Annotated in this window: 109 protein-coding genes and 3 tRNA genes (2 of these 112 cut by a window edge); 48 read left to right on the top strand and 64 right to left on the bottom strand. The window is 44.7% G+C overall.

Annotated features, from left to right (window positions below; translation table 11 throughout):
* The 4 genes in view from gspK to gorA are tightly spaced (at most 14 nt apart) and all read left to right on the top strand, a layout consistent with a single transcriptional unit that may run on beyond the window.
* A protein-coding gene (gene gspK / locus HF888_RS08145) for a type II secretion system minor pseudopilin GspK (protein WP_007017837.1) crosses the window boundary here: on the top strand, positions 1 to 67 show its 3' portion. It extends 1,010 nt beyond the left edge of the window; the window shows 67 of its 1,077 coding nt (coding positions 1,011-1,077); its start codon lies off the left edge, out of view; its stop codon occupies positions 65 to 67.
* Between the two features lie 2 nt (positions 68 to 69).
* Positions 70 to 1,170: a type II secretion system protein GspL gene (gene gspL / locus HF888_RS08140; RefSeq protein WP_007017836.1), complete on the top strand. Its 1,101-nt coding sequence runs from the start codon at positions 70 to 72 to the stop codon at positions 1,168 to 1,170.
* Positions 1,163 to 1,693 (top strand): type II secretion system protein GspM, encoded by a 531-nt coding sequence (gene gspM / locus HF888_RS08135; RefSeq protein ID WP_007017835.1) that lies wholly within the window; start codon positions 1,163 to 1,165, stop codon positions 1,691 to 1,693. The genes gspL and gspM overlap by 8 nt, the downstream gene beginning before the upstream one ends.
* Positions 1,694 to 1,707: 14 nt before the next feature.
* Complete coding sequence (gene gorA, locus HF888_RS08130) at positions 1,708 to 3,051, top strand: glutathione-disulfide reductase (protein WP_007017834.1); 1,344 nt, start codon at positions 1,708 to 1,710, stop codon at positions 3,049 to 3,051.
* Positions 3,052 to 3,085: 34 nt separating this feature from the next.
* Here gorA and HF888_RS08125 read toward each other — a convergent pair whose 3' ends face one another.
* The 4 genes from HF888_RS08125 to HF888_RS08110 form a co-directional block, all read right to left on the bottom strand.
* Positions 3,086 to 3,946, bottom strand: a complete 861-nt coding sequence (locus tag HF888_RS08125) for a CZB domain-containing protein (RefSeq protein ID WP_007017833.1) — start codon at positions 3,944 to 3,946, stop codon at positions 3,086 to 3,088.
* Positions 3,947 to 4,155: 209 nt separating this feature from the next.
* Positions 4,156 to 4,914 carry a hypothetical protein gene (locus HF888_RS08120; protein WP_007017832.1) on the bottom strand — a complete coding sequence of 253 codons (759 nt, stop codon included), beginning with the start codon at positions 4,912 to 4,914 and terminating at the stop codon, positions 4,156 to 4,158.
* Between the two features lie 127 nt (positions 4,915 to 5,041).
* Positions 5,042 to 6,187 carry a PilT/PilU family type 4a pilus ATPase gene (locus HF888_RS08115; RefSeq protein WP_007017831.1) on the bottom strand — a complete coding sequence of 382 codons (1,146 nt, stop codon included), beginning with the start codon at positions 6,185 to 6,187 and terminating at the stop codon, positions 5,042 to 5,044.
* A 200-nt stretch (positions 6,188 to 6,387) separates the two neighbouring features.
* Complete coding sequence (locus tag HF888_RS08110) at positions 6,388 to 6,639, bottom strand: GlsB/YeaQ/YmgE family stress response membrane protein (protein ID WP_007017830.1); 252 nt, start codon at positions 6,637 to 6,639, stop codon at positions 6,388 to 6,390.
* Between the two features lie 202 nt (positions 6,640 to 6,841).
* Between HF888_RS08110 and dusA the strand changes: the two genes are divergently transcribed.
* The 4 genes from dusA to HF888_RS08090 all read left to right on the top strand — a co-directional run bounded on the left by dusA (position 6,842) and on the right by HF888_RS08090 (position 10,059).
* Entirely contained in the window at positions 6,842 to 7,834 is a 993-nt protein-coding gene (dusA, locus tag HF888_RS08105; RefSeq protein WP_007017829.1) for a tRNA dihydrouridine(20/20a) synthase DusA, read from the top strand.
* A gap of 150 nt (positions 7,835 to 7,984) precedes the next feature.
* The gene (gene tal, locus HF888_RS08100) at positions 7,985 to 8,947 is read left to right on the top strand and encodes a transaldolase (protein ID WP_007017828.1); all 963 of its coding nucleotides are present in this window, start codon (positions 7,985 to 7,987) and stop codon (positions 8,945 to 8,947) included.
* A gap of 3 nt (positions 8,948 to 8,950) precedes the next feature.
* The gene (locus HF888_RS08095) at positions 8,951 to 9,394 is read left to right on the top strand and encodes a tellurite resistance TerB family protein (protein ID WP_007017827.1); all 444 of its coding nucleotides are present in this window, start codon (positions 8,951 to 8,953) and stop codon (positions 9,392 to 9,394) included.
* Complete coding sequence (locus tag HF888_RS08090) at positions 9,394 to 10,059, top strand: NAD(P)H-binding protein (RefSeq protein WP_007017826.1); 666 nt, start codon at positions 9,394 to 9,396, stop codon at positions 10,057 to 10,059. Before HF888_RS08095 ends, HF888_RS08090 begins: the two co-directional genes overlap by 1 nt.
* Here HF888_RS08090 and HF888_RS08085 read toward each other — a convergent pair.
* A complete protein-coding gene (locus HF888_RS08085) occupies positions 10,056 to 10,289 on the bottom strand; it encodes a DUF1289 domain-containing protein (protein ID WP_040297696.1) in 234 nt (77 codons plus the stop codon). The genes HF888_RS08090 and HF888_RS08085 overlap by 4 nt on opposite strands.
* A gap of 280 nt (positions 10,290 to 10,569) precedes the next feature.
* On the opposite strand from HF888_RS08085, the gene HF888_RS08080 reads away from it, so the two are divergent.
* From HF888_RS08080 to HF888_RS08065, 4 genes are all read left to right on the top strand, one after another.
* The gene (locus HF888_RS08080; RefSeq protein ID WP_007017824.1) at positions 10,570 to 12,756 is read left to right on the top strand and encodes a malate synthase G; all 2,187 of its coding nucleotides are present in this window, start codon (positions 10,570 to 10,572) and stop codon (positions 12,754 to 12,756) included.
* Positions 12,757 to 12,888: 132 nt separating this feature from the next.
* Positions 12,889 to 13,194, top strand: coding sequence for a hypothetical protein (locus HF888_RS08075; RefSeq protein WP_007017823.1), 306 nt, complete (start codon positions 12,889 to 12,891; stop codon positions 13,192 to 13,194).
* 50 nt (positions 13,195 to 13,244) lie between these two features.
* Positions 13,245 to 14,192: an efflux RND transporter periplasmic adaptor subunit gene (locus tag HF888_RS08070; RefSeq protein WP_007017822.1), complete on the top strand. Its 948-nt coding sequence runs from the start codon at positions 13,245 to 13,247 to the stop codon at positions 14,190 to 14,192.
* A 13-nt stretch (positions 14,193 to 14,205) separates the two neighbouring features.
* Positions 14,206 to 17,289: an efflux RND transporter permease subunit gene (locus HF888_RS08065; protein WP_007017821.1), complete on the top strand. Its 3,084-nt coding sequence runs from the start codon at positions 14,206 to 14,208 to the stop codon at positions 17,287 to 17,289.
* A gap of 491 nt (positions 17,290 to 17,780) precedes the next feature.
* Here HF888_RS08065 and HF888_RS16735 read toward each other — a convergent pair whose 3' ends face one another.
* The 3 genes from HF888_RS16735 to HF888_RS08050 form a co-directional block, all read right to left on the bottom strand.
* Positions 17,781 to 17,915, bottom strand: a complete 135-nt coding sequence (locus tag HF888_RS16735; RefSeq protein ID WP_007017819.1) for a hypothetical protein — start codon at positions 17,913 to 17,915, stop codon at positions 17,781 to 17,783.
* Between the two features lie 79 nt (positions 17,916 to 17,994).
* Entirely contained in the window at positions 17,995 to 18,918 is a 924-nt protein-coding gene (locus HF888_RS08055; protein ID WP_007017818.1) for a hypothetical protein, read from the bottom strand.
* A complete protein-coding gene (locus tag HF888_RS08050; RefSeq protein WP_007017817.1) occupies positions 18,915 to 19,358 on the bottom strand; it encodes a DUF6932 family protein in 444 nt (147 codons plus the stop codon). Before HF888_RS08050 ends, HF888_RS08055 begins: the two co-directional genes overlap by 4 nt.
* Positions 19,359 to 19,792: 434 nt before the next feature.
* Between HF888_RS08050 and HF888_RS08045 the strand changes: the two genes are divergently transcribed.
* The 4 genes from HF888_RS08045 to HF888_RS08030 are packed head-to-tail and all read left to right on the top strand — an operon-like array spanning position 19,793 to position 25,724.
* Positions 19,793 to 20,494, top strand: coding sequence for a hypothetical protein (locus HF888_RS08045; RefSeq protein ID WP_007017816.1), 702 nt, complete (start codon positions 19,793 to 19,795; stop codon positions 20,492 to 20,494).
* A complete protein-coding gene (locus HF888_RS08040; RefSeq protein WP_007017815.1) occupies positions 20,491 to 21,933 on the top strand; it encodes a Y-family DNA polymerase in 1,443 nt (480 codons plus the stop codon). The genes HF888_RS08045 and HF888_RS08040 overlap by 4 nt, the downstream gene beginning before the upstream one ends.
* Positions 21,933 to 25,004, top strand: coding sequence for an error-prone DNA polymerase (locus tag HF888_RS08035; protein ID WP_007017814.1), 3,072 nt, complete (start codon positions 21,933 to 21,935; stop codon positions 25,002 to 25,004). The genes HF888_RS08040 and HF888_RS08035 overlap by 1 nt, the downstream gene beginning before the upstream one ends.
* A gap of 45 nt (positions 25,005 to 25,049) precedes the next feature.
* Positions 25,050 to 25,724 (top strand): DUF4097 family beta strand repeat-containing protein, encoded by a 675-nt coding sequence (locus HF888_RS08030; protein ID WP_007017813.1) that lies wholly within the window; start codon positions 25,050 to 25,052, stop codon positions 25,722 to 25,724.
* On the opposite strand, the gene HF888_RS08025 is transcribed toward HF888_RS08030, so the two are convergent.
* Both HF888_RS08025 and HF888_RS08020 read right to left on the bottom strand, forming a co-directional pair.
* Positions 25,721 to 26,356: a response regulator transcription factor gene (locus HF888_RS08025; protein WP_007017812.1), complete on the bottom strand. Its 636-nt coding sequence runs from the start codon at positions 26,354 to 26,356 to the stop codon at positions 25,721 to 25,723. The genes HF888_RS08030 and HF888_RS08025 overlap by 4 nt on opposite strands.
* Positions 26,357 to 26,371: 15 nt before the next feature.
* Positions 26,372 to 27,535 carry a sensor histidine kinase gene (locus tag HF888_RS08020; protein WP_165837035.1) on the bottom strand — a complete coding sequence of 388 codons (1,164 nt, stop codon included), beginning with the start codon at positions 27,533 to 27,535 and terminating at the stop codon, positions 26,372 to 26,374.
* A gap of 132 nt (positions 27,536 to 27,667) precedes the next feature.
* On the opposite strand from HF888_RS08020, the gene HF888_RS08015 reads away from it, so the two are divergent.
* Complete coding sequence (locus HF888_RS08015; protein WP_007017810.1) at positions 27,668 to 28,453, top strand: MipA/OmpV family protein; 786 nt, start codon at positions 27,668 to 27,670, stop codon at positions 28,451 to 28,453.
* On the opposite strand, the gene HF888_RS08010 is transcribed toward HF888_RS08015, so the two are convergent.
* Positions 28,450 to 28,941: a GNAT family N-acetyltransferase gene (locus tag HF888_RS08010; RefSeq protein WP_007017809.1), complete on the bottom strand. Its 492-nt coding sequence runs from the start codon at positions 28,939 to 28,941 to the stop codon at positions 28,450 to 28,452. The genes HF888_RS08015 and HF888_RS08010 overlap by 4 nt on opposite strands.
* A 345-nt stretch (positions 28,942 to 29,286) precedes the next feature.
* On the opposite strand from HF888_RS08010, the gene HF888_RS08005 reads away from it, so the two are divergent.
* The 6 genes from HF888_RS08005 (at position 29,287) to thiI (ending at position 39,149) form a co-directional block, all read left to right on the top strand.
* A complete protein-coding gene (locus tag HF888_RS08005) occupies positions 29,287 to 30,909 on the top strand; it encodes a GMC family oxidoreductase (RefSeq protein ID WP_007017808.1) in 1,623 nt (540 codons plus the stop codon).
* Between the two features lie 214 nt (positions 30,910 to 31,123).
* The gene (locus tag HF888_RS08000) at positions 31,124 to 32,167 is read left to right on the top strand and encodes an efflux RND transporter periplasmic adaptor subunit (protein WP_007017807.1); all 1,044 of its coding nucleotides are present in this window, start codon (positions 31,124 to 31,126) and stop codon (positions 32,165 to 32,167) included.
* Positions 32,168 to 32,180: 13 nt separating this feature from the next.
* On the top strand, positions 32,181 to 35,234 hold the full coding sequence (locus HF888_RS07995) for an efflux RND transporter permease subunit (RefSeq protein WP_007017806.1): 3,054 nt from the start codon (positions 32,181 to 32,183) through the stop codon (positions 35,232 to 35,234).
* A 157-nt stretch (positions 35,235 to 35,391) separates the two neighbouring features.
* Positions 35,392 to 36,429 carry a dihydroorotase gene (gene pyrC / locus HF888_RS07990; protein ID WP_007017805.1) on the top strand — a complete coding sequence of 346 codons (1,038 nt, stop codon included), beginning with the start codon at positions 35,392 to 35,394 and terminating at the stop codon, positions 36,427 to 36,429.
* Positions 36,429 to 37,679, top strand: a complete 1,251-nt coding sequence (locus HF888_RS07985) for a tyrosine-type recombinase/integrase (protein ID WP_007017804.1) — start codon at positions 36,429 to 36,431, stop codon at positions 37,677 to 37,679. The genes pyrC and HF888_RS07985 overlap by 1 nt, the downstream gene beginning before the upstream one ends.
* Positions 37,680 to 37,697: 18 nt before the next feature.
* Positions 37,698 to 39,149 carry a tRNA uracil 4-sulfurtransferase ThiI gene (gene thiI / locus HF888_RS07980; protein WP_007017803.1) on the top strand — a complete coding sequence of 484 codons (1,452 nt, stop codon included), beginning with the start codon at positions 37,698 to 37,700 and terminating at the stop codon, positions 39,147 to 39,149.
* 70 nt (positions 39,150 to 39,219) lie between these two features.
* Here the strand turns inward: thiI and HF888_RS07975 are convergent, their stop codons facing one another.
* Entirely contained in the window at positions 39,220 to 40,056 is an 837-nt protein-coding gene (locus tag HF888_RS07975) for a DUF350 domain-containing protein (RefSeq protein WP_007017802.1), read from the bottom strand.
* A gap of 84 nt (positions 40,057 to 40,140) precedes the next feature.
* Between HF888_RS07975 and xthA the strand changes: the two genes are divergently transcribed.
* Positions 40,141 to 40,956: an exodeoxyribonuclease III gene (xthA, locus tag HF888_RS07970; protein WP_007017801.1), complete on the top strand. Its 816-nt coding sequence runs from the start codon at positions 40,141 to 40,143 to the stop codon at positions 40,954 to 40,956.
* A 15-nt stretch (positions 40,957 to 40,971) separates the two neighbouring features.
* Here the strand turns inward: xthA and HF888_RS07965 are convergent, their stop codons facing one another.
* From HF888_RS07965 to HF888_RS07935, 7 genes are read right to left on the bottom strand one after another with little or no spacing between them, the layout of a single operon-like run.
* On the bottom strand, positions 40,972 to 42,162 hold the full coding sequence (locus tag HF888_RS07965; RefSeq protein ID WP_007017800.1) for a tetratricopeptide repeat protein: 1,191 nt from the start codon (positions 42,160 to 42,162) through the stop codon (positions 40,972 to 40,974).
* Entirely contained in the window at positions 42,159 to 42,773 is a 615-nt protein-coding gene (locus HF888_RS07960) for an energy transducer TonB (protein ID WP_007017799.1), read from the bottom strand. The genes HF888_RS07965 and HF888_RS07960 overlap by 4 nt, the downstream gene beginning before the upstream one ends.
* A 1-nt stretch (position 42,774) precedes the next feature.
* On the bottom strand, positions 42,775 to 43,182 hold the full coding sequence (locus tag HF888_RS07955; protein WP_007017798.1) for an ExbD/TolR family protein: 408 nt from the start codon (positions 43,180 to 43,182) through the stop codon (positions 42,775 to 42,777).
* Between the two features lie 13 nt (positions 43,183 to 43,195).
* Positions 43,196 to 43,699: a MotA/TolQ/ExbB proton channel family protein gene (locus HF888_RS07950; RefSeq protein WP_007017797.1), complete on the bottom strand. Its 504-nt coding sequence runs from the start codon at positions 43,697 to 43,699 to the stop codon at positions 43,196 to 43,198.
* Between the two features lie 2 nt (positions 43,700 to 43,701).
* Positions 43,702 to 45,060 (bottom strand): MotA/TolQ/ExbB proton channel family protein, encoded by a 1,359-nt coding sequence (locus tag HF888_RS07945; protein ID WP_007017796.1) that lies wholly within the window; start codon positions 45,058 to 45,060, stop codon positions 43,702 to 43,704.
* Complete coding sequence (locus HF888_RS07940) at positions 45,053 to 45,814, bottom strand: DUF3450 domain-containing protein (RefSeq protein WP_007017795.1); 762 nt, start codon at positions 45,812 to 45,814, stop codon at positions 45,053 to 45,055. The genes HF888_RS07945 and HF888_RS07940 overlap by 8 nt, the downstream gene beginning before the upstream one ends.
* A 3-nt stretch (positions 45,815 to 45,817) precedes the next feature.
* The gene (locus HF888_RS07935; protein ID WP_007017794.1) at positions 45,818 to 48,709 is read right to left on the bottom strand and encodes an insulinase family protein; all 2,892 of its coding nucleotides are present in this window, start codon (positions 48,707 to 48,709) and stop codon (positions 45,818 to 45,820) included.
* A gap of 71 nt (positions 48,710 to 48,780) precedes the next feature.
* On the opposite strand from HF888_RS07935, the gene HF888_RS07930 reads away from it, so the two are divergent.
* A complete protein-coding gene (locus tag HF888_RS07930) occupies positions 48,781 to 49,905 on the top strand; it encodes an aminotransferase class V-fold PLP-dependent enzyme (RefSeq protein ID WP_007017793.1) in 1,125 nt (374 codons plus the stop codon).
* Between the two features lie 53 nt (positions 49,906 to 49,958).
* Here HF888_RS07930 and HF888_RS07925 read toward each other — a convergent pair whose 3' ends face one another.
* From HF888_RS07925 to HF888_RS07895, 7 genes are all read right to left on the bottom strand, one after another.
* Complete coding sequence (locus HF888_RS07925; protein WP_007017792.1) at positions 49,959 to 51,578, bottom strand: methyl-accepting chemotaxis protein; 1,620 nt, start codon at positions 51,576 to 51,578, stop codon at positions 49,959 to 49,961.
* 104 nt (positions 51,579 to 51,682) lie between these two features.
* A complete protein-coding gene (gene cysG / locus HF888_RS07920) occupies positions 51,683 to 53,074 on the bottom strand; it encodes a siroheme synthase CysG (protein WP_007017791.1) in 1,392 nt (463 codons plus the stop codon).
* Positions 53,074 to 54,354 (bottom strand): serine--tRNA ligase, encoded by a 1,281-nt coding sequence (gene serS / locus HF888_RS07915; RefSeq protein WP_007017790.1) that lies wholly within the window; start codon positions 54,352 to 54,354, stop codon positions 53,074 to 53,076. The genes cysG and serS overlap by 1 nt, the downstream gene beginning before the upstream one ends.
* Before the next feature lie 12 nt (positions 54,355 to 54,366).
* Positions 54,367 to 54,741 carry a fluoride efflux transporter CrcB gene (gene crcB / locus HF888_RS07910; protein ID WP_007017789.1) on the bottom strand — a complete coding sequence of 125 codons (375 nt, stop codon included), beginning with the start codon at positions 54,739 to 54,741 and terminating at the stop codon, positions 54,367 to 54,369.
* Entirely contained in the window at positions 54,742 to 56,073 is a 1,332-nt protein-coding gene (locus tag HF888_RS07905; RefSeq protein ID WP_007017788.1) for a replication-associated recombination protein A, read from the bottom strand.
* Positions 56,073 to 56,696, bottom strand: coding sequence for an outer membrane lipoprotein periplasmic chaperone LolA (gene lolA, locus HF888_RS07900; RefSeq protein ID WP_040297693.1), 624 nt, complete (start codon positions 56,694 to 56,696; stop codon positions 56,073 to 56,075). The genes HF888_RS07905 and lolA overlap by 1 nt, the downstream gene beginning before the upstream one ends.
* Before the next feature lie 11 nt (positions 56,697 to 56,707).
* Entirely contained in the window at positions 56,708 to 59,077 is a 2,370-nt protein-coding gene (locus tag HF888_RS07895; protein ID WP_007017786.1) for a DNA translocase FtsK, read from the bottom strand.
* Positions 59,078 to 59,145: 68 nt separating this feature from the next.
* On the opposite strand from HF888_RS07895, the gene aat reads away from it, so the two are divergent.
* Genes aat through infA form a run of 3 tightly spaced genes read left to right on the top strand, consistent with a single transcriptional unit; the run spans position 59,146 to position 60,851 of the window.
* Positions 59,146 to 59,841, top strand: coding sequence for a leucyl/phenylalanyl-tRNA--protein transferase (gene aat / locus HF888_RS07890; RefSeq protein ID WP_007017785.1), 696 nt, complete (start codon positions 59,146 to 59,148; stop codon positions 59,839 to 59,841).
* Positions 59,834 to 60,574 (top strand): arginyltransferase, encoded by a 741-nt coding sequence (locus tag HF888_RS07885; RefSeq protein ID WP_007017784.1) that lies wholly within the window; start codon positions 59,834 to 59,836, stop codon positions 60,572 to 60,574. Before aat ends, HF888_RS07885 begins: the two co-directional genes overlap by 8 nt.
* A gap of 58 nt (positions 60,575 to 60,632) precedes the next feature.
* Positions 60,633 to 60,851 carry a translation initiation factor IF-1 gene (gene infA / locus HF888_RS07880; protein ID WP_007017783.1) on the top strand — a complete coding sequence of 73 codons (219 nt, stop codon included), beginning with the start codon at positions 60,633 to 60,635 and terminating at the stop codon, positions 60,849 to 60,851.
* Between the two features lie 79 nt (positions 60,852 to 60,930).
* Here the strand turns inward: infA and clpA are convergent, their stop codons facing one another.
* Entirely contained in the window at positions 60,931 to 63,204 is a 2,274-nt protein-coding gene (clpA, locus tag HF888_RS07875; protein WP_007017782.1) for an ATP-dependent Clp protease ATP-binding subunit ClpA, read from the bottom strand.
* A 2-nt stretch (positions 63,205 to 63,206) separates the two neighbouring features.
* Positions 63,207 to 63,557, bottom strand: coding sequence for an ATP-dependent Clp protease adapter ClpS (gene clpS, locus HF888_RS07870; protein WP_007017781.1), 351 nt, complete (start codon positions 63,555 to 63,557; stop codon positions 63,207 to 63,209).
* A 183-nt stretch (positions 63,558 to 63,740) separates the two neighbouring features.
* On the opposite strand from clpS, the gene HF888_RS07865 reads away from it, so the two are divergent.
* Positions 63,741 to 64,019: a cold shock domain-containing protein gene (locus tag HF888_RS07865; RefSeq protein WP_007017780.1), complete on the top strand. Its 279-nt coding sequence runs from the start codon at positions 63,741 to 63,743 to the stop codon at positions 64,017 to 64,019.
* A gap of 42 nt (positions 64,020 to 64,061) precedes the next feature.
* Here the strand turns inward: HF888_RS07865 and HF888_RS07860 are convergent, their stop codons facing one another.
* The gene (locus HF888_RS07860) at positions 64,062 to 66,290 is read right to left on the bottom strand and encodes an NADP-dependent isocitrate dehydrogenase (RefSeq protein WP_007017779.1); all 2,229 of its coding nucleotides are present in this window, start codon (positions 66,288 to 66,290) and stop codon (positions 64,062 to 64,064) included.
* A gap of 250 nt (positions 66,291 to 66,540) precedes the next feature.
* On the opposite strand from HF888_RS07860, the gene HF888_RS07855 reads away from it, so the two are divergent.
* From HF888_RS07855 to hflD, 4 genes are read left to right on the top strand one after another with little or no spacing between them, the layout of a single operon-like run.
* Positions 66,541 to 67,173, top strand: coding sequence for a pseudouridine synthase (locus tag HF888_RS07855; RefSeq protein ID WP_007017778.1), 633 nt, complete (start codon positions 66,541 to 66,543; stop codon positions 67,171 to 67,173).
* Between the two features lie 5 nt (positions 67,174 to 67,178).
* The gene (locus HF888_RS07850) at positions 67,179 to 67,628 is read left to right on the top strand and encodes an NUDIX hydrolase (RefSeq protein ID WP_007017777.1); all 450 of its coding nucleotides are present in this window, start codon (positions 67,179 to 67,181) and stop codon (positions 67,626 to 67,628) included.
* Complete coding sequence (gene mnmA, locus HF888_RS07845; RefSeq protein WP_007017776.1) at positions 67,618 to 68,727, top strand: tRNA 2-thiouridine(34) synthase MnmA; 1,110 nt, start codon at positions 67,618 to 67,620, stop codon at positions 68,725 to 68,727. Before HF888_RS07850 ends, mnmA begins: the two co-directional genes overlap by 11 nt.
* Complete coding sequence (hflD, locus tag HF888_RS07840) at positions 68,724 to 69,359, top strand: high frequency lysogenization protein HflD (protein ID WP_007017775.1); 636 nt, start codon at positions 68,724 to 68,726, stop codon at positions 69,357 to 69,359. The genes mnmA and hflD overlap by 4 nt, the downstream gene beginning before the upstream one ends.
* A gap of 14 nt (positions 69,360 to 69,373) precedes the next feature.
* Here hflD and HF888_RS07835 read toward each other — a convergent pair whose 3' ends face one another.
* Entirely contained in the window at positions 69,374 to 71,233 is a 1,860-nt protein-coding gene (locus HF888_RS07835) for a sulfatase-like hydrolase/transferase (RefSeq protein WP_133308462.1), read from the bottom strand.
* A 195-nt stretch (positions 71,234 to 71,428) separates the two neighbouring features.
* Between HF888_RS07835 and purB the strand changes: the two genes are divergently transcribed.
* The 4 genes from purB to HF888_RS07815 all read left to right on the top strand — a co-directional run bounded on the left by purB (position 71,429) and on the right by HF888_RS07815 (position 75,467).
* The gene (purB, locus tag HF888_RS07830; protein ID WP_007017773.1) at positions 71,429 to 72,796 is read left to right on the top strand and encodes an adenylosuccinate lyase; all 1,368 of its coding nucleotides are present in this window, start codon (positions 71,429 to 71,431) and stop codon (positions 72,794 to 72,796) included.
* A gap of 81 nt (positions 72,797 to 72,877) precedes the next feature.
* The gene (locus HF888_RS07825; protein ID WP_007017772.1) at positions 72,878 to 74,038 is read left to right on the top strand and encodes a cupin domain-containing protein; all 1,161 of its coding nucleotides are present in this window, start codon (positions 72,878 to 72,880) and stop codon (positions 74,036 to 74,038) included.
* Entirely contained in the window at positions 74,035 to 74,952 is a 918-nt protein-coding gene (locus tag HF888_RS07820) for a GNAT family N-acetyltransferase (RefSeq protein WP_007017771.1), read from the top strand. The genes HF888_RS07825 and HF888_RS07820 overlap by 4 nt, the downstream gene beginning before the upstream one ends.
* The gene (locus HF888_RS07815) at positions 74,901 to 75,467 is read left to right on the top strand and encodes a hypothetical protein (RefSeq protein WP_133308461.1); all 567 of its coding nucleotides are present in this window, start codon (positions 74,901 to 74,903) and stop codon (positions 75,465 to 75,467) included. The genes HF888_RS07820 and HF888_RS07815 overlap by 52 nt, the downstream gene beginning before the upstream one ends.
* A 176-nt stretch (positions 75,468 to 75,643) precedes the next feature.
* On the opposite strand, the gene HF888_RS16730 is transcribed toward HF888_RS07815, so the two are convergent.
* From HF888_RS16730 to HF888_RS07735, 17 genes are all read right to left on the bottom strand, one after another.
* Positions 75,644 to 75,772: a hypothetical protein gene (locus HF888_RS16730; protein ID WP_279383249.1), complete on the bottom strand. Its 129-nt coding sequence runs from the start codon at positions 75,770 to 75,772 to the stop codon at positions 75,644 to 75,646.
* The gene (locus tag HF888_RS07810; protein ID WP_007017768.1) at positions 75,769 to 75,921 is read right to left on the bottom strand and encodes a hypothetical protein; all 153 of its coding nucleotides are present in this window, start codon (positions 75,919 to 75,921) and stop codon (positions 75,769 to 75,771) included. The genes HF888_RS16730 and HF888_RS07810 overlap by 4 nt, the downstream gene beginning before the upstream one ends.
* Positions 75,918 to 76,394 (bottom strand): hypothetical protein, encoded by a 477-nt coding sequence (locus HF888_RS07805; RefSeq protein ID WP_007017767.1) that lies wholly within the window; start codon positions 76,392 to 76,394, stop codon positions 75,918 to 75,920. The genes HF888_RS07810 and HF888_RS07805 overlap by 4 nt, the downstream gene beginning before the upstream one ends.
* Positions 76,395 to 76,408: 14 nt before the next feature.
* Positions 76,409 to 77,125 carry a hypothetical protein gene (locus HF888_RS07800; protein ID WP_007017766.1) on the bottom strand — a complete coding sequence of 239 codons (717 nt, stop codon included), beginning with the start codon at positions 77,123 to 77,125 and terminating at the stop codon, positions 76,409 to 76,411.
* Positions 77,125 to 77,637, bottom strand: a complete 513-nt coding sequence (locus HF888_RS07795; protein ID WP_007017765.1) for a hypothetical protein — start codon at positions 77,635 to 77,637, stop codon at positions 77,125 to 77,127. The genes HF888_RS07800 and HF888_RS07795 overlap by 1 nt, the downstream gene beginning before the upstream one ends.
* A 1-nt stretch (position 77,638) precedes the next feature.
* On the bottom strand, positions 77,639 to 77,827 hold the full coding sequence (locus HF888_RS07790) for a hypothetical protein (protein ID WP_007017764.1): 189 nt from the start codon (positions 77,825 to 77,827) through the stop codon (positions 77,639 to 77,641).
* A 10-nt stretch (positions 77,828 to 77,837) separates the two neighbouring features.
* Positions 77,838 to 77,975, bottom strand: coding sequence for a hypothetical protein (locus tag HF888_RS07785; RefSeq protein ID WP_007017763.1), 138 nt, complete (start codon positions 77,973 to 77,975; stop codon positions 77,838 to 77,840).
* A 2-nt stretch (positions 77,976 to 77,977) separates the two neighbouring features.
* Positions 77,978 to 78,286 carry a hypothetical protein gene (locus tag HF888_RS07780; RefSeq protein WP_007017762.1) on the bottom strand — a complete coding sequence of 103 codons (309 nt, stop codon included), beginning with the start codon at positions 78,284 to 78,286 and terminating at the stop codon, positions 77,978 to 77,980.
* Positions 78,287 to 78,296: 10 nt separating this feature from the next.
* The gene (locus HF888_RS07775; protein ID WP_007017761.1) at positions 78,297 to 79,127 is read right to left on the bottom strand and encodes a major capsid protein P2; all 831 of its coding nucleotides are present in this window, start codon (positions 79,125 to 79,127) and stop codon (positions 78,297 to 78,299) included.
* Between the two features lie 311 nt (positions 79,128 to 79,438).
* On the bottom strand, positions 79,439 to 80,068 hold the full coding sequence (locus HF888_RS07770; protein WP_007017759.1) for a P-loop NTPase family protein: 630 nt from the start codon (positions 80,066 to 80,068) through the stop codon (positions 79,439 to 79,441).
* Positions 80,062 to 80,502 carry a hypothetical protein gene (locus HF888_RS07765; protein WP_007017758.1) on the bottom strand — a complete coding sequence of 147 codons (441 nt, stop codon included), beginning with the start codon at positions 80,500 to 80,502 and terminating at the stop codon, positions 80,062 to 80,064. Before HF888_RS07765 ends, HF888_RS07770 begins: the two co-directional genes overlap by 7 nt.
* Positions 80,492 to 80,782: a hypothetical protein gene (locus tag HF888_RS07760; protein WP_165837034.1), complete on the bottom strand. Its 291-nt coding sequence runs from the start codon at positions 80,780 to 80,782 to the stop codon at positions 80,492 to 80,494. Before HF888_RS07760 ends, HF888_RS07765 begins: the two co-directional genes overlap by 11 nt.
* Positions 80,775 to 80,996 (bottom strand): hypothetical protein, encoded by a 222-nt coding sequence (locus HF888_RS07755; protein WP_007017756.1) that lies wholly within the window; start codon positions 80,994 to 80,996, stop codon positions 80,775 to 80,777. The genes HF888_RS07760 and HF888_RS07755 overlap by 8 nt, the downstream gene beginning before the upstream one ends.
* A gap of 19 nt (positions 80,997 to 81,015) precedes the next feature.
* A complete protein-coding gene (locus HF888_RS07750) occupies positions 81,016 to 82,764 on the bottom strand; it encodes a replication endonuclease (protein ID WP_007017755.1) in 1,749 nt (582 codons plus the stop codon).
* Positions 82,757 to 83,044, bottom strand: a complete 288-nt coding sequence (locus tag HF888_RS07745) for a hypothetical protein (protein WP_007017754.1) — start codon at positions 83,042 to 83,044, stop codon at positions 82,757 to 82,759. Before HF888_RS07745 ends, HF888_RS07750 begins: the two co-directional genes overlap by 8 nt.
* The gene (locus HF888_RS07740; protein ID WP_007017753.1) at positions 83,037 to 83,288 is read right to left on the bottom strand and encodes a hypothetical protein; all 252 of its coding nucleotides are present in this window, start codon (positions 83,286 to 83,288) and stop codon (positions 83,037 to 83,039) included. The genes HF888_RS07745 and HF888_RS07740 overlap by 8 nt, the downstream gene beginning before the upstream one ends.
* Positions 83,281 to 83,472, bottom strand: coding sequence for a MerR family transcriptional regulator (locus HF888_RS07735; RefSeq protein WP_007017752.1), 192 nt, complete (start codon positions 83,470 to 83,472; stop codon positions 83,281 to 83,283). The genes HF888_RS07740 and HF888_RS07735 overlap by 8 nt, the downstream gene beginning before the upstream one ends.
* A gap of 238 nt (positions 83,473 to 83,710) precedes the next feature.
* On the opposite strand from HF888_RS07735, the gene HF888_RS07730 reads away from it, so the two are divergent.
* Together HF888_RS07730 and HF888_RS07725 are read left to right on the top strand one after the other, a co-directional pair.
* Positions 83,711 to 84,193 (top strand): hypothetical protein, encoded by a 483-nt coding sequence (locus tag HF888_RS07730; RefSeq protein ID WP_007017751.1) that lies wholly within the window; start codon positions 83,711 to 83,713, stop codon positions 84,191 to 84,193.
* Positions 84,183 to 85,178 carry a phage integrase gene (locus tag HF888_RS07725; RefSeq protein WP_007017750.1) on the top strand — a complete coding sequence of 332 codons (996 nt, stop codon included), beginning with the start codon at positions 84,183 to 84,185 and terminating at the stop codon, positions 85,176 to 85,178. Before HF888_RS07730 ends, HF888_RS07725 begins: the two co-directional genes overlap by 11 nt.
* A gap of 104 nt (positions 85,179 to 85,282) precedes the next feature.
* Here HF888_RS07725 and HF888_RS07720 read toward each other — a convergent pair.
* The 7 genes from HF888_RS07720 to HF888_RS07690 all read right to left on the bottom strand — a co-directional run bounded on the left by HF888_RS07720 (position 85,283) and on the right by HF888_RS07690 (position 91,495).
* Positions 85,283 to 85,369, bottom strand: a tRNA-Leu gene (locus HF888_RS07720).
* Between the two features lie 24 nt (positions 85,370 to 85,393).
* Positions 85,394 to 85,467: transfer RNA gene (locus tag HF888_RS07715), tRNA-Cys, on the bottom strand.
* A 5-nt stretch (positions 85,468 to 85,472) separates the two neighbouring features.
* A tRNA-Gly gene (locus HF888_RS07710) sits at positions 85,473 to 85,548 on the bottom strand.
* Positions 85,549 to 85,645: 97 nt separating this feature from the next.
* Positions 85,646 to 86,218 (bottom strand): CDP-diacylglycerol--glycerol-3-phosphate 3-phosphatidyltransferase, encoded by a 573-nt coding sequence (gene pgsA, locus HF888_RS07705; protein WP_007017749.1) that lies wholly within the window; start codon positions 86,216 to 86,218, stop codon positions 85,646 to 85,648.
* Between the two features lie 30 nt (positions 86,219 to 86,248).
* Positions 86,249 to 88,051 carry an excinuclease ABC subunit UvrC gene (uvrC, locus tag HF888_RS07700; protein ID WP_007017748.1) on the bottom strand — a complete coding sequence of 601 codons (1,803 nt, stop codon included), beginning with the start codon at positions 88,049 to 88,051 and terminating at the stop codon, positions 86,249 to 86,251.
* Between the two features lie 6 nt (positions 88,052 to 88,057).
* Positions 88,058 to 88,705 (bottom strand): UvrY/SirA/GacA family response regulator transcription factor, encoded by a 648-nt coding sequence (uvrY, locus tag HF888_RS07695; protein ID WP_007017747.1) that lies wholly within the window; start codon positions 88,703 to 88,705, stop codon positions 88,058 to 88,060.
* 57 nt (positions 88,706 to 88,762) lie between these two features.
* The gene (locus tag HF888_RS07690; protein ID WP_007017746.1) at positions 88,763 to 91,495 is read right to left on the bottom strand and encodes a bifunctional acetate--CoA ligase family protein/GNAT family N-acetyltransferase; all 2,733 of its coding nucleotides are present in this window, start codon (positions 91,493 to 91,495) and stop codon (positions 88,763 to 88,765) included.
* 79 nt (positions 91,496 to 91,574) lie between these two features.
* On the opposite strand from HF888_RS07690, the gene HF888_RS07685 reads away from it, so the two are divergent.
* Entirely contained in the window at positions 91,575 to 92,501 is a 927-nt protein-coding gene (locus tag HF888_RS07685; RefSeq protein ID WP_007017745.1) for a histone deacetylase family protein, read from the top strand.
* Positions 92,502 to 92,562: 61 nt separating this feature from the next.
* Here HF888_RS07685 and HF888_RS07680 read toward each other — a convergent pair whose 3' ends face one another.
* Both HF888_RS07680 and topA read right to left on the bottom strand, forming a co-directional pair.
* Positions 92,563 to 93,408, bottom strand: coding sequence for an alpha/beta fold hydrolase (locus HF888_RS07680; protein ID WP_207798121.1), 846 nt, complete (start codon positions 93,406 to 93,408; stop codon positions 92,563 to 92,565).
* 374 nt (positions 93,409 to 93,782) lie between these two features.
* Positions 93,783 to 96,518: a type I DNA topoisomerase gene (topA, locus tag HF888_RS07675; RefSeq protein WP_007017743.1), complete on the bottom strand. Its 2,736-nt coding sequence runs from the start codon at positions 96,516 to 96,518 to the stop codon at positions 93,783 to 93,785.
* Positions 96,519 to 96,716: 198 nt separating this feature from the next.
* On the opposite strand from topA, the gene HF888_RS07670 reads away from it, so the two are divergent.
* Entirely contained in the window at positions 96,717 to 97,478 is a 762-nt protein-coding gene (locus HF888_RS07670; RefSeq protein ID WP_007017742.1) for a hypothetical protein, read from the top strand.
* A gap of 6 nt (positions 97,479 to 97,484) precedes the next feature.
* On the opposite strand, the gene HF888_RS07665 is transcribed toward HF888_RS07670, so the two are convergent.
* From HF888_RS07665 to fadB, 3 genes are all read right to left on the bottom strand, one after another.
* Positions 97,485 to 97,700: a DUF1653 domain-containing protein gene (locus HF888_RS07665; RefSeq protein WP_007017741.1), complete on the bottom strand. Its 216-nt coding sequence runs from the start codon at positions 97,698 to 97,700 to the stop codon at positions 97,485 to 97,487.
* An 80-nt stretch (positions 97,701 to 97,780) separates the two neighbouring features.
* The gene (fadA, locus tag HF888_RS07660; RefSeq protein WP_007017740.1) at positions 97,781 to 98,956 is read right to left on the bottom strand and encodes an acetyl-CoA C-acyltransferase FadA; all 1,176 of its coding nucleotides are present in this window, start codon (positions 98,954 to 98,956) and stop codon (positions 97,781 to 97,783) included.
* A gap of 29 nt (positions 98,957 to 98,985) precedes the next feature.
* Positions 98,986 to 101,133, bottom strand: coding sequence for a fatty acid oxidation complex subunit alpha FadB (gene fadB / locus HF888_RS07655; RefSeq protein ID WP_007017739.1), 2,148 nt, complete (start codon positions 101,131 to 101,133; stop codon positions 98,986 to 98,988).
* A 465-nt stretch (positions 101,134 to 101,598) separates the two neighbouring features.
* Between fadB and HF888_RS07650 the strand changes: the two genes are divergently transcribed.
* Positions 101,599 to 102,423: a hypothetical protein gene (locus tag HF888_RS07650; RefSeq protein ID WP_133308459.1), complete on the top strand. Its 825-nt coding sequence runs from the start codon at positions 101,599 to 101,601 to the stop codon at positions 102,421 to 102,423.
* Here the strand turns inward: HF888_RS07650 and HF888_RS07645 are convergent.
* Positions 102,413 to 102,898: a hypothetical protein gene (locus HF888_RS07645; RefSeq protein ID WP_007017737.1), complete on the bottom strand. Its 486-nt coding sequence runs from the start codon at positions 102,896 to 102,898 to the stop codon at positions 102,413 to 102,415. The genes HF888_RS07650 and HF888_RS07645 overlap by 11 nt on opposite strands.
* Complete coding sequence (locus HF888_RS07640) at positions 102,898 to 104,817, bottom strand: ATP-binding cassette domain-containing protein (protein WP_007017736.1); 1,920 nt, start codon at positions 104,815 to 104,817, stop codon at positions 102,898 to 102,900. The genes HF888_RS07645 and HF888_RS07640 overlap by 1 nt, the downstream gene beginning before the upstream one ends.
* A gap of 195 nt (positions 104,818 to 105,012) precedes the next feature.
* Between HF888_RS07640 and HF888_RS07635 the strand changes: the two genes are divergently transcribed.
* Entirely contained in the window at positions 105,013 to 106,968 is a 1,956-nt protein-coding gene (locus HF888_RS07635) for a transglycosylase SLT domain-containing protein (RefSeq protein WP_007017735.1), read from the top strand.
* A 36-nt stretch (positions 106,969 to 107,004) separates the two neighbouring features.
* Positions 107,005 to 107,601 carry a hypothetical protein gene (locus HF888_RS07630; RefSeq protein ID WP_007017734.1) on the top strand — a complete coding sequence of 199 codons (597 nt, stop codon included), beginning with the start codon at positions 107,005 to 107,007 and terminating at the stop codon, positions 107,599 to 107,601.
* Here HF888_RS07630 and HF888_RS07625 read toward each other — a convergent pair.
* Both HF888_RS07625 and HF888_RS07620 read right to left on the bottom strand, forming a co-directional pair.
* Positions 107,593 to 108,384 carry an MOSC domain-containing protein gene (locus HF888_RS07625; RefSeq protein WP_007017733.1) on the bottom strand — a complete coding sequence of 264 codons (792 nt, stop codon included), beginning with the start codon at positions 108,382 to 108,384 and terminating at the stop codon, positions 107,593 to 107,595. The genes HF888_RS07630 and HF888_RS07625 overlap by 9 nt on opposite strands.
* 82 nt (positions 108,385 to 108,466) lie before the next feature.
* Positions 108,467 to 109,405, bottom strand: a complete 939-nt coding sequence (locus tag HF888_RS07620; protein ID WP_007017732.1) for a chemotaxis protein CheV — start codon at positions 109,403 to 109,405, stop codon at positions 108,467 to 108,469.
* 119 nt (positions 109,406 to 109,524) lie between these two features.
* Between HF888_RS07620 and HF888_RS07615 the strand changes: the two genes are divergently transcribed.
* The 4 genes from HF888_RS07615 to HF888_RS07600 all read left to right on the top strand — a co-directional run bounded on the left by HF888_RS07615 (position 109,525) and on the right by HF888_RS07600 (position 113,636).
* Positions 109,525 to 110,742 (top strand): EAL and HDOD domain-containing protein, encoded by a 1,218-nt coding sequence (locus tag HF888_RS07615; RefSeq protein WP_007017731.1) that lies wholly within the window; start codon positions 109,525 to 109,527, stop codon positions 110,740 to 110,742.
* Positions 110,743 to 110,821: 79 nt separating this feature from the next.
* Complete coding sequence (locus tag HF888_RS07610; protein WP_007017730.1) at positions 110,822 to 111,397, top strand: LemA family protein; 576 nt, start codon at positions 110,822 to 110,824, stop codon at positions 111,395 to 111,397.
* Positions 111,398 to 111,405: 8 nt separating this feature from the next.
* Positions 111,406 to 112,287 carry a GIDE domain-containing protein gene (locus tag HF888_RS07605; RefSeq protein WP_007017729.1) on the top strand — a complete coding sequence of 294 codons (882 nt, stop codon included), beginning with the start codon at positions 111,406 to 111,408 and terminating at the stop codon, positions 112,285 to 112,287.
* Positions 112,288 to 112,403: 116 nt separating this feature from the next.
* Positions 112,404 to 113,636, top strand: coding sequence for a sterol desaturase family protein (locus HF888_RS07600; RefSeq protein ID WP_007017728.1), 1,233 nt, complete (start codon positions 112,404 to 112,406; stop codon positions 113,634 to 113,636).
* 62 nt (positions 113,637 to 113,698) lie between these two features.
* Here HF888_RS07600 and HF888_RS07595 read toward each other — a convergent pair whose 3' ends face one another.
* Positions 113,699 to 115,343, bottom strand: the 3' portion of a protein-coding gene (locus HF888_RS07595) for a DUF1302 domain-containing protein (protein WP_040297692.1). 101 nt of this gene lie beyond the right edge of the window; the window shows 1,645 of its 1,746 coding nt (coding positions 102-1,746); the start codon falls outside the window, past its right edge; its stop codon occupies positions 113,699 to 113,701.

Here is a 115,343-nt window from a genome sequence, read left to right as displayed (position 1 = left end):
CGTTATTTATAGAGACTTCTCGCGTAATCTAGACGATTTAGCGCGACTAAAAATAGTAGATTGTTAGTTATGACAACCATTGTTTCACAATTGGCTAATTACGTGCCAGGCACAACCCATACAAAGACAGAAGCCAAGAGTATTTGGATATCTGATGCGCAGTGTCAAATTTACAATGTTGACATGCCCATCAAGCAGGCAAGACAAATTGTAAAAGCACTGCCGTTCGCACTTGAAGAACAAATAGCAGAGGATGTGGATAATCTACACATTGTATATTTGGGCAAAGAAGACGGCAAAGCCAGTGCACTAGTCGTCAACAAACAATACATGGATGGTTTATTTGAACATCAAATTCAGCATGCCTATTATCTTCCGCTAGCATTACCGTTTGATAAGAATTCAGCGAGTTTGGCGGTATTAAATGATCAAGTATTACTTCGTCTATCTGAATTCAAAGCTTATAGCATACAAAAAGAAGCTGTCGGTCTTTTTTTACAGCGCTTTAAAAACGAGTTCGAGAGTATTCAGGTTTTTGGTGATTTAGATGAGTTAATTAAACTCGAAATGGAAAGCGAAAACATCGAAATACACCAGAAGACACTCGATGATCTCAACCAACTCATTCAATCGAGCCGACCCAATCACGACTTAATGTCTGGCCCATATAAAGTCACGATCAAAAAGAAAAACCCCAAGTTAGATCTTCTAAAGACACCTCTCACTTTGGCCGCAGCCTTATTTATCTGTGCAATAAGTATTAACTGGATTCAAGCATTCCAATTAGACGGAAAATCAGAAGCAGTTAAGAATGCATCAAAAAACTATTATGAACAATTATTCCCAGGCGAAAGTGCGGGTTACGGCATGAAACGCATGTTTCGACAAAAACTAGAAGAGGGCGAACTTGTTCAAAACGGAGAAACCTTTACACGGCTATTGAGCGGTATTGGCAACCCTATTTCATCTATGAGCTCATTAGAATTATTAGGATTACGCTACAACCAAAGTAAAGCAACCCTGGAAATAGAACTTAATGCGCCTAGCATCGCTGAACTTGACAAGCTAAAGAAATCACTTGAGCAACAAAGCTACACAGTGGAAATCGCTGCAGCGAATAATCAGGGCGGCAAAATCAAAGGATTGCTTAAGGTGAATAAGAATGGCTAATGCAATAGACAACTTTACCAGCAACTTAAAGAGACAACTTGAGCAATCATCCATCTATCAAAGTGTCCATAACTGGTATTCACAGCTTGGTACTAATGATCAGAGCATCGTAAAAGTACTCCTATTCGTCATTTCATTAGTGTTGATTTATGCGTGGATTTGGCAGCCTGCAGTTGATGCTAGGGATGCCGCCAACAAAAGCTTTAATAAAGAACTATCATTTCATGAATCCCTAAAGGAAAACGCATATCGTTTTAAGGGTGGCTCATCCTCAAATCAACCCAGCGGTGGCTCGATTCTATCGATCGTGAGCGCTACCGCTAAAGCAAAAAAAATAGAACTGCGTCGCTTTGAGCCAGATGGAGCAACACGCTTGCGTATTTGGCTTGATAAAGCGGAATTTGACGCAGTAATTGATTGGATTGAAATTCTAGAGGCGGAAAAGGGAATTTTAGTAGAACAGATTTCTTTAGATAAGGTCTCCTCTGGTCGAGTAAACGTTAGAGCTGTCTTGACTCAGTAAAAAGGTTTTCGAATATGTATCAATATGATTTATTTGTTATTGGCGCTGGATCTGCCGGCGTAAGAGCAAGTCGCATGGCCGCAAACTTAGGAAAAAAAGTAGCAGTGGCAGAGTCTAATTATTATGGTGGCACCTGTGTCAATGTAGGCTGCGTTCCTAAAAAGCTCTTTGTATATGCCAGTGAATATCCACATTTTGTAGAAGAAGCAAAAGGCTTTGGTGTCAATCTAGAGCTTAAAGGATTTGATTGGGCAACATTGCGCGATAATAAAACCAAAGAGATTGAACGCTTAAACGGCATTTATGAAAAGTTATTAGATAATGCCGGCGTTGAACGAATTTGGGGGCATGCAAAATTAATCGATGCACATACTGTTGAAGTGGCAGGTCAGCAATTTTCTGCAGAGAAAATTCTGTTGGCAACAGGGGGCTGGCCAATCCTCCCGGACATCCCTGGTAAAGAGCATTGCATTGATAGTAATGCATTTTTTTATCTAGAAAACTTTCCTAAGTCTGCAGTGGTATTTGGCAGCGGCTATATTGCTGTGGAGTTTGCTGGAATCATTAGTAATCTTGGTTGCGATACATCTATAGCATCACGCTCAGGCAAGTTACTACGAGGTTTTGACGAAACCACACGCCAGCATGCTGAAACAGAAATCCTAAAAGGTCCAATAAAGCTATTACCCCATCAGCCAAGTGCTATAGAAAAAGTAGGGGAGCAGTATCGGGTTACCCTGCAAGGGGGTGAAGAGCTAATTGTGGATGCAGTTATTTCCGCTATCGGCCGCACCCCTAACACAAGCAATCTCGGTATTGATGACCTACAGATCGAAACCGATGAGAAAGGGTGCATTGCTGTTGACGATCATTTCAAAACCAGTGTTGACTCAATTTATGCCTTGGGCGATCTAATTGATACTCCGCAACTTACACCCGTAGCACTAGCTGAAGCAATGTGTTTTTTACGCCAACAATATCAAAATGATCCAACCCCGATGGATTATTCATCTATACCAACAGCCGTTTTTTCTCAACCAAATCTGGCAACAGTAGGATTAAGCGAAGAAGAAGCCATAGATCAAGGCTTTGTGGTGAGTATCTTTGAAAGCGAATTTCGTGCTTTGAAACATACTTTGTCAGGGTTGAATCACCGTTCTTATATGAAATTAGTAGTCGATAAAGAAACGGATCGAGTACTTGGCGCACATATGGTTGGAGAGCACGCAGGAGAGATCCTTCAAGGGTTTGCTGTTGCCGTTAAGGCAGGATTAACCAAGGCTCAGTTTGATTCGACTATTGGAATACACCCAACGTCTGCGGAGGAATTTGTCACCATGAGAACAGCCTCTAGGTAGACCCGCAACTCAACATACAAAAACAAAAAAGCGCCTAAAGGGCGCTTTTTTTGCCTTTAAACAAACGCCAATCCAATAGAACACATGGCGGCTCATCATTTTTATTCTCTAAATAGCCTGCTAAAAAGTTTAAATCATTTAAGTCAGAGCTATCATCCACATCATCTTTACTAGTAAAGCTACCTACTTGATAGGTAACGATATCGCTAATGGCATTGAGTCGAATCGCAACCATTTTGCTCTCAGTATCAATGAAAATTAAAATAGGGCGCGTGATATTCTCTATACGATCCTTGGCCGCTTTAAATAAATTAATGAGTCGAGCTAGCGACGATGCCTTCTCTTTTTCAAGCTCCTTTAATGCAGCCTCTTGCTCACCAGCATCCCTCATCTTTAATAGGCGATCCGCTAAGGCATGAATGCGTCTGTGTGGAGAATCAAAATCCTCCATGATATCGGCCAACAACTCGTCATCCGGCTTGAAGTCGTTATACCATTGACCAAACTTACATAGGTTTGGATCTCGAGCTAATGTAAATTCTGAGCCTGATCGCAAGCTTTCCTCAAGACTATTCATCCAATTTCGATGATCCTTTTCACGCTCATCAAGAAGCTGCATTAGCTTGATGTTTTTAATGTATTCAGCTTCACAACCCATGAGTCCCGCAAAATCGAATATTGGGACTGGTTTTCCTTGGTAGGTCGTGACCTCAGCACCCAGCTCTTTATTAAGCTCGATTCGCGTAGTCTTGCGTCTATCTTGCTCGATATAGCGCACCGCACTTACTGGTGTTGCGTATTGGGTCTGGCCTTCATAGAAAGTAATAACCTCAATATTAGGTTGACCAGAAAATATAGAGGGGAGATCTTGGATTTCTTCGGCTTCGGCATTCATATTTGCATCCTAGCTTAACTTGGCAAGGGAGTTATCTATATGCAGAATAGCTTACCTACGGATATACTCAATTTCCGATAATTATTATTATCGGAATTACTAGATAATAGCGAATAAACTCGTTATTTATTACCTCTATAGGAATTACATAAAAAAAGCCGAATCTTAAGGATTCGGCTTTTTTATTAGTGTATCAACCCACAATTTGGCTATGGTGCCACTGCGGTTTGGCAGTTGGTGCCGGCGGTTGTTTTACACGTCTTAATTAAGACGTCCTCGCCAGTTGAATCCCATTCAACAATGGTAACTGGGTAATCCGGCAATGGTTCTTTATAGTTTCTAGAAGTTGTTTTTCCGCTACGATCAAGGTTGATCTCTGTAACTGTTTGCCCTGTTAGTTGACCTTCTTCGTATGACGTAAATGTCCACTCATAAGCCAATAATACAAAATCACCTTCCAGATTACCGCTATCATCATAAGTTCGGATACTAAGACCACATGTAGCAGGCTGTTCAACTTCCAAATAGACGTGCTCATCGTATTGATCGCCACCCGAATCAACACCATCCTTGGTGATAGTCCAAGTTTCATTGGACCCATTTAAGGCATATTCAATCGTAGTCGTTAAACTTTCATCAACAATACGCCAAGTCGGTCCCGTATGATCCATACCTTCTTCGCTTTTTGAAACGCCCAACATAATGCCAAGCTCTGCCAGTGCAAAAAAGTTCTCTGGATCAAAACCACCGCCCTCATTATGAGTATAGGCAGTGGGAATTCCTGGATACTCGGGAATCGGAAATTGAAATACACTGCTTTTATCTTGACTACAATCGATTGCTTGCCGACTATCGGGGGACGGCTTAGGAGTAGGGTTTAGATCATCATCCCCTATTCCGTCTGAAGAAGAACCGCCGCCACAAGCAACCAATGCCATTGTTAATGGAAAGATGACTAGCTTTTTCATATACGTCCTGTATATCTTTTTAGTGAGCGGTGATTATCCAATTGGTCAGGATTTTATTGTATTTTATTATTTTGAAAATGTGACGCGGCCCATAAAAAAATAGCCCCCATCACTCACTACAACAAATTTAAGCACTCTGTAACTCTTGCTCGGTTTGTTCATCATGATCGTTTTCTAAGCTAAACCCTCCGGCGTTCTTCTCATTAGCACCTTCACCACTGTCTAACTTAATACGCAGTCTTAGATTGTTTTCGGAATCTGCGTTCTTTAATGCCTCATTCATTGTAATCTTTCCAGCTTTATGTAGCTTGAATAACGCCGCATCAAATGTTTGCATCCCTAGGTTTTCTGATTTAGCCATAATTTCTTTTATTCCACTCGTATCACCTTTCATTACCAAGTCTTGAATCGTTGTATTCCCCAACAAGACTTCTACGGCTGCAACGCGTTTTTTGTCAACGGTTGGTATCAAACGCTGTGAAATAATAGCTTGCATATTCAAACCCAAATCTTGAAGTAACTGCGGACGCCTTTCTTCGGGAAAGAAGTTTACGATGCGGTCGAGTGCTTGGTTCGCATTATTCGCATGCAGCGTAGATATCGCCAAATGCCCAGTTTCAGCGAATGCTAATGCATGCTCCATTGTCTCGCGATCGCGAATTTCTCCAATCAAAATCACATCAGGAGCTTGTCGCAACGTATTTTTTAAAGCAGCATGGAAGCTCTTTGTATCTACACCAACCTCCCTTTGATTAATGATAGACTTCCTGTGTTTGTGAACAAACTCTATCGGGTCTTCGATAGTAATAATGTGACCGGCACTGTGGCGATTCCTGTGATCAATCAGTGACGCAAGCGAAGTGGATTTACCTGAGCCTGTACCACCAACAAACAAAATCAATCCGCGCTTTGCCATGACCACTTCCTTTAGAACTTCTGGCAAGCCAAGCTTTTCAAATTCGGGGATTTCGGCAACGATGTTTCTCGCTACAACGGACACTTCATTTCTTTGTTTAAACATATTCAACCGGAAGCGACCACCACTAGGAATACTAACTGCCATGTTAAGCTCTAGCTCTTCCTCAAACTCAACCTTCTGATCTTCATCCATTACGGATTCGATCATCTTAGCAATCTGTCCAGACTTTAAGGGCTCTTTACCTAATTGTTTTAATGTTCCTTGGAATTTGGCGCTTGGAACTGCGCCCGTGCTTAAATACAAATCCGATCCATCGTGCTTTGCTAATACTTGAAGATATTTAATGAGGGACATACTGGTTATTCTGGCCTAGCCAATAAAAGCAAGCGCGTATGTTAACCAGCTATTTGAACTGTAAAAAATGCAGAAACTTGAGTTCCGTCGCAAAATAACCAAATAATTTAATAGACGCAGAGGTATTAAGCCTAAAAAAGATCAAATCAACAAAACTTAGCGCCACACAGTTAATGAAGTGACGCTAATCGTATATCCGTTTAAGCTCTTTTTATTAAGCGAACTATCAATAACAACAATACAGCACCAATTGTTGCTTTTATGATCGAACCAAGGATGCCACCTAAAGTAATCCCGATAAGACCAAGCGCAAACCCACCTATAAATGCACCCAAGATACCAAGCAAGATATCAGCAAGCAGACCGAAACCACGGCCTTTAACGAGTAAGCCGGCAAGCCATCCGGATGCCGCACCTACACACAGCATTACAAGTATTTCTTCAATTGCCATAGTTAATTTTCCTTAATAAATTATTTTCACCCCGAGTAGCAAACATACCAGTATTTATATAAGGCCTTCAAATACTCAAGCTTGTTCAGGCCCGGGACTATTTACTTCCTCACATCGCAGTTGGCTTTGCTACAAACCCCAAAATGCTTTATCCTCGCGCGACTTTGTTTAGCCCTTTTACCAGTAGTATTTAGAAGGCCCTATGACCACCAAAACGCTTCCCGATAATGCCCGTCGCTTCTGTACCGCCCCTATGATGGATTGGTCAGATAGCCATTGTCGTCTGTTTTGGAGGACACTAAGCAAGGATGCCTTCTTGTATACGGAAATGGTCACCACGGGTGCCTTGATTCATGGGGATGGCGGTCCTGATCGCTTTATTCGCTATCGCGATGAAGAACATCCAGTTGCCTTGCAGCTGGGTGGCAGCAACCCTAAGGACTTGGCTCAGTGCGCAAAGATCGCACAGGATTTCGGCTATGACGAAGTCAACCTTAATGTAGGCTGCCCTTCTGATCGCGTACAGAACAATATGATTGGCGCGTGCCTGATGGGTCACCCTCAATTGGTGGCCGACTGTATTAAAGCTATGCAAGATGCGGTAGAGATTCCAGTGACGGTCAAGCATCGCATAGGTATTGATGATCAAGACTCTTACGAGCATCTTCACCACTTTGTCGACACGGTAGCCGCCACTGGCTGCGAGACCTTTATTATCCATGGTCGTAAAGCCATTCTGGATGGACTGTCGCCAAAGGAGAATCGCGAGATTCCACCCCTTCGCTATGAGGTGGTTCAGCAAATTAAGCAGGACCTCCCCCAACTTGAGGTGATCTTAAACGGTGGCATTAAAACCCATAAAGAGGCGACTGAGCATCTTAAGTGGGCAGACGGGGTAATGCTGGGGCGCGAAGCCTATCACAACCCTTCTGTGTTAATGGATGTCGATGCTCTTTACTACGGTCATGAACCGCAGACTAAAGATAAAAAAGACTGCATCCGCGCCCTTTATCCGCATATTGAGGATCACCTGAGTAAAGGCTTTAAGCTATCTTACGTGACACGACACATTTTGGGCTTATTTAATGGTCAGCCAGGTAGCCGCCTGTTCCGTCGTCACTTAAGTGAGCAGGCCTTTAAGAAAGACGCCTCGATTCAAACCATCGAAGACGCCCTCGCCTACATGCCTGATTAAGAATCAGGCATATTCTGCGCATAATTTAATCACCACTTCTATCTGCATAAGCGAAAGCTGCCACCAATGCTGGATTACCTGCCTTTCAGCATTTGACAAGCACAGTCAACTTGCGACACAGTTAATGCATAACGATAAGGAAGTGTTGCTATGACGACCACATTAGAACAATTAAAACGCGTAACCTCCGTAGTTGCTGATACAGGCGATATCGAAGCCATCAAACAGTACGTGCCCGAAGACGCTACTACCAATCCTTCATTAGTATATAAAGCAGCGCAACTGCCACAGTATCAATCATTGATTGCCGATGCTGTTGACTGGGCAAAGCAACAGAGCGGTGATGTGCTCGAAAATACGCTAGATATGGTATCCGTTAAAATCGGTAAAGAGATACTCGGCGTTGTTCCGGGTTTCGTGTCTACGGAAGTGGATGCGCGCTTATCCTTTGATACAGTAGCCACCGTAGAAAAAGCCCGTCGCCTTATTGCCCTATATGAAGAGCTAGGGGTGTCGCGTGATCGAATCCTGATTAAAATTGCCTCCACATGGGAAGGCATACAAGCAGCCAAAGTACTTGAGGAAGAAGGTATTCGCTGCAATCTAACTTTGCTATTCAGCTTTGTCCAAGCGATAGCCTGTGCTCAGGCCAATGTGACTTTGATCAGTCCTTTTGTTGGCCGCATTCTTGATTGGTATAAAAAAGCAGAAGGCGTTGATGGCTATCCAGACCTTGAAGATCCGGGCGTAAAATCGGTTACTCGCATCTATCGTTATTACAAGCAGCACAATTACAGCACGATTGTTATGGGCGCCAGCTTCCGCAATACAGGTGAGATCAAAGCCTTGGCAGGTTGCGACAAGTTGACCATTTCCCCTGCGCTTTTAGAAGAACTAAACGGCAGCACTGAAACCCTAGACGTTCGCTTATCAAATGATCAAGCAAGTGACGATGCCAAGTGGGATGAGCTTAGCGAGCAAGCATTCCGTTGGGAAATGAACGAAGACCCAATGGCCACTGAAAAATTGGCTGAAGGCATCCGAAACTTTGCTGCTGATTTACGTAAACTAGAAGATCTACTAAACGACCAATTTTTAGCGAAAGCGAGTTAATGCATGTTTAAAAGTATTTTGGCGTGGTTTGAAGGTGATGATTCAAAGCAAGAGCAAGAATCGCCTCAACCTGAAAAAGCCGCAGCCGCCTTATTGGTAGAAGTTGCCATGGCTGACCATGAGCTAACCAACGACGAGTCTGCTGCACTAGCACCTTTGCTGATGCAGCACACCGGCATTACGCAAGATGAGGCTCACTCATTAATTGAAGCGGCCCATGAAGAAGTGGATGCCGCAACCTCTTTGCATCAATTCACGCGTTACCTGAACGAGCATTTTACTATCGATCAAAAATGCGACTTGGTAACAACCCTTTGGAAAGTAGCACTAAGCGATAATCAAATCGATCCGCTTGAAGAAAGTATGATTCGCAAGATTGCTGACCTACTTCACTTACGCCACAGCGAGTACATGCAAAGCAAGCATGCCGCTCAAGGAAAACTTTAATGCATATTTTGATGGCCGGAGGTTCCGGCGCCACCGGTCAAGCCGCATTAAACTCACTTTTTAAAGACACCCCTTGTGACATAACCCTAATCAATCGTCACCATCAACCGATTGACGCACCTGAAGGCTTTCATATTTGCCAATCAAGTCGTGGCTTTTCCAATCTCGATGACCTTGAGGTAAATGAAATCGACGTGGCGATTTGCTGTCTTGGCACAACGATCAAGCAAGCTGGTAGTCAAGATGCCTTTAAGGCTGTCGATCTTGACGGTGTTTTAGCTTTCGCCAACTTGGCGAAACATCGAGGCTGTAAGCGTTTTATAGTGATTAGCTCTGTCGGTGCCAATGCGCAGAGTAAAAACTTCTACTTGCGTACCAAGGGTGAGATGGAGCTGGGCCTCGAACGCTTGGGTTTTGAACAGCTCGTGATACTACGCCCTAGTCTATTACTTGGTCAGCGCCACGAATTTAGATTGGCGGAAAGCCTTGCTAGTTGGCTAGCCCCCCTGCTCTCTCCCTTTCTACTCGGCTCACTAAAGCAATATAGACCGACCAAAATCCAGCACGTAGGTCAGTGCATAGCTCATTTAGCTCATGGTGATGAACATGTAGTGGCGGGTATTACTCTACTGGATAGTAGCAAAATAACGCAGATTGCTGATTAGTCTGAGAGCTGTGAATCTTGCTGGGCTTTCTTTTTCGCGATAATGGCTTCGAGTTTTTGCTTACGAAGCTTACAAAGGTCCAGAACCTTCATTTTTTCCGCAGGCATCATCTCATTCCACTTCTGGCGCTCGACCCGCGAGCGCAAGCATCCCATGCAATAGCCTTTGGCATTGCTTTGACAAACCCCGACACACGGGTTGGGAACTGGGAATAATTCGACTTGCTGCATATGAGATGACCTGATTTTCACCCAGTCTAGCCCAGTTAAGCTGCACCGCCAACCCTCTATAGCCCTGATTTATACCCAGTATAAAGGCCATAGATGTATGAAATGATGCAGGATTTCGTGTAGAATCTTGGCCACTTTTTTTCGCCTTGTTGCATAAGGCCCTTCTCTTGAGCGGATTTTATGCTAAACACCCACAAGGCTTATTAAGCAGAACATGGGTGAATTATCGTTATTTGGTGCGATAATTTATTAACCGTTCAGCACACAACTGAGGCATACAATGACTGATCGCATTCAAGTTAGCGGCTTGCAAGTCGCAAAAGAGCTTTATGATTTTGTTAATGAAAAAGCTATCCCAGGTACTGGCGTAGACCAAGAGAAGTTCTGGTCTGAGTTTAGCGCTATTGCCAACGAACTAGCTCCTAAGAACAAAGCGCTTCTAGCTAAGCGTGATGACATTCAAGCTAAAATTGATGCGTTCCACAAAGAGCGTCAAGGCAAAGCCCATGATTTCGCTGAATACAAAGCATTCCTTCAAGAGATTGGCTACCTAGTAGAAGAAGGTTCTGATTTCGAAGCAACTACCGAAAACGTAGAACCAGAAATCGCTGAAATGGCGGGTCCTCAGCTGGTTGTACCAGTAATGAATGCGCGTTTCGCATTGAATGCATCTAACGCTCGCTGGGGTTCTTTGTACGATGCGCTTTACGGAACTACCGTTATCCCTGAGACAGACGGCGCTGAAAAAGGCACTGGCTACAACAAAGTGCGCGGTGACAAAGTAATCGCCTATGCTCGCAACGTATTAGATACAGCGGCGCCTCTAGCAAACGGCTCTCACAAAGACAGCACTAAATACGCTATCGAAGGTGGCAAGCTTGTTGTTACTTTGGCCGACGGCTCAACCACTGGTCTTAAAGAAGAAGAGAAATTCACTGGTTTCAACGGCGAAGAAGCAGCTCCAACTGCCGTTCTTCTTAAAAACAACGGTCTACACCTAGAAATTCAAATCGATGCCGAAAGCCCTATTGGTCAAACTGACGCTGCTGGTGTTAAAGATGTACTGATGGAAGCCGCTCTAACCACCATCATGGACTGCGAAGACTCAGTAGCAGCCGTTGATGCTGCCGACAAAGTTGTAACTTACGGCAACTGGTTAGGCCTTATGAAGGGCGACCTTTCTGAAGAAGTTTCAAAAGGTGGTAAAACTTTCACTCGCGTAATGAACCCAGATCGCGAATACACAGCACCTGACGGCTCAACACTTAAGTTGAAAGGCCGCTCTATGCTATTCGTTCGTAACGTTGGTCACCTAATGACGAACCCCGCGATCTTACTAGAAGACGGTTCTGAAATCCCTGAAGGCATCATGGATGGCGTGGTAACAACACTTATCGCGATTCACGACATCAAGGGCAACAGCCCATTCCAGAACTCCACTACGGGTTCTGTAAACATCGTTAAGCCGAAGATGCATGGCCCAGAAGAAGTGGCTTTCGCAAACGAGCTATTCGGTCGCGTTGAAGATGCACTTGGCCTACCTCGCTTCACCATGAAGATGGGTATCATGGACGAAGAGCGTCGTACTACGGTCAACCTTAAAGAGTGTATCCGTGCAGCAAAAGACCGTGTTGTATTCATCAACACTGGCTTCCTAGACCGTACTGGTGACGAGATCCACACTTCAATGCTAGCGGGTCCTTTTGTACCTAAGACAGTCATGAAGCAGCAAACTTGGATCAATGCTTATGAAGACTGGAACGTAGACACAGGCCTAGAAACAGGTCTTCAAGGTCGTGCGCAGATCGGTAAAGGCATGTGGCCTATCCCTGATGAAATGGGCATGATGATGGAGCAAAAAATTGGTCACCCGAAAGCTGGTGCAAACACAGCTTGGGTTCCATCCCCAACAGCAGCTGCCCTTCACGCAATCCACTACCATCAGGTAGATGTATTCGCGACTCAGGACACGCTTAAGACTCGCCAGCACGCGAACGTTGATGACATCCTAACTATTCCTCTAATGGATGAAGCAGCCGCTAAAGCATTGACTGCTGAAGAAATCCAAAAAGAGCTAGATAACAACTGTCAGGGTATTCTTGGCTACGTTGTTCGCTGGGTAGACCAAGGTGTTGGTTGTTCAAAGGTACCTGATATCAACAACGTTGGTCTAATGGAAGACCGCGCTACACTGCGTATCTCTTCTCAGCACGTTGCCAACTGGTTAGAGCACGGCATCTGTACTCAAGAGCAAGTTGAAGAAAGCTTGAAGCGCATGGCAAAAATCGTTGATGAACAGAATGCAAATGACCCGCACTACATCAACATGGCGCCTGACTTCAATACAATCGCTTTCCAAGCGGCTTCTGACCTTATATTCAAAGGTAAAGAGCAGCCAAGCGGTTACACAGAGCCTCTACTTCACGCTTACCGCTTGAAGTTCAAAGCAGCAAAAGGCATCAAGTAATTCTTGAGTCTTAAGTTGCAATAAAAAAACGCGGCTTCGGCCGCGTTTTTTTTTGTTTAGGCCTGAACCATTCTTCACATTGCCGATCGTACTCTTATTGCGTTTAATAAGACCTCGAATTAAGATGCATTTATGCGATTCGTCTACTTGTTTTTTCTGATCTTAATTGCCATCAACACTACGGCAAGCGATATGTCTCACACCGAGTCAAATCATCTGCACGAAACGCATATTCATTCTCATGACCAACACAACGCCAATGGCGATGCAGCAGGCCATCACCACTGCTGCCATGCACATGGCCATCATTATCTGGCTGAGCAAGCGAAAATCATTCACAACATCAAAAAAGTCGCCAATCAAGCATTGCCTGTTACCAAGTTTGCCGAATCACAAAGCCCACAACCACCCACCCCACCACCTAAACAGCATTCCTAATCTCGTCTAAACAATTCAATTAATTAGATTTCACATTAGGAATAGAATCCATGCTGTACAGAATATTTGTCGGCGCCATTCTTATGGTGCTTATTGCTGCGTGCGCAGAGACCCACAATCACGAACATGACAACAAAAGTGACTCACATAATCATGAAAGTGAAACCGAGCAAGGGGCACACCTAAGCTTTTCCAAAGACTACTTGGCGCGCTTCGATACCGAATTTGCCACCGCTAAGACGGGCATCATAGAAAGCAAAATAGAGCTGCCTGGCAGCGTGCAATTAGATAGCGATCAGGTGGCGCATATTTCACCGCGCTTTCCAGCCAAAATAAAACAGGTTTACGCCAAGATAGGAGATACGGTAAAAGCCGGAGACAACCTTGCTCTGGCGGAAAGCTCTGAAACACTAGCGCGTTTCAATCTTATCTCTCTGATTGATGGGACCATAATTAATCGCCACATTGCTCAGGGCGAGCATCTACAGCCAGATGACACAGCGTTTGTCGTAGCCAATCTCAAACAGGTTTGGGTAGACATCACCATCTACCCTCACCTGCTTGATCAAATCAAGCTAGGCCAACAAGTGATCATTAAGAAACTCAATAGCAAGATTGAAAGCAAAGCCAATATTGGCTATATCGCTCCGGTTGTTGATAGCGATACACGTTCTGGCTTAGCCCGCGTCTTCTTAAATAACCAAAACGGACTTTGGAAACCAGGCAGTTTTGTCAGTGCCTCCATTGTCTCTGATGCCACGCCCGTCAATATTGCCATCCCCAATAGCGCCATCATTGAAATCGATAAGCAACCCCATGTATTCATTCAGCATGAAAACGAATGGGAAGCCACGCCAATTAAATTAGGCTTACGAGGTAATACAAAGTCAGAGGTATTGTCTGGTTTAAATCAAGATCAAACCTATGTTTCCAGAGGTGCCTTTTTATTAAAAGCACAACTGGAAAAAAGCGAATTTGAATCCGGTCATAACCACTAGTAAGGAGCGCATCATGAATAGATTAATCGATGCAGCTCTCGCTTTTCGGCTGCCTATCATCTTTATTGCTATCGCCGTTCTTATAGGTGGAAGTTACATTTATCGTATTTTACCGGTAGACGCCTACCCCGATATTTCACCCTCACTGGTGCAAGTATTTGTTGAGACGGATGGACTGGCTCCTGAAGAAGTAGAGAAGTACATTACCTACCCCATTGAAAGTAGCATGAACGGATTACCCAATCTGGATCATGTGCGTTCTATTTCTAATTTCGGGCTTTCTGTTATCAATATTTATTTTGAAGACGGCACTGATATTTATTTTGCACGGCAATTGGTGGGGGAACGATTGCAAACTGCAAAATCCGACATCCCTTCCGGATTTGGTGAACCCGTTATGGGCCCTATCACCACAGGCTTAGGTCAAATTCTGTTTTATATACTTGAAGATACCAGTGGTCGATATAGCTTGGAGCAATTGCGAGAAGTACAAGACTGGATTGTCAAATACAACTTGCAAACTGTTAAAGGTGTGACCGAAATTCTTTCCATTGGCGGCCAAGTTAAACAGTTTCAGGTCAATATTGATCCCAATGCATTACTGCAATATGACATCACACTGCCGCAAGTAAAATCCATCATAGAAAATAATAATGGCAATACCGGTGCTCAGTTCTTGGTAAAGAATGATGAGGAATACATTGTTCGCTCCGTTGGATTAGCCACAGGACTAGACGATTTAAAAAACATCGTCGTCAAAACCATCAATGGCTCGCCTGTTTATCTTGAATCTTTGGGCGAAATTAAAATTGGTGGTGAGATTCGTCGCGGCCTTACAATTGCCAACGGCAAAGGTGAAGCCGTTGTTGGCATGGTATTAAAACTCATGGGTAGCAATACCTCAGAAGTTATTAATGCCACCAAGGCACGTCTTAAAGAAATTAATAACAACTTGCCCGAAGGCATGCAAGTAACCCCATATTATGACCAAGCCAGCTTGGTTAGTGCCGCCATCAACACTGTCATCAATGCATTGCTAATGGGGATTGTTTTAGTTATAGGTATTCTATGGTTATTCATGGGTCGCATTCGACCAAGTGTCATCGTTGCCTTGTCTATTCCATTTTCTGTTTGCTTCACCTTTATTGCCATGTACTACTTGGGCATTTCGGCCAACCTTATGTCACTTGGCGGCTTGGCCATCGCCATCGGTATGATGGTGGATGGTGCAGTGGTCATCACCGAACACATAGATCAAGAGCTTAAAAACAGTCAGCACGGCCTACCAATACAAACATTGATAGCAAGAGCGTGCAAAGCCATGGCTCGCCCCATTGCGTTTGCCATTAGCATTATCATCATTGTCTTTATCCCTTTGTTTACACTGCAGGGTGTAGAAGGCACTACGTTCCGTCCACTCGCCTATACCGTATCTATAGCGATGCTGGGTTCCTTGCTCTACGCCCTACTATTGGCGCCTGCTATTGCGCAGCTTTTCATGAAGCCAAGCAATACTGACAAGCTATCCCTTTCCGACCGCTTGATGTTCGGCATTGATAAGATCTATGCACCTCTCATTCAACGCTTCGTCCATCACCGTAAACTGACGGCTTGTTTTGCCCTTGCTTTACTAGCAGCGGGCATTGCCATTACGCCGCGCTTAGGCAGTGAGTTTGTGCCGCGTTTAAACGAAGGTGATCTTTTGATTCGCGCAACAATGGCGCCTTCAATTTCTTTAGAAAAAGCCAAATCCACTATGAATGTGTTCGAGCAAGACCTACTTGCGCAATTTCCAGAAGTAGAAAAAGTCGTCACGCGCATCGGTCGTGGCGAGGTAGGCGCCCATGCAGATCCAGTAAATAGTGCAGAAATCTTTGTTGCACTGAAACCAAAATCCGAGTGGCAAACTGCCGATAATTTGGAAGACCTATATTCCGCTTTCAGCCATGCATTTGAAGATTTTCCAGGGGCTCAGTTTAACTTCACACAACCCATTGCAGCGGCAGTGGATGAATTGCTGACCGGTACAAAAGCGGAATTGGCCATTAAGTTATTTGGTGAGGACTTAGAAATCCTCAATCAAAAGGCCCAGGAAATTGAAGCGATCATCAGGCAGGTGGACGGCGCACAGGATGTGCAAAAGGATCAAATATCAGGTACGCCTCAGGTTAAAATTACCTTGGATCAATCGGCCATTGCCCGCTATGGACTGAATGTACAAACCATACAAGACACGATCAGTATTGCAGTGGGCGGCACTCATGCCGGACAAATCTTCCAAGGAGTTCGACGTTTTGATATAAACCTAAGACTGCAAGAACAATCGAGACACGATATTGCAGACATTCAGCAATTGATTATTGAAAACCCACAGGGACAACTTATTCCGCTCGCACAATTAGCAAAGATTGAGGAAGTAATTGGCCCTCGTCAAATTACGCGTGAAAACAGTCAACGTTTTATTACTATACAAGCTAATGTGCGTGGACGAGATATGGGTTCTTTTGTCGAAGAAGCGAATCAACGCATTCAAGAAAGCATCACATTGCCACCCGGATACTTTGTTAATTGGGGCGGGCAATTTGAATTGCAGCAAAAAGCCAACCAGCGTTTGATGATCGTCATTCCAATTACGCTTTTGCTTGTTTTGATTCTACTATACGCAAACTTCAATTCATTCAGCAATGCCATGCTGATCATGCTTAATATTCCACTGGCCTTAGTGGGCGGCATTATTGCATTATGGGTAAGCGGCCAGAGTTTATCTGTGCCAGCATCAGTTGGGTTTATCGCTCTGTTCGGTATTGCGCTAGAAAATGGTTTGGTATTAGTGAGTCACTTAAACCATCTCATTAAAACCAACCACACCATCAACCATGCCAGCATTCAGGCGGCAAGAGATCGACTTCGCCCCGTTCTTATGACCGCACTCACAACCTCACTGGGTTTGTTGCCATTATTGTTTGCTACAGGCACTGGTAGCGAAGTGCAAAAGCCATTGGCTACGGTTGTGGTTGGTGGGTTGATTTCATCAACGCTGGTAACTCTCTTTATATTACCTGCAGCATATAGGTGGTTTGTTAAAGTCAAAATTTAGATTGCATTTAGAAATACAAAAGCCCGCAAATGCGGGCTTTATTTTATTGCGATCAGAGCCATATCCCCTTGCGGCAAGTCCTCCACAGACCAAAAAAGGAATATCCATATCTCTAAGTAACGCCACTATCCATGGGACTGCTAAACGATGCACCAGTCCTCCTTTTGCGCATAACCCCGCGTTAAGGCGACCCCCTTAAACGCTTTTTTACATGAATTGCTTCAAGCACCCAAAAGAGGCAAATTTTTACACTGCTGATAGGCCAAAGCCAACTCTAAACAGGACTTGATTGCTGTTTCTGGCAGCGGTTTCGATAAGGATAGAACTATAGCTCTATTTCCTTGAAACACCAGTTCTTCACCATACAGTTCTCGAAATATATCGACTAACTTAGTTTGGCAATTGAAGAACAGGTAATAATTGCTGGGCGATTTCAGCTTCCAGTCCATTCTTAGTGGGCTGCCTGTTTTTACACTAAAGCTAGGCTCACCCTACTTTAGTGTTTCATCAATCTCACCAAGCTCTAGCTCAGATGCAATTTGAAAGACTAGATTTCGTAGCTCCTCTAGCCTAATGCGAGCATTTTCTGGATATTCCTCGAAGCGTTCTTTGACTACCTTATTCACTGGAACCCCCTATTCACATAACACCTTGGATAAGCTAGCGGGACGGGGCGGCAGCGCAAACCGGCGGCTTAGTCACTTATTAACTTCTGATTTCTAGCAGTTCGTAAAAGACTGACGATTCATTAGTTAAAGGGTTTTCAGTTTCAGTGACTTGACAATAAAGTGTTACTTCTTGCTCAAGATGTAGCTCGCTTACAGATGACAATAGGCGCTTGGGATAAAGTATCTTTATGAGATTTCCTTCCACAGATCGCAAATCTATTCGCTCACGTTTACTTAGAAGCTCTACTTTCCCTTGGAGAACTACTCTCTCTTCTTCCATGACCTTAGTAACCTCAAGTGCAGCAGTTACTGAATCAAGAACATCTTTTTTTCCTTCCCAATGTAGAACCTTCTCACCTGAATATGTCCACGTGAAGTCAGCCTCAGCATCATGGGAACGTATAATCTTTAAAAAATTCCGCAAACTCTTAGCGCCCAATGGGCCTAGATCATTAACAGAATTGAGAAATTCTTGTCCTTTGCCCTCTGAGGAAAGAACGGAAAAAACTCGTTCGATGGCCCCTTTGCTTAAACCATCATCTAATAAATCTCTTTCTGCTGCTGCAGAAACTATAAACCTCGAGGAGCCGGGTAAAAGCCCTTCAAGTCTCAAATCCAAATCCGCATATAGATGCTTTGGCACTCTTTTCCGATCAATCCCACCTTGCACCAAACGCAGTGCAGCATATCCAAGTGTCTTACGCACCTCTTCAGTTAACTTAGAAACAAACCCAAGAGGAGCACTTCCAGTTTTCAGATCTGGAGCTTTTATTCGGAAATCCAGCATTTCAAAGGCTGGGCTAACCTTCGAAGCAAGTTCGATCTTTTCAAGCTCGCCAATATGACTTTCTAGTGAAGCAGCCGTAAGTTGGTAGGCAAAATTTCCTTCTTGTGCCTTTTTCTTAGCCTCATCAAGAAGTCTTCGTGCCTCTTTCTTCTGTTGGCTAATCTTTTCACTCATGAGGTCACCATTACCCGTGCGATACCTTTTGGCTTCTCATTTCTGTCAAAGCCAAACCAACCACGCCAGTAACTCCGTCTCTGAAGGTCTTCGGCTGTGCAAAAATAAACGTCTAGCCCAAACGTCTTTTTGACTGTCGGCTGATCTACCAGAGCAGCCATCAGCCTTTGCTTTTCTGGTGGTAATGCGTTCACTTCCGCTTCAGGTGAAAACACAACCAAGTCAATGTCATTCGGATTTACCTTTTTCGTTGTAAAAGAGCCATCTATCCATAGTTCGACGGTAGTGCCCAAATCCGAAAAGTGTTTTGCGTAAGCTTTAAGACTAGCAATCAGCGGAGCCCTTGTCGTCGAACTGACAAAGTCTTTGAGAAAGTGATTTCCAATCTCGTCTAACTGAAAGTCGTGCAGTCCAGGCTCTAATATGGGTTCTTCTTCCATGTCAAACTCTTATTTTTAGTTGATAGCGTGTTATACGGCTTGGGTGCTGTTAATAATTTATATGCAGATTTGATGAAATGACAGATTTTCCTTGCTTTTCAATCACTTACATGCATCTTACATTGCCGCGTTTGTTTCATCCTCAATCATAGCAGGCCGGCTTTTGAAAACAACGGCTAAACACAGCATGCGGGCCGCCCCTTGTGAAGTGACCTCTACAAACCACTATAGACGATCACTCGTGACTATCGACAGACATATCACCACAGCATAAACAGAGAAAACCAGAAAATAAGCAGCCTCTGAATAGCTATATAAAACCAATACTATCCAGCCCTCTTATTCCATTTTCTTCCAAGCCCACTTCCATGTTTGCTTCTATCTTGGAGTTTTATATACTGTATATATATACAGTATCGAGTATGTAAAACACCATGACTTCCATCATTGACCAACTCAAGCAAAAACAATGGCTTAGCCAAGGCGGTCATTGCATTGAAGCCACTGAAAATACGGCTTTTCAGGATACGGGCTACAGGCGCCTGAATCGCGCCCTACGGGGCGGATGGCCTCTCAATGGTATTGTGCAGGTATGTAGTCCGCTAGCCATAGGCGAACTGCGATTATTGAGCCCTGCTCTTACCCATTGCGAACAGGGGTATAACGTACTGATTAATCCACCAGGGTGTTTAAGTGGTGTTTTTTTGAGCAATTTAGGTATAAACCTTGATCACGTCCTTGTGCTGCATCCTAAGTCTCACAAAGACATGCTTTGGGCCATGGAGAACTGCCTTAAAAGCGGTGTTTGTCGCAATGTTTTGGCGTGGCCAACCAACAATATTGAAATAGCACAGAGTAAACGCCTTAAACTGGCCTCAGAGAAAGGCGAAAGCCGATGTTTTTTGATGATGCATAAAGCATCTGAAATCCCCCTACCCGTGGACTTGGGTATTACATTGCAACCCAATCCTCTTGGGCTTGATATTCGCATTCACAAGCGCAAACAAGGCTTTCCTAGCGAGCCTTTCTTTTTGGATATGAGCGAGCACTGGCCTCGCCTTGCTATCGAAAAACCCACCGACAATGTGGTGCACTTGCACCATCATCGGCATAACGGGCGAGCCTATGCATCATGAGCTTGTGGTTATACCTGCACTTCCCTGCACTTTTATGCGATCTGCTTGATGTTCAAGATCCGGATCAAGCCGTCATTATGGTGAGCGAACAGCACCATAAAATTGTGCAACTAAACTCTGTCGCCTTAGAAAAAGAGTTAAAGATAGGCATGGGGTTGGCCACAGCGGCTTCGCTTTGCCATGACATTCAGGTGCTGATTTATGATGAGGAAAAAGAGAGCAAACACTTAAAACGCATTGCCCGTTGGCTATACAGTGTCACGGCTGATATTGGTCTTTACCCACCCAATGGCATTGTATTGAGGGTGGATTCCATGCTGCATTTATACAGTGACTTAAAGCATTACTGGCATGCCGTACAGCAGCAACTTGCTCACTGCCATGCACAAGTCCATAGCGCCATGGGTGTGACGCCATTGGCCGCTCGCTTGCTAGCAAGAACACAGACTCAGCCGAGACCTCAGATATCCATGGATACCAAAAAGCTTAAGCAGATTGCTTTAAGCAAATCCCTAAGTGACGCCGACATCCATGCCAAAACGCGCTTTAAACTTTCACGTTTAGGCCTGAACACCGTTGCCGATATTGCCAAAATTCCCCGCGCCGAACTGGCTAAACGCTTTGGTCATGAATTGGCGATTTATTTGCAAAAGTTATTAGGTGAAATTCAAGACCCCATTCAATTTTACATCCCCAACAAGCAATTCCAGGAATATGTGGAGCTGGCTTATGAAATCAGCAATAGCCAGTATTTGATCAAACCGCTGCAACGCCTATTACTGCGTTTGCAGTATTTCTTACAGCAGAACAACGCCCGTTGTTCAGAAATCACATTGCAGCTAGAGCACCGAGAAGAAAAAGCTACGATCGAACAGATTGCTTCTGCCGAACCCATTACGCTAGCCGAAAAATGGCAGTCGCTTTGTGCTATTAAGTTTGAAAACCTAAAACTGAAGCATCCTGTTATTGGCATTACCTTAACGGCAAATAAACAAAGTACTCAGCAATCGGCCCGCGGGGATTTGTTTTCTAAAAAACAAAATGCTATGAGTGAAAACGAATTAATTAGTCACCTTAAAATCAAGTTAGGGGATGATCGGGTTTTAGGCATTCGTTTAAACAATGACGAGCGTCCTGAGCGGGAGTTCGAATATACCAAGGTATCGTCCAATGCCGACTGCATGTCACAAGTAAAATTTGAAGCCACCATATCCAACAAAAAGCACTCACTGCTTCGTCCAAGCTTTATGTTGCCTCAACCTCAACCACTGCAAGAAGCCGTGGCCTTGCATAGCCCAGTAGAACGAATCGTTACAGGCTGGTGGGATAACCAACCTATTCAACGCGATTATTTCATTGCGCGTAACGAATCAGGTCAATGGCTATGGGTATTTAAAACACCAGACAAACAGTGGTTCGTCCATGGGTGGTTTAGCTAATGTCTTATGCAGAGCTTTTTTGTCAGAGTAACTTCTCATTCTTGCAGGGCGCTTCTCACCCTGAAGAGTTGGCGGTGCAAGCGGAATTCTTAGAATATAACGCCATCGCCATTACCGACGAATGCTCTGTTGCCGGAGTTGTACGGGCGCATACCGCTATCAAAGAACACAGCCTGTCCATCAAGCTAATCGTTGGTAGTTATTTTATTTTAGATGATTTCCACATTGTACTGCTCTGTCCCAATAGAGATGCCTATGCCGAACTCTGTCGAATCATCAGCAACGCAAGACGACGCAGCGAAAAAGGACAGTATCATTTGGATCGCTGGGATCTCATGTCCATCAAGCATTGTCTTTGCCTATGGCTACCCAACTCTAGCAACAACAATGCAAGTGAAATGAAGAACGATTATTGGGCACAATGGTTAAACAAATACCATAAAGGCCGTAGCTGGATTGCCTGCATGCGTCATTTAGAAAGCAATGATGCTGAGCATATTCAATACTGCAATACTCTATCAAAAACATCTGATTTACCCATAGTTGCCTGCGGTGGTGTTCTGATGCATAGCCCGAATCGACAATCACTGCATCATGTTTTAACCGCCATTCGACACAAAACCACAGTTGAAGATTGCCAAGACGGAAGGCTGAGCAATACAGAGCGTGCTTTGCGCCCTATCAGTAAAATTGCAAAGCTATACAAACCTGAATGGATTCAAGAAAGCATACGCATTGCGGAACGCTGCACATTTGATTTATCCGAACTGCGCTATGAATACCCTGCCGAGCTAGTACCTGATAATAAGAGTGCTATGGAACATCTTCGTGACTTGGTAAAGCATGGCAGTCAATTGCGATTTCCTGAAGGCGTGCCCAGTGATATACAGCAAACCATTGATAAAGAACTCACATTAATCGAAGAGCTGAAATACCCTTATTATTTTTTGACCATTCATGATCTAGTCATGTTCGCCAAGCGACAAAAAATACTTTTTCAAGGTAGAGGCTCTGCTGCCAATTCGGTTGTTTGCTACTGCTTAGAAATCACATCAGTGGATCCGCGACAAATCAGTGTTTTGTTTGAGCGTTTTATCAGTAAAGAGCGCGACGAACCACCGGATATCGATGTGGACTTTGAGCACGAGCGTCGCGAAGAAGTCATTCAATACATTTATGGAAAATACGGAAGAGAACGCACCGCCCTCGCTGCGACGGTTATCAGCTATCGATTAAAGATGGCCATTCGCGATGTCGGCAAAGCGCTCGGCCTACACGAAAGTCAGCTGGACTTTTTTATCAAAAATATTTTTCGCCGAGACCGCAGTTTAAACTGGCAAAGCCAAATCATGGAATTGGGCCTAAATCCTGAATCTTACAAGGGCCAGCAATTCATTCACTTAGTCAATGAAATCTTAGGCTTTCCTCGTCATCTATCGCAACACGTAGGCGGCTTTGTCATATCCCGCGGCCCACTTTATGAATTAGTCCCCGTAGAAAATGCAGCCATGGAAGCTCGTACCGTTATTCAATGGGATAAAGATGATTTAGAAAGCCTTGGCTTACTAAAGGTCGATGTATTAGCACTAGGCATGTTAACCGCCATACGCAAGGCGTTTTCACTTATTCAGCAGCAACACAAACAGTCATTATCGATTGCTCATATCACCGCATTAGGAGACGACCCTGATGTTTACAAGATGATTCAGCAAGCGGATACCGTGGGTGTTTTTCAAATTGAATCCCGCGCACAAATGAGCATGCTGCCGCGCCTAAAACCCGCATGCTATTACGACTTAGTTATTCAAATTGCTATTGTAAGACCGGGTCCAATCCAAGGGGATATGGTGCATCCGTTTTTAAAACGACGGAATGGAGAAGAGTCCATAGACTACCCCTCAAAAGAGGTTGAAGCGGTTTTGTCTCGTACATTGGGCGTACCTATTTTCCAGGAGCAAGTCATTAAACTTGCTATGGTGGCCGCAGGATTTAGTGGTGGTGAAGCAGATCAATTACGTCGTGCCATGGCCAGCTGGAAAAAGACCGGAAAATTAAAACCCTTTAGGGATAAGCTCATTAACGGCATGCAAAAACGTGGCTATGAAGCCGAGTTTGCAGAGCGGGTTTATATGCAAATCTGCGGGTTTGGTGAATATGGCTTTCCTGAAAGCCATAGTGCTTCATTTGCGGTATTAGCTTATGTCTCAGCTTGGCTTAAATATTATTATCCACTGGAGTTTTATGCGGCCCTGTTAAATAGCTTACCTATGGGGTTTTATAGCGCCTCTCAGTTAATCCAGGATGCAAAGCGACATGGTATTCACATCCTGCCTACCTGCGTCAATCACTCCCAGTATGAGCATATCATTGAAGATAGAAAGATGAGACTGGGCTTACATATGATTTCAGGCCTTAGCGAAAGTGCAGCACAGGAAATAATAAAACAGCGACCTAGCAAGGGGTATCAGCACACTCAAGAGCTCATATCCCTGCACATGACGCGCAAGGATTTAGAAAGCTTGGCCAGTGCCAATGCATTGCAAGCCATTTCGGGGAATCGCTTTGAAACACGCTGGCAACTTAGCAATCAAGAATATGCGTTGCCTCTGCTTAAAGAGCAATGCAACCACTATCATCTAAACAGTGAACCCAGTGAATATGAAAATCTTGTTGAAGATTATGCAGCTACAGGCCTAACACTCGGCAAGCATCCACTACAGCTATTACTTGAGTCAGGGCTGCTTCAAGGCATTACAACATCGGATCAACTAAAAAATAAAGCACACCGAAGTCTGGTTACCGTAGCAGGTGTGGTCACTGCCAAGCAGGCACCCGGAACAGCGGCTGGTGTTACCTTTATGACTCTTGAAGATCACTTGGGCAATATGAATGTGATCGTATGGTCGGGCACAGCGCGCGCACAAAAAAGCGCTTTCATGACGGCTAAGATTTTAAAAATAAAAGGTATTTTAGAACGTGAAGGCGATGTCATTCATATTATCGCTGGGAAGCTGATTGATATTAGTGGCGAGATAGAGCGCTTTAAAGTAGACGCCAGGGAGTTTCATTAACATAATAAGGGTTGTCACCCATTCAAACCTTGAAAAGGTAACCATATGCACGGAAGCCTCTACTTAGATAATCTAACCATCAATGAAACCTGCTCCACACGACCGGAAAAAGACACCCACATCACCACGATCAAGATCATTAACCCCAACTACGAAGATGATCAGTTTTTGGTTGCCCGTACAATCAAGCTAAGTAGCGGCCAGCCTATTGCCAGCTCTGATGCGTGGCTAGAGCATATTGAAAAGAAGCCATACGAAGCCCTTCTACTCAAGAAAATATTTGAAGGTGAAATGTGGGTAGAAGTCAGCATCACTCATGGTCAAGAGGCTGATTTGGCTAGCAAGCTGATGGCCAAGCTATTGGAAACCGCCGTGGATACCGTTCTTGATACTTTATCCTTTGGTATCGACATGGATGATATTAACGAAGACTTGGAATTTGGCGGCAAGAGAAAAGACCGCCCTATTGCTTACGGGATATTTTGCATTCGCGTATTGGATCATGGCGGAATTGAAGTTCGCTCAGTATCAGACTACCCGGTCAATGCGAGCACCAATAATGGCAGCACCGAAATAAAACTAGGGTTAAAAGCCCCGACTGAAATCAACAAAGTTCACCGCAATATGGATCGCGGTGCTTTTGCTGGTTACGAAACTCGCCCGCTACTAAATGCCAAGCAAGACAATGGTGAAATTAAACTTCGTCTAAAGATCCGTTAAATTAATCCCAGTTCTATAGCTCGCATTACCGCCTGAGTTCGGTCACGCACATCAAGCTTTTCTAGAATGGATGAAATTTGATTGCGTACCGTACCTTGGGCTTTAAACACCGTTGATGCGATTTCATTATTGCTATATCCAGCCGCCACCAGACGCAATACTTGAGTCTCTGATGTCGATAATTCAATTTTATCTGACAGTGACTCTTGAGGTATGGCTTGCGCATAACGTGATATGCGATCCGTCACTGCAGGCCGCACCCAATCACCACCTTTTAATACATGCTTGATAGCCGACGTCAATTCATCCAAACCAACATCTTTTCGCAAATACCCTTTTGCACCCAAACGCGTGCATTGAGAGATCAGTTCATGATCATCAAAGGTGGTTAAGATAATAACCGGTGTAAACCAGCTCCTCTCCTTAAGTCCCCGTAATACTTCGACACCGTTCATAACTGGCATGCGAATATCTAATAGAATGATATCCACGGCATATTGACCAGCCATCTCCAAGCCCTCTTGCCCATCGCTGGCACAGGCAGTGACTTCAAAACCGGGCTTCAATTCCAACAATGTCTTAATGCCATCACGCACTAACTTCTGATCTTCTATCAGTAAGATTTTAATCATTCACTTAATATCCCTTTACGCTACCGCAGCATGCTGCCTTGCTAGCAGCACTGTTATTTCCAATCCATTATCACCTATAGAGAGTGATAGCTTTCCACCGATTTTTTCGACACGCTCCTGCATACCCTGCAATCCATTTCCGAATTGAGGCAGCGACTTTAGCCCACCATTATCAAGCACTCTCAACTCGATTTGGTTAAATTTCTGCTTAAGCAAAATGGCAGCTCTTGTTGCTTTGGTGTGCTTAACGATATTCGTTAACGCCTCCTGGCATGTTCGCAATAGGACCTCTGCTTCTTCATTAGATTCAATTCTAATGCTGGGCGACCAATCCAACCAAACATCTAGCTTTGGTAGGTTATCTATTATTGCTTTTAACGCTGGCTCCAATTGAATACTACTATGCCCTCGAAAAACCGATACCACTTCACGCAATTCACTCATCAATAAATGCGCAATAACACCGGCCTGAGAGATCGCTTCTTCGTGATCCTTGCCTTGTGTGTGTTTCGCAATCTCTAGCTGCAAACTTAGCGCTGACAAATGATGACCGGATAAATCATGCAAATCCCGAGCGATTTGTATGCGCTCGTCCCTACGACTACTTGCCGCCAACAAGGCCTGCATTGCTGTTAATTCATTTACCAACTCAGCCGCCCGTCCATGAGCTTTCTTTTCAGATATAAGAGTAAAGCTTATATATAAAGCGAATAGATTAAATAGTGAATACAACACCGCATTAATCCAAAGATAAGGATTCACCGCCATAATGTAATGAAACAACGACAGTGCAATCGGGATTGATACGGCAAGTCCAACACATAATCGCCAATGAAAATATCGCGATGCTTTTGCAATCGTCAGTATCCATAAGACTTGAGTCAGTCCCGATGGAAAAATAAGCGATACGATTACCGCTGATATAGCCGACATCCAAAACCAAGCAGGAGGCGTTTCTTGATCAAAATATTGGGGGTGACTTGAGCAATAATTGGCTATCACGTTGACAACAAATACGAAAGTGATCATCGCTATCGATAACTGGGATACTGACACAAGTGCTGAAACTTGTTCATCTAAGACCCACAAATACATCGTCACAACTGCGACTGTGATAGAGGTAAGTGTCGCAAGAATAGGATCTGCCACACGCAGAAATTGATGTCGTTGGATTGTCATGGGTGAAGCATGCATTGCTATGCACTCCGTTACGATAGGACAAATGTCATTTATTTCGTGACATTTGCCACATGCTTGCAAATAGGCAGAAGCGCACTATTCAACAAACCTCATAAAACTTCAAGGACCGACATGGTGCGCTTCCATATCAAAGCCATTACAGTTGTATTTATCTCTTTTGCATTGCGTGTAGAGGCTTCTAGTAATACAGAGCAAGATACAAACAAAACTGAATACCTTGAGGTTGGCGGCGCTGGTTTATTTAGTAGTCCGCCTTGGATTAATAGTCAGACTAAAGCCCTACCCACACCTTTTATTTCTGGTAGAAATGGGAATTGGTATTTTGGGCTAGACCACGGAATCTTTTCCTATCAAACGCAATGGCAGTCCCTCCATATCAGAGCGGGCTTGGGTTATCGCGATGAAAGCATGAATAGCAGCCTATTTGGCGATGCTAATGACAGTAGACTAAAGAATGCAAAGGATGCCGATGCCGAGATTACGCTTAATTCAGGGCTTGCATGGCACTGGTTTTCTATTGACGTTCAACAGGACATTTCAGGGCAATCAAACGGTGCAACCGTTATGCCTGCAGTAACAATACCTGTTTTTAAATTACCGGGAAATTATCAACCAATGGCCAAACTTATGCTCGGCAGTCGCTGGCTCAGCAAAAAATATGCAAATAGTATTTATGGTAGTAATAAAAGCATTGATGACCTGCAAGCTTACCAACCTGGCGAGGCCGTCAATCCATCAACGACGCTCTTAATGATGTGGCCAATAAGTTACAACTGGCAAGCCCGTCTACGCTGGCAAAAGGAGTGGCTAGATTCAAAAATAAAAAAGAGCCCACTAGTCGGCAACTCGTCGTCAGAGCAAGCAATGTTTACTCTGACTTACAGAATAAAATACTAGCCCATTAAGTCTTTAAACATCACAAAGGCATCCACATAGCCCTCCTGTGGGTGCTTAAATGCACCGGGCAATCGCCCTACTTTCTCAAAACCTAATTTCTCCCACAATCGGATGGCGCCAGTATTTGTTGACGCAACGAAGTTGAATTGCATGGCGCGATAGCCCAACTGCCTCGCTTGCTCTTGCGAATGCTCGCACATAGCAGTGGCGACACCCTTACCGCGTGCACTATCACTAACCATATAGCCACAATTGCACACATGACTACCAGGACCAGACATATTTGTCTTTAGATAGTAACTACCTAATATCTCTCCTTCATGCTCAGCCACATAGGTTTTCTCAGGCAGTACCATCCATGTATTGATGGCCTCTTGCTTTGTCATCTCAGTGGGATAGGCATAAGTGGTCCCAGCGGCGACAATGACATGAAAAAACGGCCAAATTTGTTCAAAGTCTTTTGTATCAGCTTCTCGAATGGTGATCATGCCTAGCTTTCCTGTCCTAAAGGGCAACTCCAATAAGTCACTTTAAGCTCTGGCCTTGATCGTGTTTCAAGATCAAGGCGTGGTATTGAAGGTCTAACGGGTTAAATCAAAATACCATAACACAGAGATTGGAACACGACCAAGGCCCCGAAGGGCAAGGCCTGTAGCACTTTCCTTCGGTGTCAGACTTCTGGGAAAGGACTCGTCATTACGCGGCGAAGCCTTCCTTGAACAAAAGCACTACAGGCGTCTTGCAGAGTCAAATTGACTTATTGGAGCTGCCCTAAAATCACAAGCATGATAAAGCAAGGTATGGCACACTCTCAAACATCAAGGAGAACAATAATGATAAAAAAAGACTTTGATTACATTGTTATTGGCGGCGGCAGTGCCGGCTGCGTGATAGCCTCTCGTCTTAGTGAAGATCCAAATATCGAAGTCTGCCTTTTAGAAGCAGGCAAAGCCGATACCAGTCCATTTATTCACGCGCCATCGGGTGTGGCCGCTACCGTCCCTTTTGGTTTATTTAGCTGGCATTACAACACCACACCGCAAGCGGGTCTAAACGGTCGCTGCGGATTTCAACCACGCGGTAAAATCCTCGGCGGCTCCAGCTCTATCAATGCCATGGTTTATATACGCGGCAACGCTTGGGATTATGATCACTGGGTTAAGCTAGGCAACAAGGGCTGGAGTTATGACGAAGTTCTACCCTACTTTAAGAGAGCAGAACACAACGAAACTCTCGGTAATGACTTCTATCACGGAAAAAATGGTCCATTAAATGTAGCCGAAGTCTCTCAACCAAGTCCCCTCAATCAACGCTTCTTAGATGCCTGCCAAAGCAATGATATCCCGTTGAGTTCGGATCTTAATGGCGCACAGCAATTTGGTTGCCGTATAAATCAAGTAACACAGAGAAATGGCGAGCGTTTTAGCGCAGCTAAAGCTTATATTACGCCAAATTTATCCAGACCAAACCTAACCGTGCTCACTCAAGCTTTGGTTCATGGAATCAATACTGACAACAACAAAGCCGTTTCCGTGAACACATGCATTAAAGGCGAGCGCCACACTATTAGAGCTAACAAAGAGATCATCTTAAGTGCAGGCGCTTTTGGCTCACCGCACATTCTTCTACTAAGCGGCATAGGCCCCAAGCAGGAACTAGAGTCCTCAGGGATACAATGTGTGCTTGATTCGCCCGGCGTCGGTAAAAACCTGCAAGATCACGTGACTGCCAGTCCCATATATCGAAGTCGCTATTCTAGTGATACTTTTGGTTTATCGCTGCGCGGGGGATTGGATGTAATCAAAGGTGCTTGGCAATGGGCCACTAAGCGCCACGGCAAACTCACCAGTAATTTCGCTGAATCGGCCGCGTTTTGCTACGCCGATAAGAATGCGCCTTGCCCTGATATAGAATTAGAATTGGTAATTGGCATGGTGGATGACCATAATCGCAATCTACACTGGGGTCATGGATACAGCTTACATGCAACGGTATTACGACCCAAAAGTCGTGGCGAAGTTACCCTAATCAGTCCTGACCCAAGCAAGCCTCCTGCGATCAATCCAAATTTTTTGAGTGACGAGCAAGATTTAGAGACGCTAACTAAAGGGCTGCAGATTGCTTTGGACATTATGGAATCCAAAGAATTTGATGATGTACGCGGTAAAATGCTTTACCCATTGGATCGCAATAATATCGAGCAACTCAAACAATACTGCCGTGACTATGCTGATACTGAGTACCATCCGGTTGGCACCTGTAAAATGGGACCTGAATCAGATGCAATGGCTGTGGTCGACTCAGAATTAAGGGTTCGCGGGATACAGGGCCTTAGAGTGGTCGACGCCTCGATCATGCCAACCCTGGTCAGTGGCAATACTAATGCACCGACCATCATGATCGCTGAAAAGGCTGCCGATTTAATCAGACAACCCCAACAAGGCCCCGTAAATTAACCCTCATCGAACCCCGAGAGCTCAGGATTAGGCGTAATCTTGCCTAGCCACGCCTCTCGGTTCGCACTTCTTAGTAATTGCACATAAACTGCTGTCAGAGGTCAATATGTGCAACCTAGCACCTCGTGCAACAATCCTTTCTGAAAAGAAATAATGACGTTCTTTTTAGAACAATCTAAGATTGCGCAAAATCTTTTTAATGGATCATTGAATCATGAGAACCCTAACTACCCTATTGATTGGCATTTTGGCACTAGCCAGCTATTCAGCGGTCGCCAACCAAGGCCTTCCTGCTGAAGTTATAAATGTCGAACCACAGTCTATTAGCAATAAAATCGAATCGATTGGTACCTTAAAAGCGAACAAAGGCATAATTTTATCCGCTGAGGTGTCTGGACGAATCACCAATATTGGCTTTCAGTCTGGTGACGAAGTAAAACAAGGCGAGTTACTTTTCGCGCTAGAGCACTCTGCCGAAGCAGCAGCAGTCAATGAGGCAAAAGCCCGCGTGCGCTTGAGTCAGATTGAATTCGATCGAGCCAAGACGCTTCTCAAGAAGAACGCCGCAAGCCAAACAGACTTGGACCGCGCAAAGGCAAACTTAGCCATCAACCAAGCGCAAGCAGAGTCTGCAGCATCACGCTTGAGTAAATTTAAAATCAAAGCACCATTCAATGGTATGGCAGGCATTCATGACTACAGCGAAGGCGAGTACATTAATGCCGGTGAATCACTACTAGAGCTGGTGGACATTAGCACACTTAATTTAGATTTTTTCGTGCCTGAAACCAACTTAAAAGACGTTGCGGTTGGGCAAACACTGGAAATCTCTTTGCCAGCATTTCCTAAGCAAAACTTCACAGGCGAGGTAATTGCGATCTCCCCTAAAATCACAGAAACCGGCCGCAGCCTAAAAGTTCGCGCTCGCATTAATAATCAAAAAGGCCTACTAAAGCCTGGTTTGTTTGCCAACGTATTCTTGTTAATCAACACACAAGATGATGCATTATTGATTCCAGAGCAATCACTAATTCCGCAAGGCAATCAATACTTTGTAATGACAGTCGTTGATGGAAAAGTAAACCAAGTGCCAGTTGAGCTAGGCGCTCGTAAAGGAGCGTTAGTGCAGATTACCTCGGGTATTAATGCTGGCGACACCGTTATTACTGCAGGACAAATCAAACTGCGCCCTGGCATGCCGGTAACGGCACTTACGCCAGAAATGATGCAAGCCAAAGCAAAGCAGCAGCAACAATAGGCGGTAACGATTTATGAGTATCTCTGAAGTCAGCTTACAAAGGCCGGTTTTTGCTACCGTGCTGAATATTTTAGTCGTGCTATTAGGCCTAATGGCCTATGACCGACTTACTGTGCGTGAATATCCCAACATCGATGTTCCCGTTATCAACGTAGAAACCATTTACTTGGGCGCTAACGCCTCCATCATGGAATCGCAGGTCACCCAGGTGCTGGAAGAATCCCTTTCCGGTGTAGAGGGCATTGACTACATTAGCTCCACTAACAGCTTTGAAAAATCTCAGATCACCGTGTATTTCAAACTGGATCGTGATCCTGATGGTGCGGCCAGCGATGTTCGTGACCGTGTAGGTCGTGTGCGTGGCCAATTACCCAGTGATATCGAAGAACCAATCGTGGCTAAGGTAGAAGCCGATGCTCAACCGATTATCTGGTTAGCCTTTTCCAGTGATCGCCACAGCGATCTTGAAGTTACCGACATTGCCGACCGTCGCGTGAAAGATCCACTTCAAACCATTCCGGGTGTAGCCAGCGTTCAGATCGTAGGTCAGCGTGAGTTTGCTATGCGCATTTGGTTAGACCGAAATAAAATGGCTGCATATCAAGTAACCGCTCAAGATATTGAGCAATCTCTCTCGCAGCAAAACTTAGAAATCCCAGCCGGTACGATTGAAAGCAAAGAGCGTGAATTCACCGTACTTGCGCAAACCGACCTTAATACCATCGAAGATTTCGAAAATATTGTCATCCGGAATGATGGCGGTTACTTAGTTAAATTAAAAGACGTTGCGCGTGTGGCAATTGGTGCTCGCAATGACAACATTGTTTCGCGCTTTAAAGGCGAGAGCGCCGTTGCGCTTGGGGTTGTTAAGCAATCCACCGCAAATCCCCTTGATGTAAGTGAAATGGTAAACGAGCGATTACCTGATATTCGTAACGCCCTACCTGAGGGTATGAATGTCGCGGTAGCATACGATTCGTCTAAGTTTATTTCCAAGTCTATCGATTCGGTTTACACCACTATTATTGAAGCCGTAATTCTTGTTATCTTAGTTATCTTCCTTTTCTTAAGAAACTTAAAAGCCACACTTATTCCATTAGTGACCATTCCGATTTCATTAATTGGTGCGTTTAGTTTGATGCTGCTTTTTGGTTTTAGTGTTAACACACTGACGCTTCTTGCTATGGTTCTAGCCGTTGGACTTGTAGTGGATGATGCTATCGTTGTTTTAGAAAACATCTATCGCTACATAGAAGAAGGAATGAAGCCACTAGAGGCGGCATTCAAAGGCATGAAAGAAATTGCTTTTGCGGTAATCGCCATGACGTTTACTTTGGCGGCCGTATTTGCTCCTGTTGCCTTTACTCCGGGTCGTACTGGTAAACTATTTACAGAGTTCTCCCTGACGCTAGCTGGTGCAGTTGTCGTGTCGGGCTTCATCGCTCTAACACTTTCGCCGGTTATGGCATCCAAACTATTAAGACACAACCCGAATCCGAGCCGCTTCTATCTGAAAGGCGAAGAGATTCTCGACAATCTAACCAATGCTTACAAACGCGTTTTAGAGAAAGTCTTAAGCTTTCGTTACGCGGTGTTGGGAGTGTTCGTTGTAACCTTGGCCGCTATTGGGTTCATCTATCAGCAACTACCTGAAGAACTCGCTCCTGTAGAGGATCGCGGTACGATCATCGGCTTCTCAATTGCCCCTGAAGGTGCGAGCACAGAATATGTTGACCGTTATGCTCGTCAAATCGAAGGGTTATACGCTGGCGTACCAGAACAAGATCGTTATTTCATGATTGTTGGATTCCCCTCTTCGACAAACAGCATCTCTTTCCTTGGTCTAAAGGACTGGGACGAACGTGAACGCAGTGCTATGGAAATTGCTGATACTTTGCAAGGGCCTATGTTTGCAGGCATTACAGGCACCATGTCCTTCCCAATGCTGCCACCCTCTCTGGGTCAAAGCATTATCGCGCGTCCGGTTGAGTTTGTAGTACAAACCAGTAACAGTTATGAGCAGCTAAACCAACTTATGCAAGCACTAATGGGCAAGGTATATCAAAGCGGCATGTTCACTCAACCGGATACCGACCTGAAGCTTAATAAACCTCAATTGAACATTGAGGTGGATCGCCAGAAAGCAGCAGACCTTGGAGTAAGCATTTCAAGCTTAGGCCAGACCCTGCAAACGCTTATGGCGGGTCGAGAGCTGACTCGCTTCAAGAAAGATGGTGATCAATATGAAGTAGTCCTACAAGTTGAAGATGCCAGTCGAGCTTCTCCACAAGACTTATCGCAAATCTATGTGCGTAGCCAAAGCGGTGAGATGATTCAGTTAAGTAACCTAATTACAGTCACTCAAACGGTTGCACCGAAAGAGCTGAATCATTTCAACAAACTTAAGTCTGCAACCGTACAAGCCGGTTTAGCTGAAGGCGTTACTATAGATCAAGCACTTGATTTCCTTCATGGCGCAGTCGATGAACTGAAGCAGGAAATGAATCTCAGCGTTCAAGTGGATTACAAAGGCCAAACCCGTGAATTCATGGAGTCAGGCGCGGGCCTAATGGTGACCTTCCTACTCGCGTTGATCTTTATCTACCTGGTGCTATCTGCTCAGTTTGAAAGCTTTAAGAGCCCATTGATTATTATGCTATCGGTACCGCCAGCTTTATTTGGCGCCCTATTCACATTATGGATCGTGGGCGGAACGCTCAACGTTTACAGTCAGATTGGCTTATTAACACTGGTGGGCTTGATTACCAAACATGGTATTTTGATCGTGGAGTTCGCGAATCAACTTCAGGAAAGCGGTCAAGACAAGCTCAGAGCAGTTATTGAGGCAAGCGCACTACGTTTACGCCCTATTCTAATGACCACGGCCGCCATGGTGCTGGGCGCTATTCCACTGGCTTTGGCTAGTGGCGCAGGTGCGGAAAGCCGAGAACAAATAGGCTGGGTTATCGTAGGCGGTATGAGCTTTGGTACGTTATTAACCCTTTTTGTAGTGCCAAGCTTCTACTTATTGATAGCAAGCCAATATCGCAAACCCGAACAAGATTAAGGGAACAAGGAAATACAATGAGCCCGCTTATGCGGGCTCTTTTGTTTCACTGCAAGTCATTTATGCGACAGGCATAATACCTTTACCACACACCTGCCACCTACATTCGAGCTAGCTCATAGGTTATAATGAGTGCAAACGCGCAATAAGGTTAACCATGAAATCAGCTATCACGATCACACGTCCAGATGACTGGCACTTACATCTACGCGACGGAGATGTTTTAAAGCACACAGTACCTGCTACTGCGCAGCACATGCATCGCGCTATCATCATGCCTAACCTTAAGCCACCGGTTAAGAACGCCGAGCAGGCCTTGCAATACCGCAACCGCATCCTTGCGCAAGCACCTCAAGGTAGTCAATTCGACCCACTAATGGTGTTATATCTCACAGATAACACGACACCCGAAATGATCCGTGAAGCGGCACAAAGTGGTCATATCTATGCGGCTAAGCTTTACCCAGCTGGTGCGACTACAAATAGCGACGATGGTTTAACCGACTTAAGTCGTTTAAAAGAACTTGGTGAGGCGTTAGCAGAAAATAATATGCTGCTATTGGTTCATGGTGAAGTCACCGACAACCACGTTGATATCTTTGATCGCGAAAAGGCATTCTTAGATAATATTCTTGCCGATCTGGTTGCCAAAGTACCGAATCTAAAACTGGTTGTTGAACATATCACCACAAAAGACGCAGCCGAGTTCGTGCAATCACAAGGTGACAATGTTGGTGCGACGATTACACCTCAGCACCTGAGCTACAACCGCAATGATATGCTTGTGGGTGGCATTAAACCTCACTTCTATTGTCTACCTATCTTAAAGCGCAACACGCACCAGCAAGCACTACAGGATGTAGTTGCAAGTGGGCACAAGCGCTTCTTCCTTGGAACCGACTCTGCACCACATGCCAAAGGCGCAAAAGAAAACGCCTGTGGCTGCGCGGGTTGCTACACCGCTTATGCCGCCATTGAATTGTATGCCGATATTTTTGACGAGCTTGGCTGTCTAGACAAGCTAGAAGCGTTTGCAAGCTTTAACGGTCCTGACTTTTATGGTTTACCACGCAATACCGACACCATCACCCTAGTGAACGAGCCATGGCAGGTTCCTGCTGAGTTCGATTTTGGTAGCGATGTTATTGTGCCTCTGCGTGCAACCGAGACCATCAACTGGAAAGTAAAAAGCTAATGAGCGTTAAGCAGCCTATTCCGATATTCGACAACCTAGAATATCTGCCGGACGCATTCCGCTTGTCCGCCAACGAGGCTGCGCCAAAACATTCACATGAGCTAAGCGAAGCACAAGCTCAAGACTACTATTACACTGCACGCTTCCTCCTTAGTTACAAAGGTAGCAGCGCCACTTTCAATGCTTATCGAAGAGAAGTTGAACGACTTCTGCAATGGCTTTGGCAAATAGAGAACTTGAATTTACCAGACGTTAAGCGTGAGCACATTGAGCAGTTCATGGAGTTTTGCATAGCGCCACCAGAAACATGGATCGGTAACAAAAACGTCGCTCGCTTTAAATCAAAAAATGGCTTGCGACTTATCAATCCAGACTGGCGTCCATTTGTAACACCGAGCAATAAAGCGACGGGTACCAAGATAAACGCCAAGCAGTATTCACCCTCACAAAAAGCAATACAATCAAGCTTTGCTATCTTAAGTTCGTTTTTTAATTTTCTTATCCAAGAAGAATGGCTAAGCGCCAACCCAGTTGCGCTTGTACGTCAAAAAAGTCGTTTTATTCAAAAGTCACAAAACCAAGAACCTATTCGACGCATTAGCAATTATCAATGGGATGAGGTCATACGCATAGCGGAAAAACTAGCCCAGAATGATCCACAACAACATGAGCGAACACTTTTTATTTTAAATTGTTTGCTGGGCATGTATTTGCGTGTATCAGAACTCGTGGCTGATGAACGCAGCACACCGCTAATGAGCGATTTTCGTACAGATAGCGATCGAAACTGGTGGTTTCACGTCGTCGGTAAAGGCAATAAAAGCCGAATGGTTACCGTATCCAACGATATGCTAAACGCGCTTAAGCGCTATCGCGGGCATTTAAACCTGACGCCGCTGCCCTATCCTGGCGAGCAAACCCCATTAGTCAGCAAAATACACGGCCAAGGCCCAGTGACAAGCACACGCCAAATACGCAATCTTATTCAAAAATGTTTTGATCTTGCTTATGAATCTTTGGTTCAAAAAGGACAAGAACAAGACGCTGCAGAACTTAAGGCAGCCACTGTCCACTGGCTGCGTCACACAGGAATATCAGAAGACGTAAAAATACGTCCTAGGGAACACGTCAAAGAAGACGCCGGCCATTCGAGTATGGCAACCACAGACAAGTACATTGATAGTGAACTACGTGAGCGACATGCCAGCGCTATCAACAAAAAAATTCATCGTCATGCGGAAGATGCCTGACTCTAACCAGTTATTATTATGAAATTTGTTGTAAAACTATTCCCAGAAATCACCATTAAATCCAAGCCAGTGCGTAAGCAACTGATTTCTCAGTTGCGCCGAAATATTCAACGCACACTCACCCATCATGGTATTGACGTTAAAGTACAAGGCCAGTGGGATAACATTGAGCTTCATATTGAAGACGACAACCTAGAGCAAGGTGCACGAGATCTTCTGGTAAAAATCCCAGGCATCGAAAAAGTACAAACGGTTAAAGAATTTAACTTCCAAACGTTTGATGACATTTTTCAAATCGCAATGGAACAGTTTGCTGACAAGCTAACGGATAAGACATTCTGTGTTCGTGTGAAAAGAACTGGCGATCACGACTTTAACTCTACCGATGTAGAACGCTACGTCGGTGGCGGTTTACTAAAGCATACCGACGCTAAAAACGTACAACTTAAAAAGCCTGACGTAACGGTTAAGCTGGACATTCGCAAACAACGCCTGCATACCATCACCCAAGAAGATAAAGGCTTAGGTGGTTTCCCCATTGGCTGTCAGGACTCTGTACTTTCATTAGTTTCTGGCGGTTTTGATTCAAACGTGGCCAGCTACTTGATGATGCGCCGCGGCATGCAAACCCATTATCTATTTTTTAATTTAGGCGGCTCAGCTCACGAAATTGGCGTCAAGCAAGTAGCGCACTATTTATGGGAAAACTACAGTGTTAGTCATGGCGTTAAATTTATCACCATTCCATTTGAAGGCGTTGTAAGCGAAATCTTAGAACGCATTGATAATAGCTATATGGGCGTTGTCCTCAAGCGTATGATGCTACGCGCAGGCAGCCAAATTGCTGAGTCCATGGGCATTGATGCTCTAGTTACTGGCGAGAGCATTGCTCAGGTCTCCAGTCAGACCCTGAAAAACCTCAAAGTGATCGATGGTGTCACCGAAACACTTGTATTGCGCCCATTGATCACCATGGACAAACCTGAGATTATCAACATTAGCCGCGAAATTGATACCTATGACTTTGCTGCCAATATGCCAGAGTATTGCGGTGTCATTTCTCGCAAGCCAACCACACGTGCAAAAATCGAAAAAGTGATACACGAGGAAGCACGTTTTAATTTCGAAGTATTGGATAAAGCCGTCTACGATGCTAAGTTCGAGCGTATTCAAAACGTATTAGTGGGACAAAAAGGTGTTACTGATGTGGAATTGATTTCAGTGCCCGGCTCCGATGATATCATCGTTGATATCAGACACCCACAGGAAGAAGAGCAACAACCACTTCATCTAACCAATAATGAAATAGTGAAAATACCCTTCTACAAACTGGCTCAGCAAGCACATGATCTACCCCATGATAAGACACTGCTTTTGTATTGCTCAAAGGGTACCATGAGTCAATTACACGCTGAGCACCTTATTCAGCAAGGATTTGAAAACATAAAAGTATTCAAGCCAAACAAGTAAGCTCAACAATTATTAACAGACATAAAAAAAGCCCCTAAGGGCTTTTTTTATGTCTGCTTTTCAATACATTCTAGCTTGCTAAAGCTGGCAGCAGAAAACCCCAACCTAAATAAATAGCTCCTTCCAAAGCTGGACGCCCACCTTCGTATTCCTCCATTTTGGGTAATATAATTTTGACACACAAACCTGCCAGTGCGATGTAAGCAATTAGGAATAAAATGGAGCTTACAACCCAAGCAACAATAGAAAGTCCAAGTTCATACTGCATGGCCATTGCAAATTGCGCACTACCGCTGATCGCCATCGCCGCACCCATGTGCTGAGCAGCCGCTTTGATTACTGGTGGCCTTTTCTTTTCAGCTATCGCCTTAATTAAACCACCAGATGTCCATAGCATTCGTAAACGCGTCTCTAACGTTAAAATGAATTGAGAAATAACGAATGCAATGAAAAGTGCGAGCAAGCCCAACTGCTCGTCTTGAGACACCCAACTTAAAGCTGATTTAATAACAATGGCAGTGCCAATCAAATGCGCTCCAGTTATAAAAGCCGCTTCCACATTGCCCATTTTAGTGGCCTTCGTCAGATTTAAAGCTGGCAAAACTAATTTATCTTGAAGCCAAGCACCGCACATCAGCATAACAATCGCAATGGCACCATAAGTGAGAACCACTTGAGCTTCTTGCCATACTGTGAGACTGAACTCACCTGACGTTACACCTGTTAACGCGAGCATCAGTGCTATTACTGCCGCCCCCGTTTCTATATTACTGGCCTCTGGATGCTTATTAACGGGACTCACCCAGAAACGATTTAACCAGCGCATGGCTGCCACAAGCGCGAAGATAACGACTAGATCCGTCACAACAAACATCAAATAAGACGGATCAGTTAAGGTCCATTCCATAATGCATCCTATAATCTGAGTACAACAAAAGTTTAATGATCTCTATAATGCCCATCAGCTTAGTGAAATTCTAGTAGGTATTCCATGCGCATAGTCTCATTCAACATAAATGGCGTTCGTGCACGCCTCCACCAAATTGATGCAATCAAACATCAGCTTAAGGCCGACATCATCGGCCTACAGGAGGTTAAAGCAGCTCCAGAGGTAGTCCCTGTGGCTGATATCGAAGCCATTGGATACAAAGCTGATATCCATAGCCAGAAAGCCCACTATGGCGTAGCGAATCTGTCGTTAAACCCAAGCATTGAATGTCAGCAAGGGTTTCCAGGTGATACTGACGACGATCAAAAGCGTTTTATCCATAGTCAATACAAACTTAACAATGGCGAAATCTTGCATGTATTGAATGGTTATTTCCCACAAGGGGAAAACCGCCAACATGAAACAAAATTTCCGGCCAAGCGCAAGTATTACGCAGACCTTAAAGACTATTTAAATAAACACCTATCACCAGATAATCACATAGTCGTCATGGGCGATATGAACGTAGCTCTTCACGACGAAGATATAGGTATAGGCGAGCAAAATAGAAAACGCTGGCTAAGAACCGAGAAATGCGCGTTCTTACCGGAGGAACGTGAATGGCTACAAGGGATTTTAGACTGGGGCCTGGCAGATAGTTTCCGTACGCAGCATCCGGATACCAATGATCGCTATAGCTGGTTTGATTATCGCAGCAAGGGTTTTGCTGACGATCCCAAGCGCGGTCTTAGGATCGATTACATATTACTTAGCAAAAGCTTAATGTCGAAGCTAAAAACAGCGGACATTGATTACGATATCAGAGGCATGGAAAAACCCAGTGACCATGCCCCTATCTATGTTGAGCTAAATTTATAACCAAGCACAACGTGGCTACTGCATTTGCTGAATGTAGTTTAGCCATGCCTTGGCTTGGCCACGCTTCTTCTCCGACTTGGAAGCTTGGCCAAGTAAAGCGCGAGCTTTATCAATATTATCCAAATTAAATTCAGCGATACCGGCTAACATGGCTGCTTCGGCTGCGACCTCTGCATCCATTTCCTGCTTTTTAAATCTAGAATAAAAATCCACCGTCGGCTGCCAAGCTTGGCCGTCAACCAATAATCGAAGAACTTGCACACCATCTTTTTCTTCTGGATAAGACTCATACAAACGTTGCAATGCCGACAGTGCATCATCCATCTCTTTCGCCTGCAAATAGCCTTGATAAGTTAAGCGCAAAACATCTTCTGTTGACTCTAACTGTTTTTCTTCCAGAGCTTTATCTAGCATTTTTGCTGCATGATAAGGGCCGCCTTGGCTCGCCATAAGTCGTGCCAATACAAGAAAATCACTTTCTTTATCCACCAATCCTTGCAAGAAAGACAAATATTTTACTGACGCCGCATCTGAATAGTCTTCCATCATCTGATGCAAACCAGCCTTCTGTTGCCAATATCGTGCGTTGTCCGGATATAAAAATACTAACTGGGTTGCATAAGCCAACGCTTTATCTAATTGCTTTAACTGATAATGGCCTGCAAACCCCATTTGCAACCAAGGCTGCTTGGGTTCTTTTGCCACTTTATTAGCCTTATCAATATAGGGTGTTCCCTTCTCAAAATCTTCAAGACTAAAATACGCTGCAGCCATCAATGCCAAGTTACTCGCACCAGGCTCTTTTTCGACTTCCGAAAATAAACGCTGTAAAGTAGAAATAGTCTGTGTATATGCATCCTGCTGATAATACAGATTAGCTAAAAAACTAAGCAGTTGATTTCGCGTACCATCCGGCAAACCGTTAAGCCGAAGTGCTTCATTAATAAATTCAGTGGCCTCCTTCAGATCATCATTCCTTACGGCCACCTGAGATAAGGTTTGCAAACTGAGCGCCACACCCAACGCATTGCCCTTCAATGACTCTTTAAACGCCAATAATTCCTGACGAACCTCAGCCACTTCTGCATCGGTTTTCGCTTCATTTAAATCCTCTTGAAATTCTTCAAGTTGATTGTAAACGCGAGGACTCAAATTCGCTTGCGCAATTAAGGGGAGCAGCAATAAGCATGCAAGTATCAATCTCATTTTCGCTCCTCCAAGTTAAATTCAAATGGCAGTACCGCAGTCTGTGAAACAGGTTTTCCATCTTCCAGCTTGGGCTTAAATTTAAAACGCCAAGCCGCACGAATAGCCTCGCGCTCAAAAACACCCTTGGGATCCGATTCAACAACCTCCACATCATCCACATTGCCCGCTTCATTAATCGACATACGGATAATTACGTAACCCTCTATACGACGGGCTAAAGCAGACTGGGGGTATCTAGGATTCACTCGTACCAGAGGAATCACATCTGTATTCCCAAAGCCATATCCAGATAACATGCTACCGATACCTTGACCCTTAAAGCTGCTCAAACTTGCATCCAAGTTAGGCATACTCACATCGGGAGACTGAGTCGTCGTCTGTGCTACTGGCGTATTTAGCTTTGGTGTAGGTTTTGGTTTTGGGGGCTCGCTAATATCACGATTTTTACGCTGTGCTTCGCTGTCATCCAAAGAGCGCACGAAATTCACCATCGCAATAGTTTCTTTTTGGGAGGAAGATAATTGCTCTGGCGTGATCATCCAATGCATCAACCAAAAGACCGCGAAAGAACTCACAACCGATAACAGCAACAATACTAACACTCGCATTTTAACTTCCCGGTGTTGCTGCTAACGAAATATTCATGATGCCTGCCAAGCGAATTTGATCCATAACTTCAACAAGCATGCCTGTGCGCGCGTCTGTATCCGCCTGAATGACAACACCACTTTCTGGGCTTTCCGCTTTGAGCTTTTCAATATTTGCCCGAACCGAACGAATATCAACAGCGCGTTTATCAATCCAAACTTCACCATTTGGTTTGATGGCAACCATGATATTGCCTTTCTTGTCCTGCTGAGCAGAATCTGCCGTAGGTCGATTAACCTGCACACCGCTTTCTTTTACGAAAGAAGTGGTAACAATAAAGAATATCAACATGATAAATACGATATCCAGCATGGGCGTCATATCGACTGTTGAGTCTTCACCTTCACTATCTGTGTGTCTTTTTTTCATAACTTCATCAAAACTACTTCAGTAGTTTGTCCTGAAAGATTTCCAATTGCTTTTTAGCCATACTGCTAAAACGCGTTTTAAAATATAGGCCTATTAGCGATATAACCATTCCCGCCATGGTCGGCACGGTTGCCATTGAAATGCCCGACGCCATTGCGCGCGCATTACCCGTACCGGTGACAGCCATGGTATCGAATACATTGATCATACCGGTTACTGTGCCGAGCAAACCCATTAGAGGGCAGATCACAACTAACAACTGAATCAGCCCAAAATGCTTATTGAATGCCTGCTTGACTTGGCTGATGTATAAGCGGCGCACTTTTTCTCGACACCAATTGTCGTTATGGTCCAGAGTTGCCCATTGCTCTCGATACTGCCGACAAAGCGGCTTTGCTTGTGACCTGAAAAACCAATAGCGATCTAAGATCAAAAACCACAGCATCAAGGTCACTAAAAGTATGCCGTAAAGAACTGGCCCACCACTTTGTAAAAAATCAACGACATCCGCCAACATGATTATTTACTCTGAACCTTTTGTGCAATGAGACCTGCCGCTTGCTGATCCAATACTTGGATCACTTCTTTACTGCGCGTATTCAAGAAATTATGCATAAACAACAGAGGAATAGCTGCCACCAAACCCAAAACAGTCGTGATTAACGCCTGTGAAATACCGCCTGCCATTAGTTTGGGATCTCCCGTGCCAAACAGCGTAATGGATTGAAACGTAGCGATCATACCGGTAACCGTACCAAGCAGACCAAGCAATGGTGCAACCGCCGCCAAAAGCTTGATCAAAGACAAACCACGCTCTAACTCTGGCAGCTCTTTTAACACAGCCTCATCCAAGGTCATCTCTAAGGACTCTAAATCAGATTCATCTTTGTGCTGCTGGTACACAGACAATACACGACCCAATGGATTATCGTCACGGACTTCATCCGTATTGGCCAATTGCGCATCAACACGCGATTTGATTTGAATACGCAGTAGAAGCAAATAGGCCGCATAAAGAATACCGGAAAATGCCAACGCCAGTATTACGTAGCCGATATATCCGCCTTGGTTTACGCGCTCCAATACGTTAGGACTTTGGCTACCTAACTGCAGCAAGGTACCTCGCGTTGGATCAATCACGCTTTCTTCCGCATCGCCAGCAAAGTAATCAATTGCTGTGGACGCGCCCGAGGGCTGCTTACCGAGTTCAAGAAGCAAACCTGTTTCCGCATCAAAGCTTAAAAAACCATTTTCGTTTAGCGCTATGAACGGACCCACATGGGCGACACTTCCAGTTTGTTTAACCCCTTGCGCATCAACGTAGTCAGCACTGATGATTTTTGCTTCTGACTGTTTAGTAATGTGTAACTGCAATTGATACCAAAGTGACTCTAGTTCTGGAATATCAGGCAAGGCCTTACTGGTAGCCAGGCGCTCAAGAACTGGATCATTTTGACCTATCTCTACAGCGACAATGGAATTCTCACGAATTGCAGCGACATCTTGTGACACCTGACGCACAACACCAAACATTTCACCTAGATTACCTAAACGCTGCTTCAACTCCTGCTCAAGCTCAGCCAGCTCACCCTCATTGGAATCGAACTGACTCTTTAACGTTTTAGTTTCTTGACGAACTTGTTCCAGTTTTGCTTTGGCTTGACGCAAAGCTGTGCGTTGTTCATTTCGGTTTTCTAAGAAGCGTCTCTCACGCTGCTGATTCACTTCCTGCTGACGCAAACCATCTTGCTTAACCGCCTGAAGCAATGCTTCAAGACTAGCAATATTCTTTGGCTTGTTTTCTTGGACTTCGTCAGCATTAATATTTAATGATAACAATGCCAAGCCAACAACTAGATATCGAACCACCTTAATCACGATTAACTCCTTCTAGCTTTGGCAATGGCAAGGTAAGCAACTCGGGGGCAGACTGCTGACGAGCAATGCGAATCCCTTTTTGAATTTGACGAGCATATTCTCCGGACAATTCAACCCAGGCTTTTTGTTTGTTATCCCAATGCTTCGGATTTTCTGCATTTAGGTCAAGCTGATAAAGTGCATTGCGACCTAAGCGCAAGAAATCAACAGTAATATCTTCTTCATTTTTTGCACGATAGGCTTCGATCGTACGACCGTATTCCAACTCTATTTGATAAGCTTCAAGAACACGTCGAAATTTTTCAGACACTGTGGAATCAGCACTAACAAGCAAGTCACGCAAATTAGCAATACGCTGCTCACGCTCCATTTGTAAGAATGGCAAATCCAACGCCACAAACTGCTCCAAACCATCAATCATGCGCTGCATCAATGGCATAATGCCTTCTTGGGTCTTTTCTATGGTTTTTATCTGATCACTCAGGCTAGCTATCTGAGTATTTTGGTTATCAATGATTTCGCGTAGCTGCTGATTATAAACCTGTAGCTGATCTATCTCGTTGTTAACCGATCGAAACTCTTGCAACGCCTCACGCTCTTGGTCATGCAAGCGATCTATTTTTGCCTGTGATTGGGCATTTTTTTGTTGCTGGGCTTGCACCTGATCAACTGATTTATTAAGTGCGTCATTGGCAAAAACCTGAGCGCTTAATAACAGAGCACATCCAGCTTGTACGAATCTTGTGTGTATCATCGTTTAAAGCTCTTTTATTTCAAAACCTAATTTTTCAGCAGACTCTGCCTGCTCTCGAGATATGAGCACACCATAGGATGCGTTAGCCTGACTAAGATATTCTTTAGCCACTCGGTGAACATCACCCAATGTCACATCCATAATGCGTTTCCGATATTGATTACGCCATTCCGGAGTTCTACCGTTAAGTTCCCCATGGAAGGCTTGACGCGCCTCTCCCGCCGGTGACCCTGGCTTGTCAATACTAGAGACCACACCGAGAATCGCTTCCTCTAACAACTGAGGCAATGTGTCAGTTTGCTCTTCAAACCAAGTTAACGCTCGATCAAAGTCATCTAAGGTGCCTTTAAAACGAGGATCACGATAGCTATAGAATTTAAATACAGCCAAATTATTATCCTGACTTGCGCCGCCGCCATACGCACCACCTTGTTCTCGGATTGAGGTGTGCAGATAGCCATTGCGTAGCACGGATCCTAACACTGTGAGCGCAGCTGAATCTGGATGATCAGAATTCACTGTTGGGAAAACTTTAGCGCAGAAATTAGTCTGTGACGGCACTACCCAAGCAGTTTTCTTTTCGCTGGCTTCAAATAAAGGCAGCTTAAAGTCAACAGTATCGCCCTGTGTATGCAACCATGTCTTTTGCAACTGCAACACCGCATCATCTGAACTTTTTTCGTCAGATACCACTAGATGCTGCTGTGGTGCATTCGTCAATTTTTTATAGAGAGCCGCAAGCTCTGCAACAACCGTTTGAGCATCCTGTTCTAAACGAGAAACATGATCGCGCATACTTAAGATCGCAGGCAAACCAGAATATTCATACTGCATTCTTGCTAGTGATGAAGTACCGGAAGCAGCTACATTCATCGCCAAGCCGTGACCATTACCAGTAACAGATTGCTCCTTACGACTTAAACGATACTGAGCAATTTCTCTAATACGTTTGCTATCGCTAAAATCGACGGAATTCAAGGTATCTTGCATTAATTCAAAAAAAGCTCCGTGATTGCGACTAAGGGCCTTCCCAGATAGCACCCAATAGGCTTTACACTCATCAATATCACTCGTACTAGGTCGAATACTCTGGTACGCGGAAATGCCACCACTGACAAGTGACTGACGTTCCTGAGTAGCAATATAATCCTCACCTGCGCAGCCGAGCTCTGTCATAGAATGCATCAGCAGAGGCATGAGGCCTTGCTCCTCAGCACTCAAAGCAGGCAGAGGCATAATCACTTGATGATATGTCATGCCATTTGTGCCTGTTTCATACAGAGTTATATTATGCTCTCCATCTTTCTTTGTGCCCGTCGGTATCACCAGACTATCTGAAACATCATCCAGCGAGACCTTTGGCAAAATACTATCATCGTCTTGTTGCTTTTGACGTTCTTGCAGTGCTATACCCTGGCTCAGAATCTCTTGCCTCTCAGCATCGCTGAGCGCACTCACAATATTTGCTAAGCGCTGCTCTTCTGCCTCTTTTTTACGCTCATCAATTTTCGAATCTGGTTTGAAGGTTAACGTGACACGATGGGGATTATTCAGAAGTAAGCGATCAATAAGATCTGGCAAGAACTGCTTATCTTCAATTTTTAAACGCAACTTATCAATTGCAGGATCCAAATCGAGCAATTCAGCCGGATCACTGTAGTGGGTACATGCGGCAATGGAGGACATAATCAATTGCAAACCGTATGGGTATCCATCGCCTCCAATTTCTCGCTGAGACAATTCAAGTTGATGTAAAACAGCTTCAACCTGCTTATCAGACACACCCTCTTTTTTGACCTTCTCTAGAGTCTGTAATACTAGTGCCTCAAGATCCTCTTTGCGTTCAGGCTCACTTCCTTCGATACCGCAAACAAAACACATTTCTTTATTTCTATCTTCCAAGCCGCACAAGGGACTTGGCCCCGTTCCCAGCTCCGTGGTTTCTAATTCTCGACGCAGTGCGGAGCTGCTGTTTTCTAACAACAATGCACTGAGAAAATGTGCTTCTAGTTGCGCATCAAGATCACTACTTTCACCAAGCAACCAACCCATTACATGGTGAGTCTTATTCTCTAACTCTTTACTGCCATAGCTTTCTTCGACCCTCACCGGTGCAAAATAGCGTTTTTCGTTCGGTACGGAAAAGCGTTCACCTAGTGCCTCGAACTCGTTCAAATACTTAGCAAATTGTTCGTGATGCTCACTGGCTGGGATATCACCAAACGTCATGAACATGGCATTACTGGGATGATAATGTTTTTTATAAAATTGAATTAAGTCGTCGTATTGCAGATCCAGTATACTCTCTGGATCGCCACCACTGTTATAGTGATAGGTCACTGTAGGATAAAGGTATTTACTAAAAGTCTGCCATAACTGACTGGTCACACTACTCATGGCACCTTTCATTTCATTATATACAACGCCTTTGAATTGTATTGGTGTCGAGGGATCATTCGGCACTTCGTGTTCAAGACGGTGCCCCTCCTGAGCAAAATCCAGTGGATCAAGGCTAGAGTGAAACGCTGCATCCAAATAAACCGACAAGAGATTATTGAAGTCTTTCTTGTTTTTTGAGGCAAACGGATAAGCCGTCCAATCACTTGAAGTAAACGCATTCATGAATGTATTCAATGAACGACGGATCATCATGAAGAATGGATCGCGAACAGGATATTTTTCGCTACCACAGAGCGCAGTATGCTCTAGGATATGAGCAACACCGGTAGAATCCATAGGCATAGTGCGAAAACCTAAAAAGAAAACGTTTTCGTCATAATCACTTTTCAAGTGATAATGCATAGCACCGGTTTTTTTGTGGGTATATTCCTGAACCTCTATACCCAAGCTGTCGATTTGCTGGCTACGTTTGTGTTCAAAATCCGGATGCACCATGTAGCGTCCTTAACCTATTCTAAATTAACTGTTACATTGCCATATCATAACCTGTTTCAAAGGCAAATGAGATGGATTTTCAAAAAGAATTCCCACAGAACAACGAAATTGTCTATTTTAACCATGCGGCTGTTGCTCCGTGGCCAAAGCGTACACAGCAAGCTGTTACGGAGTTTGCGCAAGAAAATACCTTTTTTGGCGCAACTCACTACCCTAACTGGTTGCAAACGGAACACAACCTTCGCGTCCAACTAAAGGATTTGATCGGTGCAACCAGCACGGATGAAATTGCCTTATTAAAAAGCACCTCTGAAGGACTTTCCGTCATAGCTTATGGCCTCGACTGGTCGGACGGTGATGAAATCATTATTAGCAATGAAGAATTCCCTTCCAACCGCATCGTTTGGGAAAGTCTTGCGCAGTTTGGCGTCTCCGTACGCGTGGCCAACATTACAGAACATGATCCGATCAAAGCCATCCAAAGTCAGATTACGGATAATACAAAGCTTATATCCATCAGCTCTGTTCAATACGCAAGTGGACGCACAACCGATTTATCAAGCTTGTCCAAATTAGCCAAGCAACATGGTGTTCTACTATGCGTTGATGCAATCCAAAGCTTGGGAGTAAAACCCTTTAGCTTGACCGAAATAGATGCTGATTTTGTTGTAGCCGATGGACACAAGTGGATGCTCGGACCAGAAGGACTTGCGCTCTTCTACTGTAAACAGGAGCTTCTAAACCGATTAAAAATCCACCAATATGGCTGGCACATGATTGAAAATGCCGGTGACTATACAACTAATGAATGGAGTATCGCAAAGACAGCGAAACGCTTCGAATGCGGCTCACCTAATATGCTTGGCACTCATGCACTTAACGCTAGTTTAAGCCTAATCCACGAGGTGGGCTTAACGACAATCGAATCACTCACACTTAAAACAACCAACTACTTGCGCGAGCGCATACAAGAGAACAATAAGCTAGAACTCATTACTGACATCAATCAACCTACTGCGATTACCACATTTAGCATTATTGACCAAGACGATGCCAGCATTCAGAAACAACTCATGAAAAAAGGGCTTATATGCGCTTATCGCGGTGGCGGAATTCGCTTTTCGCCTCACTTTTACCAAGGTAAAAAAGAAGTTGATAAAGCTATGGCGATCGTCGCAGACACTATCGAAGGATAATAAAAAGCACGCTAGTATCAGCGTGCCTTTGAGATGGGGTTTAGCAACAAATATTAGACTTTAAATTGGCCTGTGATCGTGCGAAGGTTTTTAGAGATCTCCATCAGGGCTTCACTGGCCTGCCCTACCTCAGAAACGTTCTTAACCGCTGCCTCTGCATTGCTGCGAATACCGTCGACATTATTACGGATATCATTACTCACGCGCTCCTGCTCATTGGTTGCGGAAGCAATTTCCATATTCATTTGCGTAATACTTCCTACTCTTTCAGCTATGGTCGCCAGAGAAGAGTCTGTCTTAGCTGCTTGCTCAACACTGGTACGCGCTTGCTCTTGACTATGAGACATCACCTCCGCTGCGCTTCGTGCGGCTGTTTGCAACTCTTCGATAACACGCTGAATTTCCTGAGTAGAGTCTTGTGTACGCGAAGCCAACGTACGAACCTCGTCGGCAACCACAGCAAAACCACGACCTTGCTCACCAGCACGCGCTGCCTCAATTGCAGCATTTAATGCCAGCAAATTGGTCTGCTCAGCAATGGCCTTGATAACATCTAGAATGGTACCCACGTTTTCTGTGTCAGCTTCTAACTTGCTAATCACCTCTGCCGCGCGCTCCACCTCACTGGCGAGATCATTGATCCCTTCGACTGACTGAGTAACAATACTGCGGCCAGACTTGGCTTCACTATCCGCATCCTGAGCTGCTTCAGCTGCGCTTGATGCATTTTGCGCTACGTTTTGCACACTACGGAACATATCCTCAACTGAACGTGTTACTTCATCCGTCGCACGGCTTTGCTCATCGGTAATTTGACTGGTTTTGTTCGTCATCTCACCAAGATCATTGGACACATTTGCCAAGGGGGCAATGGATTTCACCACCTCGTTGATACTGGTATGAAGTTTATCCATAAACTGGTTGAACCAATGCACTAAATCGCCGATTTCATCTTTGCTGTTTTGCTGAATACGCTTGGTTAAGTCCCCTTCTCCACTGGCTATATCCTTCAAAGATTCCAGCATGGTATTTAAATTATTTACAATCAACATGACGATACTGGCGCTTATCAATATGATCACAGCTATTGAAATAGCACTTAATGTGATCGTGGTATATAGAGCGCTAGACGTTGCGCTATTTGACTCTTCAACAGTATCTGAGAAAGCCTTAAGCGCGCTTTCATTGAATGCTGTTAAATCCTTTCTTGTCTTTGTAAGCCGTTCATTCATTTGCTTTACAAGAGTTGGAATCTCAGAAGGGTTTAAGTTTCCTTGCACCATGCCGTCTGATAAGCGAATTGCCACATCAAAGTAGCTTTTCACCTCTTTCTCCAAGGTATCTAAGGCATTCTTTTTCTCTGGCCATAACTGACGTTGTTCCTGAATGCGGCTCATTAGGTCACCATAGCTATTTCGAGCCGTATCAACCATATCCGCCTCGCCTGTACTCACCGCAGCATTCAGCAGTTCCTCTATACGGCTCAAGCGTACAAGGTTTTCTCTACTGGACTGCACTACAGGAAAATACAAGTCTTGAATTTGAGCCAGGCGTTTCGTGTTTTCCGCATTGATCTGATAATTCACAGCCAAACTAGCGAGAAAACCAACTACCGCAATAGCTGGGATCACTAATATCTTAACTTTGATGGAAACGTTGCTTAATAAACTCATTTATGACCTCGGTACAGCCAATCCTTGGATACATGCTTCTTAAATAAGCATAGCCAAAGAATTCCTAAGGTCTAAAAATTTTAAACGATTTTTTTACTATGCACTTAAGCTTGAGGATTGAACCATTTGAGCTGATCGTGGAGCTTGACCACATCACCGACAATAATCAGTGTTGGCGCCTTAATTTGCTGTGTTGAAAGCACATCGACCATGGTATCGAGCGTGGCAATAATGACCTTTTGATTAAGCGTGGTGCCCTGCTGTACCAAGGCAATGGGTGTTTCATTGCCCATTCCATGTGCAATAAGCTGCTCACAGATTATCGGCAGGCCCATTAATCCCATATAAAAGACAATGGTTTGATTTTTATAAGCTAACTCAGACCATGGCAAATTAGCACTATTATCCTTGAGATGACCTGTGACAAAGCGCACAGACTGAGCGTAATCACGATGTGTTAAAGGAATGCCAGCATAGCTAGAACAACCCGAAGCCGCGGTAATACCTGGCACGACCTGAAAGTCTACGCCATTGTCAGATAAGCGTTCGATTTCCTCGCCACCACGACCGAAAATAAAGGGATCACCACCTTTCAATCTGAGCACACGATGGCCTTTCTTAGCGTAATCAACCAACATTTGATTAATACCGTCTTGAGGCACGGTGTGATTGGAGCGAGCTTTACCAACGTTAATCATTTTGGCGTCACGACGACACAGTTTGAGAATAGGCTCGCTAACCAAGCGATCATATAAAACCACGTCAGCTTGCTGCATTAAGCGAAGCGCTTTAAATGTAAGCAAATCCGGATCGCCTGGCCCTGCACCGACTAGGTAGACCTCACCCTGGGCTTTGGCTTCGTCGGCAGCATCTTCTAACAAAGCCTGCAGTGTTGACTCTGCCTGAGTATCTTGACCAGCAAACACCAAGTTTGCGACCTTACCGTGCAAAACCGTCTCCCAAAACCCACGTCGACGATTCACATCCGAAAATTTTGCTTTTACCTTGGAGCGATACTTTTCTGCTAGTGCAGCAAGCTTGCCATATCCAGCAGGAATCAATGATTCAAGACGAGTGCGTAAGAGCCTCGCTAGTACCGGACTCGCACCACCAGAGCTAACCGCTGCAATAACAGGAGAACGATCAACAATGGCAGGAAAGATGAAGTTGCCCAAATCTGGTTTGTCGACCACATTAACCGAAACACCAACCTGATGAGCATGCTCAGCAACAGCCTTATTAACATCGGCGTGATTGGTTGCCGCCACGACGATAACGTAAGGCGTCAGATCTTGGATTTGATAGGTTTCTAAGCGACACTCGCCACCACTCTTTTCCGCAATTGAACGTAGATGAGGATCTACTTCCGGACTAATGACAGAGACTTTCGCCCCGGCTTGCTGTAATAATCGCGCTTTTCGCAAAGCGACTTCCCCGCCACCAACAATTAAAACGGAGCGATCTTTTAATTCAACAAACAGAGGCAAAAACTTCATTAACCGATGTACTCTTTATTACCAATATAAGGTTGCAATGCTTTCGGAATCGCTACTCGACCATCTTCTTGCTGGTAGTTTTCCAACACAGCTACAAGAGTACGACCAACCGCTAAGCCAGAACCATTGATGGTATGAAGTAGCTCGGGTTTATTGGTCTCAGGATTACGCCAGCGCGCTTGCATACGACGAGCCTGATAGTCGCGGAAATTACTACAAGAAGAAATTTCGCGGAATTTTTGCTGCCCCGGCAACCAAACTTCAATGTCGTACGTCTTGGCAGCAGAAAAGCCTAAATCACCACCACAAAGTGTCACTAAACGATAAGGCAGTTCTAACGCTTGTAGAATTTTCTCAGCATGGCCGGTTAGCTCCTCCAATGCTTGATCACTGTCTTCTGGCTTAACCATTTGCACCAATTCTACTTTTTCAAATTGGTGCTGGCGGATCATGCCTCGAGTATCGCGACCGTAACTGCCTGCTTCACTGCGGAAGCAAGGCGTATGACATGCCATTTTCACCGGCAGTTCATTGGCATCAAGAATCTCATCCCGCGCGATATTGGTTACCGGTACTTCAGCCGTAGGAATCAAATAATAGCAGCTGTCATTAAACGGAATCTTAAACAAATCTTCTTCGAACTTAGGAAGCTGTCCAGTACCACGAAGACTGTCTGCATTCACCATGTACGGAACATAGGTTTCAGTATATCCATGATCATCAATATGAGTGTTCAACATAAACTGGGTTAACGCACGATGTAAACGCGCAATATCACCACGCATAACTGCAAAACGAGAACCCGTAATCTTAGCCGCTAGCTCAAAGTCTAAGCCACCAATAGCCTGACCTACATCTACATGATCTTTGACTTCAAAATCAAATGCTTTGGGGTCACCCCAAGTGCGAACTTCGACGTTATCTTCTTCGTCAGAGCCTTCTGGCACTTCAGAATCTGGAATATTAGGGATAGATAGCAGCAAGTCTTGGATCTGCTGCTGAATTTCTTTTGCTTGCGCCACTGACGCTTCTAGTTTGTCATCGATGCCAGACAGCGCTTTTTTCTTAGCTTCTTCGGGAGACAAACCTTCTTTGATCAGCATGCCAACTTGCTTGGACGCTTTTTTCTTTTCAGCTTGCAAATTCTGACTTTCGACATCAGCTTGCTTACGTTTTGCGTCTAGTGACTTGAAAGATTCAATATCAAAGTCGTAACCCTTTTTCTTAAGAGCAACAGCCACTTCTTCTGGATTTTCGCGAACTCTACGAATATCTAACATCTTGTGTTCCAATCAAAAAATTAATTTGGCGACATACCAACCGACAAAACAAGCACTTACTGAACCCACCACACTGACTACAAAGTAGACAAGAGCAGTCTGCCATTGGCCACTATTGATCAGATTAAGACCTTCCATAGAAAAGGTAGAAAACGTCGTGAAGGCACCTAAAAAGCCAACCATTATCACCTCTCGCCAATAACCAGAGAGCTTGAGATAGTCAAAGATAAGGACGGCAACAAAGCCCATGAGGAGCGAGCCCAGCAAATTGACGGTTAGTGTAGCAAAAGGAAAAGACGTGCCCAAGATTTTAATGGCAAGATTACTGACATAAGCGCGCGCCATTGCACCTAAGGCCCCACCCAATGCGATGGCTAAATAATGCATTTACTTGTACCTCTTGTACTCACTTTTCTCATCCAGCTGAGCCAAATGCTTCAACTTTTGCTGAATTTTAATCTCCAAGCCACGATCAACAGGATGGTAAAACGTCTCATCAGCATGCTCTTCTGGCAGATAATTCTCCCCCGCCGCATAGGCTTCGGGCTCATCATGGGCATAACGATATTCTGCACCATAGCCTTCCTGTTTCATCAATTGCGTGGGCGCATTGCGTAAATGCTCAGGCACTTCATAGCTTGGACTTTCAGCAACCAAGCGGCGCGCTTGGTTGTACGCATTATAAACAGCATTACTTTTCGGCGCACAGGCTAAATAGCTTATAGCTTGTGCGATTACCAACTCCCCTTCAGGACTGCCAAGGCGCTCATAGGCTTGCCATGCATTCATCGCAAGATCTAATGCCCTTGGATCCGCATTTCCAATATCTTCGCTTGCCATTCGCACCACACGACGTGCAATGTATTTGGGATCGCATCCTCCATCTAGCATGCGTACAAACCAATACATGGCACCATCTGGGCTAGAACCGCGAACCGCCTTATGAAGCGCCGAAATTTGTTCATAAAATACATCGCCACCTTTGTCGAAGCGACGCAAGCTCTCTTGAGATATTTCAGCTACGACGTTTTCGGTAATCACATTTGAAGATTCCGCCTGACATAAACCGGCGGCCAGCTCCAATAAATTCAAAGCCGTACGAGCATCGCCATCCGCCACACGCACCAATCGATCGAGAGCCCCATTTTCAAACTGCAAACCAATACTGTTTAATTGCTGATCCGTTCGCACAGCATGCTCAAGCAACTGACGAATATCATCGTGTTCGAGTGAGCGTAATTTATATACTCGAGCTCGAGAGAGTAATGCACTGTTTAATTCAAAGCTTGGATTTTCTGTCGTGGCACCGATAAAAATAAATGTACCGTCTTCAACATAAGGTAAAAAAGCGTCTTGTTGAGACTTATTAAATCGATGGACCTCATCAACAAACAACAGTGAAGGTCGATCCTGCTGCTGAGCCATCCGCGCCTTATCAACCGCTGCTCGAATCTCTTTTACGCCATCCATGACAGCCGATACAGAAATAAACTGAGCATTAACATAGTTAGCAAGTATCATCGCCAGCGTCGTTTTGCCGACACCCGGCGGCCCCCAAAAAATCATACTATGCAGGCGACCACTTTCGATGACTTTGCGTAACGGTTTGCCATCAGCCAGCAAATGCTTTTGGCCAGCATAGTCGTCAAGCGTTTGAGGGCGAGTGCGCGACGCTAATGGCTGATAAACCGGGCCGCTGTTAAACAGTTGATCCTGCATTATTGCTGATTCTGGATGATGTCCACACCCTCTGGTGGGTTGAATTGGAATTTTTCTGAGGCGACTTCAACATTCTTTTGAATATTTTTAAATTCAACGCGCGTCACCTGACCCACCTCATCTTTGATTGTCAACCCAGTGATCATTGACCCTTGATCTACATACAGCGTCAAACGAGAAAACAAGCTTCCGGTTTCTTTAGGCAGCAACGAAAACGTTGTCTTTCCATCCGTTGTGTCGCTATAGACTTTATATTGCTGTTGAATATCTTCAATGGTGCCACTTAATAACAATACCGGCGTAGAGGTTAAACTGGGATCTAGTTTTTGTATCGTCACCTGCTCTAAATCTTCATCATAGACCCAAAGAGTTTCACCATTACTAACAAGTAACTGTGCGAATGGCTCTTCGCTTTTCCAGTAAAAGCGATTAGGTTTACTCAACACAAATGAACCTGCCTGAGTTTGCAGAACAACACCCCTTCCATCTTCACTAATTTGTTTAAACTCAGCCTTCATGGTTTTCAATGGTGCTAATACATTTTGCAATTTGGATAGGCTTTGTTCGTCAGCATGAGCCTGCAAAAACAGTAACATTAAAAATAGTGTACTAAATAGCTTCATAACATCCTTCATCACGGTTGAGATACTGGTGGCGGCGCGAGCACTTCGCGGGCGCCATTTTGACTTGGCTCACTGACAACACCCGCCTGTTCCATTGACTCCACTAGACGTGCCGCCCGGTTATAACCAATTCTTAATTTACGCTGAACACTGGAAATTGAAACCTTGCGAGTTTGCGTAACAAAAGCGACAGCCTCATCAAATAAAGCATCAGCCTCACCTTCATCGCCACCTTCAGCAGGAAAACCTGGCACAACCACAGAGCTATCACCTTCGGTAATGGCTTCTACAAAGTCTGGCTCCCCTCGTTCTTTCCAATCGGCGACTACCGCATGTACTTCGTTATCATCAACAAATGCACCATGCACACGTATGGGTAAAGACGTGCCCGGTGGCAAGTACAACATATCACCGTGACCTAACAACTGCTCCGCACCGCCCTGGTCTAAAATGGTTCTCGAATCAATACGAGAACTCACTTGGAATGCCATCCGAGTAGGAACATTGGCCTTAATCAAACCAGTAATTATATCGACACTGGGGCGTTGGGTTGCCAATATTAAGTGAATCCCTGCTGCCCGAGCCTTCTGTGCAATTCGCGCGATTAATTCTTCTACTTTTTTACCAACAATCATCATCATGTCAGCGAACTCATCGATGACAACAACGATGTAGGGAAGCTTACCCAGATCTTCTGGGTACTCTTCAAAACTTTCTTCTGGTTTCCAAAGTGGATCTTTTAAAGGCTCGCCTTTATCAATAGCATCCTGAACTTTTTTGTTATAGCCAGCGATATTACGAACACCCAAGGATGCCATAAGCTTGTAGCGTCGTTCCATTTCCCCAACACACCAACGCAGCCCATTAGCAGCTTCCTTCATGTCCGTGATAACGGGCGCCAATAAATGTGGAATACCATCGTAGACTGATAGCTCTAACATTTTTGGGTCCACCATTATCATGCGCACGTCTTCCGGCGAAGCCTTGTACAACATACTAATAAGCATACTGTTTACGCCAACCGACTTACCCGAACCCGTTGTACCAGCGACCAGCAAGTGCGGCATTTTTGCCAAATCAGCAATAACAGGGTCGCCTGCAATATCGTGACCCAAAGCCATGGTCAGTGGTGATTGATTTTTTTGATACTCTTTTGACGCAATAACATCGCCCAAGAAAACCATTGCCCGATTTTCGTTTGGAACCTCTAGGCCCATAACACTTTTACCCGGAATCACCTCAACTACGCGCACACTTATCATAGCTAACGAGCGCGCTAAATCTTTTGCGAGATTAGTGATTTTTGATGCTTTAACACCTGGTGCTGGCTGAATTTCAAAGCGCGTAATGACCGGCCCAGGACTGACTGAAACCACCTCAGCCTTAACACCAAAGTCTCGTAGTTTTTGCTCAAGCAAACGAGACATATCTTCTAATTGCTCTTCGCTGTAGCCGTGTTGCTGCTCACCCTCAGCTCTGTTGAGTAATGAAACAGGCGGTAATGTATCCTGCTCAAATAAGGCGCCCTGGCTTCCACTACCCTGAGACTTTTTCTTAAACGGCTCAATCTTGATTGCCTTTTTGGGTGCTTGAACGACCGCCTTAACCGCTGGCTTAGCCTTCACCTTAATATCACTTGAAATCGTAGATTGTTTATCTCTTGACGACGTCGTTACAGGCGCAACTTCAGGCAATAGGGTTTTCGTCACTTGCTCACTCAATACTGGGGGCAATCGCTCTTCTTTCATAGCGGCTCGCTTCTTATATCTAATGGACGAGAGCATTTTTTTGAAGCGCGAAAAATATTGAAGAGTTAATCCGCCAAGAGCATCAAGCGTTGCTGGCCAAGATAAATGCGACCAAATTGATACGCCAAACACAAAGCATGCGAAAGCGATCAAGGAACCACCAACAAGGCCAAAATTAAGAACGAGCGGTACAGCAATGGACTCACCTACAATTCCACCCGCACCCGCCGGCAACTGCTGAGTCGAGTCGTACGCATGGGACAGCACAGCGCCTGATACCAACATGATCAACAAGCCAGTTAAGCGCCAGATCCAACCTAACGCAGAATACCGAACCTTGACTTTGTGACGCTGCAAAGGAATGGTCAGAGGCATGAAAGCGAGCACATAGGCGAAGTAGCCAAAAAGAGAAAACAACAAGTCAGAGACAAAAGCGCCAATGCGCCCACCCAAATTTTGAATATCGCTCTCACTAAGTGATTGGCGCCAACCCGGGTCTTCTGGGTGATAAGTCAGTAATGACAACATCAATAGCAGCGCCAACAGCAAAAATACCAATAAAACTCCTTGATATCCGCCATGACGAATTTGCTGCTGCCAATCTACTTGAACTTTTTCTTTATTATTAACCACTTAGCCGCTAGCCTAAACGATGAGAGAAAACTGTGATTGTACTTTTTTAGTGAGATTTATCTAGCCATATGTCCTTGGCCATATCCTACTTAACACCGGATCCAAACTGGTTCCCCAATCCAGCTCAAGCCTTAGAGGACCCTAATGGCTTGTTGGCTGTAGGTGGTGATCTGACTCCAAAGCGCCTAGTAAGTGCCTATTGCCAAGGAATTTTTCCTTGGTTTAGTGAAGAAGATCCCATTTTATGGTGGAGTCCTGACCCACGCTCTGTATTGATCCCTAAAACCTATAAAACATCGCGATCATTGCAAAAATTTATGCGTAAGCAAGAGCATGAGGTCACTATCGACCAATGCTTTGAGCAAGTTATGATCAATTGCGCAACGACCCGAGAGGAAACCTGGATCAACGATGCTATGCTACACGCATACTGCACACTACACGAGCTGGGCATAGCCCATAGCGTAGAATATTGGCAAGGAAAACAACTCATGGGTGGCCTTTATGGCCTTAGTATCGGCGGAGCCTTTTTTGGCGAATCCATGTTCTCGAAGTGCAGCAATGCAAGCAAAGTTGCATTCACCCGCCTGTGCCAGCTTTGCAATGAATTAGGCATCGAACTGATAGACTGCCAAGTCCATAACCCACACTTAGCTTCCTTAGGGGCAATAGAGATAAACCGCAAAGACTTTCTCGCTAAAATAAGTAAACTAATCAATAAACCAGTAAAATGGCAACCCGAGATAATGGCTGAGCATGAATAACAATTACTCTCCAGACCAAGATCCGATCAAGCTGTTCACACTTGCAGAGGATCATCCTTGCTCATACCTAAACGACAGAAATGCTAACTCTGCTTTCGTGGACCCCAGCCAACCGCCAACATGGGAGCAATACAGCGCCCTTTCTCGCTTGGGCTTCCGCCGCTCGGGCAATCACTTTTATCGCCCTCATTGCAGACAATGCTCTGAATGCAAATCCAGTCGTATACGTGCTTTTGAAATCGATCTTTCTCGAAAACGCTTCAAACGCATCCTCAATAAAAGCAAACACCTCACTCTTAGCTTAGAACCCGCTACATTCAGCGAGGAACACTACGACATTTATGAACGATATATCACACAGCGTCACCATGATGGCGACATGTATCCGCCTTCGATAGAACAATATAAAGGCTTTCTTACATCAGAATTTCCTTTCAGCCAACTCATGTCCATGCGCGATGACGAAGGCCAGTTAATTCTAGCGACTTGCATCGACATATTAGATGATGGCATCAGCGCCATATACACTTACTTCGATCCAGATTATTCAGACCTTAGCCCAGGAACACTCGCAATATTGAAAATGTGTGAACTTGCCATCGAACAAGGCCACCCTTATGTGTATCTAGGATACTGGGTAAAAGATAGCCCCAAAATGGCCTACAAGCGCCAATTTACTCCTTTGGATATATTTGATGGCCAAAATTGGCTGGGTTTTAATCCAGAGAGCTAGCTAAAGCGCTGATTTTCAGGCAAAATGCGCACCGTTTTACATTAACCCAGGTGATTGAATGTCTAGAGAAGATCATATTGAGATGGATGGCGAGGTAATTGATACCCTGCCAAACACAATGTTCCGCGTTAAATTGGAAAATGGCCATGTGGTTACTGCCCACATTTCCGGCAAAATGCGCAAGAACTACATCCGTATTCTTACAGGTGACAAGGTGAAGGTTGAACTTACACCTTACGACTTAAGCAAGGGTCGCATCACCTACCGTGCTCGCTAAGACAATAGCAAACACACCTAGATATAAAAAAGCCCTTCCGGGCTTTTTTATATACGAAATTTAACACAAAGAAGCGTATCTAGACTTCCTCTTTGGCCGGCACATCTTCCTCCACCGCACTAAGTTTTATTTCGTCATCAACTACATCAACTTTAATCGTACCGCCTTTATCGGATAGTTCACCAAACAAAATCATTTCTGCCAGTGGTTTTTTCACCTCATCTTGAATCAAGCGACTCATTGGACGAGCACCCATCTGCGGATCATAACCTTTTTCTGCTAGCCAATCGCGGGCTCGATCTGTGGCATATACGACGACCTTTTTATCTTCCAATTGGCCTTGCAACTCAGCTATGAACTTATCAACCACATGACCAATCACGTCTTTCTGCAATGCAGAGAATTGGATGATGTTATCCAAGCGATTGCGGAACTCTGGCGTGAAGGTCTTGCGAATAACCTCCATAGCGTCAGTTTCATGATTTTGCTCATTGAAGCCAATAGAACGGCGACTCGAGACCTCAGCACCAGCATTGGTTGTCATAATAAGAACCACGTGACGAAAATCTGTCTTGCGCCCATTATTATCGGTTAATGTACCGTGATCCATCACCTGCAATAGCAGATTAAATACATCAGGGTGTGCCTTTTCGATTTCATCGAGCAATAACACACAGTGTGGTGTTTTATTAACCGCCTCCGTCAACAATCCACCCTGGTCATAACCCACATAGCCAGGAGGCGCACCAATTAAACGTGATACTGTATGTGCTTCCATGTACTCAGACATATCAAAGCGAACTAGCTCCATACCCATAACGTGAGCCAACTGACGAGTTACTTCGGTTTTACCAACACCGGTTGGTCCAGCAAATAAAAACGAACCTATCGGTTTCTCTTCTGCCTTCAAGCCCGCTCGGGACATTTTGATAGCCGTGGCCAACTCGGTAATCGCTTCATCCTGACCGTAGACCATCATCTTCATGTTCTTATCCAAGTCCATGAGCGTTTTCTTATCATCCATATTGACTGTTCTAGATGGAATTCGAGCAATTTTTGCTACAACTTTTTCAACGTCAGCAACATTGATCACTTTTTTACGCTTACTTGGCGCCAATAAACGCTGACCAGCACCAACCTCGTCGATCACATCAATGGCCTTATCAGGCATGTGGCGATCGCGAATATATCGCTCTGCTAATTCAGACGCTGCCTTCAGCGCTTTGTCTGTATATTTAAGCTGATGATGCTCTTCAAACTGAGATTTCAAACCCTTCAAGATTTTATAGGTATCTTCAACGTTGGGCTCAACCACATCGATTTTCTGGAAACGACGCGCCAAAGCACCATCTTTCTCAAAAATACCTCGGAATTCATTGAAGGTCGTGGATCCCATGCATCTTAGTTCCCCACTTGATAGCAGAGGTTTGAGTAAGTTGGACGCATCCATAACGCCTCCGGATGCCGCACCCGCGCCGATAATGGTATGAATCTCATCGATAAACAAAATGGATTTTGGCTGCTTTTTCAATTCCGCTAGCAAGGCCTTGAATCGCTTCTCGAAATCACCACGGTATTTTGTACCCGCTAGCAATGCACCCATGTCCAAGCTATACACGACAGCATCTTCCATTATTTCTGGAATCTTTTTGTCTACTATACGGCGCGCAAGACCTTCAGCTATGGCCGTCTTACCCACGCCTGACTCGCCTACCAACAGAGGATTATTTTTACGACGACGAGACAGAATTTGAATACAGCGCAGCAACTCTTCGTCGCGACCGATTAGCGGATCAATTTTGCCTTCTTTAGCCAACTTATTCAGATTCGTCGCATAGTTATCAAGAGCAGCCGACGAGCTTTCCTGATTAACTTCATCATCAACTGTTTCCTGATCTGCATCCTCTTGCTCTGAAGACAACTTACTAATTCCATGACTGATGAAATTAACCACATCGATACGCGCAATGTTTTGCTGTTTTAGGAAATATACAGCCTGACTTTCTTGCTCGCTAAAAATCGCTACCAAGACATTCGCACCGGTAACTTCAGATTTACCTGAGCTTTGAACATGAAAAACAGCTCGCTGAAGTACTCGCTGAAAACCCAATGTAGGCTGGGTTTCACGTTCGTGTTCGGTTTCAGGAATTAGCGGGGTGGTAGAATCGACAAAATCACTAAGATCTTTAGACAAGCGCTCAACTTCCGCACCACAGGAAACCAAAACCTCTTTCGCTGCATCATTTGAAATGAGTGCCAACAACAGGTGCTCTACCGTCATGAACTCATGACGTTTAAGACGCGCATCCTTAAAAGCAGTATTAAGGGTCGCTTCTAGGTCTTTATTCAACATATTCAGTCTCCAACCTGTTGTATATTGCACTTTAGAGGATGCTGGTGCTCCTCTGCATAGGCCATCACTTGAGCAGCCTTTGTTTCTGCAATATCTTTAGTATACACACCGCAAACAGCACTACCTTGCGTATGAACTGCAAGCATAATCTGCGTTGCCTTCTCCATATCCATTGCAAAAAACCGAGTAAGAACATCAATAACGAAGTCCATCGGCGTATAGTCATCATTCAACATGATCACTTGATACAGTGACGGTCTTTTGAGCTCTGGTTTAGAAGGTGCAACGGCTATGCCATGTTCATCTTCGGATTCCTTATCCCCCATATTTAAGATTAGATTACTTCTTAACATTATGCGCGCCTTTGCAGTTCGATTATCGATATCTTAAAAAGTTCAGAAATTACACAATTAAGGCTTGACAAAGCAAAATGATTAACACAATGTAACTTTTGTCAAGCCAGAAACAAGCTTGTCACATTTAGACTATATGGTCTCAAAAATAAAAATTACAAGTCTGATTACGGAGTACTGATCATGCAGACAGGGAAAGTAAAATGGTTCAATAACGCAAAGGGTTATGGATTCATTTTATCTGATGAGGGCGGAGAAGACTTATTTGCCCATTACTCTTCAATTCAAGTTGAAGGCTACAAAACCCTAAAAGCAGGCCAAAGCGTACAATTCGACACAAAACCCAGCGACCAAGGCACTCACGCGATTAACATTACCCCACTCGACATGCTTTCTGCAAAGAAAAGCAATCAAGAGCAAAATCGCGAGAAGGTACTTGGGGCCGAAGCTCAAGGCGCATGATCGACTCCCTAGACGTATAAAAAAAGCCCCGAAGGGCTTTTTTTATACGTTGTCGATTATATCATTTAGAGTTTTAGAAGGTCGCATGGCCTCACTCGCCTTCTGCTTAACCGGATAGTAGTATCCACCAATATCCTGCTTGTCACCCTGAGACTTACTAAACTCAGAGATAATATCCTTGCGATGACTTTCTAACTTACTTGCCAAGTCTTTGAACTTAGCCGCCAGATCAACATCTTCGGTTTGGGATGCCATGGCCTCAGCCCAATATAGAGCCAAGTAAAAATGACTTCCTCGATTATCCAATTCGCCTGCGCCACGTTTCGGAGAGCGATTCAAAGACAGGAACTGCGCCGTTGCATCGTTCAATGCTTTTGCCAAAATTTCAGCCGTTTTATTGCTGGTCTTGCGACCAAGATCTTCCAATGAAACCATCAACGCCAAGAACTCACCCAGCGAATCCCAACGCAAGTGACCTTCCTCAACAAATTGTTGAACGTGTTTGGGTGCAGAACCACCGGCGCCCGTTTCATACAAACCACCGCCTGCAAGAAGTGGCACGATAGAAAGCATTTTTGCACTCGTACCTAGCTCTAAAATTGGGAAAAGGTCTGTCAGATAGTCACGCAATACATTACCAGTTACAGAAATAGTATCCTTACCCTCTTTACAGCGCTTCAATGTGTAACGCACTGCTTCAACAGGGCTCATGATTTTTATTTCAATGCCTGCAGTGTCATGATCTTTTAGATAGCTCTCAACCAATTTAATTAGATTTGCATCGTGAGCGCGGTTTTCATCCAACCAGAAGATGGCAGGATTACCAGTAATAGTGGCTCGAGAAACGGCCAACTTAACCCAGTCTTGTATTGGAGCATCTTTCGTCTGACACATACGCCAAATATCACCAGGCTCCACATCATGCTGCATCAATGCATTGCCTGACTCATCCAGCACTTTTACCACACCCTTATTTTCGATGATAAAAGTCTTGTCATGAGAACCGTACTCTTCAGCTTTTTGGGCCATTAAACCCACGTTTGATACATTACCCATTGTATCCACATCGAACGCGCCAAATTCCTTGTGGAAGTTGATAGTCTCGTCGAACACATCGGCATAACAGCGATCAGGGATCATTGCTTTGGTATCATGCATCTCACCATCACTACCCCACATCTTACCACCGGCACGAATCGCGGCAGGCATAGACGCATCGATAATCACATCATTAGGAACATGAAGATTGGTTATACCCTTATCAGAATCTACCATGGCGAGTTTAGGACGATCATGATACACAGCTTGAATATCGGCCTTAATTTGTTTTTGATGATCGACATCTAGGGTTTTAATTTTGGCATAAACATCACCGAGACCATTGCGAACATCTACACCAAGCTGCTCAAATGTTTCCTTGTGTTTTTCAAATACATCTTCGTAATAAACTGAAACAGCTTCGCCAAACATGACTGGGTCACTAACTTTCATCATGGTAGCCTTGAGATGCAAGGACAGCATAACGTTCTTTTCTTTTGCATCTTCCATTTGCGCTTCATAGAAAGCACGTAACGCCTTTGCACTCATGCGCGATGCATCTATCACTTCACCTTCTTGTAACGCCAAATCAGCTTTCAAAGTCTGCACATTACCCGATTCATCCTCATAAACGATAGAGACTTTCTGTGCATTTTCGTTAATCACAGACTGCTCGCTACCGTAAAAGTCTCCGTCTTCCATGTGAGCCACATGAGTCTTACTCAACTTATTCCAGGCACCCATGGAATGCGGGTGAGCTTTTGCATATTCTTTAACCGCCGAAGCCACACGACGATCGCTATTACCCTCACGCAACACAGGATTCACAGCACTACCTAGCACCTTGCCATAACGTGTTTGGATTTCTTTTTCTTTATCAGTGTTTGCTTCGCGGGGATAATCGGGAACCGCATAGCCTTTATCTTGAAGCTCTTTAATAGCACCGATTAATTGAGGAACTGATGCGCTAATATTTGGTAGCTTAATAATGTTGGCATCTGGTGTCTTAGCAAGCTCACCCAATTCTTTTAAATCATCTGGAATAACTTGGTCAGGTTTCAGATAATCGGGGAAAGATGACAAAATACGCGCAGCAAGAGAAATATCTCGCGTTTCCACCTCAATACCAGCTTGCTTAGTGAACGCCTGTACAATCGGCAAGAAAGAGTAAGTTGCCAATGCTGGTGCTTCGTCTGTTAACGTATATATTATTTTTGGTGTATGCGTAGTCATTATCCATCCTAAAGCTTTGTGGCTATAGCGCCGAAACTTACGGGTAACTTGTGGCCACCCAGTTACTTTGTTACTCGGGCAGATTAATCTGCCCCAAAATCGACTTTTAAGAATGCCGGGATCGATAATCCGGCGAAAACTGCGCGAATTATATCACGCAATGTTACAATCAAAACGGTTTTCTGTAGTTTTTTTACAAAACACTCTTTATTTAACGTATACGACAGCAATTCGGTAGTTTTATTACAAAATGGCGCGCCTAATTCTCTTCAACAAGCCCTACCAAGTTATCTCTCAGTTTTCCGACTCTGAGGGCAAGAAAACCCTTGCTGACTTTATAGACACTAAAAATGTCTACCCCGCTGGACGCTTAGACTTTGATTCTGAGGGCCTTCTATTACTAACCGATGACGGACTTCTTCAGCATAGAATATCGGACCCAAAGCACAAATCTTACAAAACCTATTGGGTTCAGGTCGAGGGCATCCCTGACAACTTGGCCATCCAGCATCTAGTCAACGGAGTTGATCTTAAGGACGGAAAAACCCTGCCTGCCAAAGTAAATATCATTGACGAGCCTAATCTATGGGACCGACACCCGCCAATACGACAAAGGTCCAACGATGTTACGTCTTGGCTCGAGATTCAGATTATGGAGGGGAAAAATCGGCAAGTAAGAAGAATGACAGCGGCTGTCGGCCACCCCACGCTTCGACTTGTGCGAGTATCAATTGGCCAATGGCACCTAGAGCAACTAAAACCAGGGGAATTCAAGGAACTCTCTGTTCATATGCCTAAAGCCAGCCGTGACAAGTATCCTAAAAACCAACATTCGGATAAAATGCGCAACCCTAAATCCACACGACGTAAATCGCGGAGATAGTTTTAATGAGTCGATGGACGCCGCATGTAACGGTCGCCACCATTGTCGAGCATAACAACAAGCTCTTATTTGTTGAAGAATTCGACAAGGTTACCGGCGAACGCGTATACAACCAGCCCGCTGGTCATCTTGAGCACAAGGAATCACTTGTTGCCGCCGCAAAGCGAGAGGCGCTAGAAGAAACTGGCTGTGACGTCGAGATCTCAGGATATTTGGGGCTATACACCTATACAGCACCCAGTAATGGCGTGACATACCATCGTCATTGCTTTGTAGGAAATTTAATTGCGCAAAATACAAACGCCAATCTAGACGACGGTATTATCTCTGCACAATGGCTATCACTAGAAGAAGTGATCGACTCAGGCATGGCGCGCAGCCCATTGGTCATCAAGTGCGCCAAAGACTATAAAGAGAAATCAGCACTTCCACTATCGGTAATATATGAGCACTGAAAGCAACGTAAACACTAAAGTCATAGTCGGCATGTCTGGCGGCGTAGACTCTTCTGTCTCAGCATACCTACTCATGGAGCAGGGTTATCATGTTGAAGGCCTTTTCATGAAAAACTGGGAAGAAGACGACGGCACAGAATACTGCACCGCAAAAGAAGACCTAGCTGACGCCCAAGCCGTATGCGACAAACTCGGTATCAAGCTGCATAGCGCAAACTTTGCAGCAGAATACTGGGACAATGTTTTCGAGCACTTCCTTGAAGAATACAAGGCTGGCCGCACGCCCAATCCTGATATCTTATGTAATCGCGAAATCAAATTCAAAGCGTTCTTGGACTACGCAAAAATACTCGGCGCTGACTACATCGCGACAGGCCACTATGTCCGCCGCTATGAAAAAGATGGATCAACCTATTTATTAAAGGGCCTCGATAACAACAAGGACCAAAGTTACTTTTTGCATGCCGTTGGCGAGGATGAAATCAAGCAGACGCTCTTCCCAGTCGGCGAGCTTGAAAAGCCCGAGGTACGCCGTATCGCGGAAGAACAGGGACTAGCCACTGCAAAGAAAAAAGACAGCACAGGAATTTGCTTTATTGGGGAGCGCCGCTTCAAAGATTTCCTGAAGCAATACATCCCAGCGCAACCCGGCACCATTAAAACACCCGAGGGTGAAGAAATGGGACGCCATGAAGGCCTCATGTACTACACACTAGGACAACGCCAAGGCATTGGCATTGGCGGCAGCAAACATCATGGCGAAGCTCCATGGTATGTGGTTGGAAAAGATCTTGAACGAAATGAGCTTATGGTAGGCCAAGGAAAAGATCACCCCTTGTTATTTAGCAAAAGCCTCGATTGCTTCAATATTTATTGGGTCAATGGCGAACCAGCAGATTTACCCAAGCGCTGCAAGGCGAAAGTGCGTTATCGCCAAGCTGATCAAGACTGCACTATTGATAAAACAGATAGTGGTTATCACATTATATTTGATGAACCACAGCGCGCGGTAACGCCTGGACAATCTCTCGTACTATATGATGGTGAGATATGCCTTGGCGGCGGTATTATTGAAAGAACACAGTTGGCAGAAGTATGAGTTACTCCAAGTTAAGAAACCAATCCATTGCGCTTGCAGGGTTGTTTCAAGCCGCTCATCTGGTTGAGCAGTTAGCAAAAACAGGACAAGCCAACGAAAACGACTTTCGCACATGCATTGAGAGCTTGTTCCAAACCAACCCGAACTCCATCGAGGACATTTACGGCGGCTGCAAAAGCAATGTAAAACTAGGATTTAAAGAAGTACGCTTCCTGACTGATGGCAAGCAGCGTACCGGCTCAAGCCCCGATGTGATGAGATATGCGCTGGGTATTTTACACCTAGAAAAAAAGCTTCGTAAGAACCGAGCCATGATGGCAAAGATGAGCGGTGGAATTGAACAAGCAAAGCGCCAACTTGATCATTTCCACAGCAATCACGAAAACCTTATTGCCAATCTTTCAGGTCTATACCAGGAAACACTCAGTACATTTCGATTCCGAATTCACGTAACCGGAAACGCACAACATCTTCGCAACCCAGCGACCGCCAACAAGATTCGCGCACTCCTGTTGTGCGCAGTTCGTTCAGCGATATTGTGGCGCCAAATGGGAGGACGCCGCTGGCAGTTCCTATTTCAGCGCAATAAAATCAACAAAGCCACACAACAAGCACTGAAAGAAATCGAATAACTTAACAACACCCACTATTCAGTGGGTGTTTCTTTTGATTTAGGCGCATCTTTAAACCAACGCATTTGATCCAGAGTTTTGATCATCAATTCAGGCTTCAAGCGCATACCTTGAGCATCTTTATCATCGTTGTCTTTTGCCTTTGGCAAACCGACAGGATTTTGCACAAACGCTCCCTCATCTGTCACGAATGCATAATTATAGTAACTGGATACCACTTGAACATCGCGAGCATGAGTATCAAACAATGACTCACCATTACTAAAATCCGTAGCTGGGTTTTCGCAGTTCATATAATCGGTTAGCAATGTTGCTGATACGTCAACACTATGAGTCCGATAATCAAACTTCTGTGGTTCTTTGCCCGGCCAATGAATCACTAGCGGTACTTCAGTCTGATAACGAGTAAAGTTGCTGCCATGACCAAAACGGGTTGCCTGCGTATCAGCAAACTCTTCTGCATGATCCGAGGTAATAATTAGAATCGTATCTTCCCAACGCCCTTCTTTCTTCAAGTGATCAACTAAATCTTGAATTAAAGAATCTACAAAATAGATACTGTTTTTATAGCGATTTAGGTAAGGTTCAGGGTTTTTACCTTGCTTAAAATCAATCAAGCTAGGCTTAGATGTAGGTTTAAATTTTTCGAATTCTTCAGGATAGTAATAAAGGTAATGGGTTGAGTTAAAGAACATCCAACCAAAGAACGGCTCGTCAGACTCACTCACGAAATTTTTCATGCGATTCAAAACATCACGATCTTTTTCAATGGTATCTTCACCCTGACCGTGTTCCACCACTTCTTTTACTGGCGAAAAGCTCGTATCGGCAATTTTAATGCGCTCGATATCGCCACTGGCAAACACACCAAAACGATAATCTTGTTGTTTAAATTGATTAATCAACACCGGGCCACCCGCCCCGTTATTGGCAACCACTAGATCTAAATACGTGGGCACCAAACCATACATCAAAGAAAAGATACCAGTGGTTGTTACGGTTCCATTTGAATGGTGATCATCAAACCACAAACCATCCTGAGCGAGCGCATAAGTATTAGGTGAAATCTCAGATGTCATCATGTCGCCACGCCAGCTCTCCAGCACCACCATTACAACATTCTTCTTTTCCTCCGGTCCCAAGCAAACCATAGGCGACCTTGGATAATAGATGTGACTTTCTTGCTCGTCTTGATCTGACGCTAAGCTCGATAATAATTCGCTGTTAGCGATGGAGCGAGAGTGAATAGGAAAATAAAAAGGAACATGTCCACTAATAGAAGTAATCGGCATGTAATTTTGTGCGTATGCCCACGAATGCACGACATTAACAAAAAGCACATTGGCAAATAAAACAAAACCAGCGGCTACGCCAACCCACTTATAATGATCTCGCTTAGACAGACGAAAGCCTACCCACCATAAAAGAAACAATTCAAAGACCGTCACTAAAACAGCGGCAAAACTGAACAACAAATACGTTTTAAGCGATACATCAAAAAACTCGCCGCCTTCGTCGGCAAAGAAGGCCTCTACAAAAAACCAGTTTATATGGTAGTTGTAAATCTCGTATATAAACCCATCGATCACCAAGACAACGGCTAAAACGCCACTGGCGAATGCTATCAACACCATTAAAGGCCATTTCGCATGAGGAATCAGCGTAAACGGCAGTAGTAATAAGCCGGCCAATAGACCATACAATCCCCACACACTGGGCAGCACACCAAACTGATAGGCAAAATCTAGTAGACCGTTACTCTCAGGGAAATAACTTGTAAAGCCTGATGAAACCAAGGAAACAAATACAACATTGAGAATAATCATCAAACACAACGCGCGACACGCATGCCATACTCGCTTCAGATAAGACACCTATTTTGACTCCAATACCGCAAAAAGGCGCCTATTCTAACCAGTGCTCCTGTTCGGGTATAGAGTTATTACACGAACCCAGTGTTCTAGCAGGTGACGGATTTTTAAGAATCTTCTCAAGGGCACTGCCTATCGCCCGATAAACCTGTATAATTTGCGCCTATTTTTTCGCTAATTGATGAGAATGAGGCCAGCATGGACTTATCTGCACTTACGTCGGTTTCCCCAATAGACGGTCGCTACGGCAGCAAAACCACTGAACTTCGCGGTGTTTTCAGCGAGTTCGGACTAATCAAAAATCGTGTACTTGTAGAAATTCGCTGGTTACAGCAGCTAGCCCAACACCCAGAGATCGCAGAAGTACCTGCTTTGTCTGACGAAGCGAACGCTGCTCTAAACGCAATCACAGATCAGTTCAGTGAAACCGATGCCCAAGCTATTAAAGACATTGAGCGCACCACCAATCACGATGTAAAAGCCGTTGAATACTTCATCAAAGACAAAATCGAAGGCAACGCTGAACTCAAGGCCATTACCGAGTTTGTTCACTTCGCATGTACATCTGAAGATATCAACAACCTAAGCCACGCGTTAATGTTGCGCGAAGGTCGTGACCAGGTCATGACTGGCTACATGCAAAGCATTATTGATGAAATTGCCAAGCTGGCCAAAGAGCAGGCGGATACGCCTATGCTCTCACGCACTCACGGTCAAACAGCATCGCCATCTACTCTAGGTAAAGAGATGGCCAATGTGGTGGCGCGTCTACGTCGCCAACTAGAGCAAATCAAAAACGTACCGCTACTAGGTAAGATGAATGGCGCCGTTGGTAATTACAACGCACACCTATCTGCATACCCTGAAGTTGACTGGGAAGCGAATGCAAAAAGCTTTATCGAAGGCCTTGGTTTAGAATTCAACCCTTACACAACACAAATCGAGCCACACGACTACATCGCCGAACTATTCGACGCGGTAGCCCGCTTCAATACTATTATCATTGATTTCGACCGCGATATTTGGGCGTATATCTCCAATGGCTACTTCAAGCAAAAGACCATTGCCGGTGAAGTAGGCTCATCGACAATGCCACACAAAGTAAACCCAATTGACTTCGAAAACAGTGAAGGCAACCTAGGTCTCGCCAATGCCGTACTGACTCACATGGCGCAAAAACTGCCTATTTCTCGCTGGCAGCGCGACCTTACCGACTCAACGGTACTCCGTAACATGGGTGTGGGTTTTGGCTACAGCCTAATTGCTTATCAAGCAACTCTAAAAGGCATTAGCAAATTGGAAGTTAACGAAGCTCGCCTTGCTCAGGATCTAGATAATGCTTACGAGGTTTTGGCAGAACCTGTACAAACCGTTATGCGTCGCTTTGGTATTGAGCAGCCGTATGAAAAACTAAAAGCATTTACGCGCGGCAAAGCCATCACCAAAGACATGATGATCGACTTCGTTGAATCCCTGGAGATTCCAGAAGCTCAAAAAGAAGCTTTGCGTGCACTTACGCCAAGCAACTATATCGGTAACGCTGACGAACAAGCACGCAACATCTAAGCGGTCTTTCGTAGTTACGATTAAGCATCTAAAATCCCGCTTTATAGCGGGATTTTTATTTTCATTTTTAGGTAAAGCACTATGCATGTATTAGGCGAATTTTCGGTCGAGACCTTTCTAAAAGACTACTGGCAAAAGAAACCCGTTCTTATTCGCCAAGCGCTACCCAATTTCACACCACCAATTGAACCAGACGATCTTGCCGGCCTATCCCTGGAAGAAGACGTGGAGTCTCGCATCATCCTTGAGAATGGCGACACGCCTTGGCAACTTATCCATGGTCCTTTTAGCGAGGAAACCTTTGGCAACTTACCAGAGGAAAAATGGACGCTGCTGGTACAAGGTGTCGATCAATGGGTACCAGAAATGTCCGAACTGCTAAGCTACTTCCAATTTATCCCAAAATGGCGCCTAGACGACATCATGGTCAGCTTCGCACCCAAAGGAGGCAGCGTTGGCCCACACTTTGATCAATACGATGTTTTTTTACTTCAAGCACAAGGTCGCCGCCACTGGCAAATTGGTCCGAAATACGATGCCTCAAGCCCTCGTATTAAAGATACACCACTGCATTTGCTAGAAAATATGGAGGTGACAGAGGAATGGACGCTGGAGCCCGGCGATATGCTCTATATCCCGCCTCAGTATGCGCACAATGGCGTCGCTGTTGACGACTGCATGACCTTCTCTGTGGGGTTTAGAGCACCTAGCGAAGCAGAAATCTTATCCGGCATCACACAACATGCCATGGACCAGCTCACCGAAGCGGATCGCTATCACGACGAAGACCTCAAAGCGAGTGCGCAACCAGCACTCATTGATCAGGCAGCCTTTGACCGCCTTCAGCAAATCATTGCCAAACATGCGAATAACACAGAACTCATGCAAGAATGGTTCGCCGAGTGCATGACGCAAAGCAAATACCCTGAATTAGCCGAACCCCTAGAAGATCCTCTCGATTGGGAGGAAGTTGCTCCCCTTTTGCAGAACGACACCGTCATCAGCCAAAACGAAACCAGCCGCTGGGCCTATTATGAAAGCAAAGGGCACTGGATCTTTTATGGAAATGGTCAGCAGCTATTGGAAAGCAAAGATAATGAGTTAACCGATAGCGCCAAGAAATTATGGGATCAACGCCAAACCACACTGAATGACATCAAGGCCATCCTTGACCATTCCGAGGGACAGCAATTACTGCTAACCTTACTAAACAACAATCTAGTCTACATTGATGAAGAATGAGTAACATTACAGTTCGCACCACACATTGGCATCAAGATAGAGCCGAACTGGCCGACATTCGCCGTCAGGTCTTTGTTGATGAGCAAGGTGTGGACGAACAACTTGAATGGGACAATCAAGACGAAAACGCGGAGCATTTCATTGCCTATCGCGATGGTATTGCCATAGGATGCGCTCGCTTAATAGATCATAAAAAAATTGGTCGAATGGCGGTACTACAAAGTGAGCGCAATAATGGCATTGGCACGAAGATTCTTGATCACATCAAACGCCACGCATCGCAAAAACGCTATACGCGTCTCGAACTTGATGCTCAATGTCATGCATTCCTGTTTTACTACAACAATGGCTTTACAGCTTATTCAGAACCCTTTGATGACGCTGGGATACCCCACATCAAAATGGAGCACAGAGTCTTTGCAGAAGAACAGCAAGATTTTCGCTATGTGCTAAACCAAGATGACGCCATGTATCGTGGCAGCGAACTCTTGGATTGCGAAGGTTTTCTGGATATGGCGCTATGCCAGACTCGACGCTCAATCATTATTAGTGTGAAGGATCTTAACCACCCCATCACACGACATCCCATGCTGATTTCTCATATCAAACGTATGGCAAAATTAAATCGTCACTTTAATGTCTGCCTATTACTGAACATGTATCACCCAAGCTACAACGAACACCCTCTTTTCCGCCTCCAGGATAGACTGCCATCCTTTATTGATATCCGTGTAGCCGGTGAAGCCATTCCCACAAAATGGATCTTTGATGGATGCGCTTGGTATGATTATGAAACAAACAACTGCCGAGTAGTCTACGGAGATAGACCACGATGTTCTCAATTATTAGAGAGATACAAACGATGGTGGCAAAGCGCATCTGCGCCACTCGATGCAAGGCGACTCTCCATTTAATCCCCTTGCTTACTGCTCTTCTGGTCAGCGCCTGCAGTCAACCTACAACTGACATCGTCACACTTCAGCACAGAAGCGCACAGAGCCTTGCGCATATTCTGGAGCGCCACATAGATGACCCCGACAGCTATAGCATTAGTGGAAATCAGATCATTTTTTATGATCCATCAGACAACCAACAGGAACTGGTACATCTGTTAAAGAAACTTGATAAGGGACCAGTGTCTTACCGCCTTCACATTACACCCGACAATATAAAGCGATATAGCACCAGCACCCTACCAGACTCTATTATTCTTATGGAGAACGAACCCAGCATCATTCAAACTGGCAAAACAAGAATATCGATGCGTATCAGACCTTTATCAGCAAACAGCGCTATTTTAAGCATTACAGAAATTAATGATCAGGAACAGATCGCCTATCACTACAACCTTGAAACACCGTTTAATCAGTGGATTAACACAGGTCTTAATATTGGCTTGGATAAACTGAAGGTGTCACAGATAAAGTGACTTTGAAATGTGAAATGGTGCCCGGAGCCAGACTCGAACTGGCACGATCTTACGATCGAGGGATTTTAAACCCCTTTCGATACACCCCAATGCGCCCTAATAGCCCATAAATACTGGGTTTAAACCCCATTGAAAACCACAAAAACCCGATAAAATGCGCGACGATCCCGCGAAATTCATGGCTGATTCGCTTTAATTTCTAAAGCAAAAACACGACGATCTAGCCGCCAAATAGCCAACGCGATCACCGCCGTTGCAACGTCCCCCGTTGCCGCTATCAGTTTAAAGAATTCGAACTCCATCACTCGGCCTCTTTTTCATCGCCCGCCGTGATAAATTCCGCCGCCGTTTCGCCAATAATTACGCTGGCACTTTCTGGCAACTTAATGCCTAAGGCTAAGCCGCCAATCGTGACCACCGCAGCAACACCGATTGCAATAATTTTTTTCTTCATGCGAAAGACTCCCCCGCTAATCGAACGCCCCGCGCAATGAGATCATCACTATAAGGCTGTATTCCGTTTTCATGTTTAATAATGGCTTTGATCAACTGGGTTAAGCGATCCGCGTCGTTTAAATCCAACGGCCAGAACGTAAACACGCCCAACTCATCGGCCACCGCGTCAATATAGGCCTCTGTGTTGTTTTCGTTACTCGGTGCCCATCGACTGATAATTTCACTAACGGTATTCAAACCATAAAGACGATCGTAATTCATCAACGTGCGACCCATGGCGCGTATCCCGAATTCAGGACTTTCAAAGATAGCAAAGCTGCCATCGGTGCCAATTTGACCTTCCCAATAATCGCTAACCGTTGAACGAATATTACCGGGATTGTTATTGCGAACCCCGCGCACCAACGCCACAGGCTTGAATTTATAAGCCATAAAGCCCAACACCCCTAAACCAGCTAACCACCATTTCATTTAACAACCCTAGCTTACGTAGGCCCTGTGCCCGGCGACTCTATTAAAATCTCACCATTGACCTCATAACCATTGACTAACCCCCCTGTTCCATCTTTGACTACCTCTAAAGCGGCGTTCCCCTCAATCGTCACAGGACAATCCGCAGGCTCCACCCGCATCAGATAACCATTGTCACTCGGCGCGTCCGGGTTACTTGTTGTAACGTTTTTAGCTATTGACAAATGAATAGGGTGATCACAGTGAGTTATCACTGTTTTCTTACGCGGTGGCCAATTTTCCGGCCCCGTAGTTCTGGCAAAACCCCCAACATCCAAACTAAACCATCGAACCTCTAAAATTTCCCGCTTAACGCTAACCACTTCAACATTCAGAGGCGGTGCAATACCCGGTGGATTGGAAGGCACGACAAAAAACGGCTCTGCCCCATTTTCCAACGCAATAACACCACCAGTGACCTCAACCGCGCCCGCGCTTGATTCATACTCCGCGCCGATCCCATCCATTAAAATAAATTCAATATCAACGGCCACATCATTAGGGTTATAAATTTGCAACCCTGCCGACTTGGTTTTGAGCGTAACGCGGTCACCACGTTGAACGGGGAATACATCGCCTATACTTGAGCGAACTTGCACACCTGCTGACGCATCGCGTATAACGAATTTCACCACGTCACCCGCCACGGCCAACGTTTCTTTGGCACCAATCGTGTTTTTAATCTGTCGCATTAATTCACCATCCGCGAAATTGCAAAGAGCGCCGCCACCACAGTGGCACCCATCACAATTTTATTCATACTCTCTGAAATTAAACCCGCATCACCCGCGCTCACTTTTTGCGCGGTTTCTGCTATTGCGTCATTTGCTTGCATGGCCGCCTCAATTCCGCGCTGCGCTTGTATCTCGGAATAATCCAAGGCGCGGCCCGTAAAATTACTTTGCTGATCCACGATATTATTAAACGTATCCGCGTTTATTTCCGCCGTGGTTTTTTGCAGGTCTGTTATATCGCCAAGCCCTTTAATCTGACCTTCAACCAGATTTTCAAAGTTATCAGCTAGCGATTCATTGAGATCATCAAACGCTGAACCCACTAAATTGAACGCGCCGCCGTCAGTTATATTGACAACGTTACCGTCACCATCAATGGCCGTTCCACCCGCGTTTAAGTTAATACTTGAGTTATCAGTATTATTGTTCGTCGTGTTTGACGATCTATTACTTGAACTGAAAAGACCCATATCAGCGACTCACTAACCAAACCGCAGCCAAACCCGTAACCGCTATCAAGCCAACGGTTTTAAAATCTAAACCGCCATCAGAACCGAAAATAATTCGATTCCCACTGATACCCGCTTTTTGTTCTGCTTTTGAATTTTGGGCATTGCTAGTACTAACGCTATTGCCTTGCCCCATATCGAACGGACCCACGGCAACCCCCTTATTTTTTGTTTAGATAAACATACGCGCCGATACCAGCCGCGCCAATTAATAGCAATGTGGCTTTGTTGCTAGTCCACCAACCAGCACCAAAACCAACACCACCCGCGACAAGTAACCAAATCAAAGGAACTGGCATAATTACCCCAAAAGCTTCGCCGCTAAACCAAGACCACCGACAACGGCACTAATTGCCGTCCAGTTAAACCCTTTTTTTGCGCCACTTGGAACGGGAGCATTTTCAACAACTTGCTGATTAGTGTTCGGAATCGCCGCCGCGTCCTGCTTGGTTTTTTCCTCTTCATCGAATCCAAACCACTCAGAAACACTATCTGTGGCATCATCAAACACCGACCCCAAACCGTCGTACACTTCGCCCGTTGCCTTGCTCTTGCCTTCGTCTTCCCACCAGTCCGACACGGTACTGGTGGCATCATCCCACCAAGACATAAAAGCCCCCTTATGCTTTACGGCGGCGCGTTTTCGCTGCTGGTGTTTGCGGTGCGACTACTAAACGCGGATCAGCATCCAGCACGTCAAACAATACTGGGATATTTCCGGCACTGCCCACGTTTACCTTAAAGGCCAAATCTTGAGCCGTACCCGTCACCATCGCTTCTTTAATTGGCTGATCGTGGCGAGTTGGATCAAAATGGAAATAATCACTTTGCGGCATACGGTCACAGTCCTTTAAAACCATGTTATTGGCCGCTTTATCCATTTCAAACAATGTTTGTTTGTCACGTTCAACGACCAAATTATCCATATCGGCCTTTTTGAAGTGCGCCGCCATGATGCGCGGGCCTTTGGTAAAGCTGGTAAATTGAGATTCACCCGCACCCGCCGCCGGGATCGTAAATGGCAAAATTCGACGCACGAAAGGACGCGACATCGGATTATTGCGAACCTCTGCAAACGCTTCCAAAGTCGGAGCCGTTGCACCCGCCGCAATTTTTACCTCGATCACAAGATTGTCACCGTTAAACGTAGGTAAACCCGTTTGTACTCGACGCTCCAAGTCCTTCACATGAGCACAAGACAACGGCAAACGGTAATAACCCGCCGTAGTAGTGTTGCCATAATAGCTATCAATCATGCGAATTTGTGTACCCGACAACGTAAACAACTCAACGGTATTGAGTTTCACCGTTACCGCTTCAAGTTCTGCGATAGAACCCGAAAATTTTAGATAAATATCTTGGTAGAACGGGCCGTTTGCCACTACCAAAGACGCGGTTTGGCCAGCGCCCACACCTGAAAAGCTATTAAGCTTTAAATTTAAAGCTGACATTTTGACACCTTATTTTCTTATGAATTTAAAAAACGATTTAACGAACTGGATTAGAACCAGCCGCCGCCTAGCGCATCGTTTACAGTGTCATTTGTGTTGTATAGGTACAGTACACCCGCAGCCACTGCCGCAGAAATACCGATTACTTTCAACGTTGATTTATTCATTTTCATGTTTTCGCCCTTTGCGTAATTGAATTAGTTTTACTGCTAGTGCAATTATCAAAGCGCGGTTTTTTCACATTGAAAAGCCTAACCCCCGTACGTACATACATACGGAAAAAGCCGATTTTCAGGCATAAAAAAAGGGCTTTAAGCCCCTTTTTCTAACTTCCAGCGATCCCGCCCCGCAAACTTTATGCAATCGTAATGCGGTTTCCCCCGTAGGCTTTTGAGCGTATCTATGGGTATCCCCGTTTCTTTATGGATATATTCAATATCCCCCATACGTTCTAAGTAGCCTATGAAAAGCCCGTTTTTGTTTCCAATGAGCGTTTTATCTATCTCGCTCGGACGCTGGGCACCGGCGCGAATTTTTACGCCATACTTACGGCCACGGCTTACGAGATCATACCAAGCGCCTTTGGCTTTTCCGGCACCCGTTACGCCGCCCAACTCATCGACAACCATCACACAAGGCCGCCGCGCATCGGCTAGCGCAAAAACCACATCGCAAAACCAATTAAAATTGGCTTGACCACCCGCCGCAAAGCATAGCTTTACTGGCCCCGTATTTTTGGCAATCTCTAAAAATTCGGCGCGACTTTCCACGACCTTAAAACCATCGACCGCCGTAAAAGACCCCTCTGGATCGAACACCAAAACCCGCTTTTCCCCTGCAATATCCTGCTTGATATGATGCGTTTTACCACTACCACTCGACCCAAAATACCCACGGATATCCTTTTCAGCCGCTTCATTGATTCTCGGATTGCTCACCATGCCCCCCCTTGCTTTTGTTGCTGCTCTTTTTGCATCTGTTTTTTATTAATCACCGTCAACAAGACACGCGGACCAACAGCGGCCCCTGCCACCAGCGCGAAATTCCAAAACGGCGTTGTTGGTTCCATATCAGGAAAATAATGGTAGATCAGCTGGCAAGTGGCTACGCTCAATTCCTTGGCCTCATCCTCTTTCAATTGCCAGTGATCCCCCCAACTTTTCGCCGCCATGCCTGAACCAATACCAATATAAGTGGTAAAGGTTTGCGCTAATACGGGATCATATGGAAACGCCACACCGTTATTTTCATCCAACGCCGCTTGCACTTGCGCCGATTCAGACGCGGCCCCCATCGCCGCGCCCGCATCCGCTACGCTTAACTCCTGCTCCAATTCCACCAGCTTAGCGGTATCGCCCAACTCGTTATAATTCACTTAACCAATCCCCCGTTTTTTCCTCGACTGGCTCAGGCTTTGGCTCAATTTGCGGGTATTCCTGCGCACTTGTTTCACCCTGGCTAACTTTTTCCGCCGCTACATCACGCGCCGCCGCCTCAGATCGAATGCTTTGCATCCATTCCCTAAACGCTTTGCCTTTTCCGTTATACGGGCCGCATTTTGAGCACGTAAAATAATCATCACCTCGGCCATTTTCGCGAATGTATGCCACTGAATTGCAGCAAGGATTGATACAGCTCGTTTTTAACTCACTCATCATCACCACCCGCTAACATTACCAACGCCTCAACGATTGAATCAGACAAAGCCACCGATTCAGAAACCGCCGCCTCTGCTAATTCCATTTTTTTCGCTACGTTGAACGCCCCAACTTGTGACGCTTCACCATGCAATTTTTTAACGCTATCCAAATGCGCTTGCGCCCTCATTAAGATGCTCAAGTATTCGCCGCGTTTTTGTTTTTCTACCATCGTTTTTTACTCCGTACAGTTATTGACACAAGTCCAAGCGCGGCGAAGCCGCGAAATCTAAAGTTTTCATTTCGTCTTTTTTCAATAGAACCCATTCACGTAAACGAGTGACTATTTTTTTAGAGCCATCCAGCACTAAACCTTTAATTTTGCTTACCACTTCCCCGTACCCGTTCAAATAACTAGGCCCGTACTGGCCAAAACGGGAAACTTCAACTTGTTCAATGGGGAATTCCAACGGCGAGCAATTTTCTTTTAATCGATTTTCAATAAAAGTGAGATTGTGAGATTCAGGCCGCAGATCATCGCGCCATAACTTCAAACGCTGCCCATCGCCGGCACCATTCAGGAAGTTAAAAACAGCCCAAGCAACCGCCGCGTCAACTGACATTTTTTCCTCGACCGCTTCGATAATTTCCGCCGCTTCGTCGTCATCACAAACGCCATGCAATTTCCGAATCTCACGCCACACAGACACATACGCGCCGCCTATTTGCTGAAATTGGCGGATACCATGAGAACGCGCCCACGCCACCACACGCGCCGCCCCGCTCTCTGAATCCTGACCCATCTCGAACCGGTTACCGTTTTCATCAATGGATGAATCACCCGCCACGCTGAAACCATCAACACTTTTTGCAATATATTTTGCTATGTAACCCGCCGCCGATAACTTGCGCCCGTCTTTCGTTTCGCCCGATCTGATCCACTCCGCAGTGAATCGATTAACATTAGCCCCGTGCTCTGCCCCATCCTCTCGTAATGAACGCGCCGATAATTCGCTTGTGGCTTTCTGCAAGTCTTTCGAATCTCCAAAAACCAATACATGCCAGTGGGGACAACCATCATGGTGAGGCTCAGCCACTCGGAACCCATAAAAGTAAATTCCGTTACGATCACACCAGCTACGAAAAGCAGCCCACATAGAAACAAGATAATTTTGTGCATCTCTCACAGTCTCCCCATTATGTTTTTTATTACGTTGGCCATTCGTCGCGCTATGAGAATGGAAACGACTAGGGCACGTCACCGTCCAGAAAACGGCAATATGCTGATTTTGTTCTGCCATTAGTTCAAAACCGCGAACGCGGCTCATTAATTCCGCTCTGCGAATCTCAGGATTAGAAATAGAAAGGGCCTGCAACTCAGCAAGCGTATAAGACTCACCGTCGTCATTGACGGCCAAGGTATTCTCTAAGATTTTTTGATTTTTGCGCGCTTCACGCTGGCGAAGGCTTAGCGATAAATCCGAAACATATGCGCCACGGTATTTATTAACCAGACCATAATCCCGCGCCACTTCTTCAATAACTCGCTTTTGGCGGCGCTTTAATTTATTCATCCAGAACGAAGGCGAGCAAAGGCGATTATATAAGCGATATAGCGAAACCTCGGCTTCAGCATCACACTCCGGCCTTTTCCACTCCAAGCCATGCGCGCGCAATTTTGCTGCACTAGAAATCACGTCCGCCGCGTCATCAATCGACATATGAAACGGAAATTTAGGCACCACTTCAAAAAACGTTTTAGCCATGCGATCACAATAATTTTTCATATCGTTGCGATCTGTATTACCCAAGCCAAAAGAACCGAATTTCATTCTATTTACGGTTTTTCTTAATCGATCATTGGCTTGCGACGCGGCATTAAAACCACCCGTTTTAACAGTGCGCTGCCAATCCGCTATCAACGTATTACGCAAGCACCCTGCTTTTAACGCCAGCGGCCTAACCGTTTTCACCAGCTCTTTACGAACAAAATCAACCATTAGCGCGAGACTCCAACTCATCGATCACGCGCTGAAATTTTGGCTCCCACACCTTCAGCTCTCGAACATAAAGCGATTCATTCTCAAACCACTTTGAAAGATTCATTTTCCAAGTGCGGACACAATGCTTAATTAAGTCACGCGAGAACCAAGCAGCAACTTCCGGCCTGTTGGAATTAGCCCACTCTTCAATAATGAAACCCGCCGCCGACTTTGTTGGATATTCTGCTTTTTCTTTAAGCTGGCGAATAGTCAGAATTTGGCGCTCAATCTCAGTCATTCCAACGCGCCTTGAATTGCTCAAAAACCTCGATTTGCACACCGCGAATTTCTATAGCCAAATCACGATATTCATTAGTTAAACGGGATAGATCATCCAAGCCGTGAACATACCCAACCAACTGATCTAAGGCTTGCCCTGCCACCGCTTTACGCTTCGCGTTATCGGCCTTCATTTTCAGCCGATCCGCTTTTAAACGGATCTTTTCTTCAAACGCTTTGCTACAACCGCATTCCCTAGCCATCGTTTTGCACCTCACCCAAAGCAGCGCGCATTTCCTCGACCACGTTCACCAAACGGCGCTTACCCTTCTTAACGCTCGGGATGTGGCCGTTATCCATCATGCGCTTTACTGTTAATTCAGTAAGCCCAGCAAACTCCGCGTATTTTTCCGCCGTCATATACGGCACTGCTAAAACCACTTTCATTTTCGCCCCGTTTTTAACTGTTAACCCTTATTGGGGTGAAATATACCCTACCGTAGTTCATTAGGTCAAACAGGCATAAATAGGCGCGCCTATATGGCGTGATTGTAAATACAAAAACGAAAAGGGCTTATAAAGACCTACCAAAGACCTTATCTAGGTGTATTATTACCCCATTACACCCCTATAACACCCCGTTATGTGGGATTTAATGTATCGATACAATAAGGCACATTAAAAAATGATTGACTCTATTCCTCTTAAATCGATAACAAACGCCGAAATGATCAAAAATTTCAATATAGATAGAGCAGGAACGCGCTTGCGAATCATCCGAAAGATTCTCGGATTTAATCGCCCACAATTTAGCGCTCACGTCGGTATAACCCCCGACCGTCTGAAAAATCTGGAAGATCTTAAACAAAAGCTAAACGAAACTGACATTTTAGCGGTCACTACCTCATGGCCTTTTCTGGCTGACTACCTGACCCACAAAGAAGGCATCAGGCTAGACCCCTCCAGCGAATACATACACGCGCTCGCTTCCAACCTATTACTAAAACAAATCGATTTATTAGCCAAAGCCCAAGAAGTCCAAAAAATTAGCGATTGCGACCTTGTGCGATCCGCGCTCGTAATCCCTCAGTTTCGCGACCTACTCAAAAAAGAACTAAAAGCCAAACTTGCAAGCGCCACGCAAGAGGCCAAAACCGATGCCCGTTAAGAAGACAAAGCAAGGTAATTATCGCGCCCAATTCCAAGCCGACGGCACCCGCTACGACAAAACATTCCCCACCGCCAAAGAGGCGAAACACTGGGAAGCGGAAACCAAAGCCGCAGCCAATAAAGGCTTAAACGAGATATTCAAGAACGCCAAAACGCCAATGGTTGAGATGGTGCACAAGTGGTATGACCTACACGGCAACACGCTACGCGATGGACTACACCAGCGAAACGCGCTCGTAAAAATGTGCGAGGCAATGGGCAACCCGCAAGCAGGGAAATTTAAGCCGGAAACGTTTTTAAATTATCGAAGGGAAAGACTATCGGCGGGAATCAGTGAAAACATGGTTAACCATGAACTCACTTATTTGAAAAGCATGTTTAACTGGCTTACGCGCTTTTTTGAGTGGAACCAAGAGAACCCACTAAAGCACGTTAAAAAAGTCACCCAGTATGACGTTGAATTACGCTACTTAGAGCATGACGAAATCAAAACACTTATAGCGGCCCTAGAAAGTGGCCGCAGCTCTAACCCGTCATTGATTACTAGGCTTTGCCTATCCACTGGCATGAGATGGAATGAAGCCAATCAGCTACGCCGTGAAAACCTGATACCTAGCCAAAACAAGATCCGGCTCAACATCACCAAAAACAGCAAGGCGCGAACGCTACTAATCACGCCACAGCTAATGAATGAAATTGTTGAGCAAGGCGAACCCTTTGGCCGATTGTTTCCGCAGGATCACTACAACGCTTTTAAACTGGCACTGGACAAGACTGAAATCAAATTACCCAAGGGCCAACGCACCCACGTTTTACGCCATACGTTTGCGAGCTGGTACATGATCAACGGCGGCCGCTTGGAAGTCTTGCAAAAGATACTAGGCCACGGGACCATACTAATGACCATGAAATATGCCCACTTAGCGCCGGATTATCTCGACACTATGACGACATTGAACCCACTGGATCACGCGAAGCCGTAAAAAATGCGCGAAAATCCCGCGACCAACAAAAAAGGCCAACTATTTTTAGTTGGCCTTTTTCTTTAAAATCGAGCTGTAACCCGCATGATTACTAGCTTTTAAATTGGTGCCCGGAGCCAGACTCGAACTGGCACGATCTTACGATCGAGGGATTTTAAATCCCTTGTGTCTACCAATTTCACCACCCGGGCAAAATTTCAACAACATGAAGTTGTTGGAGGCGCGAGCCGGAATCGAACCGGCGTACACGGAGTTGCAGTCCGCTGCATAACCACTCTACCATCGCGCCTAATTTGGAGCGGGAAACGAGACTCGAACTCGCGACCCCAACCTTGGCAAGGTTGTGCTCTACCAACTGAGCTATTCCCGCACACTGCTGTCGTTGCTCGACAACGGGGGCTTATTCTAATGACCCACGGCCCGCTGTCAATATATTTTTTCCTTATTTCTGAGTAACTTAGCGCGACTTAGCTTTTTAATACAGGCCAAGCTGCCTTAAGGTATTGAATCATGGACCAAATCGTTAACACTGCTGCAAAAACCAACAATACAATTGCCGCTGCATACCAACCATCCGAAGCAATGAGTGCGTCATGGCCACCAGGCTCAATACCGAGAAGCCCTGTAATGGCCGTCATCTGCACAAGCGTCTTTGCTTTACCGACAAAGCTAACCGCTACATCCGCGCTTTTTCCAACGCCCGCCATCCACTCTCTCAAGGCTGATACAAAGACTTCCCTACCAACAATTATTAAGGCCGGCACAGTAAGCCAGAGCGTATTATCACGATCCACAACCAGCATTAGAGAGACAACAACAATCAATTTATCTGCTACGGGGTCTAAAAACGCACCAAAAGCAGTGGTCAAATTCATTTTACGAGCCAAATAGCCATCCCAATAATCGGTGATGCACGCGACCCAAAATACAACCGCCGCTGCAAAACTGGCCCAATATACAGGCAGATAAAACACAACAACCATCAGTGGTATCAACACGACACGGATGGCAGTTAAAATATTAGGAAGGTTTACAGGCATATATTTTTCCGATTACAACTAGTTGCTTTACTACTCATCATGCAAAGCACTATATATTTCAGTAGCTTTCTGGCGACTAATCCCTGGCACCTTGGCTATCTCATCAATATTGGCCGCTTTTACTTGCGCCAAATCGCCGAAGAATCTTAGCAGCTCTTTACGTCTTTTGGCACCTATACCAGGAATATCCTCCAAAACTGAGCGGCCTCTCACCTTTCCTCTTCGAGCACGGTGCCCTGTTATGGCAAAGCGGTGTGATTCATCTCGAATTTGCTGGATAAGGTGCAACGCAGGCGAACTCTTATCCAAGGTAAATTCTTTGCCTCGGTAAAGAAGCACCTCCATCCCTGCTTTCCTGGTTACCCCCTTACTCACACCCAAAACATGGATGCCGGAAATATCGAGACCCGCAAGAACATCTAATGCAATATTGGTCTGACCTTTACCACCATCAATTAATAATAAATCAGGCTTTTTATCATCCACCAGTTTCTTAAACCGCCGTGTTAACGCTTGGCGCATGGCCCCATAATCATCACCAGCTTCAACCCCTTCAATATTAAACTTTCGATAGTCAGACTTAAGCGGCCCCTCTTGGTTAAACACCACACAAGAAGCGACCGTTGCTTCTCCATGACTATGACTAATATCGAAGCATTCCATTCTTTCGATTGGTTGCTCCATACTCAAAAAGGATTGAAGTGCCTGATACTGCTGCGCAATATGCTGCTTACCTTGGCTCTTTATGCGGCAAGATTCTTTAGCATTATTGATTCCAAGCTGTAACCAGCGCAGCCGCTGCGCCCTTACTTGAAAAGATAATTTTACTTTCTTCCCTCTATATTCGCTTAACGCGCCAGATAAAACCTGCGTATCGCTTAACGTATGCGAGCACACCACTTCATCGGGGATTTCACGATTAAACTGCAAATAAAACTGAGAAATAAAAGCCGTGAGTGCAGCGTCCTCATCTTCATCCATATTGAGCTTTGGATAAAAAGAGCGGCTACCTAACATTCGCCCTTCGCGAATATTGATCACATGTACGACGCAAATACCCTGCTCAATATGAATAGCAAACAGATCTAAATCGCCATCTGACGCTTCAATAGATTGGCTTTCCTGTATTTTCCGTAAATGCTGGATTTGGTCGCGAAACTCCGCCGCCTTTTCAAAATCCAGCTGCTCAGAAGCGCGATCCATATCCATTTGCAGATCGGAAATAAGATCGTTGTTTTTCCCACGCAAGAACATTTGCGCATGGTACAAGTCCTTTGCGTAATCTTCCGGAGAGATCAAACCGACACAGGGCGCACTGCAACGGCCTATTTGGTGCTGCAAACATGGTCTGGATCGATTACTAAAATAACTGTCCTCGCAGTTACGCAATTTAAACACTTTCTGCAAAAAATTAAGCGATTCCCTTACTGCATAGGTACTGGGAAATGGTCCAAAGTATTCACCGCCTTTTTTACGCTTACCGCGCACATACGCAAGCAACGGGTATTGGTGATCGCTGCAAAAAATATAAGGATAGGATTTATCGTCTTTCAGTAGAATATTGTAGCGCGGCTTGTGCTTTTTGATTAAATTCTGCTCAAGTAGCAGCGCTTCTGTTTCACTACCTGTAATGGTGACTTCAATATCATCTATGCGCTGCACCAAGGCCATGGTCTTATTGTTTAAGCCATTGCTCGCAAAATAACTGGAAACACGATTCTTTAGATTTTTTGCCTTTCCGACATAGAGAATCAAGCCTTCGCTATCGTACATACGATAAACGCCTGGCTTGGTAGATAGATGCTTTAGAAAGGATTTATGATCGAATGCCATCAGATTTTAGCTAGCTTCGGTATCAACAATCCCAAAACGAATAGCTAGACGGGTCAACTCAACATCGCTTGAGATATCGAGCTTTTCAAAAATTCGGTAGCGATATGTATTGACTGTTTTAGGACTCAAAAATAATTGATCAGAGATTTCTTGCACTTTTGCACAATTCGCAATCATGATACTGATTTGCATTTCTCGATCCGACAAACTATCGAATGGACAGGCCGCCTCTTGCGATTCAAATGGCTTGAGCGCCATTTTTTGCGCGATTTCGGGACTTATATAACGCTGGCCAGACTTAACTTTTAAGATTGCACGGCGCATTTCTTCGGCGCTTGCACCCTTAGTCATATAACCTGCCGCACCTGCTTGCAACAATCGAGAGGCATACGGATCTTCACCACAAGCAGTAACGACAACAACCTTCAGGTCTGGATTGTGACGCAACAGTTTATGAGTGGCTTCCAAACCACCCATACCTGGCATCCTAATATCCATCAGCACAACTTCAGGATCATGCTGCTTAACCATTTCGAAAGCTTCCTCGCCACTACTGGCTTCTGCGATTACTTCGATGTTTTCACTGCCCTGTAACAGGCTCACAATACCCATTCGTACAAGATCGTGATCATCAACTACTAAAACACGAATCAAAATTTATACCTCGCCTGCGATTGACGCTATGCTAGCAAATACTCGTATAGAAACCAGCTATTTTTTCTGAGAGTGCAACCGTGCTAAACGTTGTCGCTGCCACTCTTGAGTCGGATTATTTAGCGGCAAGATTATCTCAACGGTATCACCATGAAGACGACGCAGTACTTTAAAACCAAGCTTATCCGCTAGACGCAACATAGGGCCATTATCACTCAACACCATACCCATCATCTCTACCGCACCCTGCTCACGACAATAGTCAATCATCTTATCCATTAGCGCCCGACCAATACCCAATCCTTGAGCCGCATCACTAACCATAACTGAAAATTCAGACTGTATTTGATCAGCATCCGTCCAAGTCCGAACCACACCTAGCATCTGATCATCCTTATCCATAGCAACAAATGCCATCTCCTGCTGATAATCAATCTGAGCAAATTGCGCTAGTTCACGATGACGAAAATTACGACGAGATGTAAAAAAACGATAACGTAACGACTCTGCACTAAGTTCATCATGAAATGCTTTTAAGGCAGGCTCATCCTCACCCCGTATTGGACGCAGCTCGATGCTTTCACCTGAAACCTTGTTAGTTATAGTTTCAACCAAATTAGATGGATATGGACGAATACATAATTCATGGGGCCGCCCTAAATTCGCAGCCATTCCCAACACTTTAGCCCCCTCCACAGGATGAAGTATCACATTCAACTCCACGCCTTTCAGATTTGGCATATCAACCACCATTTGAGAAAGCTTGATCAACATTTGGGACAATTGAGCAATATCGCGATCCACATGACGACTGCGTTCTTGCAAAACACGATAAATATGAGTTCGACTCATCAATTGGTGAGCTAAAACATCATTCAATGGAGGAAAAGAAACCGCCCTGTCGGCCATAATGTTGGCCGTAGCACCTCCTCCACCAAAAATAATCAACGGACCAAAGGTTTCGTCTCGGGTTACCCCCATACTAAACTGAATTGTGACCTCACCTGAACGCATGGGTTGGACACTGAAACCGTGGACCTGACTATGATCAAAACGCTTTCGAATTTGCGAGCGTAGTTCCTTGGCAGCAAGATTTAATTCTTCCAAGTCTTGTATACCCGTTACAACCCCCCTCCATCGGTCACGCGGGTTATCACCGTATGCAAATGGGTGACAATAGCGCTCATGGATAATTTTTAATGCAGCAGGGAATTTAACCTTTGGCGCTGGACGGGAAAAATTTTCATTAAGGAATTGTGTTTCAACTACTTTAAAGTCGTAGCACTGCAATACTCGATAAATCTCTTCAGCGGTTAAATACTCCCGCTGTTGATGCATCGCATTATGAATGATTTCTTTGGCTTGCTTTACATCATGATTTGGTCCAACCAACATGGTGGCTGGAGTCTCACGCAAAAGCTCTTGGTTACGCTGGTGTCTCACCATATGCATGAACGCTTTAATCGCCCTATCGGGCGTGTCGTAGGTAGGAATCCCCGCATCATCAAATACATGACGACTACGCTCTACCGACTCGCCGCCCATCCAACTGGTTAACAAGTTTTTCTGATGAAATTTAATGTGGTTAATCACCACATTAGCCACATCAACAGGATTTACGACACTATTGGGTGAGAACAACACCAAAATGGCGTCGACGTTTGGATCTTGCTCAACCAACTCCAAAACTTTTTTATAAACTTTCGGACCGGCTTCAGGGGTAATATCCACCGGATTCGATTGAGACCAATATGGAGGCAATATTTCTGATAGCTTTTCAATGGTTGAAGTGGATAGCGTTGCCAACTGACCACCTTCATGCACTAGTCGATCAACTGCTAAAATCGCACCACCAATGCCATTGGCAACGATCGCCAATCGCTCACCTTTCAATGGCTTCATGCGAGTTAAGGATTCAACCGACTCAAATAATTCTTCAGTGCTATCCACCCTTAAGACGCCAGCCCGCAATAAAATTGCTTCATAAACCATATCTCGGTGACGTAAGCCGGCGGGAATTAAATCAACGGGCGACTGAGACTGAGGGAAACGACCGCTTTTAATAGCCAAAACCAATTTACTACGGGAGGCATTTCGTACAGCTCGTACAAAGGCTTTTGCATCATGCACTTGCTCTAAATGCAACATGATCGCTTTCACTTGGCGCTGCGATGACAGGTAATCAATGGCGTCTGGCATCGCAACATCAGCACTATCCCCGATCGTTAAGAAATGAGAAAAACCAATACCACGGCCATGAGCCCAATCCAGTAAGGCACTGGCCAACGTGCCTGACTGACCCAAATACGCAACCTTGCCAGGTAATGCTTGGATATGACTATAACTCGCATTGAGCTTTAAATCAGGAATCAGCAAACCCAAGCAATCTGGCCCCATGATACGCACATCATATTCACGAGATAGTTGCCTCAATGGGTTTTTCGAAGGTCGGAATTGTTCTGCGCGCTTACGAGAAATACCGCCAGTTAAAATAATGACAGCATGAATACCAATCTTGCCAAGCTGCTTAATAATTTTTTCTATCGTAGGCGCCGGTGTACAAATGATCGCCAAATCTATATCTTTAGGTAGACGACCAATTTTAGAAACACAGGGAACACCGTGCACGGTTTTATAACGACGAATGTTTACGGCATATACAGAGCCTTTAAAGCCAGCCGACTTTAAGTTCTGGATGACAGCACCACCCATACTTGTCGTTTTTTCTGATGCGCCAATGACGGCTATTTTTTGCGGCTCGAAAAAGCGCTCTAACCAACGAGTACCCATACTGCCCTTAGAAAAAGGTGTTTTCTTTTAGTTATTTGAGTTATATAGACTTATTAACCAAGGCTCAAGCAATTACTGCATGACTTCAACATTATTTATACAGCATTCAGATTTTGATCAGCACTCTGTACCGCCTCAGCACCCGGAAAGTCCATTACGGAATTTAGCTGTGGAAACCAAATTACGTCAATCTGGGCTTTGGAATGATTTAAGTATAGAGCAAGCAAAACCGGTTTCTCGAGAAATATTTCAATTGATTCACAGCAAAGGCTACATTGATCAACTGTATAATATTTCACCACCCAAGGGTATGATTCTCGCGGACCCAGACACACCACTCGCTTTCGACACCCTAGAAGCCACAGAAGAAGCTGCTGGATCTGGCATTCAAGCAGTCGAATCCATACTCAGCGGAAAACATCAGAATGCTTTTTGCGCCATTAGACCACCTGGCCACCATGCAGAACCCAAAAAAACCAAAGGCTTTTGCTTTGTAAACAATATTGCTCTTGCAGCACAGCATGCACTTAACCAAGCGGGCATTAATCGGGTATTAATTTTTGACTTTGATGTTCATCAAGCCAACGGCACCATCGAAGCTTTTCGTGGACGAGATGACGTTGTTGTTGTTACTAGCTTTCAACACCCCTACTACCCCAACTCTCACTGGCTGGTTAAAGAGGAAAATATAATTAACATTCCAGTGGAAGAACATACAGGCAGCGCAGAATATCGTCGCTTAGTTGAGAATAAATTACTAAAGGCAGCAGATGCTTTTAAACCAGATATGGTTTTTATATCCGCTGGATTTGATGCTCACATCGACGACCCTATGGGCGGCCTTGATTTAATCGAAGACGACTATTATTGGCTGACAAAGTTAAGCATGGATATCGCCAACCGATACGCTAAAGGCCGAATCGTCTCCATGATGGAAGGTGGCTATAACTTAGAAGCCTTGGGTAATAGTGCTCACGAACACATAAGAGCCTTAACGGGCCAATAACCCACCGAAGCCTGAATACAAGTTCTTGCTTTTCCAGTAAAATAGATAACGGTATAAAATATCAAAGATATTTTGCAAACCACTGCACAACGTTAGGAAAATGATCCTTTGAACATTCGGGTGCAGTAAGCATATTAATATGATCATAATCCAAACGATTACCCATCTTGCGTCCTAAAAGTTGATACTGTTTAACACCCAAACCTGACTCTGCCATAAAACGCTTAACATCATGTCGATGGCCAAGACTAAAATCCTTGATTGCAGCAAAATACAAAGTAGGTGGCAACGAATTCGTTTGTGACGCTGCACCATAGTTAAAACCATCGTCACTATCTATCCAGGAGGATCGACTCACCCACTCCACACATTGCCGATGGGCTTTTAATGTTTCATTTTGCGAACCGATCTTATATTTCACAGCTGGCAGATAACCTTTTCGCTCCGCTATGCGTGTCGACAAATGCTTCCAAACCAAGTCTATTTTCAAATAGCGGTCAAAATTGCGCACACGGACCGTGCGTTTACTCCCGAAGTATACGCAAGAGGCAACCTGCTTAACGCGCTCAGAATAGCGCAGCAACAATGCATTCACATTAACGCCACCCCAAGAATGCGCTGCAATATGAAGTCGAGCTTGCCCTGTTTTTTCCAATATATAATCCATCACAAGCGGAATATCTTCAGTTATCGTTTCGGTTTGACCGTGGTCGCTTGCAGCACTCACTTTAGGTGTCGACAATCCCATCCCGCGCAAATCCAAAACAAATACCTGATAGCCCTGCCCGACTAGAAAACACACTAAACCCTTGCCGCTTTTGTGATAGAAAATTCGACCATCCTCCACCATACCATGGACCATCAACACTACCGGCGTGCTCTCATGGCCTGTTTGGGAGATGTGCATTAGATGCAACTTGTGCGGAAACTTTGATTCAACAAATAGGGATTGGAACAACATAGACTTTAGGGCACCTCTTATAAGTCACTTTAAGCTCTGGCCTTGATCGTGTTTCAAGATCAAGGCGTGGTATTGAAGGTCTAACGGGTTAAATCAAAATACCACAACACAGAGATTGGAACACGAGCAAGGCCCCGAAGGGCAAGGCCTGTAGCACTTTCCTTCGGTGTCAGACTTCTTGGAAAGGACTCGTCATTACGCGGCAAAGCCTTCCTTGAATGAAAGCACGACAGGCATCTTGCAGAGTCAAATTGACTTATAAGAGGTGCCCTTTCTTGAACATAAAAAACCCGGCTAAGCCGGGTTTTTGGAAAGTCGAATTATTTCGACGTTTTCTTTTTAGCAGACGTTTTTTTCTTTGCGGAAGTCTTCTTCTTAGCGCTCGTCTTTTTCGCTGAGGTTTTTTTAGCCGAAGTCTTCTTGGCCGACGTCTTTTTCTCAGTTATCGCCCATTTTCCATCTTCATAGAAAGCACTCCAACCCGTCGCTTTACCATCCTTATCCGACGCAACATAAATCTGCTGTGTCTTACGAGAGAATCGAACAGTGGTTGGATTGCCATCTGAATCTTTTGTTGGTGCATCCAACAAAAAATGATACTTCTCTGGTAATTCAGCCTGATGCGGTAACAGCTCCTCCACTTTAGGCGCGCGGGTTTCACGATTTTTAGGGAACTGACTCGCCGCTAAAAACAAACCAGAAGCACCGTCTCGCAGAACGTAAGTATCATCAACTTTCTCGCACTTAAGCTCAGGACATGGAATTGGATCCATTTTAGGCGGCGCTGGCTGACCATTCTTCAGCAATTTGCGAGTATTTTTACACTCTTCATTGGTACAACCAAAATATTTACCGAAGCGACCATTTTTTAGCTGCATTTCACTGCCGCACTTATCACACTCGAGTGTCGGACCTTCGTATCCTTTGATCTTAAACGTACCAAACTCAACTTCGTAACCCGAACAATCTGGATTATTACCGCAAATATGAACCTTGCGCTTTTCATCGAGCAAATAGCTTTCCATAGCAGCACCACACTTATCACAGCGGCGCTTTTCACGAAGACGGCGCATCTCTGCTTCTTCATCTTCGTTAGCTGAAATTGCTTCATCACCCGGCGTTAGATTCATGGTTTTGGTGCAACGCTCTTTGGGTGGCAATGAATAACCTTCACAACCCAAGAATACACCTGTAGAACCCGTACGAATCATCATATGACGACCACACTCTGGGCACTCAATATCTGTCGGCACAGGTGTATTGGGACGCATCCCATCTTCGTCGTTACTGGCTTTATCCAGCTTAATCGAGAAGTCTTTATAAAATGAGTCTAAAACGTGTTTCCAGTTATCACGACCTTCTGCGATGTCGTCCAACTGCTCTTCCATATTGGCCGTAAAGCTGTAATCCATTAAATCTGTAAAGTTTTCTTGCAAACGATGGGTAACAATCTCACCCATTTTTTCCGCGTAAAAACGACGACCTTCAAGACGCACATAACCGCGATCTTGAATAGTGGAAATAATAGAAGCGTAAGTAGAAGGACGACCGATACCACGCTTTTCAAGTTCACGAACCAAGCTCGCTTCGTTATAGCGCGCAGTTGGTTTAGTAAAATGCTGCTTAGGCTCAACCTGTTCTAGTGTTAACGGGTCACCTGCTTGAAGATCTGGTAGAACCTTATCATCCTCACTCTTGGATTGCGCGGACAAGGCTGCCATATGACCATCAAAGCGAATCACTCGCCCTTTTGCTTTCAGTTCAAAGTCACCACATTTAGCGGTTAAAGTCGTACTGGTAAATTGAGCATCGGCCATTTGACACGCTAAAAAACGACTACGAATCAAATCATATAGCTTGTGTGCATCGGGCTCCATGCCATTCAAAAGATTAGATGTCATACGAACATCCGATGGTCGAATAGCTTCATGCGCCTCTTGAGCGCCTTCCTTACTACTGTAAATCCTTGGATTCTCCGGCAAATAATCATCACCGAATTTGTTCTGAATATAATCACGCGCGCCCGAGATAGCATCTTGGCTTAAGTTGGTGCTATCCGTACGCATATAGGTGATGTATCCGGCCTCATACAAGCGCTGAGCCATCATCATGGTTTTCTTAACGCTAAACCCTAAACGCGTGCTAGCCGCTTGCTGTAGAGTTGATGTGATAAAGGGTGCTGCTGGCTTAGAACGCGTTGGCTTGTCTTCGCGATTGGTAATTTCATAACCATTCGCCTCAAGCTTCTTCACTGCTGCCATGGCCTGCTCTTCATTCACAGGCTTATATTCTTTATCGCCTTCTTTCGTTACCTGAAAACGAATAGCATCACTGGACTTACCCTTAAGGTGACTAAAGGTTTCCCAATACTCTTCAGGTACAAATGCGCGAATCTCAGCTTCACGCTCAACCACTAGACGCACCGCTACCGATTGAACACGACCAGCCGACAATCCTCGTGCGATCTTTGACCACAGCAATGGCGAAACCATAAAGCCCACAACTCGATCCAAGAAGCGACGTGCCTGTTGCGCATCAACTCGATGCTTATCAACATCAGAGGGTTGTTCAAAGGCCTGCTGAATTGCCGTTTTGGTAATTTCGTTGAAAACCACACGCTTATAGGGAGCTCCCGTATCGCCAATCACCTCTTTTAGGTGCCAAGCGATGGCCTCCCCCTCTCTATCCAAATCCGTCGCGAGATAGATGGCATCAGCATCCTTAGCAAGCTTCTGCAACTCACTAACCACCTTTTCTTTACCCGGTAGTATCTCGTAATGAGCCTTCCACCCATGTTCAGGATCAATCCCCATCTTATTGATGAGCTTTTCCTTTTCTTTCTTCTTTTTATGGATGACTTTATCTTCGGGCGACATCTTACGCGTAATTGCCGCCTGGCGAGCACGCTCTTTTGGATCCACAGGCTGCTTGTTCGCACCAGTTGGCAAATCGCGGACATGACCGACCGAAGACTTCACGATAAAGTCTTTCCCCAAATACTTATTGATTGTTTTTGCCTTTGCCGGTGACTCGACTATAACAAGCGATTTTCCCATATACCTGCAATATCCCTAGGTATTTCTATAAATTTAAGCTGGCACATATATAAGGTGGCAACTGCTACGGGTCAAGTAAAAACCCAATAATCTGTTACACAACACCTTAAATGACTAATAAATAAACACTATTAGCGTGTATGTGACTGCTATACTTCAATCAAGGATTAGTCTGGAACAATAAAAATTGCAAATTTTATGATCATTTTTATCGTAATTATCAGCATAGTATTAATTGCTGGCGCCCTAATGGTTGCGCACCACATGAGCGTAAAAGAAAAGAAACTAACAGAGCAACGATTGAGAGGCAAACGCATTCTTGTCTATGCTAATGAAATTTGGGACGCTCTCAGTGAGTGCAGCAAATTGATTGACGCTCCCGACATCCTGCATACACTGATGGATTACTACCGCTGTCAGATGCGTCATCGCGACGGTATTCTTGGTGAAGATAATAGCCAAACTTACGAAAATGAAATTCAATCATTTAAAGACAAAATAAGCCAGATACACGTTGTTCAGCAGCTAGACAACGATAACGAAATCAATCATGCGAAGCGCATTTTCTCAAAAGCCAGCAAATACATAAAATCGGCCGCCAATAGGAAATTATTAGGCCAAGGTGAAGCCAATACAATGCGCACATCCATGAAACGCCGAATGCTCGATCTACAAGTCAGCGCATATGAACGTCTTGGCGATGAAGCTGGCGAACGCAGTGACCCTGCGACTGCAACCAATTATTACAAATACGCCAAAAAACTGCTCATCGAAACAAACCTTACATTTGATGGAAAGATTGAATGGGTTCGTAAAATCAGCCATAAAAACCAAGTACTCTTTGGCAATGCCGTAGCAGAGAAACTAGAAAAACAAATAGACGAGGAGGAAAATACAGTAGATGAGTTCGGCATACCCAAAGACACAAACGTACTGGCTGGAAACAAAAAAGCGTTTTAATTGAAGCTAGTCTTCAACCATCAATTTAAACCTAGGCACCTCAACCCCATCCAGAACAACGTTCTCGACAAACATACCATAGGGTCTAACCCAATAGCCATATTCTCCATACAGGGCTTGATAGGAGACCAGCCACTCTTCTGTTTCACTGTGTTGCACACAGCCCATAACCTTGTATAACGAACCTTTGTAATGCTTATAAATTCCTGACTTTATTTTCATCAATCAACCTCATTGAAAACAAAAAGGGCCAGGTAAAAACCCAGCCCTTTTTAGGATTAACTCATAATCTTATTCAAAGATTATAGGCGCTCCCATACGGTAGCAATACCTTGACCCATACCGATACACATAGTCGATACGCCAAGCTTCGCATCTTTTTGCTCTAATACGTTGATTAGAGTCGTAGAGATACGCGCACCAGAACAACCCAATGGGTGACCTAGAGCGATTGCACCACCGTGAATATTTACACGCTCGTCAGCAATGTCTTTAAGACCTAGGTCTTTAACACATGGAAGAGACTGAGCAGCAAATGCTTCATTTAGTTCCCAGTATTCGATGTCGCTTGCTTCTAGACCAGCACGCTTAAGTGCTTTCTTAGTCGCAGGAACAGGACCGTAACCCATGATCGCAGCATCACAACCAGCAACTGCCATTGCGCGGATTTTAGCACGAGGAGTTAGACCTAACTCTTTTGCTTTTTTACCGCTCATTAGCAACATTGCAGAACCACCATCGGTGATCTGTGAAGAAGTACCCGCTGTTACCGTACCGCCTTTTGGATCGAACGCAGGGCGTAGCTTACCAAGGCTTTCTACTGTTGTTTCTGGACGAATTGTTTCGTCTTCAGTAACCAGAATTTGCTTACCATCAGCATCGTGGCCGTACATTGGAACGATTTCATTTTTGAAATCACCTTCCAACGTTGCTTTGTGCGCTAGACGATGTGAACGCGCAGCGAACTCGTCTTGTTGCTGACGAGTAATACCATGCATTTTGCCTAGCATTTCAGCCGTTAGACCCATCATGTTAGATGCTTTGGCAGCATACTTAGAAGAAGCTGGGTTGTGGTCGAAACCGTGCTGCATGTTTACGTGACCCATGTGCTCAACACCACCAACAACGAATACATCACCGTTACCAGTTTGAATGGCTTGAGCAGCGGTATGAATCGCTGTCATTGCAGAACCACATAGACGGTTAACAGTCTGTGCAGCCGCTTCTTTAGGAACGTCAGTCATCAAAGAAATTTGACGAGCAACGTTGAAACCCTGTTCCAAAGTTTGGTTAACACAACCCCAGATTACATCTTCAACGTCTTTTGGGTTTGCATTTGGGTTACGCTCAAATAAAGCGTTAATTAGGTTTGCAGAAATATCTTCTGCACGGACGTTACGGAACACGCCGCCTTTTGAGCGACCCATCGGTGAACGTACCGCATCAATTACAACTACATCGTTATCTGCGTAGCTCATTTGTATTCTCCTATCGTTACGATCGCCAATTAGCCGTGATACTTTTCGCCTTTGGCCGCCATGTCACGCATCTTGTCAGTTACGTGGTATAGAGGACCTAGGTCTTTGTACTTGTCAGCAAGCTCAACGAACTTGTCTAGACCGATTGTGTCGATGTAACGAAGTGCACCACCACGGAATGGAGGGAAACCGATACCGAAGATTAGACCCATATCTGCTTCTGCAGCTGTGTCTACGATACCTTCTTCTAAACAACGTACAGTTTCGATACACATTGGAATCATGCAGCGTGCAATGATGTCATCGGCATCGAAATCTTTTTGATCAGCACATACTGGCTTCAATAGCTCAAGTACAGACTCGTCAAAGACTTTCTTAGGCTTGCCTTTCTTGTCTTCTTCGTACTTATAGAAACCTTTCTTGTTTTTCTGACCGTAGTATTCATTCTCGTACAATACTTCCATTGCAGATTTGAAGTCAGCCTTCATACGCTCTGGGAAGCCTTCCGCCATAACATCATTAGCGTGCTTACCAGTATCGATACCAACTACGTCCATCAAGTATGCAGGACCCATTGGGAAGCCGAATTTTTCCATTACCTTATCAACCTGACGGAAGTCAGCACCGTCACGCATTAGCGCAGCGAAACCACCAAAGTAAGGGAATAAAACACGGTTAACTAGGAACCCTGGGCAGTCGTTAACAACGATTGGGGTTTTACCCATCTGCTTAGCGTAAGCAACTGTTGTAGCAACCGCTTCTTCAGATGTTTTTGAACCTCGGATAACTTCTACAAGAGGCATCATGTGCACTGGGTTGAAGAAGTGCATACCTAGGAAGTTTTCAGGACGTTTCAAATCTTCAGCAAGTAGATCGATAGAAATAGTTGAAGTGTTAGAAGCAACAACAGCGTCTTCACGAACAACATCTTCTACTTCAGCTAGAACGATTTTCTTAACTTTTGGATTTTCAACAACTGCTTCAACAACCACATCTACATCACCGAACTCGGCATAAGATAGTGTTGGACGAATGCGGTTTAGGGCTTCACCCATTTGAGCAGGTTTCATTTTCTTTCTCTCAACACGCTTGGCTAAGAGCTTATTGGCTTCGTTCAGACCAAGCTCAATACCCGCCTCAGCGATGTCTTTCATCAAGATTGGCGTACCTTTAAGCGCTGATTGGAAAGCAATACCACCACCCATAATACCAGCGCCAAGCACTGCAGCCTTTTTAGTTGGCTTAGCAATCTTATCGAATTCTTTTGCTTTCTTCTTAAGCAATTGATCATTGTTAAACAAACCAATCAATGCCTGAGATTCAGTGGTCTTTGCTAGTTTAGCAAAGCCTTTCGCTTCAACTTCTAACGCTTTGTCGCGACCAAAGTTTGCAGCCTTCTGCATTGTTTTGATTGCTTCAATTGGAGCTGGGTATTGACCCTTTGTTTGACCTGCAACGAAACCTTTAGCCGTTTCGAATACCATCATTTGCTCCATTGGGTTTAGCTTAAGCTTAGAAGTTTTCTCTTCACGCTTAGCTTCCCAGTTCAATTCACCAGCAATGGCTTCTTTAAGCATTGCGATGGCTTGTTCTTGAAGAGCTTCTGCTTTAACTACAGCGTCAACAGCACCGAACTTAAGTGCTTTATCAGCGCGGTTCTCTGCACCCATGCAGATCCATTCGATTGCATTGTCCGCACCAATCACGCGAGGTAGACGAACTGTACCACCGAAACCAGGGTAGATACCTAGCTTAACTTCTGGCAGACCCACTTTGGCCTTCTCAGACATAATGCGGTAGTCAGTCGACAAACACATCTCAAAACCACCACCAAGAGCAATACCGTTAATCGCAGTAATGCTTGGGAAAGGTAGGTCTTCAACTGCGTTGAAGATTTTGTTGGCTTCTAAAATCCACTCGATGATTACTTCTTCGTCTTGCTTGAAGTTGTCACCGAATTCAGTGATATCAGCACCAACGATAAAGCAGTCTTTACCAGACGTTACTAATAAACCTTTAACGTCGCTGTTGCCTTTAAGAGCTTCTACGGAAGCTTTTAGGTCTTCCAATGTTTCACGATTAAACTTGTTTACGGACTCACCTTGCAAATCGAAGTTCAATTCGGCGATACCGTCTTCGAGTAGCTTAACCGTGATGGCTTTACCTTCGTAAATCATCAACACATCTCCACGCTATGTTTAGCTGAGTTAACGCAAAACAGACCAAATACAGAGTACTTGGCCTGCTCTACTGTTTTCTGACGGGCATTTGGTTAAAAAACACCCAATTAACCTAATTCATACGCCCGTTTGAATTTGGTGTTCGAACCTTCGTAAATCTCACCTAAAAAGTCAACCATTTAATGGCGTTTTTCATCAAAAGATTGGCTTTTTGCTGGATAAATAACCAGGGCAACACCCGTCATGGGCAAAAATGATCTTTTACACTGTAGACTACACAGGACAATTTGCAGCAAATGGTACGTTCTTGCCTACATCCGCTCTAAATGCGGCATACATCATAAGAATCAAGGATAGATATGAAAATAAATGATAAAAGGTCCACAAAAACCCTTTAATTCCTTTACAAAATTGAACAAACTATGGCGTTGACGCTGACGTAAAAGCTGCAGGATAAAAATAATGATAAAAAAAATACACGGCCTTAGCCTAATCGTACTCTCTCTATGCCTTGCCATAACAGTAAAGGCGGACGCCAACACCGGCGATCTTCTTAAGCGAATATATGACATGCGCATTGTTAGTTACGCCATTCTGAGTGACTACTACATGTTTAGTGGCCTAGAAGGTGATTCTCGATACAACCGTGAAATCGAATCTGGCATTAAACAGTTTGATTCTCATTTGGACGAAATCACCGCAAGTTCAGCGCCTACTTCAAAACTCGATGGCGTAGCCAAGGTTGTCAAAAGCTGGCAAGAGTACAAAAAATTATTAGAAGTGAACCGTGCAGACTTTTTAACTCAAGGATATGCCAACGCTCGCTTGGTTGATGAATTAAGTAAAAATGCTGTAACGCTCAACGAAGAGCTACAGAACCTTTATGACAATTTAAAGCAGAGCTCTGACTTCCCTATTTCATCTCAAACTGAATTAACCCGTCAGATGGGTATCATTATTCAAACCCTAACAGCAGAATACGCAGCACGTAGCACATCTAGCTTGGGTCAAGTAATGGTAATCAAGATCAACGAAGGCGGCATGGAAAAACAAGCTGCACAATTCGATAAACTTTTGGCTCAATTAAAAACAAACACCGACAAAGACAAATCCATCTATCGCTCTCTAGATCAAGTAGAGGTGAAATGGGAGTTCATCAATAAGTCTATTTTCAACTACAACGAAAACGCTGTACCTTTCGTTATCAGTACTTATGGTGATCGCATTGCTCAAAACCTCGTAAGCATTGGCGATCACTACAATCGATCTATGCAGGCTAAGAAATAGCCTGCAGTTTTTCTAACGTCTGCTTCAAATGGTCAGGATCATATGTCTGACCATTCTCCCACCAGATAACCCGTGAGTAATCTGGAGTTCGCTCAATCGCAACGGAACTCTCGGGCAATCGACCAATAACTCTACTCACTGCATCCAAATCAACACTAGGTTTCTCTTTGTACCAACTCCAACCCTCCGGAAGCCCCTCTTGCATCCACCCTTGCTGCTTAACCACTGCAAACTTGCATGTATCTTTTTTACTTGGTTTAGGGTTATAAAGAATATAACTAGCGCCGTTAACATCATCACGAATACCACTCTCCTTTGGCTCTGCTGGTAAGCCCTGCAAGCTCACCTTCATCCCAGCCATCAATGCCTGGTGGCGCCACTGCCCCTGCTTCTTTTCTTTCACACTAGGCCTGAGCCATTGCACACTGCCGAATATCACAAGCATACCCAGAACAATAATGATCCATACACCCATTATGCATCACCTTCCTTCATCGCTTCCAACTCCAACCAGCGCTCTTCTTTTTCCATTAACTCCCCTTGCTTTACCTCTAACAGGTGCAGGCGCTCAGTAACAAAATCCGTATCGCGCTGATAAAAATCAATGGCCGTTGTTTCTTGAGTTAACTCAGCAACTTCTCGCTCAAGATTTTCGATAATTTGTGGCAACTCATCTAGCTCAAGCTGAAGTTTATAACTCAACTTCACCTTGGCTTTTTCTTTGGTTTTCTGCGGCTCAGGATTAGTCGATTTAGTTTGTTTTTGTTGGCGATCCGTAATGGGTTTGGCGCTAGCGTCCTTTAAGCGAAAGCCACGCTCGTACCAGTCTTGATAACCACCAATATGTTCACTTACGCGTCCGTCGCCGTCGAATACGTACAAGTAAGAAACAACATTATCAAGAAATGATCGATCGTGACTCACCACCAACACAGTTCCCTCATACTCCATCAAGCGACTTTCCAACAATTCTAGTGTTTCCACGTCTAAGTCATTAGTCGGCTCGTCCAAAACCAAAAGATTTGAAGGTTTACTGAACAACTTAGCCAACATCACTCTGCTTGCCTCACCACCTGACAATGCCTTCACTGGTGTTCGCGCTCTAGCGGGCGTAAATAAAAAGTCAGAGAGATAGCTAAAAATGTGTTTTTTCTGATCGCCAATTTCAATGAACTCTCTACCTTGAGCAAGGTTATCGATAATGTTTTTTTCAGGATCCAATTCAGCACGCAATTGATCAAAGTAAGCAATTTCTAATTTAGTACCTTGCTTTACGGTTCCTGCCTGAGGCTTCAACTGCTTAAGCATCAGTTTCAGCAGCGTACTTTTACCACACCCGTTAATCCCGAGAAGACCAATGCGATCACCTCGCTGCACGATAGAAGAAAAATCTTTCACAAGATTTTTTTCTTCCACGCTATAACAAAGGTTTTCAATTTCAAACACGACCTTGCCTGACTTTTCTGCGGAATCGAGAGCAAAATCACTAACACCTTGACGATCAACGCGAGCCTTTCGCTCGTTACGCATAGCCTTTAAAGCTCTCACACGTCCTTCATTGCGAGTTCGACGCGCCTTAATGCCTTGACGAATCCACTTTTCTTCTTCAGCAAGACGTTTATCAAATAGCGCATTCTCTTTTTCTTCATCTTCAAGGCGTTTTTCACGCCAAGCTTGAAGTCCCTCATAGTCACTACCATCGAAGCGATAGACCTTACCCCTATCTAGATCCAACACCTGATTTGCTACTTTTTCCATAAACGCGCGATCATGGGTAATAAACAACACAGCCCCATTAAAATCCGCCAGCTGCTCTTCGAGCCATTCAATCGCGGGTATATCCAAGTGGTTCGTTGGCTCGTCTAGCAGCAGCAAATCCGGCTCACTCAATAGCGCGCGCCCTAGCATTACTCGACGACGCCATCCACCTGAGAGCTCTGCCATCAGCTTATCCTTTGGCAGTTTAAGCTTATCCATAATGGCCTCGGCTTTCTGCTGAAGAAGCCAGCCGTCCTGAGATTCGATCTTTGTTTGTAAACGGGCCATTTTTTGCATATCCGCATCGGTATTAGCACTTAGACTGATGGCATCAAATTCGGCCAAAAGCGCAGCAAGCTCAGCTTGGCCACTAAGCACCACATCTTCTACCCTGCGCTCATCCGCAGCCGGTAAGGTTTGCGGCAGCTCTGCCACAACACACCCATCTTGCACGCGAACGATACCCCCATCAGGCTGCCTGCGCCCTAGCAATAAACTCATAAGAGTCGACTTACCAGCGCCATTTCGACCAACCAAACACAGACGTTCCCGCTCGTTAATTGTCAGATCTAAATGATCTAAAAGAACCTGCTCACCATAATGCAGGGAAACTTGCTCTAGAATTGCAACAGGCATAAATACTCGTGTACCGATGAAAAAACGCCATTGTAAGCCTTGTAGCTTGGGATTTCAGGGTTTTTATACGGCTTGTCATGGTCGCCCATCATCAGAAACAGGCATTAGTTCAAAAAACTCTATCAAAATATATTTATTTAAAAGACTCTGCTGATCAAAATCGGCTATGCTGAATTCAGGATTAGGGGGAAGCCTATGGGGACACGTTTACTTTACGTGATGAGTTTGAGTCTGACTTTTTTAGTCATGCCTTGGTATGCCATCGCCAACACAACAGGCCTACATCAAGATTTTCTTGACGCTGAAAAGCTACTCAAAAGCCGAAACTACACTGGCTTCAAGCAAAAGCTCAGTTCTTTAGATCACCCGCTAACTCCTTATCTAGAGTCAGACTATATATACCGACATTTCTACACACGACCCGATGACAAAATTCAAGCGTTCCTTAGAACCCACAGCAATACACCAGCCGCAGATCAATTAAAACGAAAATGGCTTTTTTACCTTGCCAGAAAAAATGACTGGAAACGCTTTAACCAGTATTACACTCCATCTAACAGCCTTACTTTACGCTGCCATCATGCGCATTCTTTAAACAAGACCAATCGACACTTTGAAGCAATCACCGAAGGCCAAAGACTATGGCTATTGGGAGATCCCTTACCTAAAGCCTGCGACAAGGTATTTCAACACTGGCAACGCAAAGGACTACTCAGCCAAGATTTAATTTGGCAGCGTTTCTTGAAATCGGTTGATAAGCGTCATTATCGTTTAGCACGCTATTTACAAAAAATGCTTTCTAGCGAATACCAAAAACACGCCAAGCTAGTTCGCTCACTTTGGCGTAAACCATGGAATATTCTATCTAACGAAGCAGCAATAGAATTGCCCAATGACGCCCGCTACTTACTAGCAAAACGCAGCATACTGCGCCAGAAAAATGAGATTGACCCAAGCCATCCAATATTGAACTTTTTCAGCCAAACGCAGCTGGAGCGCATTCAAAAAGAAACCATTACCACCATGGCTAGCAAAGGCGAAGAGGATGCTTTTTTCTGGTACCAATTAGCCAGCAAACACAAATTAATAGACACAAAAATGGAGCACGCCTTTTTACACGGAGCAGTACAAAACAGTAATTGGTTTGTTTACACTCATCTATTCAAGCTCGCCAGCCCAAACATTCAACGTGACAGTCAATGGCAATACTGGCAAGGCCGCGCTCTACAAATGATGGGCGCGAATACAAACCAAGTACAATACTATCTGGCGGAGGCGGCTAAGAACCGCGACTACTATGGTTTTATGGCTAGCCAGCAGCTAGGCCAAAAAGCAAACATGAATCATCGATCTATCGATATAGCCCCTTCGAAAATTCAAACTGTTAGGCTAGATCACAGCATTAAGCGAGCACTAGCCTTCTTCGAGCTAAATAGAATTCCACAAGCGCGCAGAGAATGGCGCTATGCAATGGAGCAACACGATGAGTCAGGACAACTGGCTATGGCACTTGTTGCCGGTCGGCATGGCTGGGCTGATCGAGCAATCATGACGCTAGCGAAAGTCAAAAACTGGGATGATTTGCAGCTTCGCTTTCCTCTTGCGCACTTAGAGGCCTTTAGCTCAGCAGCTCAAAAGCACCACATCAGCCAAAATTGGATATATGGCATTGCCAGACAAGAAAGTGCATTTATGCATGATGCCAAGAGCTCTGCTGGCGCCACAGGCTTGATGCAGTTAATGCCGGCCACAGCAAAAGGCATTAGCCGCAAAATTAGGGTGCGCTACAACTATGGAAGCCTCATCAAACCAGACTACAACATTCATCTTGGCAGTGGGTATTTAAAACAATTAGCTAAACGCTTTAACAATAACAAGGTGCTTGCTACCGCTTCTTACAACGCTGGTCCTACGAACGTAAAACGCTGGCTCAAGCGCAATCAGGGCCCCATCGACCAATGGATCGAAAACATTCCATTTAGCGAAACACGAGAATATGTAAAACGCGTATTAACGTATTCAGTCATATACAGCTATCGATTGGGTCAACAACAACCGATATTAGATTATGACACACTCGCTTCATGGCAAAGTAAAAACACTCAATTACAAATCAGCCTCCTAAAATCTAAGCAGAATAAGCAGGGTTAGCTATGCTTATGTGGTAGCTTCAAGAAGGACGTTACCATGGCATCACAGGGCAAGCAGTACCACATAACCCAGCATGGCTCTACAACCCACAATCCAGATTTTAACTGGTGCCAAATACAAGAGACGATAACAATGCTTGCGCTTGCTGTAGCGCAAGTAGAGACGTCAATGAAGGACGGAGAACAAAGCGTAAGCACCCTGAGTGATGCCTTCTCACGAATGACTGGTTATATCGAAAATATCGACAAAGCCACTGCTAGCATCACAACCGACAATCTTGAAACCTACAAAGAAACAGTTAGAAAAGCGACCCAAGAACTCAGCAAACACGCAGAAAAAAGTGTTACTGCCTTCCAGTTTTATGATCGCATCAGCCAACGACTTGCTCATGTTTGCGATAGCCTAGATAAACTTGGGGCACTTATTAGTGATCCCAAGCATATTGAAGAGCCGACTCACTGGCAGGCACTGCAAGAACACATTAAAAACTCTTACACCATGGAGGCAGAACGCCTGATGTTTGAGCATATTCTTCGCGGCGAATCTATTGAAGAAGCGTTACAAATCTATCGTCATCATTTCGATAAAAAAGAAACAGGAGATGATACAGACGACGAGATTGAATTATTTTAAGACTTCCACCTCGTCCCCCACAGTTATCTGTCCAACCCCTCGATGTATAACATTCTGACCAAAGATAATTCCTTCTGGTGTTTTTCGATATTGCTTCAGCAATTTGGTAATTCTTGACTGTTTTTCTAAAGTTTGAAGTTCAATACTCGGAATAACACAACGCGTACAAGGCTTGACCACCTCGAATTCAATACCATTGATTAACAGTACACGCCAATTATCCTCTGCAAAAGGTTCATCCAAACCGCCAATAACCAGGTTAGGCCGAAATCGCTGCATATCAACCACTGCACCCAGATTTTGATTAACAAACTGAAGAGATGACATCGTGGTAAGCAAGATAGGAAAACCATCTGCAAAACGAATCGTTTTCTGGTCGGAGGAGAATTCAGGATCAATAAAGCGAGAAGCACTCTTCGATTGCACCACTAGACGCACAGACTTACCCAGAATTTCTGAAAACCAAGCATTAATCTCAGAAGAAAACACTTGAGCCTCGACTACATCCTTCCAAACTTGGGCGGTGACACCATCAGCTTGAGTATCATCTATACGAACTGCGCAATGCCGATCCTGAAACCAACAATGCAATTGATTATCGAGAACATCGACATGAATCTGGGCCATAATCGAATGTTTACGCTGAGTAACAAACTTACCGTCATCGTCTACCAACATAAACATTCGATCATACTCAGGCCCTTGCTGGGCAATATTGAGTCGATGATGAGTCAGGCCCGCGCAGGACTTTATCGGATAGGTGTGTAAAGCATGAACATGCATGAGAATGCGCCTACAACAAAACGTGTTGTGAGCATTCTACTGAAGTTGACCTAGAAGGCACAGGCTTACAAAAAAGTTTTAGCTAACCAAACAACTGCTTAGCACGCACCTCGACAGCCTTCGCCAAACCGTCAGGCTGAAACTTAGATAAGAACGCACTACAGCCCACTTTTTTAACCATCGCCTCATTAAAATTACCACTGAGCGACGTATGCAACACAACATATAACTCCTTCAATCGCGGATCTGATCGAACTTCAGTGGTCAACTTATAGCCATCCATATTGGGCATTTCTGCATCTGTAATAAGCATTAGTAGCTGGCTATTAATGGGCTCATCCTCAGAAGCCATTCGCTTAAGCAAGTTTAATCCCTCGCGCCCATCAGTCGCTTCAATAACAGTGAGACCCAAGCTACCCAAGGTTTCACGTATCTGACTACGCGCCACAGCTGAATCATCAACAGCCAAAACTTTTAAACCCGATTCAGCTGCTCGCTGCATAACATCAAGGTCAACCGCACCCTCTGATACATCGGTAACATAAGGAACAATTTCTGCGAGCACCTTCTCAACATCAATGATTTCAACAATCTTATCATCAACTTTCGTAATGGCGGTCAAATAGTGACTTCGCCCAGCACCTTTCGGTGGTGGTTGAATCTCCTCCCAATTCATATTGACGATACGTTCTACCCCAGCAACCATGAAGGCCTGAACAGTGCCATTATATTCCGTGACAATAATAGTGGTATCGTCGTTGATCTCGGTCTTGCCCATACCGATAGCCGCACTCAGGTCAACCACTGGAACAGTGCGCCCACGCAAGTGTGCTACCCCCTTCACCACCGGATTGGCATCTGGAATATGAGTCAAGGCAACCATGCGCAAAACCTCTTGGATTTTAAATACATTGATTGCAAACCACTGACTACGCCCCTTGAAATAGAACAACAATAATTCAAGACGGTTTTGACCCACCAATTTGGTGCGCGAATCAACGTTTGTGAGTATGCCTGACATACCTATCCCTCTATACGGACAACCCTTCTTCCTAAAAGTGTAGACCAAGCTACAGGATTACCCATATTTCTACTAAGCTTTAGTTTAGGTACTTCTTATCTATTCACGGATCACGATCAATGGCGGAAAACGTCTTATTGGCACGACAACCAATTTACAACCAAGCTTTGGAAGTCAGCGCCTATGAGTTGCTATTTCGTCAACCAAAAGCTTTGGATCATGCCGAATTTGAATGTGGCGACAAAGCCACCAGTCATGTACTTCTTAATGCGTTTGGTGAAGCCGGATTGGATACTATCTGCGGAGATCATCCAGCCTACATCAATTTCACGCGCAACCTGATTATGGACTTACCACCATTTGACCCGAAACATTACGTCATTGAAATTCTCGAAGACATCGAGGTAGACAACAAGCTCATTGATGCACTCAAGCACGCCAAATCCATGGGTGCCAAACTTGCACTAGATGACTTTATACTCAACAACAATAGCGCCCCCTTGCTACATCTAGTCGATATCGTCAAGATTGATGTATTAGCGCTTTCACAAAAACAAATTCAGAGATTCGCTGAGATCTTCGTCCCCAGAGGACTGGTTTTACTGGCAGAAAAAGTAGAAACCTATGAGATGTATCAATTCTGCAGGAATTTGGGCTTTCAGCTATTTCAAGGCTACTTTTTAAGTCGCCCCCAGTTAGTAGAAGGTAAAACACTTTCTGATAACAAACTCGTCGTCATGCGCATGCTCGCTGAATTACAAGACCCAGAAATTGACGTTACACAACTGACTAAGACCATAAGCCAAGACCCACAAATGAGTTATAAATTACTGAGACTGGTTAACTCAGCCGCTTTTGCGAGTGTGGCCGCCTGCACCTCTATACAGCAAGCCATTACTCGAATCGGCATGACTCACATGAAACGATGGGCCTCACTGGTTGCTCTCGGGACACTCGACGACAAGCCTCACGCCCTCATTCAAAGCTGTCTTGAGCGTGCTGTGTTTTGCGAGAAAATAGGTCAACGCATTGGACAATTTTCTCCTTCTGATTTTTATACCATAGGTTTGTTTTCACTACTGGACGCATTTCTAGACCGCCCTATCTTAGAAGTCCTAAAAAGCCTACGTATCCCCCAAGAAATGGAAAAAGCTATCCTCAATAAAAACGGACCACTGGGGCTGGCATTGAATACTTGCATTCGCATTCAAGAAGGGAGATTGAATGACATTAACAGCTTGGAGCTGGAACAATATGGGCTAAATGTAGATGAGCTATCCGAGATTTATAAAGTAGCACTTATTGAGGCAGACAGTCAGTCCAAAGAACTTGAATAACGTCACCATCCATTCTCAAACCTCTTGGCTTTTTTTCACACCCACGATACGATTCAGCAAAGCCATTAGGAAGTACACCATGTCTACGGATCAAATCATTGCAATTTCAATCATCGCAGTTGCGCTCGTCTATGCCATCATTATCTATAATGGCCTAGTCAACCTTAAGCATGCTGTTGCAAAAGCGTGGTCGAACATCGACGTACTACTAAAGCAGCGCAACGAGGAGCTCCCTAAACTAGTTGCCACATGCCAGCAGTACATGAAGTATGAGCAAGAGACGCTTCGCCAAGTAATTGAAGCTCGATCTCAAGTTACTAGTGCGCAACAACACGGAAGCGCTAAAGAGCTTGGTCGCGCCGAGACACAACTCCGCAGTGGGCTTGGACAATTATTTGCGTTAGCTGAAAACTACCCAGAATTACAAAGCAACCAGAGCTTCCAGCAATTACAACAACGCATTTCAGCACTAGAAAACAGCATTGCCGATCGTCGTGAGTTTTACAACGAAGCTGTCAACAATAACAATGTACGTATAGAGCAGTTTCCTGATGTATTAGTCGCTCGATTCTTTAAATTCAAAGGCGCAGATCTCCTTGAATTTGAAGAGCATGAAAAGAAAGATGTAAATATAAAAGACTTATTTAGTCAGTAAGGTTGCTCATGATTCTTGGTCAACCCTGGCAAATCATTGCGATCATTGTTGTGATCGCTTTAGGCAGCCTCTATTTCTTTGCACATTTTTTCAAGCTGGGCCGCCTCATCAAAGACACACCAACGTCAAAGATACGCTCAGCCGCCCAAGGCTTTGTCGAATTAGAAGGCATTGCTTCGCAGGATCACACACCTATCCCCTCTCCTCTTTCACAGCGCCCATGCATCTGGTTTGACTATCGCATTGAGAAGCGGGTGCAATCTGACAAGTCGACCTCTTGGCGCACTATCTCATCAAGTCGCCACCCAGGACCATTGATTTTGGATGACACCACAGGACAATGCTTAATACGGCTTAAGGATGCAAAAGTATACGGCGGTATCCGCACGAGCTGGATGGGCAACTCCCCCTTCCCAACTTCACTGAGCGTAGACCGTCAAGATAGCTTTTTACAGTTCGGAAACTATCGCTACACAGAAACCATTATCGCTCCGGGCAGCCCTCTTTATGCACTAGGCAGCTTCACCACTAAGCGCCCAATTGAAGGCCACTCTCGTGAGGGCGCAATGGGTAGCATAATTCGTCGCTGGAAAGAAAATTACGACGATCTTTTAACCCGATTTGATCGAAACAAAGACGGTAAATTAGATGACAAAGAATGGGAGCTAGTGAGACTTGCAGCGAAACTTGAAGCAGAAAACATGGAGCAAGACTTAATCAACATGGAAGATATAAATTACATGGATAAAGCAAGCGGACAGCCCCTTATTGTTTCTACAGAAGACCAAAGAGACACTGGTCGCAAGTTCATGTGGTATGCCCTATTTTTTCTACTCGTATTTGCGGGCACCATTGGCTATTTCGTATACATCATGAAGCCTTTCTTCTAGATAAAAGCCAAGAATCGAAAGGCATTCAAGGTCACACACTGGCCGAAAGCATCATTGTTTAAACCCCTTCATATGCTCAAATAGAACTATAATAATAAGCATCATGAGGGCTCCCCATGAACTACATACTAATGGCCATACCCGGATTTCTAATCCTTATTCTGCTGGAACTAGGTTGGGCTCGATACAAGCAACTGGACGTATATCGGCTTAACGACTCTACCAACTCCCTTGCATTAGGAATGATCAGCCGGATCACTCGCATATTGTATGCCGCGATTCCATTTTCTTTTTACATATACGCACATGAACACTTCGCGCTGTACCACTGGGAAAACACTCTGTGGACATGGGTTTTCGCTTTCATAGTTTACGACCTTGGCTATTACTGGAATCATCGACTTGGCCATACTATGAATATTGGATGGGCAAGCCACGTCATCCATCACTCTAGCGAAGAGTACAATCTCACGACGGCTTTAAGACAAACCAGCATACCCAATATTGTTGGCTGGGTTTTTTATATGCCTCTGGCTTTCTTAGGAATCGATCCCGTGATTTTCGCCAGTGTCGCAGCGCTCAACTTGCTCTATCAATTCTGGGTACATACCCAAACCATTAAACGCATGCCAAATTGGTATGAGGCCATTTTTGTTACGCCGAGCAATCATAGAGTGCACCACGCTAAAAATAAGATATATGTGGATCGTAATTACGGCGGCGTTTTTATAGTATGGGATCGTATATTTAATACATTTCAACCAGAGCTAAATAACGAACCAGTTGTATTCGGCATAAGCACACAATTAAAAAGTTGGAACCCTATCTGGGGAAACCTACATTTTATTACCCAACTAATGAAAGACGCATGGAATACTAATAATTATAGCGATAAGTTTACTTTATGGTTCCGACGCACTGGCTACCGACCACACGATGTAGAACAACGATTCCCAATTACAAAAAGCAACGAGCAAATTGAAAAATATGATTCCAATCTTTCAAAAACTGAGCAATGGTATGTATTTACGCAGTTAGCAATTAACTTTTTATGGGTATTTGGATTTTTAAACCTGGCCGCAAATCTACCCATACAAACACATTTTATTTTTGGTGGCGTCCTATTGTTTAGCTTGTATAGCCTTGGCTTAGTTCAGGAACGCAAACCATGGCGTCTTTATTGTGAGATTATAAAATTTTCTCTAGTGGCTATTGCAATGACAACACAATTACAGATACCTACTTGGGTTGAATTCATCAACCTTACAGCGGGAATTGCAAGTTGTTTTACACTCTATACGACCATGCGCCTATCAGCACACTCAACATCGCAAGCAGAGACCAACTAATATTAAAACAAAAAAAGGCGGCCGATCGGCCGCCTCCTATCAGTATTCAGTTCAATCAGCCATTAGAACTGCACTGAACCACTGATTGATACGAAGTCTCTGTCTTCCGAAATATTGTAATCTCCGCCCATATACTGTGTGAAAGCAACACCCACACTGTAATACCTTGCAAAGCTGGCATCGACACTCAAGCCTAGCGATTGATTACCTTCAACAAATGCACCACCGGGTTGAGGCGCCACACCTTCCACATCGTGAGACCATGCCAAAGTCGGTTTAACAGTTGCCCCCCACACGTTTCGATAATTACCCGCGAAACGTAAACGATAACCCCAAGATCCCTCAGTAACATACCCTTCTTCGCCATTAAAAATACCTGGACGACCGAACTTAATCGCTTCATCACTTTCGTCAAGGTCATGCACAAAGGTATAACCCGCTTCAGCAATAAGGGTATAGCGGCTAGCACCTAAAATACGATCGAAGAATTGCACCATGGTAAATTGTGCCTGACTCACATCAAACAAACGGTAACCTTTAAAATCAGCACCATCGGCTGTTTGAGCTACATCTTGATTCAGTGCCAACGAATCAGAATAACCCGTTAAACCAGCAGTAAGCAGCATATTCGCATTGATCTGTAGTGGCACATTTTGTTTATGACTGATCTCACCAGAAACCGCTACTGCTCCAACATTGGTAGCAAAACTCAAGCCGGTTAATTGGATGTCTTCTGGATAAGAAACGTAGTAAAAAGTACTCGGGCTATTATTCGCGATTGCTGCATTAGCACCACCTGCGTCCACAGCATTCTGCCATCCAGTCGCTTTAATTCCACTAATCAACGGTAAGCGGCTATGAATATTCATATGGTACAAACCAAACTCAGTATCGCCGAGGGCTTCGCTATAGTAACGCAAAGCTAAACCATACTGACCATCGTCTTCAGCTTCACGCTTACCATCACTGTATCGATTAATAAATAATCCAGCACCATAGACTTGTGCATCTGACAAAGACGCAGTCTGTTCATTGGTTAGCAATACAACATCACACCCTTCAGGTGCATAATCGTTAAATGCAAAGTAAGTTCCACAACCTGGGATAACGGTCTCTTGAAACTCTAACTGGTAAAATGCTTCCAAAGATAACGTGGGCGTCAAACCAATATTGGTATAAGCCATATTAACTGGTAACAAACCTTCTTTGATTTCAGCACCTGGACGACGAAACGCGTTAACGTCAACAGGGTTGATTGAATTCACACCACCTAAAATAAATGTACTTTCACCCCAACTTACAACTTGTCGACCAATGCGCACATCAATAGGCGTATAACCAACCTCATACATACCGTAAACGTATGCATCCATAAGCGCAGCGCCGGAAAACTGAGATAACTCGTTAAAGCCCTCGTCATTCAATTTTTCATCGCTAGCAAAGTTATTTGCTGAATGACCTTGAGATACTTTTCCTTCTTCCAAGGCAAAGTCATACCAATACTTTCCACGCACAAATATGCCGTGATAATCGCCACGCAAATGCAAATCATGAGTTCCCTTAAAGACCTGAGAGAACGCATCATCTTTGTCGAAGTTTGCATTACCATCATTATTATTGCCAGAAACAAGCAATGCTTGACTAGGATCTTCGACACGCCAGCTTGATCCTATGGATAGTTGACTATTAAAACTTCCTTCGATTCCT

The organism is Bermanella marisrubri (assembly GCF_012295615.1).
Classification (GTDB): domain Bacteria; phylum Pseudomonadota; class Gammaproteobacteria; order Pseudomonadales; family Oceanobacteraceae; genus Bermanella; species Bermanella marisrubri.
The sequence above is the reverse complement of the archived record's forward strand: the minus strand, read 5'-3'. Positions and strand labels throughout refer to the sequence as shown.

Coding starts and splice junctions, on each gene's coding strand:
- gspL (WP_007017836.1), top strand. CDS start 70: ATGACAACCATTGTTTCACAATTGGCTAATTACGTGCCAGGCACAACC.
- gspM (WP_007017835.1), top strand. CDS start 1,163: ATGGCTAATGCAATAGACAACTTTACCAGCAACTTAAAGAGACAACTT.
- gorA (WP_007017834.1), top strand. CDS start 1,708: ATGTATCAATATGATTTATTTGTTATTGGCGCTGGATCTGCCGGCGTA.
- HF888_RS08125 (WP_007017833.1), bottom strand. CDS start 3,946: ATGAATGCCGAAGCCGAAGAAATCCAAGATCTCCCCTCTATATTTTCT.
- HF888_RS08120 (WP_007017832.1), bottom strand. CDS start 4,914: ATGAAAAAGCTAGTCATCTTTCCATTAACAATGGCATTGGTTGCTTGT.
- HF888_RS08115 (WP_007017831.1), bottom strand. CDS start 6,187: ATGTCCCTCATTAAATATCTTCAAGTATTAGCAAAGCACGATGGATCG.
- HF888_RS08110 (WP_007017830.1), bottom strand. CDS start 6,639: ATGGCAATTGAAGAAATACTTGTAATGCTGTGTGTAGGTGCGGCATCC.
- dusA (WP_007017829.1), top strand. CDS start 6,842: ATGACCACCAAAACGCTTCCCGATAATGCCCGTCGCTTCTGTACCGCC.
- tal (WP_007017828.1), top strand. CDS start 7,985: ATGACGACCACATTAGAACAATTAAAACGCGTAACCTCCGTAGTTGCT.
- HF888_RS08095 (WP_007017827.1), top strand. CDS start 8,951: ATGTTTAAAAGTATTTTGGCGTGGTTTGAAGGTGATGATTCAAAGCAA.
- HF888_RS08090 (WP_007017826.1), top strand. CDS start 9,394: ATGCATATTTTGATGGCCGGAGGTTCCGGCGCCACCGGTCAAGCCGCA.
- HF888_RS08085 (WP_040297696.1), bottom strand. CDS start 10,289: ATGCAGCAAGTCGAATTATTCCCAGTTCCCAACCCGTGTGTCGGGGTT.
- HF888_RS08080 (WP_007017824.1), top strand. CDS start 10,570: ATGACTGATCGCATTCAAGTTAGCGGCTTGCAAGTCGCAAAAGAGCTT.
- HF888_RS08075 (WP_007017823.1), top strand. CDS start 12,889: ATGCGATTCGTCTACTTGTTTTTTCTGATCTTAATTGCCATCAACACT.
- HF888_RS08070 (WP_007017822.1), top strand. CDS start 13,245: ATGCTGTACAGAATATTTGTCGGCGCCATTCTTATGGTGCTTATTGCT.
- HF888_RS08065 (WP_007017821.1), top strand. CDS start 14,206: ATGAATAGATTAATCGATGCAGCTCTCGCTTTTCGGCTGCCTATCATC.
- HF888_RS08055 (WP_007017818.1), bottom strand. CDS start 18,918: ATGAGTGAAAAGATTAGCCAACAGAAGAAAGAGGCACGAAGACTTCTT.
- HF888_RS08050 (WP_007017817.1), bottom strand. CDS start 19,358: ATGGAAGAAGAACCCATATTAGAGCCTGGACTGCACGACTTTCAGTTA.
- HF888_RS08045 (WP_007017816.1), top strand. CDS start 19,793: ATGACTTCCATCATTGACCAACTCAAGCAAAAACAATGGCTTAGCCAA.
- HF888_RS08040 (WP_007017815.1), top strand. CDS start 20,491: ATGAGCTTGTGGTTATACCTGCACTTCCCTGCACTTTTATGCGATCTG.
- HF888_RS08035 (WP_007017814.1), top strand. CDS start 21,933: ATGTCTTATGCAGAGCTTTTTTGTCAGAGTAACTTCTCATTCTTGCAG.
- HF888_RS08030 (WP_007017813.1), top strand. CDS start 25,050: ATGCACGGAAGCCTCTACTTAGATAATCTAACCATCAATGAAACCTGC.
- HF888_RS08025 (WP_007017812.1), bottom strand. CDS start 26,356: ATGATTAAAATCTTACTGATAGAAGATCAGAAGTTAGTGCGTGATGGC.
- HF888_RS08020 (WP_165837035.1), bottom strand. CDS start 27,535: ATGACAATCCAACGACATCAATTTCTGCGTGTGGCAGATCCTATTCTT.
- HF888_RS08015 (WP_007017810.1), top strand. CDS start 27,668: ATGGTGCGCTTCCATATCAAAGCCATTACAGTTGTATTTATCTCTTTT.
- HF888_RS08010 (WP_007017809.1), bottom strand. CDS start 28,941: ATGATCACCATTCGAGAAGCTGATACAAAAGACTTTGAACAAATTTGG.
- HF888_RS08005 (WP_007017808.1), top strand. CDS start 29,287: ATGATAAAAAAAGACTTTGATTACATTGTTATTGGCGGCGGCAGTGCC.
- HF888_RS08000 (WP_007017807.1), top strand. CDS start 31,124: ATGAGAACCCTAACTACCCTATTGATTGGCATTTTGGCACTAGCCAGC.
- HF888_RS07995 (WP_007017806.1), top strand. CDS start 32,181: ATGAGTATCTCTGAAGTCAGCTTACAAAGGCCGGTTTTTGCTACCGTG.
- pyrC (WP_007017805.1), top strand. CDS start 35,392: ATGAAATCAGCTATCACGATCACACGTCCAGATGACTGGCACTTACAT.
- HF888_RS07985 (WP_007017804.1), top strand. CDS start 36,429: ATGAGCGTTAAGCAGCCTATTCCGATATTCGACAACCTAGAATATCTG.
- thiI (WP_007017803.1), top strand. CDS start 37,698: ATGAAATTTGTTGTAAAACTATTCCCAGAAATCACCATTAAATCCAAG.
- HF888_RS07975 (WP_007017802.1), bottom strand. CDS start 40,056: ATGGAATGGACCTTAACTGATCCGTCTTATTTGATGTTTGTTGTGACG.
- xthA (WP_007017801.1), top strand. CDS start 40,141: ATGCGCATAGTCTCATTCAACATAAATGGCGTTCGTGCACGCCTCCAC.
- HF888_RS07965 (WP_007017800.1), bottom strand. CDS start 42,162: ATGAGATTGATACTTGCATGCTTATTGCTGCTCCCCTTAATTGCGCAA.
- HF888_RS07960 (WP_007017799.1), bottom strand. CDS start 42,773: ATGCGAGTGTTAGTATTGTTGCTGTTATCGGTTGTGAGTTCTTTCGCG.
- HF888_RS07955 (WP_007017798.1), bottom strand. CDS start 43,182: ATGAAAAAAAGACACACAGATAGTGAAGGTGAAGACTCAACAGTCGAT.
- HF888_RS07950 (WP_007017797.1), bottom strand. CDS start 43,699: ATGTTGGCGGATGTCGTTGATTTTTTACAAAGTGGTGGGCCAGTTCTT.
- HF888_RS07940 (WP_007017795.1), bottom strand. CDS start 45,814: ATGATACACACAAGATTCGTACAAGCTGGATGTGCTCTGTTATTAAGC.
- HF888_RS07935 (WP_007017794.1), bottom strand. CDS start 48,709: ATGGTGCATCCGGATTTTGAACACAAACGTAGCCAGCAAATCGACAGC.
- HF888_RS07930 (WP_007017793.1), top strand. CDS start 48,781: ATGGATTTTCAAAAAGAATTCCCACAGAACAACGAAATTGTCTATTTT.
- HF888_RS07925 (WP_007017792.1), bottom strand. CDS start 51,578: ATGAGTTTATTAAGCAACGTTTCCATCAAAGTTAAGATATTAGTGATC.
- cysG (WP_007017791.1), bottom strand. CDS start 53,074: ATGAAGTTTTTGCCTCTGTTTGTTGAATTAAAAGATCGCTCCGTTTTA.
- serS (WP_007017790.1), bottom strand. CDS start 54,354: ATGTTAGATATTCGTAGAGTTCGCGAAAATCCAGAAGAAGTGGCTGTT.
- crcB (WP_007017789.1), bottom strand. CDS start 54,741: ATGCATTATTTAGCCATCGCATTGGGTGGGGCCTTAGGTGCAATGGCG.
- HF888_RS07905 (WP_007017788.1), bottom strand. CDS start 56,073: ATGCAGGATCAACTGTTTAACAGCGGCCCGGTTTATCAGCCATTAGCG.
- lolA (WP_040297693.1), bottom strand. CDS start 56,696: ATGAAGCTATTTAGTACACTATTTTTAATGTTACTGTTTTTGCAGGCT.
- aat (WP_007017785.1), top strand. CDS start 59,146: ATGTCCTTGGCCATATCCTACTTAACACCGGATCCAAACTGGTTCCCC.
- HF888_RS07885 (WP_007017784.1), top strand. CDS start 59,834: ATGAATAACAATTACTCTCCAGACCAAGATCCGATCAAGCTGTTCACA.
- infA (WP_007017783.1), top strand. CDS start 60,633: ATGTCTAGAGAAGATCATATTGAGATGGATGGCGAGGTAATTGATACC.
- clpA (WP_007017782.1), bottom strand. CDS start 63,204: ATGTTGAATAAAGACCTAGAAGCGACCCTTAATACTGCTTTTAAGGAT.
- clpS (WP_007017781.1), bottom strand. CDS start 63,557: ATGTTAAGAAGTAATCTAATCTTAAATATGGGGGATAAGGAATCCGAA.
- HF888_RS07865 (WP_007017780.1), top strand. CDS start 63,741: ATGCAGACAGGGAAAGTAAAATGGTTCAATAACGCAAAGGGTTATGGA.
- HF888_RS07860 (WP_007017779.1), bottom strand. CDS start 66,290: ATGACTACGCATACACCAAAAATAATATATACGTTAACAGACGAAGCA.
- HF888_RS07855 (WP_007017778.1), top strand. CDS start 66,541: ATGGCGCGCCTAATTCTCTTCAACAAGCCCTACCAAGTTATCTCTCAG.
- HF888_RS07850 (WP_007017777.1), top strand. CDS start 67,179: ATGAGTCGATGGACGCCGCATGTAACGGTCGCCACCATTGTCGAGCAT.
- mnmA (WP_007017776.1), top strand. CDS start 67,618: ATGAGCACTGAAAGCAACGTAAACACTAAAGTCATAGTCGGCATGTCT.
- hflD (WP_007017775.1), top strand. CDS start 68,724: ATGAGTTACTCCAAGTTAAGAAACCAATCCATTGCGCTTGCAGGGTTG.
- purB (WP_007017773.1), top strand. CDS start 71,429: ATGGACTTATCTGCACTTACGTCGGTTTCCCCAATAGACGGTCGCTAC.
- HF888_RS07825 (WP_007017772.1), top strand. CDS start 72,878: ATGCATGTATTAGGCGAATTTTCGGTCGAGACCTTTCTAAAAGACTAC.
- HF888_RS07820 (WP_007017771.1), top strand. CDS start 74,035: ATGAGTAACATTACAGTTCGCACCACACATTGGCATCAAGATAGAGCC.
- HF888_RS07815 (WP_133308461.1), top strand. CDS start 74,901: ATGGTGGCAAAGCGCATCTGCGCCACTCGATGCAAGGCGACTCTCCAT.
- HF888_RS07810 (WP_007017768.1), bottom strand. CDS start 75,921: ATGAAGAAAAAAATTATTGCAATCGGTGTTGCTGCGGTGGTCACGATT.
- HF888_RS07805 (WP_007017767.1), bottom strand. CDS start 76,394: ATGAAATGGTGGTTAGCTGGTTTAGGGGTGTTGGGCTTTATGGCTTAT.
- HF888_RS07800 (WP_007017766.1), bottom strand. CDS start 77,125: ATGCGACAGATTAAAAACACGATTGGTGCCAAAGAAACGTTGGCCGTG.
- HF888_RS07795 (WP_007017765.1), bottom strand. CDS start 77,637: ATGGGTCTTTTCAGTTCAAGTAATAGATCGTCAAACACGACGAACAAT.
- HF888_RS07785 (WP_007017763.1), bottom strand. CDS start 77,975: ATGCCAGTTCCTTTGATTTGGTTACTTGTCGCGGGTGGTGTTGGTTTT.
- HF888_RS07780 (WP_007017762.1), bottom strand. CDS start 78,286: ATGTCTTGGTGGGATGATGCCACCAGTACCGTGTCGGACTGGTGGGAA.
- HF888_RS07775 (WP_007017761.1), bottom strand. CDS start 79,127: ATGTCAGCTTTAAATTTAAAGCTTAATAGCTTTTCAGGTGTGGGCGCT.
- HF888_RS07770 (WP_007017759.1), bottom strand. CDS start 80,068: ATGGTGAGCAATCCGAGAATCAATGAAGCGGCTGAAAAGGATATCCGT.
- HF888_RS07760 (WP_165837034.1), bottom strand. CDS start 80,782: ATGAGTGAGTTAAAAACGAGCTGTATCAATCCTTGCTGCAATTCAGTG.
- HF888_RS07755 (WP_007017756.1), bottom strand. CDS start 80,996: ATGGTAGAAAAACAAAAACGCGGCGAATACTTGAGCATCTTAATGAGG.
- HF888_RS07750 (WP_007017755.1), bottom strand. CDS start 82,764: ATGGTTGATTTTGTTCGTAAAGAGCTGGTGAAAACGGTTAGGCCGCTG.
- HF888_RS07745 (WP_007017754.1), bottom strand. CDS start 83,044: ATGACTGAGATTGAGCGCCAAATTCTGACTATTCGCCAGCTTAAAGAA.
- HF888_RS07740 (WP_007017753.1), bottom strand. CDS start 83,288: ATGGCTAGGGAATGCGGTTGTAGCAAAGCGTTTGAAGAAAAGATCCGT.
- HF888_RS07735 (WP_007017752.1), bottom strand. CDS start 83,472: ATGAAAGTGGTTTTAGCAGTGCCGTATATGACGGCGGAAAAATACGCG.
- HF888_RS07730 (WP_007017751.1), top strand. CDS start 83,711: ATGATTGACTCTATTCCTCTTAAATCGATAACAAACGCCGAAATGATC.
- HF888_RS07725 (WP_007017750.1), top strand. CDS start 84,183: ATGCCCGTTAAGAAGACAAAGCAAGGTAATTATCGCGCCCAATTCCAA.
- pgsA (WP_007017749.1), bottom strand. CDS start 86,218: ATGCCTGTAAACCTTCCTAATATTTTAACTGCCATCCGTGTCGTGTTG.
- uvrC (WP_007017748.1), bottom strand. CDS start 88,051: ATGGCATTCGATCATAAATCCTTTCTAAAGCATCTATCTACCAAGCCA.
- HF888_RS07690 (WP_007017746.1), bottom strand. CDS start 91,495: ATGGGTACTCGTTGGTTAGAGCGCTTTTTCGAGCCGCAAAAAATAGCC.
- HF888_RS07685 (WP_007017745.1), top strand. CDS start 91,575: ATGACTTCAACATTATTTATACAGCATTCAGATTTTGATCAGCACTCT.
- HF888_RS07680 (WP_207798121.1), bottom strand. CDS start 93,408: ATGCACATCTCCCAAACAGGCCATGAGAGCACGCCGGTAGTGTTGATG.
- topA (WP_007017743.1), bottom strand. CDS start 96,518: ATGGGAAAATCGCTTGTTATAGTCGAGTCACCGGCAAAGGCAAAAACA.
- HF888_RS07670 (WP_007017742.1), top strand. CDS start 96,717: ATGATCATTTTTATCGTAATTATCAGCATAGTATTAATTGCTGGCGCC.
- HF888_RS07665 (WP_007017741.1), bottom strand. CDS start 97,700: ATGAAAATAAAGTCAGGAATTTATAAGCATTACAAAGGTTCGTTATAC.
- fadA (WP_007017740.1), bottom strand. CDS start 98,956: ATGAGCTACGCAGATAACGATGTAGTTGTAATTGATGCGGTACGTTCA.
- fadB (WP_007017739.1), bottom strand. CDS start 101,133: ATGATTTACGAAGGTAAAGCCATCACGGTTAAGCTACTCGAAGACGGT.
- HF888_RS07650 (WP_133308459.1), top strand. CDS start 101,599: ATGATAAAAAAAATACACGGCCTTAGCCTAATCGTACTCTCTCTATGC.
- HF888_RS07645 (WP_007017737.1), bottom strand. CDS start 102,898: ATGGGTGTATGGATCATTATTGTTCTGGGTATGCTTGTGATATTCGGC.
- HF888_RS07640 (WP_007017736.1), bottom strand. CDS start 104,817: ATGCCTGTTGCAATTCTAGAGCAAGTTTCCCTGCATTATGGTGAGCAG.
- HF888_RS07635 (WP_007017735.1), top strand. CDS start 105,013: ATGGGGACACGTTTACTTTACGTGATGAGTTTGAGTCTGACTTTTTTA.
- HF888_RS07630 (WP_007017734.1), top strand. CDS start 107,005: ATGGCATCACAGGGCAAGCAGTACCACATAACCCAGCATGGCTCTACA.
- HF888_RS07625 (WP_007017733.1), bottom strand. CDS start 108,384: ATGCATGTTCATGCTTTACACACCTATCCGATAAAGTCCTGCGCGGGC.
- HF888_RS07620 (WP_007017732.1), bottom strand. CDS start 109,405: ATGTCAGGCATACTCACAAACGTTGATTCGCGCACCAAATTGGTGGGT.
- HF888_RS07615 (WP_007017731.1), top strand. CDS start 109,525: ATGGCGGAAAACGTCTTATTGGCACGACAACCAATTTACAACCAAGCT.
- HF888_RS07610 (WP_007017730.1), top strand. CDS start 110,822: ATGTCTACGGATCAAATCATTGCAATTTCAATCATCGCAGTTGCGCTC.
- HF888_RS07605 (WP_007017729.1), top strand. CDS start 111,406: ATGATTCTTGGTCAACCCTGGCAAATCATTGCGATCATTGTTGTGATC.
- HF888_RS07600 (WP_007017728.1), top strand. CDS start 112,404: ATGAACTACATACTAATGGCCATACCCGGATTTCTAATCCTTATTCTG.